At 46.3% G+C, this 99,627-nt stretch carries 97 protein-coding genes, 7 tRNA genes, 1 pseudogene and 1 riboswitch; of the genes and pseudogenes, 28 read left to right on the top strand and 77 right to left on the bottom strand.

Annotated features, from left to right (window positions below):
* Positions 1–111: 111 nt before the first annotated feature.
* On the top strand, positions 112–705 hold the full coding sequence (locus KGF70_RS04685) for a type IV toxin-antitoxin system AbiEi family antitoxin domain-containing protein (protein ID WP_050338964.1): 594 nt from the start codon (positions 112–114) through the stop codon (positions 703–705).
* A complete protein-coding gene (locus KGF70_RS04680; RefSeq protein ID WP_216767705.1) occupies positions 702–1,544 on the top strand; it encodes a nucleotidyl transferase AbiEii/AbiGii toxin family protein in 843 nt (280 codons plus the stop codon). Before KGF70_RS04685 ends, KGF70_RS04680 begins: the two co-directional genes overlap by 4 nt.
* 171 nt (positions 1,545–1,715) lie before the next feature.
* On the opposite strand, the gene rpsI is transcribed toward KGF70_RS04680, so the two are convergent.
* From rpsI to pplA, 8 genes are all read right to left on the bottom strand, one after another.
* Positions 1,716–2,108: a 30S ribosomal protein S9 gene (gene rpsI / locus KGF70_RS04675; RefSeq protein WP_003638099.1), complete on the bottom strand. Its 393-nt coding sequence runs from the start codon at positions 2,106–2,108 to the stop codon at positions 1,716–1,718.
* A 13-nt stretch (positions 2,109–2,121) separates the two neighbouring features.
* The gene (gene rplM, locus KGF70_RS04670; protein ID WP_003638098.1) at positions 2,122–2,565 is read right to left on the bottom strand and encodes a 50S ribosomal protein L13; all 444 of its coding nucleotides are present in this window, start codon (positions 2,563–2,565) and stop codon (positions 2,122–2,124) included.
* A gap of 108 nt (positions 2,566–2,673) precedes the next feature.
* Complete coding sequence (truA, locus tag KGF70_RS04665; protein ID WP_216767704.1) at positions 2,674–3,462, bottom strand: tRNA pseudouridine(38-40) synthase TruA; 789 nt, start codon at positions 3,460–3,462, stop codon at positions 2,674–2,676.
* Between the two features lie 66 nt (positions 3,463–3,528).
* Positions 3,529–4,329, bottom strand: coding sequence for an energy-coupling factor transporter transmembrane protein EcfT (locus KGF70_RS04660; RefSeq protein ID WP_216767703.1), 801 nt, complete (start codon positions 4,327–4,329; stop codon positions 3,529–3,531).
* Positions 4,319–5,209: an energy-coupling factor ABC transporter ATP-binding protein gene (locus tag KGF70_RS04655; protein WP_101873885.1), complete on the bottom strand. Its 891-nt coding sequence runs from the start codon at positions 5,207–5,209 to the stop codon at positions 4,319–4,321. The genes KGF70_RS04660 and KGF70_RS04655 overlap by 11 nt, the downstream gene beginning before the upstream one ends.
* A complete protein-coding gene (locus KGF70_RS04650; RefSeq protein ID WP_162985067.1) occupies positions 5,185–6,027 on the bottom strand; it encodes an energy-coupling factor ABC transporter ATP-binding protein in 843 nt (280 codons plus the stop codon). The genes KGF70_RS04655 and KGF70_RS04650 overlap by 25 nt, the downstream gene beginning before the upstream one ends.
* 83 nt (positions 6,028–6,110) lie before the next feature.
* Complete coding sequence (locus tag KGF70_RS04645) at positions 6,111–7,223, bottom strand: FAD:protein FMN transferase (RefSeq protein ID WP_050338970.1); 1,113 nt, start codon at positions 7,221–7,223, stop codon at positions 6,111–6,113.
* Positions 7,224–7,450: 227 nt separating this feature from the next.
* Positions 7,451–8,374 carry an extracellular electron transfer flavoprotein PplA gene (pplA, locus tag KGF70_RS04640; protein WP_050338971.1) on the bottom strand — a complete coding sequence of 308 codons (924 nt, stop codon included), beginning with the start codon at positions 8,372–8,374 and terminating at the stop codon, positions 7,451–7,453.
* A 284-nt stretch (positions 8,375–8,658) separates the two neighbouring features.
* Here pplA and KGF70_RS04635 point away from each other — a divergent pair, with 284 nt between their 5' ends.
* The 4 genes from KGF70_RS04635 to KGF70_RS04620 all read left to right on the top strand — a co-directional run bounded on the left by KGF70_RS04635 (position 8,659) and on the right by KGF70_RS04620 (position 12,729).
* The gene (locus KGF70_RS04635) at positions 8,659–10,569 is read left to right on the top strand and encodes an FAD-dependent oxidoreductase (RefSeq protein WP_216767702.1); all 1,911 of its coding nucleotides are present in this window, start codon (positions 8,659–8,661) and stop codon (positions 10,567–10,569) included.
* Between the two features lie 93 nt (positions 10,570–10,662).
* A complete protein-coding gene (locus KGF70_RS04630) occupies positions 10,663–11,157 on the top strand; it encodes a NusG domain II-containing protein (RefSeq protein ID WP_216767701.1) in 495 nt (164 codons plus the stop codon).
* A 3-nt stretch (positions 11,158–11,160) separates the two neighbouring features.
* Complete coding sequence (locus tag KGF70_RS04625) at positions 11,161–11,730, top strand: Gx transporter family protein (RefSeq protein ID WP_216767700.1); 570 nt, start codon at positions 11,161–11,163, stop codon at positions 11,728–11,730.
* A gap of 6 nt (positions 11,731–11,736) precedes the next feature.
* Entirely contained in the window at positions 11,737–12,729 is a 993-nt protein-coding gene (locus KGF70_RS04620) for a polyprenyl synthetase family protein (RefSeq protein WP_216767699.1), read from the top strand.
* 491 nt (positions 12,730–13,220) lie between these two features.
* On the opposite strand, the gene rplQ is transcribed toward KGF70_RS04620, so the two are convergent.
* From rplQ to rpsL, 32 genes are all read right to left on the bottom strand, one after another.
* Positions 13,221–13,604, bottom strand: coding sequence for a 50S ribosomal protein L17 (rplQ, locus tag KGF70_RS04615; RefSeq protein WP_003638087.1), 384 nt, complete (start codon positions 13,602–13,604; stop codon positions 13,221–13,223).
* A 21-nt stretch (positions 13,605–13,625) separates the two neighbouring features.
* The gene (locus KGF70_RS04610) at positions 13,626–14,570 is read right to left on the bottom strand and encodes a DNA-directed RNA polymerase subunit alpha (RefSeq protein WP_003638086.1); all 945 of its coding nucleotides are present in this window, start codon (positions 14,568–14,570) and stop codon (positions 13,626–13,628) included.
* Positions 14,571–14,656: 86 nt separating this feature from the next.
* Positions 14,657–15,046, bottom strand: a complete 390-nt coding sequence (gene rpsK, locus KGF70_RS04605) for a 30S ribosomal protein S11 (protein ID WP_003638085.1) — start codon at positions 15,044–15,046, stop codon at positions 14,657–14,659.
* Positions 15,047–15,070: 24 nt separating this feature from the next.
* Positions 15,071–15,436, bottom strand: coding sequence for a 30S ribosomal protein S13 (gene rpsM, locus KGF70_RS04600; protein WP_003638084.1), 366 nt, complete (start codon positions 15,434–15,436; stop codon positions 15,071–15,073).
* Positions 15,437–15,463: 27 nt separating this feature from the next.
* Positions 15,464–15,583, bottom strand: coding sequence for a 50S ribosomal protein L36 (gene rpmJ, locus KGF70_RS04595; protein ID WP_003638083.1), 120 nt, complete (start codon positions 15,581–15,583; stop codon positions 15,464–15,466).
* A gap of 35 nt (positions 15,584–15,618) precedes the next feature.
* Positions 15,619–15,837 (bottom strand): translation initiation factor IF-1, encoded by a 219-nt coding sequence (gene infA / locus KGF70_RS04590; RefSeq protein WP_003638082.1) that lies wholly within the window; start codon positions 15,835–15,837, stop codon positions 15,619–15,621.
* Positions 15,838–16,012: 175 nt separating this feature from the next.
* Positions 16,013–16,663 carry an adenylate kinase gene (locus KGF70_RS04585; protein ID WP_301554452.1) on the bottom strand — a complete coding sequence of 217 codons (651 nt, stop codon included), beginning with the start codon at positions 16,661–16,663 and terminating at the stop codon, positions 16,013–16,015.
* A gap of 63 nt (positions 16,664–16,726) precedes the next feature.
* Positions 16,727–18,022, bottom strand: a complete 1,296-nt coding sequence (secY, locus tag KGF70_RS04580) for a preprotein translocase subunit SecY (protein ID WP_021337916.1) — start codon at positions 18,020–18,022, stop codon at positions 16,727–16,729.
* Between the two features lies 1 nt (position 18,023).
* The gene (rplO, locus tag KGF70_RS04575; RefSeq protein ID WP_003638079.1) at positions 18,024–18,455 is read right to left on the bottom strand and encodes a 50S ribosomal protein L15; all 432 of its coding nucleotides are present in this window, start codon (positions 18,453–18,455) and stop codon (positions 18,024–18,026) included.
* A 31-nt stretch (positions 18,456–18,486) separates the two neighbouring features.
* Positions 18,487–18,669, bottom strand: coding sequence for a 50S ribosomal protein L30 (rpmD, locus tag KGF70_RS04570; protein WP_003638078.1), 183 nt, complete (start codon positions 18,667–18,669; stop codon positions 18,487–18,489).
* 14 nt (positions 18,670–18,683) lie between these two features.
* Positions 18,684–19,184: a 30S ribosomal protein S5 gene (rpsE, locus tag KGF70_RS04565; RefSeq protein ID WP_003638077.1), complete on the bottom strand. Its 501-nt coding sequence runs from the start codon at positions 19,182–19,184 to the stop codon at positions 18,684–18,686.
* Positions 19,185–19,204: 20 nt separating this feature from the next.
* Complete coding sequence (gene rplR, locus KGF70_RS04560; RefSeq protein WP_033618852.1) at positions 19,205–19,570, bottom strand: 50S ribosomal protein L18; 366 nt, start codon at positions 19,568–19,570, stop codon at positions 19,205–19,207.
* A 34-nt stretch (positions 19,571–19,604) separates the two neighbouring features.
* On the bottom strand, positions 19,605–20,141 hold the full coding sequence (rplF, locus tag KGF70_RS04555; protein WP_216767697.1) for a 50S ribosomal protein L6: 537 nt from the start codon (positions 20,139–20,141) through the stop codon (positions 19,605–19,607).
* A gap of 29 nt (positions 20,142–20,170) precedes the next feature.
* Positions 20,171–20,566: a 30S ribosomal protein S8 gene (rpsH, locus tag KGF70_RS04550; RefSeq protein WP_003638074.1), complete on the bottom strand. Its 396-nt coding sequence runs from the start codon at positions 20,564–20,566 to the stop codon at positions 20,171–20,173.
* Positions 20,567–20,599: 33 nt separating this feature from the next.
* The gene (locus tag KGF70_RS04545; RefSeq protein WP_003638073.1) at positions 20,600–20,785 is read right to left on the bottom strand and encodes a type Z 30S ribosomal protein S14; all 186 of its coding nucleotides are present in this window, start codon (positions 20,783–20,785) and stop codon (positions 20,600–20,602) included.
* A gap of 20 nt (positions 20,786–20,805) precedes the next feature.
* The gene (rplE, locus tag KGF70_RS04540; RefSeq protein WP_003638072.1) at positions 20,806–21,348 is read right to left on the bottom strand and encodes a 50S ribosomal protein L5; all 543 of its coding nucleotides are present in this window, start codon (positions 21,346–21,348) and stop codon (positions 20,806–20,808) included.
* 28 nt (positions 21,349–21,376) lie between these two features.
* On the bottom strand, positions 21,377–21,688 hold the full coding sequence (gene rplX, locus KGF70_RS04535) for a 50S ribosomal protein L24 (protein ID WP_003638071.1): 312 nt from the start codon (positions 21,686–21,688) through the stop codon (positions 21,377–21,379).
* 33 nt (positions 21,689–21,721) lie between these two features.
* Positions 21,722–22,090 (bottom strand): 50S ribosomal protein L14, encoded by a 369-nt coding sequence (rplN, locus tag KGF70_RS04530; protein ID WP_003638070.1) that lies wholly within the window; start codon positions 22,088–22,090, stop codon positions 21,722–21,724.
* A 42-nt stretch (positions 22,091–22,132) separates the two neighbouring features.
* Positions 22,133–22,402: a 30S ribosomal protein S17 gene (rpsQ, locus tag KGF70_RS04525; RefSeq protein WP_216767696.1), complete on the bottom strand. Its 270-nt coding sequence runs from the start codon at positions 22,400–22,402 to the stop codon at positions 22,133–22,135.
* A 22-nt stretch (positions 22,403–22,424) separates the two neighbouring features.
* Positions 22,425–22,619 (bottom strand): 50S ribosomal protein L29, encoded by a 195-nt coding sequence (rpmC, locus tag KGF70_RS04520; protein WP_003638068.1) that lies wholly within the window; start codon positions 22,617–22,619, stop codon positions 22,425–22,427.
* The gene (rplP, locus tag KGF70_RS04515; protein ID WP_003638067.1) at positions 22,609–23,043 is read right to left on the bottom strand and encodes a 50S ribosomal protein L16; all 435 of its coding nucleotides are present in this window, start codon (positions 23,041–23,043) and stop codon (positions 22,609–22,611) included. Before rplP ends, rpmC begins: the two co-directional genes overlap by 11 nt.
* 2 nt (positions 23,044–23,045) lie before the next feature.
* On the bottom strand, positions 23,046–23,699 hold the full coding sequence (gene rpsC, locus KGF70_RS04510) for a 30S ribosomal protein S3 (RefSeq protein WP_003638066.1): 654 nt from the start codon (positions 23,697–23,699) through the stop codon (positions 23,046–23,048).
* Between the two features lie 12 nt (positions 23,700–23,711).
* Positions 23,712–24,059, bottom strand: coding sequence for a 50S ribosomal protein L22 (rplV, locus tag KGF70_RS04505; protein ID WP_003638065.1), 348 nt, complete (start codon positions 24,057–24,059; stop codon positions 23,712–23,714).
* Positions 24,060–24,079: 20 nt separating this feature from the next.
* Entirely contained in the window at positions 24,080–24,355 is a 276-nt protein-coding gene (gene rpsS / locus KGF70_RS04500; protein ID WP_216786415.1) for a 30S ribosomal protein S19, read from the bottom strand.
* A 42-nt stretch (positions 24,356–24,397) separates the two neighbouring features.
* A complete protein-coding gene (gene rplB, locus KGF70_RS04495) occupies positions 24,398–25,237 on the bottom strand; it encodes a 50S ribosomal protein L2 (RefSeq protein WP_003638063.1) in 840 nt (279 codons plus the stop codon).
* A gap of 23 nt (positions 25,238–25,260) precedes the next feature.
* On the bottom strand, positions 25,261–25,554 hold the full coding sequence (gene rplW, locus KGF70_RS04490; RefSeq protein WP_003638062.1) for a 50S ribosomal protein L23: 294 nt from the start codon (positions 25,552–25,554) through the stop codon (positions 25,261–25,263).
* Positions 25,554–26,177 (bottom strand): 50S ribosomal protein L4, encoded by a 624-nt coding sequence (rplD, locus tag KGF70_RS04485; RefSeq protein ID WP_050338977.1) that lies wholly within the window; start codon positions 26,175–26,177, stop codon positions 25,554–25,556. The genes rplW and rplD overlap by 1 nt, the downstream gene beginning before the upstream one ends.
* Before the next feature lie 18 nt (positions 26,178–26,195).
* Positions 26,196–26,825: a 50S ribosomal protein L3 gene (gene rplC, locus KGF70_RS04480; protein WP_003638060.1), complete on the bottom strand. Its 630-nt coding sequence runs from the start codon at positions 26,823–26,825 to the stop codon at positions 26,196–26,198.
* 37 nt (positions 26,826–26,862) lie between these two features.
* Positions 26,863–27,171 (bottom strand): 30S ribosomal protein S10, encoded by a 309-nt coding sequence (gene rpsJ / locus KGF70_RS04475; RefSeq protein WP_003638059.1) that lies wholly within the window; start codon positions 27,169–27,171, stop codon positions 26,863–26,865.
* A 1,694-nt stretch (positions 27,172–28,865) separates the two neighbouring features.
* Positions 28,866–30,962 (bottom strand): elongation factor G, encoded by a 2,097-nt coding sequence (fusA, locus tag KGF70_RS04470; protein WP_003638058.1) that lies wholly within the window; start codon positions 30,960–30,962, stop codon positions 28,866–28,868.
* Positions 30,963–31,104: 142 nt separating this feature from the next.
* Entirely contained in the window at positions 31,105–31,575 is a 471-nt protein-coding gene (rpsG, locus tag KGF70_RS04465; protein ID WP_003638057.1) for a 30S ribosomal protein S7, read from the bottom strand.
* 16 nt (positions 31,576–31,591) lie between these two features.
* Positions 31,592–32,005 carry a 30S ribosomal protein S12 gene (gene rpsL / locus KGF70_RS04460; protein WP_003638056.1) on the bottom strand — a complete coding sequence of 138 codons (414 nt, stop codon included), beginning with the start codon at positions 32,003–32,005 and terminating at the stop codon, positions 31,592–31,594.
* Positions 32,006–32,270: 265 nt separating this feature from the next.
* Here rpsL and KGF70_RS04455 point away from each other — a divergent pair, with 265 nt between their 5' ends.
* The gene (locus KGF70_RS04455) at positions 32,271–32,951 is read left to right on the top strand and encodes an A24 family peptidase (protein WP_050338978.1); all 681 of its coding nucleotides are present in this window, start codon (positions 32,271–32,273) and stop codon (positions 32,949–32,951) included.
* A 326-nt stretch (positions 32,952–33,277) separates the two neighbouring features.
* Here the strand turns inward: KGF70_RS04455 and rpoC are convergent, their stop codons facing one another.
* The 19 genes from rpoC to KGF70_RS04360 all read right to left on the bottom strand — a co-directional run bounded on the left by rpoC (position 33,278) and on the right by KGF70_RS04360 (position 55,662).
* The gene (rpoC, locus tag KGF70_RS04450; RefSeq protein WP_056952222.1) at positions 33,278–36,919 is read right to left on the bottom strand and encodes a DNA-directed RNA polymerase subunit beta'; all 3,642 of its coding nucleotides are present in this window, start codon (positions 36,917–36,919) and stop codon (positions 33,278–33,280) included.
* 17 nt (positions 36,920–36,936) lie between these two features.
* Positions 36,937–40,551 carry a DNA-directed RNA polymerase subunit beta gene (locus tag KGF70_RS04445; RefSeq protein WP_216767695.1) on the bottom strand — a complete coding sequence of 1,205 codons (3,615 nt, stop codon included), beginning with the start codon at positions 40,549–40,551 and terminating at the stop codon, positions 36,937–36,939.
* 244 nt (positions 40,552–40,795) lie between these two features.
* Positions 40,796–41,401: a TetR/AcrR family transcriptional regulator gene (locus KGF70_RS04440; RefSeq protein ID WP_088771257.1), complete on the bottom strand. Its 606-nt coding sequence runs from the start codon at positions 41,399–41,401 to the stop codon at positions 40,796–40,798.
* Between the two features lie 308 nt (positions 41,402–41,709).
* Positions 41,710–44,214, bottom strand: coding sequence for an ATP-dependent Clp protease ATP-binding subunit (locus KGF70_RS04435; protein ID WP_050338981.1), 2,505 nt, complete (start codon positions 44,212–44,214; stop codon positions 41,710–41,712).
* A gap of 18 nt (positions 44,215–44,232) precedes the next feature.
* Complete coding sequence (locus KGF70_RS04430; RefSeq protein WP_003638050.1) at positions 44,233–44,700, bottom strand: CtsR family transcriptional regulator; 468 nt, start codon at positions 44,698–44,700, stop codon at positions 44,233–44,235.
* A gap of 1,515 nt (positions 44,701–46,215) precedes the next feature.
* Positions 46,216–46,289, bottom strand: a tRNA-Pro gene (locus KGF70_RS04425).
* A 49-nt stretch (positions 46,290–46,338) separates the two neighbouring features.
* Positions 46,339–46,412, bottom strand: a tRNA-Pro gene (locus KGF70_RS04420).
* Positions 46,413–46,419: 7 nt separating this feature from the next.
* Positions 46,420–46,493: transfer RNA gene (locus tag KGF70_RS04415), tRNA-Arg, on the bottom strand.
* Positions 46,494–46,503: 10 nt separating this feature from the next.
* A tRNA-Leu gene (locus KGF70_RS04410) sits at positions 46,504–46,589 on the bottom strand.
* 8 nt (positions 46,590–46,597) lie between these two features.
* Positions 46,598–46,669, bottom strand: a tRNA-Gly gene (locus KGF70_RS04405).
* A gap of 24 nt (positions 46,670–46,693) precedes the next feature.
* Positions 46,694–46,766: transfer RNA gene (locus KGF70_RS04400), tRNA-Thr, on the bottom strand.
* A gap of 3 nt (positions 46,767–46,769) precedes the next feature.
* Positions 46,770–46,851, bottom strand: a tRNA-Leu gene (locus KGF70_RS04395).
* A 422-nt stretch (positions 46,852–47,273) separates the two neighbouring features.
* Positions 47,274–48,551, bottom strand: coding sequence for a serine--tRNA ligase (serS, locus tag KGF70_RS04390; protein WP_050338982.1), 1,278 nt, complete (start codon positions 48,549–48,551; stop codon positions 47,274–47,276).
* Between the two features lie 284 nt (positions 48,552–48,835).
* Positions 48,836–49,471 carry a deoxynucleoside kinase gene (locus tag KGF70_RS04385; RefSeq protein ID WP_050338983.1) on the bottom strand — a complete coding sequence of 212 codons (636 nt, stop codon included), beginning with the start codon at positions 49,469–49,471 and terminating at the stop codon, positions 48,836–48,838.
* 385 nt (positions 49,472–49,856) lie between these two features.
* Entirely contained in the window at positions 49,857–50,663 is an 807-nt protein-coding gene (locus tag KGF70_RS04380) for a D-alanyl-D-alanine carboxypeptidase family protein (RefSeq protein WP_216767694.1), read from the bottom strand.
* 213 nt (positions 50,664–50,876) lie between these two features.
* A complete protein-coding gene (locus tag KGF70_RS04375) occupies positions 50,877–52,328 on the bottom strand; it encodes an amino acid permease (RefSeq protein WP_050338985.1) in 1,452 nt (483 codons plus the stop codon).
* 144 nt (positions 52,329–52,472) lie between these two features.
* Positions 52,473–52,654: riboswitch (Lysine riboswitch) on the bottom strand.
* Between the two features lie 58 nt (positions 52,655–52,712).
* Entirely contained in the window at positions 52,713–54,395 is a 1,683-nt protein-coding gene (gene alsS / locus KGF70_RS04370; protein ID WP_216767693.1) for an acetolactate synthase AlsS, read from the bottom strand.
* A 185-nt stretch (positions 54,396–54,580) separates the two neighbouring features.
* Positions 54,581–55,105, bottom strand: coding sequence for an Rrf2 family transcriptional regulator (locus tag KGF70_RS04365; protein ID WP_050338987.1), 525 nt, complete (start codon positions 55,103–55,105; stop codon positions 54,581–54,583).
* 11 nt (positions 55,106–55,116) lie between these two features.
* Positions 55,117–55,662, bottom strand: a complete 546-nt coding sequence (locus KGF70_RS04360) for a GNAT family N-acetyltransferase (RefSeq protein ID WP_050338988.1) — start codon at positions 55,660–55,662, stop codon at positions 55,117–55,119.
* Positions 55,663–55,724: 62 nt separating this feature from the next.
* Here KGF70_RS04360 and KGF70_RS04355 point away from each other — a divergent pair, with 62 nt between their 5' ends.
* Positions 55,725–56,522 (top strand): alpha/beta hydrolase, encoded by a 798-nt coding sequence (locus KGF70_RS04355; protein ID WP_216767692.1) that lies wholly within the window; start codon positions 55,725–55,727, stop codon positions 56,520–56,522.
* 172 nt (positions 56,523–56,694) lie between these two features.
* Here KGF70_RS04355 and KGF70_RS04350 read toward each other — a convergent pair whose 3' ends face one another.
* Positions 56,695–57,357, bottom strand: coding sequence for a phosphatase PAP2 family protein (locus KGF70_RS04350; RefSeq protein WP_216767707.1), 663 nt, complete (start codon positions 57,355–57,357; stop codon positions 56,695–56,697).
* Between the two features lie 262 nt (positions 57,358–57,619).
* On the opposite strand from KGF70_RS04350, the gene KGF70_RS04345 reads away from it, so the two are divergent.
* The gene (locus tag KGF70_RS04345; protein WP_216767691.1) at positions 57,620–58,657 is read left to right on the top strand and encodes an LCP family protein; all 1,038 of its coding nucleotides are present in this window, start codon (positions 57,620–57,622) and stop codon (positions 58,655–58,657) included.
* A gap of 1,112 nt (positions 58,658–59,769) precedes the next feature.
* Here the strand turns inward: KGF70_RS04345 and KGF70_RS04340 are convergent.
* From KGF70_RS04340 to KGF70_RS04325, 4 genes are all read right to left on the bottom strand, one after another.
* The gene (locus KGF70_RS04340; protein ID WP_080390170.1) at positions 59,770–60,231 is read right to left on the bottom strand and encodes a threonine/serine exporter family protein; all 462 of its coding nucleotides are present in this window, start codon (positions 60,229–60,231) and stop codon (positions 59,770–59,772) included.
* Positions 60,232–60,251: 20 nt separating this feature from the next.
* Positions 60,252–60,995: a threonine/serine exporter family protein gene (locus KGF70_RS04335; RefSeq protein WP_216767690.1), complete on the bottom strand. Its 744-nt coding sequence runs from the start codon at positions 60,993–60,995 to the stop codon at positions 60,252–60,254.
* Positions 60,996–61,206: 211 nt separating this feature from the next.
* Positions 61,207–61,407, bottom strand: coding sequence for a cold-shock protein (locus KGF70_RS04330; protein ID WP_003638037.1), 201 nt, complete (start codon positions 61,405–61,407; stop codon positions 61,207–61,209).
* 250 nt (positions 61,408–61,657) lie between these two features.
* Entirely contained in the window at positions 61,658–62,305 is a 648-nt protein-coding gene (locus tag KGF70_RS04325) for a metal-dependent transcriptional regulator (RefSeq protein WP_050338992.1), read from the bottom strand.
* Between the two features lie 233 nt (positions 62,306–62,538).
* Here KGF70_RS04325 and KGF70_RS04320 point away from each other — a divergent pair, with 233 nt between their 5' ends.
* Positions 62,539–62,883: a hypothetical protein gene (locus KGF70_RS04320; RefSeq protein ID WP_003638035.1), complete on the top strand. Its 345-nt coding sequence runs from the start codon at positions 62,539–62,541 to the stop codon at positions 62,881–62,883.
* 468 nt (positions 62,884–63,351) lie between these two features.
* On the opposite strand, the gene KGF70_RS04315 is transcribed toward KGF70_RS04320, so the two are convergent.
* Positions 63,352–63,816 (bottom strand): MerR family transcriptional regulator, encoded by a 465-nt coding sequence (locus KGF70_RS04315; RefSeq protein ID WP_050338993.1) that lies wholly within the window; start codon positions 63,814–63,816, stop codon positions 63,352–63,354.
* 129 nt (positions 63,817–63,945) lie between these two features.
* On the opposite strand from KGF70_RS04315, the gene KGF70_RS04310 reads away from it, so the two are divergent.
* Together KGF70_RS04310 and KGF70_RS04305 are read left to right on the top strand one after the other, a co-directional pair.
* Positions 63,946–65,427, top strand: coding sequence for an MDR family MFS transporter (locus KGF70_RS04310; protein WP_216767689.1), 1,482 nt, complete (start codon positions 63,946–63,948; stop codon positions 65,425–65,427).
* On the top strand, positions 65,427–66,149 hold the full coding sequence (locus KGF70_RS04305; protein WP_216767688.1) for a DUF4811 domain-containing protein: 723 nt from the start codon (positions 65,427–65,429) through the stop codon (positions 66,147–66,149). The genes KGF70_RS04310 and KGF70_RS04305 overlap by 1 nt, the downstream gene beginning before the upstream one ends.
* Positions 66,150–66,657: 508 nt before the next feature.
* Here the strand turns inward: KGF70_RS04305 and KGF70_RS04300 are convergent.
* Positions 66,658–67,812, bottom strand: a complete 1,155-nt coding sequence (locus KGF70_RS04300; protein ID WP_216767687.1) for a hypothetical protein — start codon at positions 67,810–67,812, stop codon at positions 66,658–66,660.
* 267 nt (positions 67,813–68,079) lie between these two features.
* A complete protein-coding gene (locus KGF70_RS04295; protein ID WP_021337934.1) occupies positions 68,080–68,298 on the bottom strand; it encodes a helix-turn-helix domain-containing protein in 219 nt (72 codons plus the stop codon).
* A gap of 458 nt (positions 68,299–68,756) precedes the next feature.
* Here KGF70_RS04295 and KGF70_RS04290 point away from each other — a divergent pair, with 458 nt between their 5' ends.
* From KGF70_RS04290 to KGF70_RS04255, 8 genes and pseudogenes are all read left to right on the top strand, one after another.
* The gene (locus KGF70_RS04290) at positions 68,757–69,461 is read left to right on the top strand and encodes an AzlC family ABC transporter permease (RefSeq protein WP_050338997.1); all 705 of its coding nucleotides are present in this window, start codon (positions 68,757–68,759) and stop codon (positions 69,459–69,461) included.
* Complete coding sequence (locus KGF70_RS04285) at positions 69,454–69,780, top strand: AzlD domain-containing protein (RefSeq protein ID WP_050338998.1); 327 nt, start codon at positions 69,454–69,456, stop codon at positions 69,778–69,780. The genes KGF70_RS04290 and KGF70_RS04285 overlap by 8 nt, the downstream gene beginning before the upstream one ends.
* A 326-nt stretch (positions 69,781–70,106) precedes the next feature.
* Positions 70,107–72,008 carry an asparagine synthase (glutamine-hydrolyzing) gene (gene asnB, locus KGF70_RS04280; RefSeq protein ID WP_216767686.1) on the top strand — a complete coding sequence of 634 codons (1,902 nt, stop codon included), beginning with the start codon at positions 70,107–70,109 and terminating at the stop codon, positions 72,006–72,008.
* 4 nt (positions 72,009–72,012) lie between these two features.
* On the top strand, positions 72,013–73,215 hold the full coding sequence (gene dapG / locus KGF70_RS04275) for an aspartate kinase (protein ID WP_021337937.1): 1,203 nt from the start codon (positions 72,013–72,015) through the stop codon (positions 73,213–73,215).
* A 399-nt stretch (positions 73,216–73,614) separates the two neighbouring features.
* Positions 73,615–75,096, top strand: a complete 1,482-nt coding sequence (locus KGF70_RS04270) for a UDP-N-acetylmuramoyl-L-alanyl-D-glutamate--2,6-diaminopimelate ligase (RefSeq protein WP_216767685.1) — start codon at positions 73,615–73,617, stop codon at positions 75,094–75,096.
* A 499-nt stretch (positions 75,097–75,595) separates the two neighbouring features.
* Positions 75,596–76,993 (top strand): annotated as a pseudogene (locus tag KGF70_RS04265) (MFS transporter).
* Positions 76,977–77,993 carry an alpha/beta hydrolase gene (locus tag KGF70_RS04260; RefSeq protein WP_216767684.1) on the top strand — a complete coding sequence of 339 codons (1,017 nt, stop codon included), beginning with the start codon at positions 76,977–76,979 and terminating at the stop codon, positions 77,991–77,993. The pseudogene KGF70_RS04265 and the gene KGF70_RS04260 overlap by 17 nt, the downstream one beginning before the upstream one ends.
* 185 nt (positions 77,994–78,178) lie before the next feature.
* Positions 78,179–78,478 carry a bacteriocin immunity protein gene (locus KGF70_RS04255; RefSeq protein ID WP_088769893.1) on the top strand — a complete coding sequence of 100 codons (300 nt, stop codon included), beginning with the start codon at positions 78,179–78,181 and terminating at the stop codon, positions 78,476–78,478.
* A gap of 231 nt (positions 78,479–78,709) precedes the next feature.
* On the opposite strand, the gene KGF70_RS04250 is transcribed toward KGF70_RS04255, so the two are convergent.
* From KGF70_RS04250 to KGF70_RS04225, 6 genes are all read right to left on the bottom strand, one after another.
* Positions 78,710–79,378, bottom strand: a complete 669-nt coding sequence (locus KGF70_RS04250) for a histidine phosphatase family protein (RefSeq protein WP_209040916.1) — start codon at positions 79,376–79,378, stop codon at positions 78,710–78,712.
* A gap of 133 nt (positions 79,379–79,511) precedes the next feature.
* Positions 79,512–80,075: a GNAT family N-acetyltransferase gene (locus KGF70_RS04245; protein WP_216767683.1), complete on the bottom strand. Its 564-nt coding sequence runs from the start codon at positions 80,073–80,075 to the stop codon at positions 79,512–79,514.
* Positions 80,076–80,128: 53 nt separating this feature from the next.
* Entirely contained in the window at positions 80,129–80,893 is a 765-nt protein-coding gene (locus KGF70_RS04240) for a YibE/F family protein (protein WP_050339013.1), read from the bottom strand.
* Entirely contained in the window at positions 80,890–81,999 is a 1,110-nt protein-coding gene (locus KGF70_RS04235; RefSeq protein WP_225367043.1) for a YibE/F family protein, read from the bottom strand. Before KGF70_RS04235 ends, KGF70_RS04240 begins: the two co-directional genes overlap by 4 nt.
* 172 nt (positions 82,000–82,171) lie before the next feature.
* Complete coding sequence (locus KGF70_RS04230) at positions 82,172–83,182, bottom strand: hypothetical protein (protein WP_216767682.1); 1,011 nt, start codon at positions 83,180–83,182, stop codon at positions 82,172–82,174.
* A gap of 372 nt (positions 83,183–83,554) precedes the next feature.
* Positions 83,555–84,319 carry a flavodoxin family protein gene (locus tag KGF70_RS04225; RefSeq protein WP_216767681.1) on the bottom strand — a complete coding sequence of 255 codons (765 nt, stop codon included), beginning with the start codon at positions 84,317–84,319 and terminating at the stop codon, positions 83,555–83,557.
* Positions 84,320–84,672: 353 nt separating this feature from the next.
* On the opposite strand from KGF70_RS04225, the gene KGF70_RS04220 reads away from it, so the two are divergent.
* On the top strand, positions 84,673–84,999 hold the full coding sequence (locus KGF70_RS04220; RefSeq protein ID WP_050339017.1) for a metalloregulator ArsR/SmtB family transcription factor: 327 nt from the start codon (positions 84,673–84,675) through the stop codon (positions 84,997–84,999).
* A 172-nt stretch (positions 85,000–85,171) separates the two neighbouring features.
* Here the strand turns inward: KGF70_RS04220 and KGF70_RS04215 are convergent, their stop codons facing one another.
* The 3 genes from KGF70_RS04215 to KGF70_RS04205 form a co-directional block, all read right to left on the bottom strand.
* A complete protein-coding gene (locus KGF70_RS04215; RefSeq protein WP_216767680.1) occupies positions 85,172–86,050 on the bottom strand; it encodes an RluA family pseudouridine synthase in 879 nt (292 codons plus the stop codon).
* A gap of 38 nt (positions 86,051–86,088) precedes the next feature.
* A complete protein-coding gene (gene recQ / locus KGF70_RS04210; protein WP_216767679.1) occupies positions 86,089–87,900 on the bottom strand; it encodes a DNA helicase RecQ in 1,812 nt (603 codons plus the stop codon).
* A 223-nt stretch (positions 87,901–88,123) separates the two neighbouring features.
* Positions 88,124–88,321, bottom strand: coding sequence for a helix-turn-helix domain-containing protein (locus tag KGF70_RS04205; RefSeq protein ID WP_050339020.1), 198 nt, complete (start codon positions 88,319–88,321; stop codon positions 88,124–88,126).
* A gap of 221 nt (positions 88,322–88,542) precedes the next feature.
* On the opposite strand from KGF70_RS04205, the gene KGF70_RS04200 reads away from it, so the two are divergent.
* The 6 genes from KGF70_RS04200 (at position 88,543) to KGF70_RS04175 (ending at position 94,797) form a co-directional block, all read left to right on the top strand.
* Positions 88,543–88,815: a hypothetical protein gene (locus tag KGF70_RS04200; protein WP_225351365.1), complete on the top strand. Its 273-nt coding sequence runs from the start codon at positions 88,543–88,545 to the stop codon at positions 88,813–88,815.
* A 49-nt stretch (positions 88,816–88,864) separates the two neighbouring features.
* On the top strand, positions 88,865–90,124 hold the full coding sequence (locus KGF70_RS04195) for a hypothetical protein (RefSeq protein ID WP_216767678.1): 1,260 nt from the start codon (positions 88,865–88,867) through the stop codon (positions 90,122–90,124).
* A gap of 36 nt (positions 90,125–90,160) precedes the next feature.
* Entirely contained in the window at positions 90,161–91,567 is a 1,407-nt protein-coding gene (locus KGF70_RS04190) for a C69 family dipeptidase (protein ID WP_216767677.1), read from the top strand.
* A 452-nt stretch (positions 91,568–92,019) separates the two neighbouring features.
* The gene (gene asnA, locus KGF70_RS04185; protein WP_216767676.1) at positions 92,020–93,027 is read left to right on the top strand and encodes an aspartate--ammonia ligase; all 1,008 of its coding nucleotides are present in this window, start codon (positions 92,020–92,022) and stop codon (positions 93,025–93,027) included.
* Positions 93,028–93,589: 562 nt separating this feature from the next.
* Complete coding sequence (locus tag KGF70_RS04180) at positions 93,590–94,219, top strand: NAD(P)H-dependent oxidoreductase (RefSeq protein WP_216767675.1); 630 nt, start codon at positions 93,590–93,592, stop codon at positions 94,217–94,219.
* Between the two features lie 104 nt (positions 94,220–94,323).
* Positions 94,324–94,797, top strand: coding sequence for a MarR family winged helix-turn-helix transcriptional regulator (locus KGF70_RS04175; RefSeq protein ID WP_216767674.1), 474 nt, complete (start codon positions 94,324–94,326; stop codon positions 94,795–94,797).
* Between the two features lie 273 nt (positions 94,798–95,070).
* Here the strand turns inward: KGF70_RS04175 and KGF70_RS04170 are convergent, their stop codons facing one another.
* Positions 95,071–95,829: a helix-turn-helix domain-containing protein gene (locus KGF70_RS04170; protein WP_216767673.1), complete on the bottom strand. Its 759-nt coding sequence runs from the start codon at positions 95,827–95,829 to the stop codon at positions 95,071–95,073.
* 835 nt (positions 95,830–96,664) lie between these two features.
* On the opposite strand from KGF70_RS04170, the gene KGF70_RS04165 reads away from it, so the two are divergent.
* Positions 96,665–99,627, top strand: a 2,963-nt coding sequence (locus tag KGF70_RS04165) for a MucBP domain-containing protein (protein WP_216767672.1), incomplete at its 3' end; no start/stop codon positions are given.

Genomic DNA, 99,627 nt, shown 5'->3' with positions numbered 1-99,627 from the left:
ATAAATAATTAGGTCCATCCTCAGAAAACACATTAAAAGTTGCATGTCTCCCTCCCACCCTATATACTATAAACATCATGAAACATAGTATATAGGGAGGCTTTCACAATCATGGATGATTTAAGGAGACTTGAACGTGATTTTCCAACATTTACTTTTAAAACTGCGCGAGAATACGGACTATCAAAAGATCAAATTCGGAAGTTATCAACCGATGGGGCTATCGAAAAGGTTGACCGTGGTATTTATGTTTTTCCCGGCTATCTACTTGATGAATTTAGCTTAATCAGTCAAAAATTCTCTCGTGGTATCTTGTCATTAGTTAGTGCCTTGATTATTTATGATTTAACTGATGAAATGCCGCTGCATTATGATGTGACTTTTCCACAAGGCTATCACCCAAGCTCGTCAGCTATCACCAAATACCATCTCAATGCGCGCTACCTTTCAAAGAATCGTTATTTACTTGACATCACAACCCGCCAAACCGAAAATGGCGGTACGGTTAATGTCTATTCTAAAGAGCGAACATTACTCGATGTTTGGGAATCAAAGCAACTCCAACCCTACATCAAAAATGATGCCCTACAAAGATATTTGGCCAGTTCACCTGCTGCAGCACAAATCAGAGCATTAACTGAGCTCAAAAACAACTTATATCCTAACAGTACGTTACTAAAAGTAATGGAGGTTTATCAACAATGACAGAAGTGGATAAAATTTTACCACAAATCAGCAAACGTGCTCGTGAACTAGGCTATAATATTCAACATTTTCAGAAACTATTTTTTCTAGAACATTTTTTAAAGCAGATTTCTGAATCTGATTATGGCCATTACTTTGTGCTTAAAGGTGGATTTGAAATTCAAAGTTTAGTTGGAATTGAAAACAGGATGACTCAGGATTTAGATGCAATCTATATTGGACCAACTTTACAACCAAATCGATTAAAAACCATCCTCAATGAAGTTTTTGAAAAATCCGATGATTATATCGGCTTTAGCATTAAGTCAATCGTGCAAAAACAACTTGATGATGATTATCCTGGAATTCGGGTTACTTTATTAGCCAAAATGGGTAAAAGCAAAATCAACGTCAAATTAGATATTTCCAAAGGTAACCACTACGAAACAATTCCAATCACGCTTAACCATAAAAGTATTTTAAATAGTGATGAATCATTTAAAATTTATGCCATTCCAGTCGAAAAAATATTAGCGGATAAATTATCTGCGTTTCTAAATCATGGTATGCTAAACACTCGAGCTAAAGATTTATTCGACGTTTACTCATTATCGATACTCTATCAACAGGATATCCAGCAAACACTTCTAACAAAAGAATTTTTCAAGAGTGCTGCATTTGACCACATTCCAACGAAAACCGTTGAGCATCGCGTTTCTGAAATTAATGCCCTATCTAATTCTGAAAGTCTATGCACTTCATGGCAACAATACCGCCGACAATACGACTATGCAAAGGAACTTGACTATACCACAGTACTTGAAACACTTCTCAATCTAACCAAGAAAATTAAAGATTAGTATCAAGATTCAAAAGACTTACCACATCACGTTCCTAGCCATCAAGCGCTTGCCTTGTTACACTATATCCTGCCATTATTTGATATTTTTGCCAAAAAAAGCACCCGTCCGCAGACAGGTGCTTTCTCATATAGCCAGAAAATGTTGTTATACCAACGTTTTTGGATAATATTAACGTTTTGAGAATTGTGAAGCTTTCCGGGCTTTCTTCAAACCTGGCTTCTTACGTTCCTTCATACGAGCATCACGAGTTAAGAGACCCGCGCGCTTCAAAGGAGTACGGAAATCTGGGTCAACTTCGAGCAAAGCACGAGCGATCCCATGACGAGTTGCGCCGGCTTGACCATGGAAGCCACCACCATTAACGTTAACTAAAACATCATATTGATCAGTTGTTTCAGTTACTTCGAATGGTTGTAACAATTCCTTGCGAATATCTGCAAATGGAATGTAATCTTCAACAGATTTGTCATTCATAACAATTTTACCAGTACCTGGTACTAAGCGTACGCGGGCTACTGAATCTTTACGACGGCCTGTGCCGCGATATTGTACTTGAGCCAATGTAGTTTCCTCCTTAGATTAAGTTAGTGATGTCCAAAACTTCAGGCTTTTGCGCTTGTTGCGTATGTTCTGCACCAGCATAAACATGCAACTTCAAGCCCATCTTGTGGCCTAAAGAGTTGTGAGGAAGCATACCCTTAACTGAAGTTTCAATCAATTTAGTAGGTTCCTTTGCTAAGAAGTCACCGGCAGTCCGTTCCTTTAAACCACCAGCATAAGCAGTATGATGATAATAAATCTTCCGTTCTGCTTTCTTCCCAGTTAAAGCGACCTTGCTTGCATTAATAACGATAACGTTATCACCAGTATCCACGTTAGGGGTAAAGGTAGGTTTGTTCTTACCACGCAAGATTGATGCGACGACAGTCGAAAGACGACCCAAAGGTACATCGGTTGCATCAACTACATACCATTTACGATCAATTTCACCTGGTTTAGCCATATATGTTGTACGCACGTTGTGTTCCTCCATTTTCTGTGTTTGTTTGACACTCAATAAGATTTCCGGGGCTTATCGTGGGGCAAACAATACCAACGATTAGTTTACCTAACTTAGCCATAGAAGTCAATACTTAATCAAATCTGCTTGTAATTCATTTTGTTCATAATACACTTTTTTCATATAAAGTCCAGCCGCTGGTGCCGTTCCGCGAGCTTGTTCACGATTCTTAGTCGCTAGCAAGGCTGGAATACAGTCGACTGCGCGGCGGCCTTGCCCGATTTCCATCAGGACGGCCACCATGATACGCACCTGGTTATATAAAAAGCCGCTGCCACAAAATTCGAATTGAATCTCATCTTCATCCGGTAGCGCCCACGCTTTGGCAGAATAAATCTCTCGTACGTGATCATGCGCTTGCGACCCGGATGCCACGAAGGTCGAAAAATCATGGCGTCCTTCTAGATCACCAATCGCCTGTTGAATCCGCTCAATGTCGGCATGAAATTTGAAGTGTCCCGTATAGTGGCGTTTAAACGGGTCGACAAATTCATTCTGGTAGGCCCGATAGCAGTAGCGCTTGCCAACGGTATCGTAGCGGGCATGAAAGTCCGGCGCCACGATTGACACAGCTTTGATAATCATGTCCGTGGGCAGCATACTGTTTAATCCCCGTCGGACCCCCTCCGGCTTGATTTCATATGGCAAGTCAAAATGTAGCGTTTGGCCAAAGGCGTGTACGCCGGCATCCGTCCGCCCAGCACCATAGATCACAATCGGTTCGGCCGGGTCCTTCGCCATTTTATTGACCGCCTTCGTCAGAACTTGTTCGACCGTCCGTTGGTGTGGTTGGCGTTGAAATCCTGCAAAATTAGTTCCGTCATACGCTAAAACAACTTTATAACGCGTCGTCACAGTATCCCTCCATCATTTAAAAACGTGGGCCGCCATCGTCTGACGCCCACGTTGAACTGACTTATTTTAGGCTCGTAAAAAGACCAATACGACCGTTAATACCGCAAAGCTCACGGTCGCCCAAGTGTCACGAGCATGCCACTTGAGAATTCGATACTTGCTGCGGCCTTCGCCACCCTGATAACCACGGGCTTCCATGGCCGTAGCTAAATCTTCAGCCCGGTTGAATGAGCTGACAAATAGTGGAATCAGTAGTGGCACGACAGCACGCATTTGTTGAAAAATATTGCCTTCACCGAAATCGACACCTCGCGCACGTTGGGCATTCATGATTTTCTCAGTTTCGTCCATCAATGTCGGCACGAAGCGTAACGCAATTGAGAGCATCAGTGCCACTTCATAGACTGGAAACCGCACTACCCGCAATGGCATCAGCAGATACTCGATGGCATCCGACAATTCCAGCGGTGGCGTCGTCAACGTCAAGAGCGTGGACATGAAGATGATCAGCACGAACCGGAAGAAGATGTAGACCCCATTGACGAGTCCAAACTGGCTAATGGTAATAATGCCCCATTTGAAATAAACGTGTCCCCCACTGGCACTGAATAGGATCTGCAAAATCACCGTGAACAAAATCAGCCAAATCAATGGTTTAACCCCATTGATGAAAAACGACCATTTGACACCTGACAAATAAATCGCAAACAGCGTAAAGGCAAACAACACCGCGTACGTCAGCCAATTATTGGCGATAAAAATGATCCCGATAAAGTAAAAACTCAGTAACAACTTGGCGCGCGGGTCCATGTGGTGGACCACTGACTCGCCGGGAATGTAGCGCCCAAAAATCAATTTATTCATCATGGGTCGCCACCCCCTTCGCTAAGGCGGCCGGTGGTAATTGTTGCATCAAATCGTGCGCCAATTCATCCTCCGTCAGTGGCAGCGTATCAAACTGCCAGCCTTGTGCTTGCAAAGTCCGGGCAAAGGCAGTCGTCTTCGGTAATCCTAATTGATGAGCCGTCAGCCATTCGGGGTCTTTAAAAATATCCCGTGGCGTGCCGGTCTTCACGATTTTTCCCTGGTCCATGACGATGACGTTATCCGCGTAATTAGCAACGTCGTCCATCTGATGGGTGACCAATACGACCGTCAAATCCCGCTCATGGCGCAGTTTGGCAAACATTTCCATCATATCCAAGCGTCCTTGGGGGTCCAAACCGGCAGTCGGTTCATCGAGCACCAGCACTTGGGGCTGCATTGCTAAAACACCAGCAATCGCGACCCGTCGCATTTGGCCACCTGACAGGTCAAAAGGTGACCGCGACAATAGTGATTCATCCAGGCCAACCAAATCAAGCATTTCAGCGGCGGTTTTCAAGGCATCTGCCTCACTGACGCCAAAGTTCTGGGGGCCAAAGGCAATGTCTTTTTCAACCGTCTCTTCAAACAGCTGACTTTCTGGAAATTGAAAAACGATGCCCACGTGTTGCCGAAGTCGCTTCAAATCCTTGTTGCTGGTAGTTGGTGTAATCACTCGTTCACCAATCGTCACGGTCCCACTAGTGGGTTTCAGTAAGGCATTCAAATGTTGCAGCAAGGTCGACTTGCCACTACCGGTATGCCCAATCAGCGCCGTATACGAACCGGTGGGAATCGTCACGTTGATGTCACTTAGCGCCTTAGTTTCGAACGGCGTACCCGGTTGGTAAGTAAAATCTACTTGTTTGAACGTAATTGCCATAACCAGTCCGCCATTCCTTTCTCTGTTAAATAATTGGTGGGCACTTGTAAGCCTTGACGTTTCAATGCCGCTTTTAGCCGTTCCGCGTACGGCATATCGAGTCCCATTTTGATCAATGCTTCACCGTGTTGGAAGATTTCAGCGGGCGTGCCTTCTTCCTTCAATTGGCCATCATTGATAACCAGCACGCGGTTGGCACTCGCCGCCTCGTCAATATCATGTGTGATCGATAGCACGGTCAATTCCGAATTGGCCTTCATCTCGCGAATCGTTGCCAGAACTTCTTGCCGTCCGCGGGGATCCAACATCGAAGTGGCTTCGTCCAGAATCAAAATCTGTGGTCGCGCCGCAATCATCCCAGCCAGTGCCACCCGTTGTTTTTGACCACCAGACAGCCGGGCCGGTTCCCGGGTCGCGAAGTCTTGCATGTTGACTTGAGTCAGCGCCGTTTTAACACGGGTCAGCATCTCTGGGCGTGGAATCCCTTGATTTTCCAAGCTAAAGGCAACATCGTCTTCCACCGTCGCCCCCACGAACTGGTTATCCGGGTTTTGGAAGACCATCCCGATTTCTTTACGAATATCCCAGACGGTGTCTTCAGATAACACTTGCCCGTCGATTTTAATCGTACCCGCTGCTGGTGCGAGTAAGCCGTTCAGGTTCTTAGCCAGTGTCGACTTACCTGAACCGTTATGGCCGACAATGGCGACCCACTCACCCGGCATGACTGTAAATGAAATATCATGTAACGTTAACTGGTCCGCTGCCTGTTGCGGGTAGCGATAATCTAGATGTTGAACGTCAATAATCGGATTCACCATTGTCCCTCATTTCCTTAAAATTCATGGTTATTATCATACCATATCTCACGCGCGTTGGTTTAAGCAAACCTCACACAGACCTACTTTAAATCACTCGTCGGGCCAAATTTATAGCCGTCATCGCCAAATAGCGTGAATTTCTTCTTCAGATTATCAGAAACGTACACCTTCTTGTCCTTGGTAATAAAAATAGCGCCGATTCCTTGGTCTGCTTTACTATTGATGTACTTCATGCCGCTGCGCAAGCCTTTATCAAACGTGGCCGTCGACAGCGCATCGCCATCAACTGACTTTTTCGAAATGATCGAGACACCCATCAAGTTATTCTGATAAGGCGCACCGGTTTGCGGATCCATCAAATGGCTGTAAACTTTACCATTCTTTTTCAGGTAACGCTCGTAAATACCGGAAGTCACGATCGACATATTCTTAGCCGGTAACGAGCCAATCGCCGTGCCCCGTGATGCTTTCGGGTCTTGAATGCCGACCGTCCAATTGCCAGACTTAGTGCCCTTTGGACTGTCACCTAAGACATAAATATTACCCCCAAGGTCAATAATAGCCGTAGAAACGCCGTGGTCCAGCAAGTAAGTCTTCACTTGATCAGTCATGTAGCCTTTCGCAATGCCGCCCAAGTCAAGCTGCATCCCCTTTTTCTTCAGGTAAACCGTCCGTTTTTTATCGTTCAATTTAACTTGGCGATAGTCGACCAGTTTGACGTTGGTCGCAATTTCTTGTTTCGTCGGCACCTTCGCATCCGAAAAACCGATGTGCCAGAGCGACGTGATTGGTCCAATGGCTAAATCAAAGGATTCATCCGAATTTTCACTGTAGTAATAGGCTGCTTTGATCATCGGATAGATGTCCTTGCTAACGGTGACCGGGTGCTTACCAGCAGCCGCGTTGATTTTGTCGATTTCGGACCCTTTTTGATTGACCGTAATCTTTTTAGCTTCAGATTTCAGCAACTTAAAAGCACCGTCCAAAACCTTGTCTTTCCCTTTATTATAAATCCGTAGCGTCACCACGGTCCCCATCATGAACTGGGTATCTTCGATCGGTGTCTTGATCACCTTGGTTGGCTTCGGCCGACTGCTAGCGTTTTTTTGTTTACTGGAAGTGATTCCACAAGCAGACAGCGGTAAAATCAGTACCGCAATTAACCCAATTTGAATCCATTTTTTTAGCTTCATGCCCAATACTTCCCCTAGTTTATAATTTCAATCGTCATTATACCAAAAATTGTCCTAACATTTATACCAAAATTGACGCCATCCGGTGATGCGGATTCAGTGCCGCGACCCTTTTTAAGGTCAAATCGAGTTCAGCCTTCACCAGCTATGTCGTCTGATTTCGGTTGAGTAAAACAAAAGGCCCTCAGCATGCGCCTCAGGCCTCAAAAATTTAATCGTTAACTTGCTTATTCAGAGAAAATCATGTTGTCAACCGTGATTGTGTTAGTGTCACCCTTTTGTGCGGCATTTTGTAATTGTTCCGCATAAAGAATGAAGGTGTTGGATGATTCAGTCGCACCCGTCACAACGTCAACCTTAGTTGGATCACTGCTCTTGACCAAGGACTTGTTCAAAGCTGGTTGATAAGTCTTAGGATTGGTCTTAGCAACCTTCTTCATCTGCTTGTTGTAAGCAGCATCGTCAACTTTGGACTTGCCGTTCTTATTAACTTGGTTATATTCAGACTTAGTAATCTTGTTGTCCTTGACCGTGATGGCAAAGGTAACTTTATAACCATGTGAGTAGTTCTTTTCGTTCAGCTTGTAAGTGCCATCCTTCATCTTAGCGCCATTGTCGATCTTGATGGTAGACTTGTTACCCGCTTGCGCAGCTTGAACTAATTGTTGCGTGTAGTTTTGGAACGTCTTGGAAGATTCCGTAGCACCCGTAACAACGTCGATGGAACCAACGTTACCAGTTGCAGCGGAGCCGGTCAACGTCTTGTTCAACTTAGGCATGTAAGTCTTAGGGTTGGTACCGGCGATCTTCTTCATTTGCTTGTTATATGAAGTATCGTCAACCTTGGACTTGCCGTTCTTGTTCACTTGGTCATAACTGGACTTTGTGATTTTCCCCTTATTGTTGACGGTGATGCTCATCTTAGTGCGGTAGCCATGTGAATAGTTTTGTTCTTCGAGCGCGTAAGTACCCGCTTTCATTTTGCTGCCGGCGGTTAATTTAGCAACCTTCGTTGTCTTAGCTGAAGAACTTGAAGAAGATTTCTTCGATGAACTTGAGCTTGAACTAGAAGAGCTGCTACCACAACCTGCTAAAGCTAATGCGGAGATTGCCACAACCGAGGCACCCGTAATAACTGATTTGATTTTCATGATATCCCACTCCTAACCTTTTTTGTATGAAAATTCACATTAATCTTAACGTTTTACCTGCAAATAGTCAATCCTATTTCATTAAATAAATGATATTTAGTCCCAGTATTGACGCATTTGGTAACGTTTTAGGTCATAACTATCATACCACTTTTTCTGGGTTCCATATAATGTGATTTATTATTCATTCTATCCCATAATCCATAGACAACCGCTTACATTATCGTTATAATTGTTAGTGGAATTATCTTTTTACACTATTTATTCAAGGGAGTTGTTACGCAATGGCAAAGAAAAATATTGTCGTTGTCGGTGCGGGGTTTGCTGGCGTTTACGCAACCAAAAAACTGTCCAAGCATTTTAAGAAAAATCCGGACGTTGAGATTACGTTAATTGACCGACATTCATACTTCACGTATATGACTGAATTACATGAAGTTGCCACGGAACGGGTGGAACCTGAGCATATTCAATATGATTTGCAACGGTTGTTCGCACGACGCAAAAATGTCCGTTTAGTTACGGATACGGTTACCGGCATTGATAAGGATGCCCAAACGGTCACAACTGAGCATGGGAGTTATCAATATGACCAACTGCTCATTAGTCTTGGTGGTGAATCCAATGATTTCGGCACGCCAGGGGTTAAGGAACACGGCTTTGAATTGTGGTCCTTCGAACAAGCGATGGCTTTGCGGTCACATTTATCAGCAATTATTCGGCGGGGCGCGGCAGAGCTCGACCCTGCAAAACGCAAAGCGATGTTGACGTTCACCGTCTGTGGTTCCGGATTCACGGGGTCTGAACTGATTGGTGAACTGATTGAATATCGGGACGTCTTAGCACGGGACAACAAGCTCGACCCGAGCGAGATCACCTTACAATTAGTGGAAGCCGCCCCAACCATCATCAACATGCTCAATCGGACGCAAGCTGGTAAGGCTGAAACCTACATGAAGAAGCATGGTGTGGATATCATGACCAATTCCATGATTACGGAAGTCTTCGAAGACCACGTCAACTTAAAGGGCAAAGATCCGATTCAGACTTATACGTTGATTTGGACAGCCGGTGTGCGGGCCAACAGTATTGTCAAGAAGTTCGGTATCGAAACCAATCCACGGGGTGGTCGGCTGGTCGCCAACGAATTCATGCAAGCTAAGGACAGCGATAACATCTTCTTAGCTGGTGATTCAACGAGTTACCAAGAACCTGACCAACCACGCCCAGTCCCACAAATCGTTCAAGGGGCTGAAGAAACTGCGGCTAAAGCGGTCGAAGGTATCATCAAGAACGTCGACAAGACCGATGTAACGATCAAGCCATTCAAAGGCGCTTATCAAGCATCCGTTGACTCGATTGGTTCTAAGTATGCCGTGGCTCAAGTCCTCGGCAAGTGGAACGTTTCAGGCTTTGTTGCCGTTCTATTGAAGCACGCGATCAACTGGTTGTATTATGTTCAGATTTTCTCTGGCTACTACCTATTCCAGTACTTCATGCACGAATTCTTCCGGACACGCAACAACCGGAACGTCTTCCGCGGCTGGGTCTCACGTGCCGGTAACGTCCTCTGGAGTGTGCCATTACGGTTCTTCTACGGCGCAATGTGGTTGTGGGATTGCTGGACAAAAGTTCAGGGTTCTGAATCGTGGTTCACGGACAAGTTACGTTTACCGTTTGCCTGGCTGCAAGCTGCCGCAACTAGTGGCGCTTCCGAAGCAACTAAGGCGGCTGCAACCAGTGGGGCCTCAGAAGCGGCTTCATCGACTGCCACAGCGGCTAAGGGTGTCTTCAGTCTTTCCTATATGTATGGTAAGGAACCACTGATGGTCTTTGATAAAATGCCACACTGGTTCGAATCAATCACCAAGTTCTTCGTACCAAACATGCAAATGGCGCTCTTCTTCCAGAAGTTTATGACCTGTGTTGAAATCGTCATCGCCCTTTGCATCTTCTTCGGACTATTTACTTGGTTTGCCAATGCAGTCACCATCGGCTTAGTCGTTGTCTTCTGCTTATCTGGCATGTTCTACTGGGTCAACATCTGGATGGTCTTCGTCGCACTCGCTTTGATGAACGGGTCTGGTCGGACATTTGGTTTGGACTACTGGGTCGTTCCGTGGATACAAAAGCACCTTGGGCACTGGTGGTACGGCAATGTTCGTTCCCATTACGACGGTGTTAAAACCCGCTAGATGCGTTATAATTAATTAAATCCTTTCCCGATGGTTCGAGGGTGATTATTTTCCCTTGAACCATTTTTTACGTGACTGATTGGAGGGTTGACGATGCGTAAATTACGGGCAATGATCCGAACGTTCAAACGCTACGGGGATATGATCAAACCGTTTGATATCATTATTATTGTTGCGTTGATTATCCTATCGTTCACCCCACTAGCGATTTTTTCATATCAGCAAAAACAGCAGGCCGACCGCGCAGCCTTAGTCGCCAAAAAGCAAAAAAAGACCAAGCAGCAAACGACATATACCGCCGTCGTTTCACACGATGGTACGGTCCTCAAGCGCGTCAATATTACGAAGCTGAAACGGACGACGACCTTCACGTATCGTGACAGTCATGGTCATTACAACACCATCACTTTTGTCCCCAAGCGGGTCGCCATCACGAAGGCCAACTGTTCTGATCAAGTTTGTGTGCGCCGGGGCTGGATTCATAAACCTGGCCAGACGATCGTTTGTTTGCCACACAAACTCTTGGTCGAGATCAAGTCCAGCAATGGTCACGTCAAATCAGGTGGCAACGGGCTAGTTACGGAGTAAAGCATGCATAATTCATTTGAACAATCGAATAAAACTCATCGCAATATTTATATTGCACTGCTCGTCGCCCAGGGGGTCATTATTGGGATTCTGGAACGGATGATTCCCTTCCCGTTTGCCTTCGCGCCGGGTGCCAAACTGGGACTGGCTAACCTCATTACGATCGTCGCCATCTACACGCTTTCGTTACGAGATGTCATCACCCTGACTTGGTTACGGCTGATTTTAACGGCCCTGATTGGCGGCACCCTGTCGACCTTCCTGTATAGCTTTGGCGGTGCGTTTCTCAGCTTGTTCGCGATGCTAGCTGTGAAACAACTGGGGCCACGACGCGTAAGCATCATCGGTATTTCAGCGACCGGGGGCGTCATGCATAACGTGGGCCAACTGCTCGTCGCAAGTCTCATCGCGCAGACTTGGACGGTGATGCTATACCTGCCGATACTATCGATTATCGGCTTGGCAGCTGGTATCGCACTGGGTATCGCAGCCAATTACTTGTTCACGCACGTGACGACGCTTCGTTATCTCAGATTCAATCGGGAACACTTCTCAGGTCAAAAAAAGGAGTAACATTTTATGCCATCGACAACGCAATTACATCCAATTTGGCGAGATTATCCGGCGCTGCAGCCTGAATTGCAAGACGTCATGCAACTGATGACGACGAACATCAACATCCCGGATAAAGCCATCAATGACGCCATTTTGGCAATGATTCATGGGGGTGGTAAGCTCCTCAGGCCAGCTTACTGTCTCCTATTCTCACAATTCAAGCCGACCGACCGCCAACGTATGGTTGCACTCGCCGCCTCACTAGAGACATTGCATACCGCCACACTGATCCATGATGACATTGTGGATGATGCAGCGCTGCGGCGACACCATGTCACGATTCAAAAACAGTTCGGTAAGGATACGGCCGTGTACGCGGGTGATTACCTGTTCGTGGTCGTCTTTAAAATCCTAGCGCACTACTCGAGTAGCTTTAAGAGTATTCAGCTTAACTCGGAAAACATGGAAAAGATTCTGATGGGCGAGGTCCAACAAAAGGATCGCCACTATCACGTTGACATTACTATGGCGGAATACCTGCAACAGATTCAAGGTAAGACGGCGGAACTGTTCGCATTGAGCTGTTTCTTAGGCGCCTATGAATCTGGTCAAAGTCAGCGGTTCGCACAGCGGGCCCGCCAAGCAGGACTTGCAATCGGGATGGCCTTTCAGATCTTAGATGACATTTTGGATTACCAAGAAAGTCCAGCTGAGACGGGTAAGCCAATTCTCGAAGACGTCGCTGAGGGCGTGTATACATCGCCTTTGATCTATGCCCTCCAGACAGACGCCAAGGCCGATTTATTGCCGTTAATGAGCTTACAAGGGGCAATCACGCCTGCTCAACGCCAACGGGTCCAGCAACTTGTCATTGATGCTGGTGGCGTAAAACGCGCACAGGAATTAGCGACTAAGTACACGCAGGAGGCCCTCACTTTACTAGAAAAGCTCCCAGACCAGCCAGCCAGAACTGACTTGATCAACTTAACGCGGCAACTGCTGAATCGCCATAATTAGCCTCCAATACGGCTGTCGTAAGCATTCAGCGCTGGCACTGATCTGAGGGACCAATTCAACTTCAGCACTTCGACTTGCAACGCTAGTAACATAGCGTTACGTCCCAGGGCTAACTAAGCGTGACACGTTGGTAGCAGCACCGTCAATGTATCCTCGATTTATAGGCGGTCTCATGTCACCACTGAATCACATTGACAAAGACTGGCTCTTCACATCTTCATCTGTGCAAATCTCAAAATCGCCTTCTCAGGGTCTCATTCGAGACTGGAGAAGGCGATTTTTTCGTCGGATCAAAAAAGGCCGTTGACCCGGAAAGCATCCAGATCAACGGCCTTGTAACTAGCACCAAAAAAAATCACTTAGAACTGCGATATGCCATCTATGTCTAACCATAAACAACTTCCGAACTAGACTTAGTTGCTATTCTGCAAGCAACCACCATCATAGCGTCCGTCAATCATCAGTCCCAGTGATCCGTAAAACAATTTTAACTAGTCAACGAGTTCCAAGACAACCATTTGTGCACCGTCGCCACGACGAGGCATAGTCTTGTAAATTCGAGTGTAACCACCATTGCGGTCAGCGTATTGAGGACCTAAGTCACTAAATAGCTTTTGCAATGCAGTTTGTACAGCCACGTTGTCGCCATCTTCTTTAACATCGGCAACGACGTCACGCATGAACGTAGCGGCCTTACGACGGGCGCTTAAATCACCCTTCTTAGCCAATGAAATCATCTTGTCAGCAGTTGAACGAACTTCCTTGGCACGGGCTTCGGTCGTTTCGATCTTGCCGTTAACGATCAATGACGTGGTCAAATCACGTAATAATGCACGACGTTGTGAACTTGTACGTTGTAATTTACGGTAACTCATGAACGGATATCCTCCCTTGTATTAGTCTTCTTTGCGTAATGATAACCCAAGGTCAGCTAATTTTGCTTTAACTTCCTCGAGTGACTTGCGTCCAAGGTTGCGAACCTTCATCATATCAGCTTCAGTTTTGTTAGTTAATTCTTGGACCGTATTGATACCAGCACGCTTCAAGCAATTGTATGAACGGACGGAGAGATCTAACTCTTCAATCGTCATTTCTAACATCTTTTCCTTATGCGTTTCTTCCTTCTCGACCATCACATCAGTGTTTTTAGCTTCATCAGTGAGATTTACGAAGATTGAAAGGTGATCAGTCAGGATTTTGGCTGATAGACTAATGGCTTCACTTGGAGTGATTGAACCATTTGTCCAAACGTCTAAGGTTAACTTATCGAAATCATCACGTTGACCAACCCGAGTCGTTTCAACTTGGTAGTTGACACGTTCGATTGGAGAATACAATGAATCAACAGCTAAAACGCCAATTGGCATGTCATCTTCACGATGTTTGTTATCCTCAGCGGAAACATAACCACGACCAGTATTTGCGGTCATACGCATATGGAAGTGTGCCCCGTCTGCTACAGTACAAATTGGCAAGTCAGGATTTAAGACTTCTACATCAGCATCGCCAATGATATCACCGGCAGTTACGTTTGCAGGTCCCTTAACGTCGATTTCCAACGTCTTGGTTTCGTCTGATTCTAACTTAAGTGCAATCTTCTTAACGTTCAAGATAATTGCCGTAACGTCTTCCGTTACGCCTTCTACCGTTGAAAATTCATGAAGAACACCATCAATTTGAATACTAGTAACAGCAGCGCCAGGTAAAGAAGAAAGAAGAATCCGACGAAGTGAATTCCCTAAAGTTGTACCATAACCGCGTTCGAGCGGTTCTACAACAAACTTACCATAGTTGTCGTTTTCATCAATTTTATGAATGTTAGGTTTTTCAAATTCAATCATTCTTATCTTTTACCCCTTTCAAAACGCGTGGTGTTTAGTAGTTGTGCGTACAAAATGAAGTTTGCCCTCAAAATGAACGTCACAGATTAAACACGACGACGCTTTGGAGGACGAGAACCATTGTGAGGCACTGGCGTAACATCGCGAATGGCACTAACTTCCAAACCAGTAGCTTGTAAAGCACGGATAGCGGCTTCACGACCTGAACCAGGGCCCTTAACAGCGACTTCAACAGTCTTCATGCCATGTTCCATTGATGCCTTAGCAGCAGCTTCTGCGGCCATTTGAGCAGCAAAAGGTGTTGACTTACGGCTACCCTTGAAACCTAATGAACCAGCTGATGACCATGCAACGGCGTTCCCTTGCATGTCAGTGATCATAACAAGTGTGTTGTTGAACGTTGAATGGATGTGAGCCACACCAGATTCAATGTTCTTCTTTACCCGACGACGACGGGTTGTCTTTCTAGTTGCCATAAAATTCGAAAACCTCCTTTATTATTATTTTTTACGTCCAGCGATGCTGACCTTTTTACCCTTACGAGTACGAGCATTGTTCTTCGTGTGTTGACCACGAACTGGTAAACCACGACGATGACGCATACCACGGTATGAACCGATTTCTTGCAATAACTTGATGTTCATACTTACTTCACGGCGTAAGTCACCTTCAGTTTTGTAACCATCGACAACGGCACGAATCTTATCTTCCTGGTCAGGAGTTAAGTCACGTACACGAACGTCTTCTGAAACACCGGCTTCAGCAAGGATCTTCTGTGCAGAAGTGTTACCGATACCGTAGATGTAAGTCAAACCAATGACAATACGCTTGTCACGTGGTAAGTCAATTCCTTCAATACGAGCCATTAATATTTCACCTCCAACTTAATTAAATTATTTACCTTGGCGTTGCTTATGCTTTGGGTTAGCAGAGCAGATAATCATCACGCGGCCTTTACGACGAATAACTTTGCAGTGTTCGCACATTGGCTTTACAGATGGTCTTACTTTCATGAATTTTTACCTCCTATAAGGTACGTAGACCGAGCCTACTTGAAACGGTAGGTAATCCGGCCCTTAGTTAAATCATAAGGTGACATTTCAACTGTAACCTTGTCACCAGGCAAGATCCGAATGTAATGCATCCGAATTTTACCTGAAACGTGTGCCAAGATTTCAGCGCCGTTTTCAAGTTCAACCTTAAACATCGCATTAGGCAATGTTTCTTTAATGGTGCCTTGAATTTCGATGACGTCTTCCTTTGCCAAATACTGTCCCTCCTTATTCTCAGATTCCGTGCTGCCACGTATTTGGTCCTTTTATGAACCAGTCATTGTCTAATCATAACATTAAGAAAATATTAAATCAGTCAACGGCTAAACCTGAATAAGTTTATCACAACGGCCTTTGAAAAGCAAACGCCGAAGCTTAGGAACCCTGGTTTTAGAGGTTATCAAGAATGTGCTTGATATCTTTGTAGACATCATCAATGTCGCGATCACCGTCGACATTGTAGAGTAACTTCTCTTGACCGTAATAATCGATCAATGGCGTGTTCAACTTAACGTTGACACCCAAACGATTCTTAACGGTTGCAGGCTTGTCATCATCCCGTTGATAGAAATCATGGCCACCACAGACGTCACAGGTTCCTTCTACCTTAGGCTTGTTGTACAACTTATGATAAGTTGCGCCACAAGTCCGGCAGATAAACCGTCCGGAAAGCCGTTCAACTAACACATCGGGTTCAACATGAATGTTGATGACCCCGTCTAAAAGTTTGTTGAGCTTCTCGCCGATTTCTTTTAAAGCATGAGCTTGATCGATGTTACGTGGGTAACCATCTAATAGGAAACCATTTTTCGTATCCGCTTCGGCCAACCGGTCTGAGACGATGCCGTTAGTGACTTCGTCTGGAACCAGGTTACCAGCATCAATATACTTTTTGGCTTCCAAGCCCATCTTTGTTTCGTTCTTAATGGCTGCCCGGAAAATATCTCCAGTTGAGATATGTGGAATATCAAAATCTTCAAGAATTTTCTGAGCTTGGGTCCCTTTACCAGCACCAGGTAGTCCCATTAAAATCAGGTTCATTGTTGACATGTTTTTCCCTCCAGAATGCACAAATGTGCTGAGTCTCCCCAACACATTCGCTGATTAACGAATGAAACCGACATAGTCTCGTTTCATCATTAATCCTTTAATTTGACGAATTGTTTCAAGGGCAACCCCGACAACGATCAGTAAACTCGTCCCACCTAAACCAATGGATTCATCCAGACCCCAAATATCAGAAGCTAATAATGGAATCAATGAAATCAACCCAAGGTAAAGGGAACCGACCGTACTTAACCGCATTAACAATTTTGAAACCCAGTTTTGAGTATCTTTACCTGGCCAAACACCAGGAATATAGCTGCCTTGCTTTTGTAAGTTCTTAGAGAGCTTTTCAGGATTGACCTGAACAAACGCATAGAAGAACGTGAAGAGCACGATTAGAACGGTATAAAGTATCGCACCAGTCGTTGACTGCATATTGAAGATATTACTCAAAACGGTATACCAAGTTTCATCACCATGACTGGATTGGAAACCAAGTAAAATCGTTTGGGGCGTTGCAATGAAGGAACTCGCGAAAATGACAGGAATAACCCCGGCAACGTTCACCTTTAATGGTAGGTAACTACTGTCAGGTGCACCAGCTGCACGTCGAGTATATTGAATTGGAATTCGGTCGTTCGCTTGTTCGACCCACGTTACAAACATAACGATAATCAACACAAGCAGCGCTAAACCGACAACAAACAACCCACTCTTCCACCAATCGCTCTGTGAAACGTTAACGAACTGTTCTTGATAAATTTGATAAATCGAAGTTGGCATGCGGGCGATGATCCCGGCGAAGATAATAATGGAAACCCCATTACCAATCCCACGATCCGTAATCATATCACCCATCCAAGTGGTCAACATCGCCCCACCAGTGAGGATAACCCCAATGGTCAGGTAAGTTGAAATGCTTGGATTATCAACCAGCTTAAGTTGACTCAATGAGTTAAACCCAGCTGTGATCCCAATCGATTGAACGAAGGCCAAGACGATCGTTAACCAACGCGTCGCTTGATTAAGCTTACGCCGACCAACTTCACCTTGTTTGCCCCATTCAACAAACTTCGGAACAATGTCCATTTGTAACAATTGAACGATGATTTGTGCAGTAATGTAAGGGGATACCCCCATAGCAAGGATGGAATAATTTGTTAAACCGCCACCACTGAATGTATTCAACATACTTATCAGCCCTGAAGATGCCACCGACTGAAGCGCCTGGGCATTGACTCCGGGAACTGTGATATAAGAGCCAAGACGAAATACAATCAAAACGCCCAATGTGAATAGAAGTTTATTCCGAATATCCTTTACTTTGAGAGCGTTCTTCATGGTAGTCAGCAAATTAGATCACCTCAGTTTTACCGCCAGCAGCTTCAATGGCTGCAACCGCCGTTGCAGAGAACTTGCTTGCCTTAACTGTTAACTTTTTGTTGAGTTTACCATTACCAAGAACTTTAACAGCAGAACTCTTCTTAACTAAGCCAGCTTCCTTTAATGATTCTGGTGTAACTTCAGCACCATCATCAAAACGGTTGAGGCCGTCAAGATTAACAACCGCATATTCTTTACGGTTAATGTTAGTAAATCCACGTTTAGGAATCCGACGGTACAATGGCATTTGGCCACCTTCGAAACCTACACGAACCTTACCACGCGCCTTTTGACCTTTTTGGCCACGACCAGAAGTCTTACCTTGGCCACTTGAGTCACCACGACCAATCCGACGACGTGAAAAACGTGAACCTTCACTAGGTGTTAATTCATGTAACTTCATTTAGTAGGCACCTCCTCTTTGAAAATTTGAATTACTTGATGATTTCGACATCGACTAAGTGTGCGATGTGGAAGATTTGACCGCGAGTAGCCGCGTCATCAGGTTTAATAACGGAACTGTTGATCCGGCCTAAACCTAATTCCTTAACGATTTTACGTTGCTTAGGAAGACGATGAGCAGCACTGCGTACTAAAGTGATCTTTAATTGAGCCATGTTGTTTGTCCTCCCTATTCAGCTAAATGTTCGGCTGAAACGCCACGTAAAGCAGCGACTTGTTCAGCAGTCTTTAAGCTCTTCAAGCCTTCGAACGTTGCACGAACAACGTTAACTGGCGTGTTTGAGCCTAATCGTTTACTAGTAACATCATCCACACCGGCTAATTCCATGACGGCACGAACGGCGCCACCAGCGGCAACACCAGAACCTTCAACGGCTGGCTTAAGCATGATGCGGCCACCACCGTAAACACCAAGTGCTTCATGAGGAATGGTGGTACCAACCATTGGTACAGTGATCAAGTTCTTTTTAGCAGCTTCGGAAGCTTTCCGAATTGCTTCTGGAACTTCTTGAGCCTTACCAGTACCGAAACCAACGTGTCCTTTGTGGTCCCCAACGATTACTAATGCAGCAAAACGTAAGCGACGACCACCCTTAACAACTTTGGTAATCCGGTTAATGGCAACAACATTATCGTCAAGATCTAATTTTGATGGATCAATGAAAGTCATATGGTATTATTCCTCCTTTGTTAGAATTTAAGTCCGTTTTCACGAGCGGCTTCAGCCAAAGCTTGAACCCGACCATGATATAAGTAACCGCCACGGTCGAAAACTACATCAGTAATTTTCTTTTCAGCAGCCCGTTTAGCAACAACTTCACCGACAGACGCAGCTTGTTCAGTTTTGTTGTTACCCTTAACTTCGCTATCTAAAGTTGAGGCACTTGCGAGCGTTACACCCTCTACATCATCAATAACTTGAGCGTAGATGTTTTTGTTTGAACGATAAACATTTAAGCGTGGGCGCTCAGCAGTACCAGAAATCTTACCGCGAACACGTGCGTGACGACGTTGACGTGTTTTGTTTTTATCTGGTTTGGAAATCACAATAGTCACCTCTATATATTAGTATGGACAGCTTTAAGCTGCATTATTTACCAGTCTTACCTTCCTTACGACGAACATATTCATCGACGTAACGAATCCCTTTACCTTTGTAAGGTTCAGGTGAACGAACGGCCCGAACTTCGGCAGCAAAGTCACCAACAGCTTGCTTACCAATACCAGAGATATTGATGTGCGTGTTGTCAGGAACTTCAATTGTCAAGTTTTCTGGCGTTTCGAATTCAACAGGATGTGAGTAACCAACGCTTAATACTAACTTCTTGCCTTGCAATTGGGCACGGTAACCAACACCGACCAATTGAAGGTTCTTAGTAAAGCCTTTAGTAACTCCTTCAACCATGTTGTTCACATTAGCACGGGTAGTACCGTGTAATGCCTTCATCTTGTAGTCATCTGATGGACGAGTGAATTTAACTTCGTTGCCTTCAAACGTCATCGTAATATCACTGGCAATGTTGCGCGTCAAAGTACCCTTAGGACCTTTAACCGTAACGACTTCACCAGCTTGTGATACTTCTACCCCAGCAGGTAGTTCAATTACTTTATAACCAATACGACTCACTTACTTGCACCTCCCGTCTTAATTAATGATTACCAAACGTAAGCTAATACTTCGCCACCAAGCTTCTTGGCGCGAGCTTCTTTATCAGTAATAACACCTTCTGAAGTTGAGATGATAGCAATCCCTAAACCGTTTAAAACCTTAGGAACAGCATCAGCCTTGACGTATGAACGTAAACCTGGCTTTGAAATACGCTTCAAGCCACTGATTACACGTTCGTTGTCCTTACCATACTTCAAGAAGACGCGGATGATGCCCTGTTTGTCATCATCGATATATTCAACGTCGCGAACAAAACCTTCATTCTTTAAAATTTCAGCAATGTTCCGTTTGATTTTTGATGCAGGAACTTCTAATGAATCGTGGCGTACCATGTTAGCGTTACGGATACGAGTCAAGAAATCTGCGATTGGATCAGTCATCATGAAAGTTTAACCTCCTTTAACTTGGGTTTATTTTTACCAGCTGGCCTTTTTCATACCAGGGATTTGACCTTTGTGGGCCAGGTCGCGTAAGCAGATACGGCACAAGTGGAATTTACGGTAAACTGAATGTGGACGACCACAACGTTCACAACGGGTGTAGTTTTGTACGTTAAACTTAGCACCGCGCTTTTGTTTAGCAATTTGTGATTTTTTAGCCAACTTCGATTAACCCCCTTCGGTTATTTAGCAAATGGCATGCCAAATTGAGTTAACAACTCACGTGATTCTTCATCACTATCAGCTGTCGTAACGATTACAATGTCTAAACCGCGAACACGGTTAACATTATCATAGTTGATTTCTGGGAAGATCAATTGTTCACGGACACCCAATGTGTAGTTACCGCGACCATCGAATGAACGAGTACTTACACCATGGAAGTCACGAACACGTGGTAATGAAACATTGATCAACTTGTCCAAGAAGTCATACATACGTTCACCACGTAAGTCAACCTTGGCACCGATTGCCATACCTTCACGAAGACGGAAACCAGCGATAGATTTCTTTGCCCGGGTAACCAATGGCTTTTGACCGGAGATCAAAGTTAATTCTTCAACTGCTTCGTCTAAGTTTTTAGCGTTGGTAACTGCATCACCAACACCCATGTTCAAAACGATTTTAGCCAGCTTTGGCACTTGCATTACTGAAGTGTAGTTGAACTTGTCAACTAATGCTGGGACGATTTCTTTTTCATATTGAGCTTTTAAACGGTTTTCCATGAAACTTGCTTCCTCCTTTCAGTCAGTCTTAGTTTTCTAAGTCTTTACCAGACTTTTTAGCGTAACGGACACGCTTGCCATCTTCACGACGAACACCTAAACGTGTAGGTTCGTTGGTTGATGGGTCAAGGAACATAACGTTTGAAGCATCGATTGGTGCTTCGATGTCCACGATACCGCCTTGTGGGTTAACGTTCGTTGGTTTTTGGTGTTTCTTGATCTTGTTAACACCTTCAACAACGATCCGGTTCTTGGCAGAGATAACCTTTTTAACAGTACCTTCTTGACCACGATCCTTACCGCTGATTACTCGAACTTTATCACCAGTTTTAATCAACATTAGGTTGCGCACCTCCTTATTTACGGTGTGTGACTAGAGTACTTCTGGCGCTAATGAAACGATACGCATGAAGTCTTTATCACGTAATTCACGAGCGACAGGGCCAAAGATACGAGTACCTTGTGGCGTCTTGTCATCACGAATAATAACTGCAGCATTTTCATCAAACTTGATGTATGAACCGTCAGCACGGTGAACACCAGACTTAGTCCGGACGATTACGGCTTTAACGACATCATGAGCTTTGACAACACCACCGGGTGTTGCTTGTTTGACCGTAGCAACAATGATATCACCGATGTTAGCAGTTTTCCGACCAGAGCCACCTAATACCTTAATAGTAAGGATTTCACGGGCACCGGAGTTGTCAGCAACTTTTAAACGACTTTCTTGTTGGATCACAGTAAGTGTCCTCCCTTCATGTAATTTTATTCAGCTAATAATCTAGATAATAACAGCTTTTTGAACAACTTTAATTAAGCGGAAACGCTTAGTAGCTGATAGAGGACGAGTTTCCATGATCTTGACGATATCGCCAATTTTGGCTTCATTCTTTTCATCATGAGCCTTGAATTTCTTTGAATAACGAACACGTTTGCCGTAAACTGGATGGTTCTTGTAAGTTTCGACAATAACAACAATGGTCTTGTCCATCTTGTCAGAAACAACGCGTCCTTGGATCACCTTACGGCTGTTACGAGTATCTTCACTCATTCGTGATTGCCTCCTTTATACTCTACTTGTTTAACTCTTGTTCACGCAACGCAGTTTTAATACGCGCAATGTTCTTACGAACTTGTTTTAAACGAGCGGTGTTTTCAAGCTGACCAGTGGCCAATTGAAAACGCAAGTTGAAAAGTTCGTCTTTGTAAGACTTTTCTTTTTCGAGCATTTCAGTAGTGGACAATGCCTTAATTTCCTTAGCCTTCATCTGATTCGCCACCTACTTCCTCGCGCTTAACAATCTTAGTTTTAACAGGTAACTTAGTTCCAGCCAAGCGTAAAGCTTCGCGTGCAACTTCTTCAGGGACACCGGCAACTTCAAACATAACCTTGTTACGTTTAACTGGTGCTACCCAACCTGCAGGAGTACCTTTCCCATTACCCATCCGGACACCAACACCTTTTTCAGTGTAGGACTTGTGAGGGAAAATCTTAATCCATACTTTACCGCCACGCTTCATGTAACGGTTCATAGCAACACGGGCAGCTTCAATCTGCCGGTTGCTGATCCAGTGTGATTCAAGGGTTTGTAAACCGTAATCACCAAAAGCAACTGTTTTACCGCCTTTAGCTTCACCGCGCATTTTACCACGGTGAACACGACGATACTTAACCCGTTTAGGTACCAGCATGTTTAGTTTCCTCCTTTAGCAGATTTCTTTTCTGGCAAGATTTCGCCACGGTAGATCCAGGTCTTAACACCTAACTTACCGTATGTGGTCCGTGCTTCGACCCATGAATAGTCGATATCGGCACGTAACGTATGCAATGGAACAGTACCATCTGAGTATGCTTCAACACGAGACATGTCGGCACCGTTTAAACGGCCAGCAACTTGTGTCTTAATACCCTTGGCACCGGAACGCATTGTACGTTGCATTGCGCCACGCATAGCACGACGGAAAGCAACCCGGCCTTCCAATTGACGCGCAATACTTTCACCAACTAATTTGGCATCCAAATCAGGCTTCTTGATTTCGATGATGTTGATGTGTACTCGCTTACCAGTTAAATTGTTTAATTCCTTACGAAGTGCTTCAACTTCAGAACCACCCTTACCAATAACCATCCCTGGTTTTGCGGTATGGATTGAAATGTTGACGCGGTTAGCCGCGCGTTCGATTTCAACGGTGGAGACGGAAGCGTCGGCAAGTCGTTGTTCGATATACTTACGGATGCGTAAATCTTCGTTCAAGTAGGCAGCAAAGTCTTTTTCAGCATACCATTTTGCTTCCCAGTCGCGAATGATTCCTACACGTAATCCGGTTGGATTTACTTTTTGACCCACGCGTTATCCCTCCTATTTTTCAGTAACTGTGATCGTAATGTGGCTAGTCCGCTTGTTGATTGGTGAAGCAGAACCCTTTGCCCGTGGACGGAACCGTTTTAAGGTTGGTCCTTCGTTAACAAAAGCTTCGCTTACAACCAAATCTTCACGATCTAAGTCAAAGTTATTTTCAGCGTTAGCAACAGCAGAAAGCAAAACCTTTTCTACTACTGGAGAAGCACCCCGTGGAGTGAACTTCAGGATTGCTAAAGCTTCGGCAACACTTTTACCTCTGATAAGATCGACAACTAGGCGGACCTTACGAGCGGCAATACGAACAGTTTTTGCAGTTGCACGTGCAGATGTTACTTGTTCAGCCATTCTTTATATCCTCCTAACTATTACTTCGTTTTCTTATCGTCAGTTCCATGACCATGGAACGTCCGTGTTGGTACAAATTCACCTAACTTATGACCAACCATGTCATCTTGGATGTAAACTGGGACATGCTTGCGACCATCATAAACAGCGATTGTGTACCCAATGAAACTTGGGAAAATTGTTGAACGACGTGACCACGTCTTGATGACAGATTTCTTGTCAGAATCAGATTGTGCATCGACTTTCTTTAATAAATGCGCATCTGCGAAAGGTCCCTTCTTTAAACTACGACCCATCGTGTGACCTCCTCTCGATAACTACAGTAAATTCAAATTTTATTAATGCTTGCCTGGACGACGACCACGAACGATAAGCTTGTTTGAACGAGCCTTCTTGTTCCGAGTCTTCTTACCAAGGGTCTTCTTACCCCATGGAGACATTGGTGATGGATGACCGATTGGCGCTTTACCTTCACCACCACCATGAGGGTGATCGTTAGGGTTCATTACAGAACCACGAACCGTTGGGCGTTTGCCTTGCCAACGTGAACGACCGGCTTTACCTGAGTTGATCAATTCATGTTGTTCATTACCAACAGTACCAACAGTGGCACGGCTAGTTAAAAGAACTAAACGAACTTCACCAGAAGACAAACGAACGATTGCGTACTTGCCTTCCTTACCAAGTAATTGAGCTGAAGTACCGGCTGAGCGAGCCAATTGGCCACCCTTACCAGGCTTCAATTCGATGTTGTGAATAACAGTACCAACAGGGATGTTAGTTAATGGCAATGCGTTACCAACCTTGATGTCGGCTTCGGCACCTGATTGTACTTGCATACCAACTTCCAAACCTTTTGGTGCTAAGATATATGATTTAACACCGTCAGCGTAAACTAATAATGCGATGTTTGCTGTCCGGTTAGGATCATATTCGATTGCCTTAACGGTTGCTGGAACTTCGTCCTTAATCCGCTTAAAGTCAACCAAACGGTATTGTTGCTTATGACCGCCGCCACGATGACGAACAGTAATGTGACCATAACTGTTACGACCGGCAGTGTGACTTTGTGAGTCTAATAATGACTTTTCTGGCTTCGTCTTAGTGATTTCTGAGAAATCAGAAGCAGTCATATTACGACGGCCGTTAGTGGTTGGTTTATACTTCTTAATACCCACTAGAGTTACCTCCTAAATTAGATTTATTGTTGATCGTCGTTGAACAACTTAATTTCGTTAGAATCAGAACTTAAGGTAACAATCGCCTTACGACGCTTCTTAGTGTAGCCGGCGTAACGACCTTGACGCTTAAGCTTCCCTTTAACGTTCATAACGTTAACTTTAACGACTTTGACATCGAAGATTTCTTCGATTGCTTTTTTAACTTGCGTTTTTGTCGCCTGTACGTTGACATCGAATGTATAGCGCTTGTCGTCCAAGTCAGCCATTGATGCTTCAGTAACGACAGGGCGTAAAATTACATCGCGTGCTTCCATTATGCGAGCGCCTCCTCTAATTGATCGAGGGCTTTTTGGGTAACGACTAATTTGTCACTATTAGCGACATCTAAGACGTTAACACCTTTGGCTTTTAGGATCTTAACATTTGGTAAGTTACGACCTGCCAAAGCAGCCTTTTCATTGTCCTCTTCAACCAAAACAAGAGTCTTGGTATCGACGTTGAGGTTGTTTAACACATTTACAAATTCCTTAGTCTTTGGTGCGTCGAAAGCTAAGCTATCAACTGCAACTAAGCTGTTGTCTAAGACCTTTTGTGAAAGGACAGACTTCAAAGCTAAGCGCATAACCTTCTTAGGTAATCTGTAACTGTATGAACGAGGGGTTGGTCCGAAGACAATCCCACCTTTACGCCATTGTGGTGAACGGATTGAACCTTGACGCGCACGACCAGTACCCTTTTGACGCCATGGTTTACGACCACCACCGCGACGAGCACTACGGTTCTTAACTGCGTGAGTTCCTTGACGCATTGATGCACGTTGCATCAAGATGGCATCAAAAACCACGTTTTCGTTTGGTTCAATACCAAACACAGCGTCGTTCAAAGTAACGTCACCATTTTGCGTACCGTCTTGTTTAAATAATGCTACGCTAGTCATGTATTATGTCCTCCTTCCTTATTTACTCTTAACTGATGTTTTAACTGTAACAAATGACTTGTTGGCGCCAGGGACATTCCCTTTAATTAATAAAACGTTGTTTTCAACGTCGGCACGAACAATTTGTAAGTTTTGCATCGTCCGTTGGCGATTACCCATCCGGCCTGGTAATTTCTTACCTTTGAAGACACGGTTGATAATAGCACCCATTGAACCAGGACGACGATGGTAACGAGAACCGTGAGCCATAGGTCCACGACTTTGGCCATCCTTATGGATATTACCTTGGTAACCATGACCTTTAGTGATACCCGTAACGTCTACGGCGTCGCCAGCTGCGAAAATATCCGCTTTGACTTCGTCACCTACTGTGTAATCTCCAAGCTCAACATTACGAATTTCACGAATGAAGCGCTTAGGAGTCGTTTTTGCTTTTGCTGCATGACCTTGAGCAGGTTTGTTCGTCAAGACTTCGCGTTTGTCGTCAACACCTAATTGGATTGCTTCGTAACCGTCGTTTTCAACAGTCTTAACTTGCAACACAACGTTAGGTTGAACTTCAACAACTGTAACGGGAACTAATTCGCCGCTTTCAGTGAAGACTTGCGTCATTCCTACCTTTTTCCCTAAGATTCCTTTAGTGGTCATGAGTACACCTCCAATTAATTGATTTTAGTTTTGTAAATTAAAGCTTGATTTCAATATCTACACCGCTAGGCAAGTCTAACTTCATTAATGAGTCGACCGTCTTAGGCGTTGGGTTAACGATATCGATTAACCGCTTGTGAGTCCGCATTTCGAATTGTTCACGTGAGTCCTTAAACTTATGTGGTGAACGTAGAACGGTATAAATAGTCCGTTCAGTAGGCAGTGGAATTGGACCTGAAATAGTAGCACCAGTTCTCTTTGCCGTTTCGACAATCTTGTCAGCTGACTGATCAAGAATGCGGTGTTCGTATGCCTTTAAGCGAATACGAATTTTTTGCTTTGCCATTGTTGTGACCTCCTTCGTCCATTTTGAAAATAAGACTAGCTCCGTGAAAATTACCGCCACGTCCCATGACAATGTGGCCGGGCGTGTCGCAACCTTTCACATCAAAGCTAACTACGACTACTTGATGATGGGGGTATAGTAATCCCCTTCTAAATACCAAGCACAATCTATAATAAATGAAAAGCTCTGTAATAGCAAGTGTTTTCGCACTTTTTTTATAACCATCGCTGTAAACCGTGTTACCTTTTTTGAACCAGCTCAATTAATGTAACATAAATTGCTGGCAATTAATAGCGTTTGTGCTTATTTTTTTGGTTACTAACGATGTTCACTAATTTTCTGAAGGCCCCGATCCAAATTAACGCCCTCCATATTAAATACTAAACACGCTCTCAGCTAAACGAGCTGACCATCTTAGTTCTTATCCACTCACTTTTGTGCTGAGCTGTCACAATCTCACGACACAGTATTATCTATAGAAGCAACTTGTCCAATGTGACATTACTCATGCCTTAATTGCCCCTACTAGCCGCAACTTACATGGTGCGGGTGGCAACGTTAAAGACTCGTCAGTAATACCCGAGTCTTTGGGACACACATTGTGCTAGTTAAAGCAGTCTGCGTCATGATCAAAGCATGCCACTTGTTTGGGTTCCTATTCGTCAGCCGGTGTGCGTCTTAGTCCGACTTCCAGGGCCGGCTGACAATTGCTGGAACGTAAGCCGACGTCGATTTGAACCCACGCAGAAAATCACTGCGCAATTTCAAATACGAGTCTTATTCTAAGCCGGAAGAAGTTCGCTTCCGACTAAGAATAATTTGGCTACTGAGCATTGTCAGCCGCCCCTTCCAGTCGGGAAGCCGCTCGAATAGCGGATGAACGACCACCTATCTTGGTACAATTTGACCACTGAATATTAGGAGACAGGTCCTTTGAACAAACTTTTGAGCGATATTGATGATGACTGATGGCATTTGAGTCTTTGAAAGATTACTTGAATATTATTCATTAGCTTTAATTGCAACCAGTCTGTACATTAGTTGATAAGATTTCCTTCGTTTAGACTCAGTACTTTGCTATCTCAGGGGACTGGAGAAAATTCTGAAAGGTCCAGTGAAGCGTGTGTCCGAAGCATTAAAGCATGTGTAAGGAAGTTTAGCAATTGTGAGAAAATAGTCTGACAGTCGAACGTCAAAGTGAACGTGTGCTTAGAACCAACGTCTCATGCAATAAAAGTTTGGGTCTGCACATGTCCGCCTTTCGAACACAGATCCGGCTGGAAGGTATTCTGGGCAATGGCCGGAATGCCTAGGACGACGCCACACCTGACAGCTTACGCGAACTTGCACTATTTCCAGCGGGTCTCAGCTGGCACTTTTGAACTTAAAAACGGCATGCTTTAATCATCTTTCATGCTAAATAATAACTAGCACAACGTGTTCTACTATAATATGACATCCACTGATGTTTAATACCGGCTCAGTGAGACCTCACAGCGCCCGTTTTGAGCTGTCAGTCGCATCTGGCGCTCTCTTTCCCTATATTCTCCTCAACCTGCCCTCAGCACGCTCACAAGTTCGATTAAGGCACACAAGTCACTCGTTTCAACCAAACGACACCCCACACATCAAAAAAGTCCAAAAAAAAAGAACGCCCAGCCGAAGCTGAACGTTCTTCATATGATTAATCAAGCTTAGTTGGCAGGAGTGCCGCCATTCTTCTTGATAATATCTTCTTGAACTGACTTTGGAACCTTTTCGTAATGATCAAAGGTCATCGTGAATGTCCCACGACCTTGAGTCGCTGAACGAAGTGTGGTTGCATAACCAAACATTTCAGCCAAAGGAACGTAAGCATGAACTTCTTGGGCATTCCCACGTTCTTCCATACCTTCGATGTTACCACGACGAGCAGTAACGTGACCCATAACATCACCTAAGTAATCTTCTGGGGCAACGATATCAACCTTCATGATAGGTTCAAGGATAACAGGGCCAGCTGACTTAACGGCATTCCGCAATGCTAATGAAGCGGCAATCTTGAAGGCAGCTTCACTAGAATCGACATCATGGTAAGAACCATCATAGAGCTTAGCCTTAACGTCAACTAAAGGATAACCAGCTAACACACCGTTAGCCATAGCTTCCTTCAAACCTTGTTCAACTGAAGGGATGTATTCACGAGGAACAACCCCACCGACGATGGCGTCTTCGAATTCGAAGCCTTTACCTTCTTCGTTAGGAGTGAATTCGATCCAAACATCACCATATTGACCTTTACCACCAGATTGGTGAACGAACTTACCTTGAACTTGAGTGCTCTTAGTGAAGGTTTCACGGTATGAAACTTGAGGCGCACCAACAGTGGCTTCAACGTTAAATTCACGCCGCATCCGGTCAACGATGATATCCAAATGCAATTCACCCATCCCGGCGATCAAAGTTTCACCAGTTTCAGGGTTAGTTTCAGCCTTGAAAGTAGGATCTTCTTCAGAAAGCTTTTGTAAGGCAACGTTCATCTTATCTTGGTCAGCCTTAGTCTTAGGTTCAACGGCAACCTGGATAACTGGGTCAGGGAATTCCATTGATTCCAAGTGGTATGGATGGTCAACAGAAGTCAATGAGTCACCAGTCGTGGTGTTCTTCAAACCAATCGCAGCGGCGATATCACCAGAGAAGACTTCTGGGATTTCTTTCCGTTGGTTAGAATGCATTTGAAGTAAACGACCAACACGTTCACGCTTGTCCTTAGTGGCATTCAAGACGTATGAACCAGATTCCAAAGTACCTTGGTATACCCGGATGAAAGTCAAACGACCAACGAATGGGTCAGTAGCAACCTTAAATGCTAAGGCAGCGAATGGCTTGTCATCACCGGCGATCAAGTCAACTTCTTCATCAGTTTCAGGATCAGTGGCCTTGTATGGCTTAACATCAAGTGGTGATGGTAAGTAGTCCACAACGGCATCCATTAACATTTGAACACCCTTGTTCTTGAAGGCTGAACCAGCTAATACTGGGAAGAATTCAAGTGCTAACGTACCCTTACGGATAGCAGCTTTGATTTCTTCTTTGCTGATTTCTTCACCGCCAAGGTACTTTTCCATGATGCCGTCATCGATGTCAGCTAAGGCTTCGATTAAGTCATCACGAGCAGCTTGTGCTTCTTCTTTGTATTCATCAGGAACGTCAACTGTATCCCATTCAGTACCAAGTTGATCTTCATCATAAAGGTCAGCCTTCATTTCGATTAAGTCAATGACCCCTTCGAAATTGTCTTCGGCACCGATTGGTAATTGGATGGCGTGGGCGTTAGCTTGTAAGCGGTCATGAATCGTGCTTACAGAGTACTTGAAGTCCGCACCAATCTTGTCCATCTTGTTAACGAAAACGATCCGGGGAACGTTATACGTTGATGCTTGACGCCAAACCGTTTCAGTTTGAGGTTCAACACCAGATTGGGCATCCAAAACAGCGATGGCACCATCTAAAACCCGAAGTGAACGTTCAACTTCAACAGTGAAGTCAACGTGTCCTGGGGTATCGATGATGTTGATCCGGTGGTTCTTCCACTGCGCAGTCGTGGCAGCTGAAGTAATGGTAATCCCACGTTCTTGTTCTTGGGCCATCCAGTCCATTTGTGAAGCACCATCATGGGTTTCACCAATTTTGTGAATCTTACCAGTGTAGTACAAGATACGTTCAGTAGTCGTGGTCTTACCAGCATCGATATGGGCCATAATACCAATATTACGGGTCTTATCGAGTGAGAATTCTCGTGTATTAGCCATTAGAAAATGTGTTACTCCTCTCAATTTAAATGGAATTAACAGTATAAAGCTTATTTCAAAAAATGACTACTATATGCGCACATATAATAGCCACCTTTTTTGTGATTAGTTAAAGGCGACCTTTAACCATTTCACGGATATATTACCAACGATAGTGAGCGAAGGCCCGGTTAGCTTCAGCCATCCGATGCGTATCTTCACGCTTCTTAACAGAAGCACCAGTATTGTTAGCAGCATCCATGATTTCACGAGCTAACCGGTCGGACATGGTATGTTCGCCACGTGAGCGAGCATATTGAACGATCCAACGAAGGCCAAGAGTCGTCTTACGATCTGGGCGAACTTCGATTGGAACTTGGTAGTTAGAACCACCAACACGGCGGGCCTTAACTTCAAGTACTGGCATAACGTTCTTCATCGCTTCTTCGAAGACTTCCAAAGGATCGTTACCAGTTTGTTCTTTGATTTGATCAAAAGCATCATACAAAATAGTTGATGCAGTACCGCGCTTACCATCTAACATTAAGTGGTTAATTAAACGCGTTACTAATTTAGAGTTATACATTGGATCTGCTAAAACTTCGCGTTTTGCAGGTGCACCTTTTCTTGGCATTTAACTTACCTCCTTATTATTTCTTTGGCTTCTTGGTACCGTACTTGGAACGGCTTTGGCGACGATCTTCGACACCGGCAGTATCCAAGGCACCACGGATAACATGGTAACGAACACCAGGTAAATCCTTAACACGACCACCACGAATTAAAACAACACTATGTTCTTGGAGGTTATGACCAATACCAGGAATGTAAGCTGTAACTTCGATTAAGTTTGATAAACGCACACGGGCATACTTCCGTAAAGCCGAGTTAGGCTTCTTAGGAGTCATGGTACCGACACGAGTAGCAACCCCACGCTTTTGTGGTGCTGGGTTCTTAGTTGCAACCTTCTTGTAACTGTTATACCCAAAGTTTAATGCTGGGGAATTTGATTTTGATACTTTAGACTTACGGCCTTTACGAATTAATTGGTTAATTGTTGGCATGTTCTAAAGTGTCCTCCTTCCAAAAATCTGTATTTTTAAGTCCACACATCCAGGTGGTTCTTTTTTGAGTAAAAAGAAAAACCCGAATCATGGTTATTGTGCGCTTAGCCGACCAGTCAGCATGTCTGTATTCCTGATACAGGAATCTGTCTGCAAAAAGCACCTTTACTAGACTATCATGACATCCCGAAGTTGTCAATAAATGTTGCAGAAAAATAGTTTGCGAGCGTTTTACGTAACTACTCATATGAAAGGTGGTTTTATCATGTTAACCCTGTTCCATTTCATACTCGGTCTGTGCTTAGGGTCTTTTATCGTCTGCACCGCCGAACGACTATCCAGTAATCAACCCGTCTGGGGGACGCAACGTTCGATTTGCCCTAATTGTCGACACCAGTTGCGTGCTTGGCAACTCATCCCACTACTAGGCGTTCTCTTGCAACGCGGACGTTGTCACGACTGCCAGCAGCCGATTCCACTACAATCTAGTCTAGTTGAAGGGTTGTGTGGCGTCTTGGTTGCGACGAGCCCCGGCCCACTCACGACTGCACTGCCCCTTATTATCGGTTACCTAGTCTTAATTTTCAATAGTCTGACTGATTACCTGAACTACGACGTCTATCCATTGACGCTCATTACACCTGCAGTGCTTGGTCTCTGGCAACAACGCCCCAACCTCGATATCGGCTTTTATATTTTGCTCGTGCTGATTGTCACACTCTACCTGCTCGCCCGCTTAACGCCGACATTTGGATTGGGAGACGTTGATGTCTTATTGATGTTAGGTTGCCTAGCCACGGCGAACGCGATTCTCACCAGTTTGGCCTTAGCCTCAACTGCTGCCCTTGTCTTTTTTATTCTCGGTTCATCTAAGCGACGCCTGCCATTCGTTCCGTTTATCAGCTGGGGCTTTATTCTGGTGACACAACTGGTCGGTCCAACTTAAATCTGAAACACATCTGGTGATTACTGCGGTATGCGTGTCAGCTGAAATGCACACCAATTGGTCAAAACGCCTCACACAATTAGTGACACCGAATCACTTATGGCTCGACACAGTCACTGCAGGTTCTAATCCAATTTCCGCGATTAATCGGCTGATAGCACTGAAACGCGCTCGACGGTGATCTGACCTTAAGTGGAAAATTGTAGCACCCGGAAACCAGCTACAGCCATCAACCGACACCAGCACCGCAACCCAGCACGCCCCATAATTTAGCCCAAACAAAAAGGACGACCAACATGGCCGCCCTTTTCGGGAACAGTTAACAATTACTTGCTAGCATCCTGTTCTTGCATTTGTTTTTCAAGATCACTGATTGAGTAAACCCCATCAGCAACGTTGCCAACTTCCTTAGGCTTGATATGACGGTAAACCGGCATACCAGTACCAGCAGGAATAATCTTACCGATGATAACATTTTCTTTCAGACCGATCAGTGGATCGTTCTTACCACGAATAGCAGCATCAGTTAAGACACGCGTCGTTTCCTGGAATGAAGCAGCTGACAAGAAACTGTTCGTTTCAAGAGCGGCCTTGGTAATCCCAAGAATAACTGGCCGTGACGTTGCAGGAATACCACCGGCAATCAAGGTCTTGTAGTTCTCATCCTTGAAGTCTGCAATATCCATCAACGTACCAGGCAAGACGTCGGTATCGCCCGGATCCATGACCCGAACTTTACGTAACATTTGCCGAATCATGATTTCAACGTGCTTATCACCGATTTCAACCCCTTGCATCCGGTAAACCTTTTGAACTTCACGGAGCAAGTAGTTTTCAGTTGATAAGACATCACGCACTTGAATTAATTGCTTAGGATCAATTGACCCAATGTTCAACGGTGCACCACGGTGAATAAAGTCGCCTTCACTAACCGCCATCCGTGCAGTTAACGGTAACGTGTAAGTCCGAGTATCAGTTTCACCCTTAACTGTGACTTCCTTGGTCCGTTCCGCTGGGTTTTCTTCAATCAATTCAACTGTCCCAGTAACTTCTGAGATTTCGGCACGCCCTTTAGGATTCCGTGATTCCACAATTTCTTGCACACGAGGCAACCCTTGGGTAATATCGTCCCCGGCAACACCACCGGTATGGAAGTTCCGCATGGTCAATTGAGTACCAGGTTCACCGATAGACTGTGCGGCAACTGTCCCAACAGCTTCACCGACTTCAACTTCATCACCAGTAGCCATGTTACGGCCGTAGCAATGTTCACAAACCCCGTGCTTCGTGTTGCAAGTAAATGCAGAACGGATCGTAACTTCCGTAACACCAGCATCAACGATTTTATGAGCTAAGTCTTCATCGATCAAGACGTTGTTACCAACAATTTCATCATGCGTTTCAGGATCGAAGACCGTCTTCATCGTGTAACGACCTAAAATCCGGTCATACAATGGTTCGATGACTTCATTACCTTCCATGATTGCGTGAATCCGCAAACCACGGTCAGTACCACAATCCTTTTCACGAACGATAACATCTTGGGCCACATCAACCAGACGCCGAGTCAGGTAACCTGAGTTGGCAGTCTTCAAGGCCGTATCGGTCATCCCTTTACGAGCACCGTGGGTTGAAATGAACATTTCCAAGACAGACAAACCTTCACGGAAGTTAGAAAGGATTGGCAATTCCATGATCTTACCGTTAGGGGCAGCCATCAAACCACGCATCCCAGCCAACTGAGTAAAGTTTGAAATGTTACCACGCGCACCAGAATCACTCATCATGAAGATTGGGTTATCCGCGTTGAAACTTTCAATCAGTTTTTGTTGGATTTGGTCCTTAGCGTCGTTCCAGACACCAATGACCCGTTCATAACGTTCGTCGTCAGTAATTAAACCACGACGGAACTGCTTGGAAATCGTATTAACTTGCTTATGGGCTTCAGCGACGATTTCTGGCTTTTCTGGTAAACCAGTAATGTCGGCAACCCCAACCGTCAAACCAGACTTAGTTGAAATGTTGTAACCTAAGTCCTTCATCCGGTCAAGCAAGAGTGACGTTGCAGTCACATGATATTGCTTGTAAACTTCGGCGATAATGTCAGCCAAGAAGCCCTTCTTGAATGGTGGAATAATTTCCTGCGCATCCAAGAATTGATGAATATCTTCACCAGGCTTCAAGAAGTACTTGTCAGGTGTACCAGCAATCAAGTTATCATTGGTTGGTTCGTTCAAGTAAGGGAACTTACCAGGCAAGATATCGTTGAAGATGGCTTTCCCAACTGTCGTCACTAAGACGGCTTGCTTCTGTTCGTCGGTAAATGGCTTGTCAGGCATTGATGAAACTTGAATTCCGACCCGGCTGTGTAAGTGCACATAACCAGATTGGTAAGCCTTTTGCGCTTCGTTCAAGTCTTTGAAAATCATGCCTTCGCCTTCACGACCGATTTCTTCAGTCGTCAAGTAGTAGTTACCGATAACCATATCTTGTGATGGCGTAACAACAGGCTTCCCGTCCTTAGGTGCCAAGATATGGTGAGCAGCTAACATTAAGAGCCGTGCTTCAGCTTGAGCTTCGTCTGAAAGCGGCACGTGAATGGCCATTTGGTCACCATCAAAATCGGCGTTGTAGGCTTCACAAGCTAATGGGTGTAACCGCATCGCTTTACCACTAACTAAGACGGGTTCAAACGCTTGAATCCCTAAACGGTGAAGCGTAGGGGCCCGGTTCAACAGTACCGGATGCTCCTTAATAACGTCTTCCAACACGCCCCAGACATCGTCGTCAGCATGTTCGATCTTACGCTTAGCGTTCTTAATGTTAGAAGCTAATTCACGTTTAACCAATTCTTTCATAATGAACGGCTTGAACAATTCCAACGCCATTTGACGTGGTAAGCCCATTTGGTTCATCTTCAAGAAAGGCCCAACATCGATAACCGAACGACCAGAGTAGTCGACACGCTTACCAAGTAAGTTTTGACGGAACCGCCCTTGCTTCCCTTTCAACATGTGTGAAAGAGACTTCAATGGCCGGTTACCAGGACCAGCAACTGGACGGCCACGACGACCGTTATCGATCAACGCATCAACGGCTTCTTGTAACATCCGCTTTTCGTTTTGCACGATAATCCCAGGTGCATTTAAGTCCAACAGGCGCTTCAACCGGTTGTTACGGTTGATGACCCGCCGGTACAAGTCGTTCAAGTCAGAAGTGGCGAAACGGCCACCTTCCAATTGAACCATTGGCCGCAAGTCCGGTGGAATGACCGGAATTGCATCCATTACCATCCAAGCAGGTTCGTTACCAGATGTCACGAACGCCTCGATGATATCAAGCCGACGAACGGCACGTGTCCGTTTTTGACCAGAAGCATCCTTCAAAGTTTCCTTCAAATCACGGGCTTCTTTTTCAAGATCCACGTCATTGAGTAACCGTTTGATGGCTTCGGCACCCATGGCAGCTTCAAATTCGTTGCCATATTGGGCCTTCTTCTCACGGTATTCACGTTCAGAAAGCAATTGCTTCTTTTCAAGTGGCGTGTTACCAGATTCGATAACGACGTATGAAGCGAAGTAAATGATTTCTTCAAGTGCACGGGGACTCATGTCCAAGACTAAGCCCATCCGGCTAGGAATTCCTTTAAAGTACCAGATGTGTGTCACTGGTGCGGCAAGTTCGATATGACCCATCCGTTCACGACGGACTTTACTACGTGTCACTTCGACACCACAACGGTCACAGACAATACCCTTATAACGGATCCGTTTGTATTTACCACAAGCACATTCCCAATCCTTAGTAGGACCGAAAATCCGTTCGTCAAACAGACCGTCTTTTTCAGGTTTCAATGTCCGGTAGTTAATGGTTTCTGGCTTTTTGACTTCGCCATATGACCAGCTGCGGATCTTGTCTGGTGATGCCAGACCGATCTGCATGCTTTCAAACTTGTTGACATCGATCAAAGGACCGACCTCCCTTTTTATTGATTATCTTGCTGAGCGTTGGTTGTTTCGGAAGGCTTTGCGGCTGCGTCAGCTTTCGCCTTTTCAGCGGCCTTCTCATCTTGTTGTTGTTTAAACTTGCTAAGGGCATCAACGTTAACGACATCATCGTCATCGTCGTCCATGTCACGTAGCTCGATTTCTTTATCGTTAGAATCTAAGACCTTCATGTCCAGACCAAGTGCTTGTAATTCCTTGACCAACACACGGAATGATTCCGGTACGCCTGGCTTAGGAATTGGTTCGCCCTTAACGATGGCTTCATAGGTCTTAACCCGACCAACCACGTCATCTGACTTGTAAGTCAAGATTTCTTGCAAGGTGTAAGCAGCACCATAAGCTTCCAAGGCCCAAACTTCCATTTCACCAAACCGTTGGCCCCCAAATTGCGCTTTCCCACCAAGTGGTTGTTGCGTAACCAGAGAGTAAGGTCCGATTGAACGAGCATGGATCTTATCGTCAACCATGTGACTAAGCTTCATATAGTGCATGACCCCAACAGCGACCCGCTTATCAAACGGTTCACCAGTCCGACCATCATAAACGATCGACTTGGCGTCTGAATCAACACCAGCTTCACGAACAGCGTCCCAGATATCTTTATCTTGAGCACCATCAAAAACAGGCGTTGCCATGTGGATCCCTAATTTACGAGCAGCCATCCCCAAATGCAATTCGAGCACTTGCCCGATGTTCATACGGGAAGGCACACCCATGGGACTCAACATGATATCGATTGGGGTACCATCTGGCATGTACGGCATATCTTCTTCAGGAACCACAATTGAAACGGTCCCTTTGTTCCCATGCCGTCCGGCCATCTTGTCACCAACTTGGATCTTCCGCTTTTGCGCGATGTAGACCCGAACCATCATGTTAACACCAGGTGATAATTCATCCCCGTTTTCACGAGTAAAGATCTTAACATCCTGGATGATACCGCCGCCACCATGAGGAACCCGCAATGACGTATCACGAACTTCACGCGCCTTTTCACCAAAGATGGCATGTAGGAGCCGTTCTTCAGCTGATAATTCAGTAACCCCTTTTGGCGTTACCTTACCAACTAAGATGTCGCCGTCTTTAACTTCGGCACCAATCCGGATAATCCCATCTTCGTCGAGGTTCTTCAAAGCGTCTTCCCCAACGTTAGGAATTTCACGGGTCATTTCTTCAGGTCCAAGCTTCGTGTCACGCGCTTCTGATTCATATTCTTCAATATGGATCGACGTGTAAACATCTTCACGGACCAACCGTTCGTTAATGATGATGGCATCTTCGAAGTTGTAACCGTTCCAAGTCATGAAAGCAACTAATGGGTTTTGTCCAAGGGCAAGTTCCCCGCCTTCCATTGCTGGACCATCGGCTAAGACTTCATCGTTATCCACGTGGTCGCCAACCTTAACGATTGGACGTTGGTTGTAGTTCTTACCACCGTTTGAACGACGGAACTTCATTAACTTGTAAGTGTCTAATGAACCATCGTCACGACGAACACGAACTTCACGTGCATCGACATATTCAACGGTCCCTTCATGACGACAAATCAACGCGATCCCGGAGTCATGGGCGGCCTTGTATTCAATCCCAGTCCCAATCAATGGGGCGTGTGGATCAAGCAATGGCACAGCTTGCCGTTGCATGTTGGCACCCATCAAGGCCCGGTTCGAGTCATCGTTTTCCAAGAATGGAATACATGCCGTTGCGACGGCAACCACTTGTTTAGGCGAAACGTCCATGTAATCGACATTTTCGATTGGCGTTTCCAAGTTTTCTTCCTTGTTACGAGCTAAAACAGTGTCTTCAACGAATGAACCATCATCGTTCAACGGTGAGTTGGCTTGTGCAATCACGAATTGGTCTTCTTCGTCGGCTGCTAGGTAGTCGATCTTGTCAGTAACCTTATGCGTCGTCCAATCAACCCGCCGGTATGGCGTTTCGATGAAGCCGTAACGGTTAACTTTGGCATATGAAGACAAACTGTTGATCAACCCAATGTTCGGGCCTTCAGGCGTTTCGATTGGGCACATCCGACCGTAGTGGGTATAGTGCACGTCACGAACTTCATAACCGGCACGATCACGAGTCAAACCACCAGGTCCTAAGGCTGATAAACGCCGCTTATGCGTTAATTCACCTAATGGGTTGGTTTGGTCCATGAATTGTGACAATTGTGATGACCCAAAGAATTCCTTGATTGAGGCCACAACTGGACGAATGTTGATCAATTGTTGTGGTGTTACCGTAGCAGCATCTTGAATTGACATCCGTTCACGAACAACCCGTTCCATCCGGGATAACCCGATCCGGAATTGGTTTTGTAATAATTCACCCACGGAACGAATCCGCCGGTTACCCAAGTGATCAATATCATCAGTTGAGCCAAGACCTTCTTGCAAGTTGTAGAAGTAGTTAATAGAAGCAATGATATCAGCAGGCAAAATATGCTTGAACTTCAAATCAATGTTGCCATTACCAATCACATTAACGACCTTTTCAGGATCGTTTTGTGAATAAACTTTAACCACTTGTAAGACCATTGGGTTAGTAACAACCGCTTCATCAGATGGTGTGTAAGTAACCGTCTTGAAGTCGTCACATTCCAAGTATGGTGCTAACTTTGCCATGACGTTCTTGTCAATGACCGTATCCTTTTGCGCGATAACTTCACCAGTATCTGGGTCAGCCAACGTTTCAGCTAAGGTTTGGTCCATCAAACGCGTCTTCATGCTTAACTTCTTGTTGACCTTGTAACGACCAACAGGTGCGAAGTCATAACGCTTTGGATCAAAGAACCGCGCCGTTAACAAACTCCGTGAACTGTCAGCGGTCTTAGGTTCACCAGGACGTAGCCGTTCGTAGATGTCCTTCAAAGATTCCTCGACCCGTGAGTCGTCAGTATTCTTATGAACATCCTTTTCCAACGTTAACATCAAACTGTCAGTCTCACCTAACATGTCAATGATGTCATCATCTGAGCCATAACCTAAAGCCCGTACTAATTCAGTCAATGGAATCTTCCGTGTCCGGTCGATTCGCACGTACGAAACATTCTTAGCGTCAGTTTCAAGTTCTAACCAAGCGCCTCGGTTAGGAATAACCGTGGTCCCATAGCTAGGACGCCCATTCTTATCTAATTCTTCATTAAAGTAAACGCCGGGTGAACGAACCAATTGTGAAACAATGACCCGTTCGGCACCGTTGATAATAAACGTCCCTTGTTCAGTCATTAATGGAAAATCACCGAAGAATACGTCTTGCGACTTGATTTCACCAGTTTCGTGGTTAGTCAAACGTAGGGTAACGTGCAATGGTGCCGAATAGTTGGCATCATGTTCACGAGCTTCTTCGACGGTGTACTTTGGTTCTAATAATTGATAGTCGACAAATTCAAGTGAAAGTTTTCCTGCGAAATCGTCGATCGGCATAATATCTTCAAACATTTCCCGGAGACCTTCATCCAAGAACCATTGGTAGGAATCGGTCTGGATTTCGATCAAGTTAGGCAAATCAAGAACTTCCTTGATACGTGCATAACTTCTACGGGTACGGTGTTTACCGTATTTTACTAAATGTCCGGCCAAGTTGTTCACCCCTTCTTATTATTCCGGAACCCGGCCCACCTTCAGTCAAATATTACATTTGTGTTACAAATGCGTTTTTGACCGAATTTTAGGCATAAAAAAACCAAAAATAGTCGCTTAAGTTGACTATTTTTGGATTTATATTAGCGAGCCGCGCAGACAATAGATTGCGCGATTGCTCGAGTTCACGGTTACAGACAAGTTATAATATACAGCCTTTTACCCAGGTTGTCAACCCAGAAACTCGTGACACTCATTGCGCATCTGGTTCAACTGCAACCCCATATAAGATCATCTTCAACAACGTTTGGACCCGGGTCCGCTCATCGGCATGCGGATCACCGATGCGATGGAACGTATTAAACAGTGGGCTCAAACTAGTGATATAAAAACTAGCGGCCATCTGCGGGGTCACACCAGCGTGCAGTTGCATAGCTGGCTGTTCAAAGACCGCTTGAATCGGTTTTACGTAGTCGGTCGCAAAGATCCCACCTAGTTCGCGTATATGGTCCCGTTTCAGAGCCTTGAAGCTGGAATGAATCAGCGTAAAGACATCGGCGGGATGCTTGTGCGTCAGTAGTAGTGACACTTCCGTCAATTGTTCGAGTGGTGACCAATCCGTGCGGGCCTGAATTTCCTCAATCCCAGCTTTAATTTCTGCGCCAACCGTTGTAATCACCGCTAGAAAAATAACTTCCTTATCTTTAAAATGGTGATACAGTGCCGGCTGAGTGATTCCAATCGCATTGGCGATGTCACGCGTACTCGTCGCAGCGTACCCGTTCTTCAAGAACAGTTCCCGTGCCGTATCTAAAATTGCTTGATGCGTCTTCGCCATTTGTTCGGCTCGCGTCGTCATGTCATCATCTTCTTTCATCTTTTATTTCCTATTATAATTTACACCAATCAGTAGCGAACCACCAGCCGCAAAACTCGCTGAATGCATTCGGATTGGCGTGAGTGTTAATCCCGACCCACGAAGAAATACGATAATCCAGCGGCCATAGATGGTCACGGCTCCTTTATCAGGAATTTCATCAGTTGGTGCTTTAAGTGGCCACACTCACGCGCTACGGAAATCCGGGCTGTGAAACAATTCAGGTTCCATCGCTCAAAAAAAGACGTCTGAAGCCAACCCCGGCTCCAAACGTCCACTGTATCATTCACCTATTTTGATGAGACCGTAGAACGACCGTCTGTTTTCGGTTGATTTTTAATATTAATGGTGATGGCACCTTTGCTGGCACCAATCGTGACTTGGTCATCGACCTTGATCGCACCCGTTAATAATTCTTCACTTAACCGGTCTTCAATCTCAGTTTGCAATGCACGGCGAATTGGCCGTGCACCGTATTCAGGGTCAAACCCAGCCTTGGCAACCACATCAATGGCGGCTGGCGTGATTTTGATCTTGATACCTTGTTGCGCAACCCGGTTCACGATTTCTTGTGACATCAACTTAACGATTTCGTGTAACTCTTCCTTATTCAATGAGTGGAAGACAATCGTCTCATCGATCCGGTTCAAGAATTCTGGCCGGAACGTCTGCTTCAAGGTAGCACGAATCGTCGCCGCAACTGCATTGTAATCATTAGCCTTATCGGTAGCGCCGAACCCAACGGATTTTTCATCCCGCAAGGTCGTGGCCCCTAAGTTTGACGTCATGATGAGAATCGTGTTCCGGAAGTCGACTTTGCGGCCTTTCGAATCAGTCAAGTAGCCATCATCCAAGACTTGCAACAGAATGTTGAATACGTCTGGATGCGCCTTTTCAACTTCATCAAACAGCACGACTGAGTATGGCTTCTGGCGTACCTTTTCAGTTAACTGACCACCTTCATCGTAGCCGACATAGCCGGGTGCTGACCCAATCAAACGACTGGTCGAGTACCGTTCCATGTATTCAGACATATCGATCCGAATCATGTTGTCCTCTGACCCAAACATGGCTGCAGCTAAGGCCTTCGCTAATTCGGTCTTACCAACCCCAGTGGGGCCAAGGAACATGAAGGAACCAATTGGCCGGCTTGGATCTTTCAATCCACTCCGCGCCCGGCGAATGGCCCGTGCTACTGCTGAAACGGCTTCTGGTTGACCAACGACCCGTTCGTGCAAAATCTTTTCCAAGTTAACTAAGCGTTCGCTTTCAGATTTTTGCAATTGAGTCAGTGGGACACCCGTCCATTCAGCAACCACTTGGGCAATATCTTCTCCGGTCACTTGTAAGTCATAGTGCGGTGTGTCGCCTTCAGTGATTTGTGCTTCTTCATCAGCTTCAATGCGATCCAAACGTTGCTTGAGTTGCATTTCCTGCTTGCGAATATCCGCGGCTTGTTCGAAGTCCTGAGCTTCAATCGCCGTTTCCTTTTCTTCACGTAACTGCGCGAGCTTGTCCTGGTTCTTGGACAACTTAGTCGGTTGATCCATCTGGTCGATGCGGACTTTCGCCGCCGCTTCATCCATCAAATCAATCGCCTTATCTGGTAAGAACCGATCACTGATGTAGCGACTAGACAACTTCACCGCTTGATTAACGGCTTCATCAGTAATTGTCACATGATGATGTTCTTCATACCGTGGCCGCAAGCCATCGAGAATCTCAACCGCTTCGTCTTCAGTCGGTTCATTGACCATGACTGTGGCAAAACGCCGTTCAAGTGCGGCATCGGATTCAATGTACTTTTGATATTCGTTTAAGGTCGTCGCCCCAATGGTTTGGAGTTCGCCTCGTGCTAATGCTGGCTTCAAAATGTTGGAGGCATCGATGGCCCCTTCAGCACCACCGGCACCAATCAAGGTATGCAATTCATCGATGAATAAGATGACATGCCCATCGTTGTAGATTTCGTCGATCACTTTCTTTAAGCGGTCTTCAAATTCACCACGATACTTGGTTCCGGCAACTAGTGAGCCCATATCAAGCATCATCAGCCGTTTGTCAGCCATGTCATTCGGTACGTCGCCAGCAACGATCTTTTGTGCCAGCCCTTCAGCGATCGCCGTCTTACCAACACCGGGTTCACCAATCAAGACTGGATTGTTTTTCGTCCGCCGTGACAAGATTTGAATGACCCGCTTAACTTCTTTGGAACGACCCACAACTGGATCCATTTCCTGTTCACTCGCCAGCTGCGTCAAATCACGCGCCAAGGAGTCCAAGGTCGGTGTGCCTTCCGTCTTCTTACCACCACGGTTAGCCGCACTGCCCTTACGCTTACTCATCGCATCACTGACACCAAGTTTACGCAAAACAACTTTGCGTGTTTGACTCAAATCTAAGTTCAAATTCATCAAAATACGCGAGGAGAGGATACTTTCATCAGAGAGCATCGCTAACAAGAGGTGTTCAGTCCCAATCTTGTTGGCGCCAAGCCGTTTGGCCTCATCACCAGCAACGGATAAAATCTCCTTAGCCTTTGGTGAATATGGCAAATACGTATCTTTGCCAATATTGCTCAACGTCCCGTAGCCAGTGAACCGTTCAATTTCTTCACGGATGTCATCTTCGCTCACAGCGTACTGTTGCAAGACTTTATTAGCAATACCGTTCTTTTCGATGGCTAGTGCTAATAACAAATGTTCCGTACCGACTGCCTGATGCTTAAAATATTTGGCCTGTTCCTGTGCTAGTACTAGCACACTTTTGGCACTAGGTGTAAATAAGTTATCCATTGCGATTCCTCGCTTTCTTTAGCTTTCGTAACGCAAGTGGTTCAAAATCCCGATAATTATTCGAGCCCGGAGACTATTTTCAAGGTCTCGGTCCGTCAGTCCTAACGTGTCGTGATCGATTGCCACTAATATCAACTGCGCTTCCCTACGATTTAAAACGTCGTCCTCATACAGACTCTGAACAACTGCGTAGGCATCCCGTTGTGTGATGGAATCGCCGATCACTTGAATGAGGGCATCCAACACATCAGCATCATCGACCAAATTAACCTTTTCAATGCGAATATAACCGCCACCGCCACGCTTACTTTCAACTAAGTAACCATTTTGGATCGTAAACCGCGTTTTAATCACATAATTAATCTGTGAGGGTACCACGTTGAAAAGGTCGGCAATTTCTGAACGCCGAATTTCAACATGCTCCGAGTCCGCCAAAATACTTTTTAAATACTTTTCAATAATATCCGAGATATTTTGACTTTGCATGTGCTTCACCCTTTTCATTATCTTTGACTAATATTGACTTTTATTATACGAGGATAATGGAAAAAAGCAAAGAATTTCACCCAACTGGCGACCCAGCATGTGCTTAACGGTTGTTACAGCATAGCACGCCAAGCACTTGCTTTCAATTGATTGGACCGGATTTTCGACCCTGATTCGTTAACTTTGTTAGGCCTTCATATTCATTCAACTACCTATTTAAAATATGTCAAGTGTTAGCGTCTGAATTTGGTCAACTTTGTCTGGGACTCGTCGTTTATCCAACAGCTTGAGTTTCTATACTACAGGTTGTCCGCCTGAATTTCGACTAATACGCCACTTGTTTATTTACGACCGGCCACGCTTAACGTCATTTTGACCAGTTACTTCATATATAGATTGTTCGTCATGAATTATGATTAAATCATGCTATTCTCTAAATTCAGGAGCTGCCAGCTGAGACCCGCTGGGAACAAGTACGAGTTGGCGTAAATTTGCAGAATCGTGTGCGTCCTACACCGGCTTACAGGCATTTCTGACAATGCTGGAACGTGGTGGACACAGATTTAAGCCGAAAAACCACGTCTTAAATACTGGTCTTCCACTAACCAAGCCAAGAACGCTTGCTAAGTGGAATTTCACCACTGAGCATTGTCAGAAACACCTTCCAGCCTGGATATGATTCGAAAGGCGGACGTGGGCGGGCCCAACTTTTTTGTTAGATTAGTTGTTGGTTCCTTAGTATACGGGAATGTTGAAATAAACTGTCAGACTGGTTCTAACAATAACCAAGCATCCTGACCCATGATTTAAGACTTCGAACACGCGGTTTCACTGAGATTGTCAAAACTTCCTCTAATCACCCGGGATAGCAAAGTCTTGAATTATAAGTGAAGACAATTTATTCGACTAAACGCAAGACTAGCTGACATTGAGATTCGTGAATCGCATTCAGGTAATCTTTTCAGTAACTAGATGCCATAATTCAGCATTGATCCCGTTTGAGAGCTTGCCTGAAGGACCAGAAACCTAATATTCAGTGGTCAATTGTACCTAGATAGGTGGCCGTTCATCTGCCATTCGAGCGGGTTCCCGACTGTAGGGGCTGGCTGACAATGCTCAAGGGCGAAATTCTTCTTGTCCGGGTGAATTTCCCGGGCTAGAAGAAGACTCGTATTTGAAATTGCGCAGTGGGTTTCTGCGTGAGTTCAAATCGATGTCCGCCCTGTTCCAGCGTTGTCAGCCGGCCCCGGAGGTCGGAATAGAACGCGTCTCGGCAGACGAACAGTAAACCGACCAACAGGCACGTTTAAATCATCTTTAATGCCAAATAATTAACGCAAGGCTCCGCCCAATGAATCTCATCAATTCATTGGGCGGAGCCAACTCGAAAAGGCATTTCAAAATGATGGGGCGATCACACCTCAGCACCAGTCACAACACAGCAGTACACCACACGTCAAAAAGTGGCCATAAAAAAATCCAGTCAAATGACTGGATTAGTTGGTTTAACCGTAATCGGGAAAACAGGATTTGAACCTGCGACCCCTACGTCCCGAACGTAGTGCTCTACCAAGCTGAGCTACTTCCCGAGAAAATTAAATAAAAAGCCTTAGTAATCACTAAGACTGTGTTAAACGATCGGGAAAACAGGATTCGAACCTGCGACCCCCTGGTCCCAAACCAGGTGCTCTACCAAGCTGAGCTATTTCCCGATACTAATGCACCCAGTAGGAGTCGAACCTACAACCTTCTGATTCGTAGTCAGACACTCTATCCAATTGCGCTATGGGTGCTTATTTAAAATGCCGAGGACCGGGATCGAACCGGTACGGTTATCACTAACCGCAGGATTTTAAGTCCTGTGCGTCTGCCAATTCCGCCACCCCGGCAAATTAAAAGCGGAAGACGGGATTCGAACCCGCGACCCCCACCATGGCAAGGTGATGTTCTACCACTGAACTACTTCCGCATAATAAAGCTATTCAATTGTAAATGCCGACTAGAGGATTCGAACCTCCGACCTCCTCATTACTAGTGAGATGCTCTGCCAACTGAGCTAAGTCGGCATGTGCGGGTGAAGGGATTTGAACCCCCACGTCGTAAGACACTAGAACCTAAATCTAGCGCGTCTGCCAGTTCCGCCACACCCGCATGATATTAACCATGCCCGTTGCCGGTCTAACAGTTCTTACTGGTATGCCTTGACAACTATTTAACTTTATCATCTTGTTGAATAGTTGTCAACAACTTTTTCAATTAATTGGATAAATATACTTTTTTAATGGATAAACAAGTTCTATTTTTCCGACAAGAAATATTATAGCACGGTAGCCTAAAATAGCAAACCCTATTTTCAAAAAAATTTTATTTAATTTCAAAAAAGCCACTGAAACCGCCTTTTGACGGCTGAAATTCGGCTGTAAATCTCCATTAAAAACTAACCTTTATCTTCCATAAAGCCTGCTTTCCACCAATTTTACTGCTGATACGCGTTAATTTTATACTCATAAATTATGCAAAAACGCGGACCCGCATCACTGCGAATCCGCGTTTGACTAAATCATCAGTTCGATTTAACCTTGTTTTTCGATTTTAGTCTTGCCGTGCATGTAAGGCACTAAGACATCTGGAATCGTGACCGTGCCATCTTCATTTTGATAGTTTTCCAAAATAGCTGCAACGGTCCGACCGACTGCTAAGCCACTCCCATTCAACGTGTGGACGAATTGGAGTTTACCATCATCGTCGCGATACTGGATGTGTGCGCGCCGTGCTTGGAAATCAGTACAGTTTGAACAACTTGAAATTTCACGGTACTTGTTTTGTTCTGGGAACCATACTTCTAGGTCATGCGTCATGGCCGCGGTGAAACTCATATCACCAGTCGTCAACGTAATCACGTGATATGGCAAGCCGAGCTTCTTCAATAATGATTCAGCATTATTGGTCAGCTTTTCAAGTTCATCCCATGAATCTTCAGGCTTCGTAAACTTGACCATTTCAACCTTATTGAATTGGTGTAAACGAATCAAGCCCTTGGTATCGCGACCGGCACTACCGGCTTCTTCCCGGAATGCTGGCGATAGCGCTGTGAAATAAACGGGTAATTTTTCTGCCGGAATAACTTCATCGCGGTAGTAGTTTACCAATGGGACTTCAGCAGTTGGGATCAATGTTAAATCTTGTGTCGTGATCCGGAAAGCGTCTTCCTTAAACTTAGGGAATTGGCCGGTCCCGTACATTGATTCATCCGTCACCATGTATGGTGGTAAGACTTCGGTATAGCCTTCTGCTTCATGTTGGTCCAAGAAGAAGTTGTAGACGGCCCGTTCGAGTTTGGCACCATCACCAATGTAGTATAAGAACCGACTTCCTGAGACTTTGGCGCCCCGTTCGAAGTCCAAGATACCTAAATCTTCACCGATGTCCCAGTGGGCTTTTGGTGTGAAGTCGAACTTCCGTGGCGTCCCGATCCGACGTAATTCAACCGCGTCTTCTTCCTTCAAGCTGACCGGCACGTCTGGATGAGGCATGTTTGGTAAATGAGCTGCCATGTCTTGGACTTGCGCGTCGATCGTCCGGCGTTGTTCATCCAAGTCTTTAACATCCGCACTAACCTTTTGCATTTCAGCAATTTCAGCACTGGCATCTTCTTTATTGCGCTTCTTTTGTGAAATTTCACCCGAGACCTTGTTCCGAGTAGACTTGAGTTGTTCACTCTTCGCAATCAATTCACGGCGTTGTTCGTCCGCAGCTAACAAGTCATCGATATCACTAGCAGCAACGCCCCGATGACCAAGTTGTTCTTTGACAAAATCGGCATTTTGCCGAATCATTTTAACATCTAACATAACGACGTCTCCTTTGTAGAAATTAGTTGTAAATAAAAACAGTCTCTCCTCCCATATTGGGACGAAGAGACTGCGATTCGCGGTACCACCCAAGTTCAGGATTATTTGTTAATCCCACCCTTAAACGGATAACGGCCGTGCCGTGCAGTATTACCTGCCCACATTGTCGCGCCGGAGTTTCGACTGCCGGTTCACACCACCCACCGGTTCTCTGAACGTCTACTTAAAACGCGCCGTGTTTACTATTCACTGTCTACTATAAATCATTGATGTCCAAAAGGCAACTAGCCGAGACTCTTAACCTTTTCATCAATCAAGCGAATGACTTCCTGACGGGCACTCGGGTCCGCAACGAAATCTAATTGGTCGCCATCGATTTGCATCTTAGGGCTGTGGTCATAGTTAGCGTACCAGTCCGTATACCGTTCGTTCAACGTTTGATAGTATTGGTATAGGTCTGGATCTTGGTCGATTTGTTCATATGAGCGGCCCCGCTTTTGAATTCGCTTGAGCATCGTATCGAACGAAATATTGATGTGAATCAACAAGTCTGGGCTCTTCTGATGCTCAGCTTCAGGCAATTCTTGCATCATGTTATTCAATAGCGAGTCGTAAATGTCAACTTCGGTGTTGGTCGCCCGTCCCAAATCCCCGTTTAAATGGAACAATAATGAATCTTCGAAGATTGAGCGGTCCAAGACGTCCAAGTCGTTGGCAAACGCTGATTTGATACTATCCAACCGTTTATTTAAAAAGTAGATTTGTAATAAGAACGCATACTTCTTAGGGTCCTTATAAAATAACGGCAAAATGGGATTATCATCAACTGATTCGTAAAACGCTTTAGAGCCGAAATGTTGGGCTACTAATTGCGTTAAACTCGTCTTGCCGGCACCGATTGTTCCTGACATTACAAGCATGGGGCGTCTCTCCTTTTAGTCACGTCAAAATTTTGATTATCTTTAAAAGCAACACTACATATTGTACGCACCCAAGTCCTAAAATGCAATATCTGGTGAGTCAATTCCATAAAAAACTTAGTTTGGCTTAATTTGTCTTGGGAACGTGATTAAAGCGTGCTGGTTTTCAAGGTCAAAAGCGGCCTTTCCACCACCATGCGATTGGCTTCCTGGCTGTAGCGACCGACAAGCACTAAGCCAACCAACTGTCACGTTTTAATTTCATGCTAGATGATGACTAGCATAATTTCTAATTTCATCCCACTAAAAAAGGCATCCCCCAGATTGGAGACACCTACTCAATTTGCTGTTCAAGAACATCCGCGACTCAGGGGCGTACCACCGTTTATATCGCGTCAGTCATGTTCCTAAGCAAGTATTGCTTAGCCGCCTTTTCACGTGCCTTTAACAGGCTCACGTATTGTTCCAAGGTCAGGTTGTGCTTGGTCATGAATTGGGCACTCTTTTTGCCGACGTAGCGGAAATGCCATGATTCATAATCAATCCCTGTTGACTTGGTCCCGCTCTTCGTAAAGCGCAGTACGAAACCGTAGTCTGGGGCGTGCTTGATTAACCATTGTTGCCCCTTGTTCTTGTCTGATGAAGAGAGCAACTGATTGCCATGCGTGTTATACCAATGCGTGTTCATGATATCAGCGGCTAAGCCGGTCTCATGCTCACTACCACGTGGTACCGCCACGTATTCTTTCGTCAGCTTCAAGGCTTCTTTGGCCGACTTGCCCTCATTCTCATAGGTTTGAATCGATTGACTCCAAACCTCTTTTTGATAGGCAACGGACCGGTAACCAGAAACGATGGTTGCCGGGTACCCGGCCTTCTTAGCGCCAGCCATGAAAGCTTCCAGCGGCTTGACGATGGATGTCCGGACATCGATCCCGTTGACACTCGACTTACTGAAACTCATTTCTGAGCGCTTGTTCCACTTGTTGACGACAACCAAATCAGCATCCGTCGACTTGACGCCCTTCGGCAATTCACTGATCAATCGTTGTCGTTTGGTCTGCGTCTTGGTCGTTTTCGCCGAACTGCTTGATGATTTTGACGCACTCGACTGGCTGTTAGCGCCACAACCACTCAGGACGCCGACTAACGTTACTAATGCTAAACCTCTTACTAAATTACGCTTCCACATTTCTCTCGCTGCCTTTCTCTGTCCTAGCTTAGCATAGAGGACGGATTTAAAACTTGTTTTCCAGTCGATATTTGATAATTTTTAATGATTTTTTCATTTAGATCGTTCATCAATCCTCGCATAATCATATCTAATTTGATTGCCAGCCGACTCCCCGTTTGACAAAAAATGCACCTAACTCCAACTGCGAGTTAAGCACATTCTAAACACGAGTTAATCTTTACCATGATGATGGCGGGTTAAGTCAACCTTATCCAGCGGAATCATTTTGGTATGATAACGAATCTTGTAATAGACGTATAACACAATAAATAATGGGATACTCATGTAAGTGACCCCGATGGCTTGCCAGTCCAGTGTCGCAAAGGAATGCAAGTCTTGTCCAATAATGACGACCAAGCAGAGGATAAAGGCGAACCATGGCCCAAATGGGAACCACTTGGCATGGTAACGCAACTCACTGAGCTGATGGCCCTGCTTGACAAACGCCCGCCGGAACCGCAAATGTGAGATGGCAATTCCTAACCAGGCGATGAAGCCGGTCAATCCACTTGCAGACACCAAGAAGATGTAGATTCGTTGACCAAACAGGCTCGATAGGAACGTCAAGAGGCCAATGACCGTGGTTCCTAATAATGCCATGATTGGAATTCCACGCCGGTTGACCCGACCGAACGTCTTTGGCGCGTAGCCTTGTAATGACAAGGAGTATAGCATCCGCGTCGACGCATACATCCCTGAATTGGCTGCAGACAGGACGGAGGTCAAAATCACCGCGTTCATGACACTGGCAGCCGCTGCCAACCCGGCTCGTTTGAAGACTAAGGTAAACGGACTGATCGCAATATCACTCGCTGATGAACCCAGCAAGTCCTTAGACGTATAAGGAATAATGGCCGCAATCACAAAGATGGCCAAAATGTAGAATAATAAGATCCGCCAAAAAACTTGTTTGATGGCCTTCGGAATACTCTTCTCCGGCGTTGCGGATTCGCCCGCGGTAATCCCAATCAATTCCGTCCCCTGGAATGAAAAACCAGCGACAACGAACACGCTGAGAATCGTTGGAATTCCGCCCACAAATGGCGCCTTTTTATACGAGAAGTTGCTGAGGCCCGTCGCGTGACCACCCATGATGCCGACGATCGTCAACACCCCGATGACCAAGAAGACCAGGACCGTCACAACTTTGATCAGTGAAAGCCAGTATTCCGTCTCGCCAAACGACCGCACCGACAAAGCGTTGATCGTAAAAATCAAGACTAAGGCAATCAGACTGAAGACCCAGCCGGGCACGGTCGGCAACCAGAATTGCATGACGATTGCTGCCGTACTGATATCGACTGCCAGCGTAATCGCCCAGTTGAACCAATAATTCCAGCCCATCGCAAATCCCAGCGCTGGGTCGACAAACTTGGTTGCATACGTTGAGAACGACCCGGATACTGGCAAGTACGTTGCCATCTCACCCAGACTCGTCATTAAAAAGTAGACCATGATACCGATGCCGACGTACGCCAGTAGCGCCCCGCCTGGCCCGGCCGTTGAAATTGCAGAACCGGATGCCACAAACAGACCAGTCCCGATACTACCACCTAGTGCAATCATGGATAAGTGCCGGGTCTTTAAGGACCGGTGCACATCCTGATGTTGTTCTTCTGCCATTGCAGAACCTCCAAAAATCGATTTATATCTAAAAGTGTTCACACCGATTCAGGTTTAGCACAACCAAAATAAAAAGCCTTCTTGCAACGCGAAAACGTGCGCAAAAAGACTTTAATCAGATTGATTGACATAATTGCTGATTTCATCGTCGATAGCGCCCCGCAACTATTCTAGCTGCGACAGTCCTTGATTTATTCAACCAAGGCCCAACGGATGAATCGGTCATAGATTCATCTATTTCGGCGGTTGCCCCGTTCACTGACCTTCACTAGTGATGACCCACTTCTAGTCAGTTACTATTGTTAACCGCGTCCTCTTCTTTCGATATACTCAACCATTATATCCGACCAGTCCTCATTTGACAACCGGTCTTAATCGTTAATTTTAATAAAATTGATCTGGCAACATCGTCTTACCTAAAGCCTTGTTGTCAGAGTAGTCGATTGGAATGTCCACAACGACTGGACCATCCGTGGCAAAAGCTTGATCGAGCACCTTTTCTAGGTCAGCAGGTTGGTTGACCCGTAAACCGGTGGCACCAAAGCTTTCAGCATACTTGACAAAGTCGACTGGGCCAAAGTGCACGGCCGCATCTTCACCGTACTTCATCTCTTCTTGGAACTTCACCATGTCGTAGGTACCATCGTTCCAAATCAAGTGCACGATATTCTGCTTCAAGCGCACGGCCGTTTCAAGTTCCTGAGCGGAGAACAAAAAGCCCCCATCACCCGAAACGGAAACAATCTGGGTGTTTGGCCGAACTAGTGCTGCGGCAATCGCCCATGGTAGGGCGACACCCAAAGTCTGCATCCCGTTACTGAACAGTAAGTGGCGTGGTTCATAGCTCCGGAAATGCCGCGCCATCCAAATGTAGTGGCTCCCGACATCAACAGTGACCGTCATCTCATCGCTGACCCGTTGTTGCAAAGCTGCGATGACCGATAGCGGATGATTTAGCTTAGACTGCTTATCAATATTAGGCACAAAGTCCCGCGTTTGTAGGCGTTCTTGTAATTCACTCAAATACGATTGGGCATCATTACTGATGTTATAACCCTTCATGTATGGTAACAAGAAGTCCAGAGTCTGCGCGATGTCCCCAATCAATTCCGTCTCTGGTTGGAAGTTATGATCAAGTTCCGCGCGCATGGCGTCAATCACCACGATGCGGGCCTTACCTTCTGCATTCCAGTTACGTGGTTCGTATTCGATTGGGTCATAACCCACCGCAATGACCAAGTCAGACTTCTTCAATAACATGTCCCCTGGTTGGTTCCGGAATAAACCAACCCGACCAAAGAAATGGTTGGCTTCCAAATCACGTGAAATCACACCGGCTGCTTGAAACGTCTCGACAACTGGTAAGTTCGCCGCCGTCACGAGGTTGCGAATCGCCTTTGTGACTTCTGGTGAGGAAGCACGCATTCCAACTAATAAGACGGGCAACTTGGCTGCTTTGATCTTTTGTGCCAGTAACGTGGCTTCAACTGGACTAGCTGGTCCTAATTTTGGTGCTTGAATCGGTGTGATGACTGGCGTCCGAACGATTGAGTCCGTCACGTCTTGTGGCACACTGACGAAGCTAGCACCCTGCTTAGCCGCCGTGGCTTCCTGATAGGCATTTGCTAACACTTCAGAAATGTTTTCAGGTTCTTGGACTTCAGCACTGTACTTAGTGATTGGCTTGAACAGCGCCGCGTTATTCATACTCTGGTGAGTCAAACGTAACAAGTCGGCCCGTTGAACTTGCCCAGAAATCGCGAGGACCGGGTCCCCTTCAGCGGTGGCAGTCACTAAGCCGGTTGCTAAATTACTAGCACCAGGACCAGAAGTGGTCATAACGACCCCGGGTTTACCCGTGATTCGGCCAATTCCAGCCGCAATAAAAGCAGCGTTTTGTTCGTGGCGTGTTACGATCAACCGCGGACTCTTAGGGTTAACGGGATGTTCTAAGCGTTCAAACACCCGGTCGATCTTGGCACCGGGAATCCCAAATACATACTTAACATCGTGGTTTACAAGGCTATCGACGATTGCGTCGGCCCCATAGTACTTTTTATCAGCCATGTTGATCTCCTCTATCTTGTGAAATTCATTGTTAGAATACCATAATTAATGCCTTAATAACAGTAATTTCCGCCTTGTGAAATAAAGTATATCTGATCGAAAATCAAATCCAAATACTAAAAGCGCGTCAACATTGATTTACCGAGGGAAACCGCTCTCAAAATTTCTTAAGTTTGTAGGATGGCTCACTTGTTCGTTCGCATCCGCGCTAACAATCCGTTTAATTGCGCCATTTTGTCATCAGAATAGTTGGTCCAATCTAGGACCGGTATCTGCTGGACGGCTAACAATTCCTTGATGAGCGTTGCCAATTTTTGTTGGGCCAAAAAGTTCAGCCATAACTGGTCAGCTTGCGAAAAGATTTGATTAACGACCTTAGTCCCTTCATGGGCGACTGGTTCCACGTCCTTGAAAACTTGGTCAAAATAGCCGTAGTTCGGAAAGGTCTGCAGCGTCCCCTCGATGGCCGCGACCACGTCAGTAATTGAAATCTCTTCAGCTGGTCGTGCCAGGTGGACACCCCCGTTGTTACCACTAGTTGAGGTAACTAGTCCAGCAACGACCAATTTGCGAATGATTTTGCGAATATACGACGCAGAACCGCCGATTCGTTCGTGAAGCACGTCCGCTGTTAACGGAATCTCCGGCTGCTGTGTCGCTAGTAGTACGAGCACACAAGCCGCCTGTTCAAATGATTTTGCGAGTTGCATCTACCCATCTCCTAAACGTTTAATGCGACACAGTCATAAAATAATTCAGTCTGTCCAGGGCCAAACGGGGCGTACTCCGGATGTCGAACCGAATCATACTGGCGAAAATTAGCATGCAACAGAATTTGTTTGGACGCCGGATTATTAGCTAAACAACTCGCCGTAATACGCCGCAACTGTAATGTTTCAAATCCGTATTTCAAGATGCGTGCTACTGCGGCGGTCATGATGCCCCGCTGCCAATACTGCGCGTTCAGCATGTACCCTAAATCCATTTCCTTAGCAGCTGGCTCACCAGTATTGGTCATCCGTTCATATAACCCAACACTCCCAATGACGTGCTGGGTCGCCTCTAGTTCAATCGCAAAGATCTGCGGGAGCTTTGCTTGTTGCTTTAACAAAAATTCGGCCTCCGTTAGACTGTGCGCCGGTGCAAAGCCCGCCGACGCCGCAATCCGCGGGTCACGAACCAATTCATAGTAATCCGCGGTATCTGCTAACGTAAATGGTCGTAGCGTGAGTGCTTCGCCTCGTGCCGTAACCGTAACCATGCCCATATCTGTTCCACCTGACTTGCGTTATAATAGTTATGTTAACCATATCAAATTGAGGTGATTGCATGCAAGTTATAACACAAAAATTAACCGCATCGAGCGCGCAATTGACCGGTTATTTGCATCAACCGGATGCTAACGCGCACCAAACGACCTTACCAGCAATCATTATTGTTCCGGGTGGGTCTTACACGCACATTCCAACAGCCCAGGCCGAAAGTCTCGCGATGGCGTTTGCGGGTCATGGCTATCAGGCCTTTTACTTAGAATATACCTTACTTGGTGACCAACAACCATTGGAATTGGCTCCCGTTCTCGACTTAGGACGCGCGGTGGCCTTACTACGCGCACACGCGGACGAATGGCACATCGACCCTGACCAGATCACACCGGCCGGCTTTAGTGTCGGCGGCCACATCGTCGCGCTCTACAACGATTATTGGCGGACCAAGGTGGCAACGGCCCTTGATGTTGAACCAGCAACGCTCAAGCCCAAGTCCGTTATTTTAGGCTATCCTGTGATCAGTCCGAAACTCGGTTTTCCTAAAGATGACGCCACGATTGCAACTTGGACGGCTACTCCAGATGACTTAGCAGCGGAACAACACGTCACGGCTGACAACCAGCCGACCTTCATTTGGGTGACGGCCGATGATCCAATCGTGCCCGCCGCAAATGCCTTGGCCTACACGACAGCCTTAGCCACTGCCGAAATTCCATACGAACTGCACGTCTTCAAGCATGGGCCCCACGGTTTGGCACTCGCAAATGCGCAAACTGCTTGGAAGCCAGATGCAGACCAGCCGCACGTCGCCCACTGGTTGACGTTAGCCCTTGAGTGGTTGGCGGATAATCGTCGCTAATCAGGCAGTCAGTCGTACCTTTATTTTAACGACAATCAAAGCTAAAAAAACGTTTGTCCAGATTCCAACTCGATTTCACAGTTGAAACGGACAAACGTTTTTTAGTTGATTAACGTAACGATTTCGATTGGCGACTACTAACAAATCAAAAAATTAAATTCGTTAACATACCTTATAAATAGGAGCGATAAAATAACGGCCACTTGAGTAAGCCCGGCGCCCAAAAGACGTAAAACCACTGCATTACCTGGCTCCAGCTCCATGCCAGCAAGACCGCACCGATCGTATCAGTCGGGTAATGGGCGTTGAGATAGATCCGCGAGAAAATGACCAGTAACAGCCACACCACGCTACCCCATTTGACAATCATCGCGGCCCGATAACTTGGTAATTCCGGCACAACGAGCATGATAATGACGCTTACGAGAACAAACGTCCCCAGCACGTGGCCACTCGGAAAACTATAACCGGTATCTTGTGCCAGATGGCTGATGGGCCGGTCACGACCAACGAGGTGCTTAACGATAAACCCCAGAATCATCGCCCCCGCCATGTACGCCAGCGCCCAGAACGCTTGAATCTTGTACTTAAACCCATACATCAGGAAGGCCAGAATCAGGATCCACAGCACATCCATTTCCGGCGAAGCCAGCCAAGCAATTAGCTTGTAAAACACGGTCCAAATCCCGCTATTACTAATTTGGACGAGCGACGTCAGGGCCACATCTAATAAATCAATTCCAATCGCGCCGTCACTAATAAAATAGCTCAGATAGGCAAATAGAATTACCCCAATGACAAACTTGACCGGCCGACTACGCGACTTATCGATCATCAAAACAAGAACCCCCATTTAATATATAAATTACCAAAATTATACCATAGTCTATTAATCGACTGAACGAATCCTTAATATCCACGGCTGAACCTTAAAAAAAAAGAAAGAAGTCGCAATTTCATCACGTTTTGTTAACAAAAAGGTTATGATTAATTTGATAATTCATCGGATTGCATCCTAATTCTTATGTGGATTCGGTATCCGACCGGTGAAAAAAATGCTAAACTATGAATAACTATTACCATTGGAGGAAGAGTTCATGGAAGACATGCCAAGTCGCTCAGAAATGCATCGTGACAAATCGCAGGGAAACAATTCACAGGGAAACGGCAAGGGACCGAAGAAAAAGCACCCTGTTCGTAATACGATTTTAATTATTATTGCCGTCCTATTAGTCGGAACCGGCGCGTTTGCTGCGCGGACCTACTTTAATGCTAAAAACGCGGCTAACACCGTATTCAAAAGCAGTGGGATCAAGAAATCTCGTAATACCAGTGCCGTTTTGAATGGTAAAAAACCCGTTTCGATTCTGTTACTCGGTACGGATACCGGGGCGCTTGGCCGGAACTATAAAGGTCGGACCGATACGATCATCCTAGCAACCATCAATCCGAAGACCAAGACGACGACCTTAATGAGTTTGCCGCGTGACTCCGAAGTTGCTGTTTCAGGATTTGAACAGGACTTCCCTACTAAGTTGAACGCTGCTTACGCATATGGTAGTGCTGGGACCACTATCAAGACGATTCAAAAATGGTTGAACGTGCCGATTGACTACTATGCCCTGATCAACATGGGTGGGATGAAGAAAGTCATCAATGAAATCGGTGGCGTGGACATCACCCCAATTCGGACATTCACTTACGAAGGCTACACCTTCACGAAGGGTCAAAAGGAACACATGAACGGGGCCAAAGCTTTAGCCTACTCACGGATGCGGTATGACGATCCGCTTGGTGACTACGGTCGTCAACAACGGCAACGGCAATTGATCACCGCTATTCTCGGTGAAAGTACCAGTGCTTCCAACTTGTTGAAACAAGACTTCCTCGATTCATTAGCTAAACAAACTCGGACTGACTTGACCTTCAGTAACCTGACCAGCATCGTTACCAACTACCGGAGCGCCACGAAGAACATCGTTTCCGACCACGCTCAAGGAACTGGTAAGATGATCGACGGCCAATCCTTCGAAGTTGTCTCACAATCTGAAAAGCAACGGGGCACCAACGTCCTGCGGAAATCACTTAACTTGAAAGCCGCTAAAACTGGTGAAAAGTTCGCTAACCAAAACTAATCACATCAACACTGATTATTGATTCAAAAAAGCGCTACTCACATTTCTTTAGAGATGTGGGTAGCGCTTTTCTATTGTCTGAAGTGGTGATGTTTAAAGCCACAAACCGCTGATACCCATTATGTTAGTCAATTCGGCTTTAATTATGATAAAAACGTGCTGGTTTCTAAGTTCAAAAGCGGCCAGCTGAGACCCGCTGGAAACAGTGCGAGTAAGCGTAAATTTGCAGTGGTGGCGTCTTCCTATGCCGGCTTCCAGGCATTCTGTGCAATGGCCGGAACGTGGTGGACACAGATTTAAGCCGACAAACCACGTCTTAAATACTGGTCTTTCACTAACCAAGCAAAAGACGCTTGCCAAGTGAAATTTCACCACTGGGCCTTGCCCAGAATACCTTCCAGCCGGGCTGGTATTCGAAAGGCAGACATGTGCGGACCTAACTTTAATTTAACTGGTCGTTGTTTCCTAGTAAACAATCATTTTTGTAATGAACTGTAAGACTAGTTTCTGGTAAAAGCTATCATATTCACGTTCTAATCATGGGAGTCAGCAGTATTACTGCATATTTCAGAACTTTCTCTACTCACCTAAAATAACAAGGTCTGGGATACCAATCGAGAGGGAAATTCTATCGATCAATTTCGAGGATAGTGCCTTTGAAATCAATCTTAAGAATTTCGTATCAGTATTTAAGTCAGACAAGTCTTTAAGTTCAATAAATCAATAAAATCATCATCAATGCTGTTTTTAAGTTTACATGAAGGACCAGTCTCCTAATATTCGATGGCCAATTGCACCAAATTAGGTGGTCGTTCATCCGCCATTCGAGCGGCTTCCCGACTGGAGGGGCTGGCTGACAATGCTCAGTAGCCAAATTATTCTTAGTCGGAAGTGGGCTGCTTCCGGCTTAGAATAAGACTCGTATTTGAAATTGCGCAGTGGGTTTCTGCGTGAGTTCAAATCGATGTCGGCTTACGTTCCAGCAATTGTCAGCCGGCCCCGGAAGTCGGAATGGGACGCGCATAGGCTGACGAGCAGTAAACCCACCAACCAGCACGTTTTTATCATCTTTAATGCAGAATCGGATAACGGCCACAAATACGCTGACAGCCTCATGATTCCAAATGCTGTAAGCGCCACTGGCGAATGCAAAATGCAATTAACCGGTTCAATAATTCCGCTAATAAGAAGCCTAGTGCGATGGCACCCGTAATCATGATGACTTGTAGCGTAAAGGCAACGGCTTCACGGTAATTGCCCAACGCAAAGTTACGGACCATCTGATAGGCTTGGCTTCCGGGCACGAACGAGACCAGACTCGGAATGTTGAAAATAATGGCTGGCATCTTTTTGTAGCGAGCCGCTAAACTACTCAAGACGCCGATACCAACGGAACCAATCAAGCTTCCAAGCACGACGCCACCATCAAATGCCTGCACGATCAGATAACTCCCCCATGTCAGGGTACCAATCCAACCAGCAACATTTAAGGCTTGATGCGGAATATTAATAATTAGGCCAAAGCCCAATACTGCAATGTATGCCAGCACTAATTGTCCAATTGTTCCCATCACTTACGACCTCCTACACGCAATCAAAATAATGTAATGACCACGGCAATGCCGAAGCCCAGGGCCGCCGCACTCAACATGGCTTCCACCCCACGGGCCGGGCCACTGACAAAGTTGCCGGCCAAGGTATCACGGACCGCGTTGGCCAACGGTACCCCGGGCACTAATGGCATCAGTGAGCCGATAATAATATCATTCACGTTGGTCCCCCACCCAAGCTGGCAGACCCATTCTGCGCCTAATCCAATCAGTAGTGCGGCCGTCAATTCGCTCAAAAATTTGATTTTCAGATAGCGATTTAATAAGTAAAAGACCAAGTAACCGACCGTTCCAATCAAAACGGTCGGCCACGTATTGATGGTTTCTTGTCGAAACATGATCATCAGTGGCCCACTGACTAGCGCAGCCCCAACGAGCTGGAGCCATAGTGGAAACGAACGAGAGGCGGCATCTAACTGATTCAATCGGCGATACAGCGTTGGCAAATCAATCGTCGTAGCCGCAAATTCCCGCGATAATTGATTAACTTGTGCCACTTTCTCCAGGTCGATCGTCCGCTGGTTGACGGCTGCAATCTGCGTCGCATTGCGGCCTTGAATCGACATCATGACGCCGGTAATCGTTACGTACGTATTCGCCGCGACGACACCCGCATTTTGTGCGATTCGCATCATCGTATCATCGACCCGCGAGATTTCCAAACCATTTTCGACCATGATTTTACCGGCTTTGAGGCAAGTCGCAATAATCATTTCATCCGTTGTCATTTGAACACCCCCACACACCACATTTCAGATTTAGTAACTTAACTGTAGCCAAAGTCGCGCCGTTAGTAAAGGCTTATTTCGCAACGAATCTGTTTGCCATCCTGGTCGCTGATTACACCCCCTGGCGATGACTGGCAACGCTCAAATGAGCGCAAAAAAGCCGGCGATGAGCATTTAATCTCATCACCGGCTTAAGCCATTTAAGCGTTAATTAGTCTTTAGTAACGTTAACTGCTTGTGGGCCACGATCGCTTTCTTCAACGTCGAAAGTTACGGCTTGGCCTTCTTCAAGGCTCTTGAAGCCGTCTTCTTGGATAGCTGAGAAATGTACGAATACATCGCTACCGTTTTCGCGAGTAATAAAACCAAAACCCTTATCGGCGTTGAACCATTTAACTGTTCCGTGTTCCATAATAAAAAATCCTCCTAGTGCATTTTGCACGTATAAATTAATGTAAATCATGATTCGGTACAAATGGGGATAGTTTATTGAAACGATCTGACCACAATTACCTAACCAAGCTACATGAGTAATTGTAGCATATTGTTTCTAAAAAAGGTAGTTAAACACTAGTTTTTCCACGAAATGTTTATGTGATGATAAATGAAACAGAATAACTAACTAATAATTAGTAATTTTGTTTGGAATATGACCACAAGTCTTATTTAACAAACACGTTGTGGGCCGCTTTAAAGCTAACCGGAATCTCTTCACCGGTGGCCTTAATGGAAACGGTCACAGGGCCTTCAAACGGATCATGCTTCAAAACCGTCACGTCCTGACCAATTTTCAGTGGCGTATCATGTAAGTAAACTAACAAATCATGGTTATCGATAAAGCGTTCGATGGTTACGGATTCACCATCCGCCGTATCCGCCAAACTCGTATGACTATCTTCTTGATAGTGGCCGTCCTTATCGGGAATTGCGCCACCGTGTGGGCAGTGCGTTGGGTGCCCTAAAAAGGCTTCCAAAGAATCGACTAGGCGCTCACTGGTAACATGTTCCAGTACTTCGGCTTCAGTATGCACATCAGGTAAGTCATAATCGAGCTTATCGACTAAGAAATCTTCCCAAATTCGATGTTTGCGCACCAAGGTCTCCGCATACCGGATACCCTTTTTCGTCAGCGAAATTCCCGCATACGGGGTATGTTTGGCGAGGCCTTCCTGCACTAATTTGCCGACCATTTCCGTTACGGAACCAGCCGCGATGTCCAAACTTAACGCAATCTGCTTGTTAGACACCTTTTTCTTCGTACCACCAAGCTCGAAAATAATTTTTAAGTAATCTTCCTTCATGGGGGTCATGAATATTCTTCACCTCAACTAAATAGTTACTGCTTTGATTAATCTATCGTATGACAAATCTCTTTTAAGATAATTCTACCATCTTACTACAACTAAGACACCAGTTCTAGCCCTAATCAACGACAAAGCTTTGAAATAATGGCCTAATCGTGACATAATTAATTGTAGCGCAAAATAACCCATTTGGTTACTAATTTAGAAACGTGCTTGTTCAACTAAGGAGGAACCGCATCGTGAATGATGATGCTCAATTATCAATTACGCAATTGGATGACGCTTTGCAACATAAAGCTGTCGAAGATTTTGCTAAATTCTACGTCCCGCTGTTTGACGCTAACAACCTTGAAGTGATGTCAAATTTTGACGTTGCTGCGTACATGACGGATATCAATGAACACCTTACTTATGGTCGCTATATGACCAAAGCACAGCGTTTGAGTGATACGGTCAGCTTTTCGTTTACCGCTTACCTTAACCTGATCGACCGTCTCGACCAGAAATACTACACTAGCGGCAACCCGGCCCAACCATGGGACGAATGGCTCGCCACCCAATTTGCTCAAATCGCAAATTCATAGGGCACCCGCAATTTTATCTCACACTAGAGGATTGAGTTGAACCCAATCCTCTTTTTTTGATGTCCATTTTTTGACCGCCCAACACTGTCACAGCAACTCACTGGCAAGATTGCCACCGCTGCGGCCCCTCGTCGAGGCTAAGTATCAAAAAAGCCCCAAGCTTTCCCGCAGCACTTGGGACCTCTGGCAAGTATCATCACCGGGCGATTGAAGACTACTACTAGTTTCAATTACACGTTGTTTTATGCACGATTACTACCTAGCCGAGCTAGGCATCTCTCAGCGCTTATTCGCGCTCCGTTGTAAATCCTTTTGCAAAGTTAAACTTCAAAACACGACCAACATGACAACGGTCAACCCAGCCATAAGATCGGTTGACGAACGGGAAACTTAAATGCCCAAATGACTTACCGATACTTACCAACTTAAATTTAACATTAATTAACCGGTTACACAAGCTGAAGGTCGCTAACCTTCCGATTTTGCCGGATACAGCCGATAATGTGGCTTACCATCTAAAATATAGCAGTACAATTGTTGGGTCTGGTCCTCATCAAAGTAACCGAGCTTGACCATGTGATGCCCATCGCGTTCCTCAATCCCTTGAAAGGCCGTCATCATGAAGACGCGCATCATCTCCATCTGATTGCCATAGCCATTGGCCCGTTCGACCGCGGCCGCCAGCGTGAACCCTTCATCTAACATCATCTTCACAAAATGCACGCGCATTAACGTGCCATACGAATAGCGGTGGGTCGTGTTCTTCTCACCTGTCTGCAAACTATGAATATAATTTTTCTGTTCCCAGTAGCGTAATTGGGTCTGGGAGACCCCCGTCATTTTCGCTAAATCAGTGATGCCAATCGTAAACTGGTGTTTATGCAACTGTTCTTTGAATTTTTTGAAAAATACGCCATCTTCTTGATTATCCACGGGTCAACCTCTTTTCTAACATTTTCAATACTCAGTATATGGTTTTTAATATTAATGTCAAGTTTGTTGACAAAAGTAATAAATCCGATTATATTAGACAACGTACTTTTTTAGAGAGAAGGGATTTACTTGTCAACTCCTGTTGATACGCATGGGAAGCCGTATAATCGTGGCTTGCTCATTGCAGTTTTGTTAGTCGGTACCTTTTGTACCGTCCTTAATCAAACGATTTTAACCACTGCCTTCCCAACGTTGATGAAAGATTTTGATATTACAACGTCGACCGTTCAATGGTTAACAACCGGGTTTATGTTAGTCAACGGGATTATGATTCCCGTTAGTGCTTGGTTGAGTTCACGTATTTCTACCAAGTGGCTCTACCTGTCAGCGATGGGGATTTTCGAAATCGGAACCATCATTTGCTGGACCGCACCTAACTTCGGGACTTTACTTGCCGGACGTCTCATTCAAGCCGTCGGTGTTGGGGTCACGATGCCGTTACTTCAAACCATCATGTTATCGATCTTCCTTGCTAGCAAGCGTGGGGCTGCCATGGGGACTGCCGGAATCGTTGTCGGCTTAGCCCCAGCGATTGGCCCAACGTTGTCTGGGTGGGTCATTGATAACTTATCATGGCGTGATTTATTCGGTTTGATCGTCCCAATCGTGGCAATCGTCTTGATTGCCGGCCTGTTCTTCATGGCGAACGTGCTTGAAACGTCCAAACCAAAATTAGACTTTGCCTCACTTGTTTTATCGACGATTGGGTTTGGGAGCCTGCTCTATGGTTTTTCATCCGTTGGTGACAATGGTTGGACTTCCACAGTCGTCCTCTCAACCTTGATCATCGGGGTTATCTTTATTATTGGATTCATCTGGCGTCAATTGACGATGGAAAATCCATTCTTACAATTACGCGTCTTCAAACACGCTGAATTTACGATTGCCGCTGTTTTAAGTTCCGTTGCCAACATGGCGATGGTCGGAGCCGAAATGGTTATTCCGCTCTACTTGCAAATCATTCACGGCTTCTCAGCATTTGAATCCGGACTGTCACTCTTGGCTGGTGCCCTAATGATGGGGATTATGAGCCCAATTACTGGCCGGGCCTTTGACCGTTTTGGTGCCAAACGTTTGGCCATCTTAGGGATGTTCCTATTAACCATCGGGACGTTGCCATTCGCCTTCATTACACGGAATACGGCCACCGTTTATATCGTGGTCTTGTACGCCGTGCGGATGTTCGGGATTGCCATGGTCATGATGCCATCAACGACTGCCGGGATGAACGCCCTACCTGTCGAATTGATGGGTCACGGGACTGCCGTTAACAACACGACCCGTCAAATTGCTAGTTCAATTGGGACCGCCATTTTGACTTCTGTGTTGTCTAACGTGACGGATGCCACCAAACCAGCGCACAGCTTGATCAAGAGTAACCCACTCGGCTACCAAGATAGCTATTACAACGCTACGTTGAATGGTTACCACGCCGCATTCTGGGTTGCCGTGGGCTTCTCAGTCGTTGGTTTGATTGTTGCCTTCTTCATGAAGAACAAGCAACACTCCGTTAAACCAGTCATGAACAACACTAAGGAGGTGAACGACTAATGATTCTCGTCTTACTCATTGCCAGCGCAGTTGCGCTCTTCCTATCATTTATCTACGTTCACCGAACCAGTTTGCGAATTAGTTTATCGGTCGTTTTCGGAATTTTGCTCGTAGGCTCGATCTTCTTCATTTCATTGAATGACGGTCAGCACTACGGGATGGTCAAAACGACCACGACGACCACTAAGTCCTTGAAATCAGCTGGTAGTAGTAAGCAATTAGACTTACTGCTCTACCAAAGCGTCGGGACTGCCGATAAGCACCGGGTCTACATTTACAAGAACACCACGAACCAGAAAAAAGTAAGTCATACGACTGCGAGCGTCAAAACTGCTAACCAGGTCAAAACGACGACCGCAACACCAAAACTGGTCACTAAGACCACGCGGTGGACGTATCAAAGTAACGCGATGAAGTTCTGGTTCGGCTTAGCCAACAATGATAAACAGTTGATCAAGCGCACCAATTACTTCTACATCAACAAGAGCTGGGTCGTCTTAAGTACCACTCAAGCCAAACAATTCAGCAAGTTGATGAAGCAACAACAAGCGACCCTAAAAGCACGTGCGAAAGTCTACGTCGCTAACCAAGTCAAAGCCGCAATGGCTAAGAACCCGTCAATGACTAAGGCCCAATTGGCCAAAGTTCAAAAGGCCGCTGCTGCCCAATACCAAGCCAATGCAATCCAAAGCATGGTTAAAACGGTCAAGGCTAGCAAATAAGGTTCATTAATAGTTGCATATCGACACAAAAGCCCCGGCAGGTCCGGGGCTTTTGTTGTCTCTCGAATGATTTTAGAGTGTAAGGTTCAGACGGGTTGGGACTGAGGATTAGCCTAGCTAGAGCGTTAAGCGACGAACTTCCGCTTGGCGTTCTGGCGTAGCTAACCGGAAGTCCCAGTCTGGCCCGAACACGTTTCGACAATATCACTGGCAAAAAAACAGTTCAAATAGAAGCTTCGTCAACCAACAATTTGTTCGATAATCAGACCATAATTCAGCGGGAGTAGTCGCTAAAGAATTAGCGCGTCGGTTAGCCATGACACGCATTGTGCTAGGTTTAGCATTAAAGATGATTCAAGCGTGCTATTTTTAGGTTCAAGTGCTACCAGCTGAGAACCGCTGGAAACAAAACGAGCGCCAACGTTGGTCACTTCAGGCCAGCGTAGGTGCTCGTTTTTAGATTGACTATGATTGTTTGGTCTCAAACTCACTACTATAATTAAACGATTTACGCAAACGATTGGTCCGTTATTGCTGGTTCAGCTGGTACTGGATTAATGAGGCCCTGGACTTCGTCGTCATCACCATCGTCATCGTCTTCATAATCAGTGTCATCATCAGACTCAGTGTCGGAATCGTCATCGTCATCGTCTGACGCAGCGCCCTCATTAGCGTAATCATCGTCAGTTTCAGATTCTTCATCACTATCATCCTCGTACTCGGAATCATTAGTGTCGTCTCCGTAATCATCATTTGAATCTTCATCGCTGTCTGACGCATCATCATCGGTATCACTGTAAGTATCCGAGTCACTGTCGTAATCCTCATTTGAATCAGTATCGTCATCGTCAGTGTCCGCAGTATCTTCATCAGAATCATCCGTGTCATCATCGGAATCGTTCATTTGCGTCTCACTATCTGAATCGGTATCACTGTCGTCATACTCGTCATCCAACCAGTCGACTGCATCATCGACATCACTATCGTCTGCAAAGAGCGCCAAAATGAACCAGTCTGGCACGTCGGCTAACGAATCCATGTCCCACTTATTTTTGGCAGCGGCAATCTTCTGGCGCAATGCCGCCGCTCGCTTCGCTTCAGCCGCACTAACTTTCAAGTTTGTCTTGGCCTTCTTGGCGGCAGCTAATAACTGCTTGACCTTAGGCTTCAATGCTTTCAAATAGGGCTTTTTATGCCAGTTGATGGCTGCACACCGTTTGAGCACATCCGCTGAATACTTGCCGTTTTTGACCTTTAACTGAGCCTGAATATCATCCGATAATTGTTGATATTCTTGATAATCGCTGGTGACGGTCGTTTTTAACCGTTTCAACTTAGTCTTCAAACTAGCGGCCCCGTTGGCGATGTTGACCCCCTTATCAACCGTCGTTAACGCTGCTTTGAGCTCCCCCGACTTCAACTTAGCTTTGGTCGTCAAATAGGCCTGGGTTTGATCGCGGTAGGCCTGCGCCTGAGCGTCTTTGGGCTTCTGCGTTAAAGCGTTATCAAAATACGTCAGCGCTTTTTGGTACTTATTCTCAGCGACCGCGTTTAGCCCATTCTCAATGGACCGTGAATAATCCTTATTACGGCAGCCAGCCAACCCGACCACCATCAAACATAACAGCATTAATAATGCGACTTTGTGCTTCCCCGTTTTCATCCCTGCTTCACTATCCTTTTGATTGATGATTATGCTCAAATAAGTATACCGTTAGTCACTGGATCCTGCTAGCTATTATTAATTTATTTGTATTCGATTTGAACCGCATTTTATCAACCAGTAACATTGCTGCGGATGAGACCTGCAGCTAAAACAACGGCGGACCCGTCAATTGCTGATGCGTCCGCCGTTTCTAGCTATTTCAATTTCCATAAAAAAACAATCACACCGATTCAAGCAAGCCTCGACGTGATTGTCATGAGTTCATTATTGTGCTGCACACTGTTCACAAAGTGGCATTAAATCTTTCAAATCCTCAACGGATGAGCCATTTTCTAAGAAGCAATTGACCATATCTAGCCAATATTCATCATCGGCACTAAAATGCGCGTTGACATCTTTGCAAGGTAATAACCCGGCCTTGGTGTAGGCGATGATTTTATCAGCAGCGACCCCACTATGGGCTGCTAATTGTTCCAGAGTCATTTCTCCCACCATTTGTCCTTTCAAAAAATCAATGTGATTATGTTACGCCCGCCACTATATAAATGCAAGCAAAAGTTTTATGGGCAATTAATTAAATTTTAGTGATAATTTTCTTCATTATTTTCACCAACTATAGTACACTGAAATTTAACCGTCCCTGCTCCTGATGACATGGCCTGGTGAGGACTCGTGACCACCAGCAACTGGGTAATTACCAGACCCCACTGGCTATTCGCTAAACATGCTACATCATAGTGCCCAACTTATCAGGCTGTTTAACAACCGACGCGCACGCTAATCTAATTAACGTTACTCGGACAGTCTAATTGAATGATCGACTAGCCGCTTTCCCGAAAATCAGCGTCGAATGCCACTAGCCACATGGTGATACATAGGATTGCAGCCGACCGCGCGCAAATCAATAGCAAATTAATCATTAAAATTGGAGGTCAACGTGTATGGATTCTAGTTTATCTTTTCGTTCCGGCGTCAAGGACGTCATCCCCACCGTCTTTGGTTATATCGGCGTCGGCCTTGCGATGGGAATCGTCGCCAATACCAGCCACCTATCCGTGTGGGCGGTTTTGTTGATGTCGCTGATTGTCTACGCCGGTTCAGCGCAATTTATTATTGTCAGCATGCTCCTTGCTGGCAGCCCTATCTCAGCCATTGTCCTGTCGACTTTTTTAATCAACTCGCGAATGATTCTGATGAGTATGTCGGTCGCCCAGTATTTCAAAAAAGATTCCTTATTGCAAAACGTCGGCCTTGGATCACTCCTGACTGACGAGACGTTTGCACTCAGTATGAACAAACTCAACCAGACGGATCAACAGCTTAAGCCGCACTGGTTGCACGCCGCCAATCTAGTCGCTTATTTGGTCTGGGCTGCCGCCACCGTGGTCGGTTGTTTGCTGGGCAACCTGATCAGCGACCCCGACCAATTTGGGCTGGACTTCGCCGTTGTCGGCATGTTCATTGGCTTACTTTACTTACAAATTATTACCGACCGCAGCAAATCACTGCCGACGCAACTGTGGGTCGTGTTATTCGTGGCACTTGCGATGTATTTTTTGATGCGCTGGATGCCTGGTAATTTGGCCCTGATTTTTGCGACCCTCCTCGGTTGCGGCTTTGGAATGGTGGTGAGTCAAGATGAGTAGCTACATTTTAATCACGATTTTACTTTGTGGCCTCGTCACCTGGCTCTCACGGATCGTCCCGTTTGCCATCATTAAAAATCTGACGGTGCCCCACTGGTTGATCAACTTTCTATCCTTTGTTCCGGTCGCCATTATGACCGCCATTTTTGTGGAAAGCCTACTCGTTTATCACGCTGGACACTGGCCAGGCTTCAACTTACCTAATATTTACGCATCGATTCCGGCCGTGCTCGCGGGCGTGCTGACAAAAAGCTTGCTGGCAGTCGTCATTACTGGAATCGTCGCTATGGCCGCCCTACGCTTCGTCGGTTGGGGTTAATCAACATAATTAATGCCATCACATCGATTGGGGTGTGGTGGCATTTTTAGGTCAAACGGCTCTCAATCTGGATAAACACTAAGATTTTAGTGAATGAAAGCGTTCACTGCATCGTCATCGCTTTAACTTATGAATTAAAGCAAGTATAATGGTGAAAGTGTACTTTGCGATTGTCAAGTTTTGCCGACCTTAGCATTGGTAAGAATCCGTTACAATTGGCCAGATTGCTTTACTTTCGCCATTAAAACGGGTAAATTAACAACGAATCATCTGTACACAAGTTGAAGAGAACTGTCTAAATTTTAAAGAATGAGAGATGAACAGACATGTGCGGTTTTGCTGGTTGCTTAACAGATCGGACCAAAGCGGATAACGCTGCATACGATCAAACCATCCACGAAATGACTAAAATGATTGTCCATCGGGGACCCGATGATGACGGTTATTTTGCTGACGACAACATTACCATGGGGTTTCGGCGCCTGAGTATCATTGACTTAGCCGGTGGTCACCAACCTTTATCTTATGATAATGAACGTTACTGGATGACATTTAACGGTGAAATTTATAACTACGTTGAATTACGTGAACAACTCAAACAAGAAGGCTACGAATTCAAGACGAGTTCTGACTCCGAAGTTATTCTTGCGATGTACGCCAAATATCATGCCGACGCTACCAAGTACTTACGGGGAATGTTTGCATTCGTTATCTGGGATAAGCAAGAAAAAACGTTATTTGCTGCCCGCGACCAGTTCGGTATCAAACCGTTCTACTACGCCATCAGTGGCGATGACTTCTACTATGCTTCTGAAAGTAAAGCCATCTACAAAATCTTGAAGGACAATACGTTTGACGAGAATGCCTTGCAAGATTACATGACGTTCCAGTTCGTTCCAGAACCTGAAACTTTAACCAAAGAAATTAAAATGTTGGCTCCTGGCTGCTCGTTAACGAAGCAACTCGGTTCAGCACCTCGAATCGAACGTTACTATCACCGGGAATTCCACCCAGTCCAACGTTCTGAAGAAGACTATGCTCAAAAAATCAAGGACGCCTTGATCGACTCAGTCAAGATTCACATGCGCTCCGATGTGCCCGTCGGCTCCTTCCTCTCTGGTGGGATCGACTCGTCAATCATCGTGGCGATTGCGAAGAACTTTAATCCGCACCTCGAAACGATTTCTGTCGGTTTCGAACGTGAAGGTTATAGCGAATTAGACGTCGCTCAAGAAACGGCTGAAAAATTAGATGTGAAGAACTACAGCATGACGATCACACCAGAAGCCTTTATGAAGGCCTTCCCTCACTTTGTTTGGAGCATGGATGATCCGTTGGCTGACCCGGCCGCTGTGCCGCAGTACTTCTTAGCCAAAGAAGCGGTCAAACACGTCAAAGTTTGCTTGACCGGTGAAGGCGCGGACGAACTCTTCGGTGGTTACACGATCTATCACGAACCTGAATCATTGAAGCCATTCCGTTATACGAAACCGATCAACGGGGCCCTCAAGCAGATCGCATTGATGATGCCTGAAGGGATGCGCGGTCGTTCGTTCTTAATGCGTGGGACCACACCACTTGAAAACCGTTACGTTGGTAATGCCTTTATCTTTGGCGAACAAGAAAAACAAAAGTTCTTCAAGAATTACAATCAGAACCATCCGTTCCAGTCCATCACCCAACCATTCTATGATGAATCGGTCGACTATGATCCAATCAGTCGGATGCAATTCATCGATATGCACACTTGGTTGAACGGTGACTTGTTACACAATGCGGACCGGACCACGATGGCGCACAGTTTGGAACTCCGGACCCCATTTGTTGACCGTGAAGTCTACAACCTGGCTGCGGAAATTCCTGCTGATTTGCGTATCAGTCACGGTACGACCAAGTATATCTTGCGTAAAGCCGTTGAAGACATCGTGCCAGCCCACGTTTTGCACCGTAAGAAGCTTGGGTTCCCAGTGCCAATTCGTTTCTGGCTCAAAGATGAAATGTATGATTGGGCCAAGCAAATCATCACCGACTCACAAACCGACCAATACTTCAACAAGGATTACTTCTTGAAGCTTTTGGATGACCATCGTGCCGGTGTTCGCGATAACTCACGGAAACTCTGGACCGTTTTGACCTTCATGATGTGGCACAAGTTATACGTGGAATCCGACCACTTGATGGATAGTCCTGAAGCCAATGCAGTGGCCGAAAAAGTCGAGGAGTTTTAGTCCAATGGAAATTATTGTTCAAAAATTTGGTGGCACTTCCGTCAAGGATGAGGCCGCTCGTCTGCAAGCCCTCAAGCACGTTCAATACGCGGTCGACCAAGGCGATAAAGTCATCGTCGTCGTCTCCGCGATTGGCCGTAAAGGCGCGCCATACGCAACCGATTCACTTTTAGGATTAGTTGGGGCTGAACATTCCCGCCTGACGAATCGGGAGTTGGATATGTTAGTCTCCGTTGGTGAAACGATCTCAACGGCCGTTTTCACGGAACTCGCCCGCAAACAAGGCTTGAACGTGACGGCGATGACGGGTCAAGATGCCGGCATTGTCACCAATGATGATTTTCAAAATGCCAAAATCTTGCGCGTTGATCCAAAACCAATCACCGATGCGTTTATTGACGCTGACGTGGTGGTCGTCACTGGTTTTCAAGGTGCGACTGAATCTGGTCACATTACGACAATTGGTCGCGGGGGTTCTGATACGTCCGCAGCCATCTTAGGGGCAGCCCTCAAGGCCAAACGCGTCGACATTTTTACCGACGTCAATGGGATGATGACCGCTGATCCACGGCTCGTGACACATGCGCGGTTCATCAAGGCGATCAGCTACGAAGAACTCGCCAACATGGCTCACGAAGGCGCCAAGGTCATTCATCCGCGGGCCGTTGAAATTGCCGAACAGGCTCACGTGCCAATGCGGATTCGCTCGACGTACCAGGAACCTGATGAATTAGGTACCCTGGTCACTGACCGGACGACGACGCAAATCGAGCACTATCGGACCGTCACTGGCATTGCGCATCAGACCAATCTGACTCAATTCACAGTGCCAACTGATACGTTGAGTTCTAGCGAAATCTTTCAACTGATGGCCCAACATGGCCTCAGTGTTGACTTCATCAACATCACGACCCACCAAGTCGTCTTTAACCTGGTGAACGGTGATGCGGATGTCGCGAAAAAGCTCTTAACTGATGCTCACGTGCACTGCCAGGCGATCGCCGATTGTGCGAAAGTCTCAGTTGTCGGTGCCGGAATCACTGGGACTCCCGGTGTAACGGCGCGCATCGTCACGGCACTGGCCGCTCAGCATATTGATATTTTGCAGTCAACGGATAGTTACACCACGATTTGGGTGCTGGTCAAGCAAGCTGATTTAAAAGCTGCGATGAACGCACTCCATGATGAATTCTTAGGGATTGAATAACTAAGTTTCGAATAGACGGGCGTCGCCACAAGGATTAACGGTTAATTCTTGTGGCGACGTTTTTGTTTACTGTCAATCCAAGCTGACCTTCTGAAGTCGGCAATCTATTTTGCGAGTTTCTGTTGTGCGTTCAGTGGGGCTGTTCAGCGTTTAAGTTCATTTTCATTTACACCCGTTTGGACTTCATTCTCTGAAACCCGCTGTATAAATCGACATTTCGCGAAACTGCTGTTTGAACCCTCATTTCTGGAAACCAGCCGTCAAACCCGATTAATGTTGCGTTCAGTTATCACCAGTTACGAGTCATTCGGATGGATTTCTGTCCTCATTTAGGGTGACAATTGCCGCATTTGCATGTATTCTAGAAACAGTAACTTTATTGAAAAGGACGCTAATACTATGCAAGCAAGTCAATTAATTAATAGTTTAAAATTTAAGCAGGTTCGCCCCGCCCTAACCACGGATTTTGACGTGACCATGCCGACACAGGATACGCGCGAAGTTCAGCCAGGTGCAATGTTCATCGCCGTTGTCGGCTACCACGTTGACGGCCATGACTTGGTCGGCCAAGCCATCGAAAAGGGGGCCAAAATCATTGTCGCCTCTAAGCCACTCGATGTCGACGTGCCCGTGATCTACGTCGAAAACACTGAACGGGCGATGGCGATTTTAGCTGACGTCTTCTACGGCGCACCTAGTCAAAAGATGCGGATGATTGGTGTGACCGGGACTAACGGGAAGACCACCGTCACCCATTTGATCGAACAGATTTACCGCGACCAACAACAAGCTACCGGCCTGATTGGAACGATGTATCGGAAGATCAAAGATGAAAAGCTCCCGACTGCCAACACGACTCCCGATTCGATTACGACGCAACGAACCCTGGCCGCCATGCGCGATGCCGGCGTTGAAACGGTCGCCATGGAAGTTTCCTCAATCGCGCTGGTCCTCGGTCGGGTCTGGGGCATCGATTACGACATCGCCGTCTTCACTAATTTGACCCAGGACCATTTGGATTTCCACAAGACGATGGCGAAATACACGGAAGCCAAAGCCATGTTATTCGCCCAACTTGGCAACAAGTACAACGCGGATGGCACCAATAAGGTCGCCGTCTTAAATACCGATGACCCTGTCGGCCGGGAGTTTGAACAGTATACCGCTGCTCACGTTTTGACGTTCGGCCTCAAACCTGACGCCATGATCAACGCCCAAAACGTCGAAATCAAGAGCCACGGCACTGAATTCGACCTTTCCGTGTTCGGTCATGTGACCCACGTCACCATGCAGTTGATTGGCCAGTTCAACGTTTACAACATGCTGGCTGCCTTTGCCGCAGCCTATGCGAGTGGTATTCCGGAAGACCAAATCATCAAGTCACTGGAAAAGGTTACTGGTGTGAAAGGCCGTTTCCAATCCGTTCCTTCACACACTGGCGTTAGCGTGATCGTGGATTACTCACACACGCCGGATGGTTTATTAAACGCTCTCGAAACGATTCAAGACTTTGCGACTAAGGATATCTACTGTGTTGTCGGTTGTGGTGGTGACCGTGATAAGACCAAACGACCGAAGATGGCGAAAATTGCCGTGGAACACAGCACGAAGCCAATCTTCACTTCAGATAATCCACGAACGGAAGACCCAACCATGATTCTCAACGACATGGTCGCGGGCGTTCCAGATGCAAACGTGCCCGTCTACGAAGACCGCCACGAAGCGATTGCCAAGGCGATTGACGCTGCACAACCTGGCGACGTCGTTTTAATCGCTGGTAAGGGCCACGAAGATTACCAAATCATCGGTCGGACCAAGCACCACTTTGATGACAGTGAAGAAGCGGCTAAAGCCCTCGCATTGAAGCCCACGATTGACTAAAACTATGATTATTTAAAAGAGACACCATCAGAATTGTTAGTTCTGATAGTGTCTCTTTTTGCGTGTCGTTCATCATCAACTGCGCGTGCTCATCCGACTTTAGGGACTGGCTGACAGCGCGGCCGGCTCCTAGTTAAGATGTGGATTGGCGTTCCCATCGCCTTCCAGCATTGTCATCAATGCCTGAAAACCAGCCCACCACTGCTGACTGACGCTAACTCATCTGCTTTAAGCGAACCTCTACTGGCTGCTTTTGTCCCAAACCCAAGCTCCCTCCCCCTAAAAAACGGTCCAGCATCCGCATTGCACTCGCTTCGGTTATTGACTGGTCAAACTATCACCTTTCTTTGACAATTAACCTAATTGGGAAATATAATTGTGATGATAAAAGGGGTTAATTATCATTACAAATGTGTGTTATCATTTCAACGCACAAGCTTCTTTGTCGGTTTAGGTTTAATTTGTTTGTTGGGGTTTAAAACAGTTTGGGGGGATTATTATGTTGATTTTTCAAACTTGGAAACGGCGAATTGCATACGGTTCCACAGATATGGCCGGAAATATTATCTGGCAAATGGTCAGCACTTACTTACTATTCTACTATACGACGGTTGCGGGCATTTCCGCGGCGTTTGCGGGGACGTTGTTCTTCGTGGTTCGTTTCATTGACGCCTTCGATGCCTTGATTTATGGCTACTTGATCGACCATACGCATACTAAATATGGGCAGTCACGGCCATACTTTGTTTGGTTCGGGATTCCATTAGGCTTACTGGCGATGTCGTTATTCATGATTCCATCGTTTGGTGGCAGTACCACGATGCGACTCGTTTACATTTCAATCACTTACACGTTCTTTAGCTTGATTTACTCAGGCGCCAACACGCCAATTACGTCGATTCTGCCTAGTTTGACGGATGACAGTGTTGAACGGACGAAACTTGCGAGTGCCCGGATGGTCATGACGACGATTGGGACCAGTGCGGTTGCGGCAATTACCTTACCAATGGTTAAAATGCTTGGTAATGGCAACCAGTCTAAAGGCTTCACCTTATGGGCCGTTATTTTAGGATTAGTGATCATGGGACTCTTCGTCTTCGCTTTCTTCAACCTTAAAGAAACTAACGGTGCCGAGAATCCGAATAACACGGGTGAAAAGCCGGAATCACTGTCCATCTGGCAAAGTCTGAAAGGTGCCGCGCGCAACAAACCATGGCTCCTACTGGCATGTTCATTTATTTTACTGCAAACTTTCTGGATGCTCCGGGGGAACTCCGCCATCTTCTTTATCAAGTATGTCTATGGCAAACCAGAACTGGCCCCCATCTTCCTCGGAATTGGGTTCGTCTCCGTTATCGGGAACCTCTCCGTGCCATTTCTTTCATAACACTTTAAGAACCGCAACGTCTTGCAGTTCTCACTGATTTTGGGCGTAGTCGGCCAGCTCTTCTTACCGGTTGCCGAAAAAATGCAAAGTGTCAGCTTGCTGATTGCCGGCTCCGTTATCTTCTTGATCGCGATGGGGATCACCTTTACGATCGTCTTCGCGATGCTGTCCGATACGGTTGACTATTCGACGAAGGTGCTAGGCTTAAATGAAACCGGATTCTTGTCTGCCGTACCAATGATTGGGGCCAAACTCGGGATGGGTATCGGTGGTTTCCTTGCCGGTCAATTCTTAGCATGGGGCCAATTCAACGCCAAAGCAGCCGTTCAATCTGGTCGCACGATCACATTTATCAACCTGGCCTTCATTTGGATGCCAATCATCTTACTAGCCGCCATGATCTTCATGATGCAATTTTACCGGCTGGATGAAAAGCAGCTACAAGCTAATGATGAATCCGCGACGGTGACGACTGAAAAGGAGGAAGTTGAATATGATGCCAACAATTAATTCAGTCAAAACCACGGTCAATGGCGTGACTAAAATCGTCAAACCATTCAATAATGAAGTTAGTGGCGAACAATTCGATCCACTAGTGCTCAAAACCCTGACCGCGTTTGAAAAACCAGCGATATTGGAAAACAACTTGGACGACTTGCGCACTGGGAGCTTAACACCCGCAATCGCTGATCCAGTTGGACAGGCGGTCACCGTTACGAATCGGAACATCACCGCATTGAATCGGACGGTTAGCGTGGAATGGCTGACCCCACAAAATGTGTTGAGCCATCACGTGCTCGCCTATTTCCACGGTGGTGCCTTCTACGGCGGCGTCCCAGGCAATAATACCGTGTTGCTCAAAATGGTCGCGGCGCAAAGTCACTGCGAGGTGTTAAACGTCGATTACAGTCTGGCACCCGAAGCGCCCGCACCTGCCGGAATTTTGGATGGCCTCGCCGTCTTCCAGTACTTGGAACAGCGCGATGCGGAAACGATGATCACCGTGGCTGGTGATTCGGCTGGCGCTAATGTCATCATGGCGGCGACCAATCTGAATCAGCAACTGGGCAGCAACCGAATCAATCAGCAACTGCTGTTGTATCCGGTCACTGCGCCCAATGCTGACCACGCTGGACCATTATGGGACCTTGCCGCGTTTCCGATTATCGACTCACAGCGGACGATTTTAGCCAACTATCACGACCTCTTCCGGCAACTTGATAGCATCATGACGGCTTATTACGTCCCAGACAACTTTGACTCGCATTCACCATTGATTTCACCACTACGTCAAGACAACTTTACGCTCACGCCACCAACCACGATTATGGTCGGCGAATTCGACCCCTTCCGGCCGCAAGCATGGGCGTACGCGCAACGGTTGGCGGCGGCAGACATCGCAACGACCTTCATTCAATATCAAGGTTTGAACCATGCCTTTGCGCCACTCGTTGACCAATACTGGCAGAGCTGCGATGTGGCGGATGTGATGGCTAAAGCGCTCGTTTAAATTTTTCAGAAACTTTGAGTGGATTTCAATCCACATGACCAATAAAAACTAGTGACTGGCAGGTACGATGCCGGCGCTAGTTTTTTTGTCACGCAATAATTTGAAACACTTATGATGTGGCCCAACTTGGCAGACGCCGAACCCGCAATACTGTGCTATACTGCTCGCAGAGGGAGGCGTCACACATGAACAACCATGAAAAAGCACAACGGCTGATGGCGCAAATTGACACGGCCTACAATGATCCTGAAGTAAAACAAGATGAACAGGTGCGCGCGGAACTGCTACGCTATGCCATCGAGCTGGATAAGAACGGCAACTATTTATTAATCGCCACCAAGGTCAACGGTATGGCTGCCCGTGTGATTCGTGAGCACATGCAACAGCCACTCGCTGCGATCAATACGCTCTACCAACAGACGGCTCGGACTTCCGAATATTATTGGGGTGTCGCCGCTGCTAGTATCTTGAGTGGGTTGTGGTAAGTTGCGTCATCCGTTACGGTATTAATTTATTGGTGAATAAAACGGACGTTGCACTTTGATTCGTGCAACGTCCGTTTTGTGTCGCCAGCTGAATGATGGGGCTGGGGTCTATTCAGTTGTTCGGTGGCTGATTGCATGCTCCGAACAATTGAGAAAAAGTCGCTTCATCCGATAATACTAAAATATTCAAGTACTTTAATACCTGATACTAGCTCCTTTATACTTGCCACCCTATTCTAAATACGTCGTCTCATTCCAACGGGTCAATTCAAACTGGCGGTTATCAGGGGTCGATAATACCGTCAGACTGTCATTATCGACGATACCATGGCCGACCGTTTTCATCTCCTGACCATTAATGATAAACGGTGCTCGTAATTTGGCCAACGGCACGCCCATCAGCGCCTTGACTGTCATCGTGGTGACCAGTCCGTGTGAAACGACCAATAGTGGCTTGGCGTTAGACACACCGACCTGATCGACTAGTCGGTGGATCGTGCCTGTGATTCGGGCTACAAATGTCGCATAGTCCTCACCACCACCTGCTAATTCGGGCTGATACTCGGCGGGACTCGTGAAAATCATTGGTGCGTAAGATTGTGGCTGAACCTCGTCTTCTTTCAAGCCATCCCAATCACCAAAATCGAATTCACGAAGACCGTCGTCGACCTGGATCTCAGGTTGCCAATGATTGGCCGCGACGATGTATTTGGCCGTATCCAACGCCCGTTGTTGCGGACTGCTATACACCGCTGAAAATTCAACGTTTTGTAGATAAGTCCCCGCTGCTTTAGCGCCGGCAATACCACTTTCGACCAGTGGCGAGTCCGCCCGGCCGCCTTGAAACCGGTGTTCCAAGTTATACTGCGTTCGGCCGTGACGAATAAAATAAATCTGCATGACACGTTCACCTTCCTAATTTGCTCATAATCTAAGTTTAACCGTCTGACCTCAAATATTCAAAGAATGCTGGGCCTAATCAGTTCAAAAAAATACCGTGGTCGATAACTAACAACCACGGTTTTAGTCATTTTTATAGTGATTTTACCAGGTGCTGATACGGATGAGTCCCAATCATGAGCTGCCCATCCGCCGTAAACCCGTAGCGGTGGTATAACTTTGCCGCCCGCGGATTACCGTCATCAACATTCAGACTCAGCTTGTGCGCCCCCAGCTCACCAACTAATTGTGGGAGTGCGTCCAACAATGCACTGCCGACGCCGTGTCCCTGAGCTTTAGGGTCAACCGCTAACATGCTCAGGTACCATTCGCCCGGTCGCGTCTCCCCGCCTAGTTCCAAGGGCGCCTCAAAACCAGCGTGCTGACCAGATGTCTGCCGCAACAAGTCATTAACGGCCACTTCATTTTGTGCGAGGTGCCCAAAAGCCACGCCCACGACTTGGTCATCGATCACAGCCACAAATGTCTGTGCTAACCCGTTCAAGTTGACGGGCTGCTGGTACAACGTCGTCAACATTGCATTCAAATCAGCATCACTGACCCGTTTCAGCACCGGCATCTCCATATCTCGATAAATCATCGCAATCAACGGTGCAATCTGCGCCGCGTCTTGCGGTGTTGCAATTCGAATTTCCATAAGAACAACGCTCCCACTTGTTTTCTTAACCCTAGCAAATCTACTGGCAAGCGTCAATCGTTATGTTTAGCCTGCTGCCGATGCTGAACCGTCATCACCCACGTCGTAACGGGCACGACCAGGATGACGCCAATCAGTGAAAATAAAACCATCAGGACTTCGGCGACAAATATTTTATTATTGATGACACTGCCAAATGAGTAGTGTAACCCCGAGAACCAAATAAACAGGGCTAAAAAGCCACCAAAGAAGCCAAAGAAAAGCGTATTAAACGTCGTCCCGATAATCTGCTTACCAATGCTGATACCATCAATGTAAAGTCGTTTAGTTGGTAGCTGCGGATGTTGTGCCAAGATTTCACTCAATCCCGCCGCAATCGCAATCGCCGCCTCAGCAATCGCACCCAACGTACTCAAAATTGCTTCGGTGACCGCGACGCCAATAAACGAGACCCCGATTGCCAACGACATGCCTTCCAGGTCCTCACTGTCCTCTAGGCTAAATCCTTGGGCCATGATCCAATTTTCGACCGGAAAAATAATCAGGACTAAAATCACCATGACAATCAACGCCGCCATATAGGCCGGTTTGGCAGCGACCTCATTCGCCTCACCGAAGAAAATCGTGAAGGCTAAAATAATCGTGCCAATCACGAGTGAGACGCCCATCGCTGGAAAGCCCCACGAGATCAATACGACGGCCAAAAATAGCAAGCCAAAGTTAAATAGCAAACTTAGAAAGGCGGTCGCACCCGTCTTGCCGCCAATCAACGTCATCAGTCCGAATAGAATCAACCCAAGTACGGTAATCGTGTTCATGCGACCACCTCCTTAGGCATCAAGCGGCTGGCTAACCAACTGGCGACCGGAATCGCGAGGACGATCCCAATCCCAGAAATCAAGCTCTGAACCATCCCGAGTGACATGTTCATCGTGAAGGTGTAACCCCAGCTATTGCCGTTGCGCAAGTACAATAAGGTCATCGCAAACGTATCGGCCATAAAAATCAGAAAGAGCACGTTAATCAGTGGTCCCATAATTGAGCGGCCAATCTGAATGCCCGACTTAAAGACTTGTCGTGGGGCAATATCTGGTCGTTCCGTCTTCAGCTGAAAGAGTGACGCCACAATATCCGTGGATTCGTCCATAACGGCTCCCAGCGAGCCCAGAACCGTTTCAACCAAAAAGAGTGGCCGCGGAACCTGCGTCACATATTGCATCGATTCGTAGGTCACCCCGCGTTCATGGGTCACCGCAAAGACAATCAGACTGATAATCACAGCTAACCCGGTCCCGGCCATGGTCGCCCCCAACGTCACGACCATCTGGCGGCTGAACCCCAAGACCAGCCACAGTGTCAGAACGGCAAACAGCACCGCTAACACCCCGAATAGCAAGTAAATGTGACCCCCGTTAGTTGCGAGGTCGATTTGAATCGCCGCATAAAATAAAACGGCGTTTAGTGCCACGCTTAAAAACGCCATCAGCCCACTGAAACGCATGATCAATAACAGTAACGCAAGCGCTAACCACGCCACGAATGCGAGCGCGGTATCACGTTTGAGCCCCTGAATCGTGACTGCATTGTGCTGACTACTAGGAATACGTAAGAAGACTTGGTCGCCGACACGGTAGGGTTGATCCATCGCGCCAGACCGCGTGTAAGTATTCTTGATGCGATAAGTCCGACCCCGGTGCGCTTTGTTGAGGACACGGACCGTTACCATTTGGACCAGCGTCTTATCCTTATTCTCAAACTCATCCGTCGTCGTACTGCGGTCGGTGGTCTGAACATGGGTGACCTGCGCGACCGTCTGATGATAAAGTCCGGCGTTGACGCGGGTCAGCCCCACTCCAATCAATCCGAGGACAATCACCACGAGCGTCAACCACCAACCCCATCGCTGTTTGATTCGCTGTTTCACATTTTCACCTTTTTTCACTTCAATGGTTCTCAGTGTAGCACGCCCCCAATTGACGCACCGCTTTGAATCACAATCTTTACCAGAACCTAAGCTTCTACCTGGCAAAGTCAATGGGCAACTGGGGCTACCCGGTTCTGGCTTTGGCAAGCGCCATCACCGCTAACATCGGCTTTCAGTCTGCTTGCGCCTCGACTTGGACTCGGAGCGCTTTGAGCAACGCCACTTCGTCTTCATCGTGCAGACGTTGCGCTAGTTTGAGGCCCTTTTCAATCAGTGTCAACGCCGCTGCTGGCTGTTGATGGACACGCCATTCGTATACGGCAGTTAATTTGTAGTGCGCTAACGGCTGATGACGACGCAAAATCTGTTGGACGCCATCGTCCTGATACCAGGCAATAATTTGTGGTTCACGATGATTCGTGAGTAAATTCCAATATAACGTCGCATCTAAGTACCGCGCTAAATCAGCCGGTGGCAACGTATTAAAACTCGGTTCCAGCCGCGCCAAGCCTGCTAATAATTCAGGGGTATCGAGACCATGTTGAACGCCCCACGCCAAAATCAGCCAGGCTTGGCGAACGACCAAATAGTTACGATTGCCACCGTCTCTGGGCATCACGATCATGCTGGCGTCCAAATCACGCACACTTCCCGTCTGCACTTTGATGGCCGCTGCGACCGCGGTCACATAGGCCGCCGTCATCGCAGCAGTTGACGCACGCGCCTGCCGAAACTCCTGACCTGCCGTCGGATAGCCGTGCAAGTTCATTGGCAGTAGTTGAGCGGCCTTCAGCGTATTGACCCAAATCCAGATGATAAAGGCAAACAACCATAAGTCGAAGCTAAACTTGAACTGGTTCAGTGTAATCAAACTCAACATGACCGTTAGTAAGTTCAATAAGCCACCGCTAAAACAGTAAATCGCGTGATTGAAGCGTTTGGCATCCGCTGGCGGCATCGCCACTAGGTGCGGATGGCGCGTTAAGGGGCGTTCCAGCTTCCAATGGCCTTGAAAATGACTGAGTTGCAATCGAAAGCCTGCGATACGTACGATCCGCGCCCCAATCAGGCGAAACCCAATCCACTGGCCGAGCCAATAAATCAAGGTTGCACCCAACTCACTGGCGATCAACGCCAGTCCGAGCCATCCGACCGTTTCAATAAATTGTCCCACTACTTGCATAGGTTACCTCCTCGTAAATATTTCTAAATTTATATGTGGCGTACTCGTTTGATTCAGCAATCATTGGCCGTCCATGATACCTGCTGCAACGTCCTCGCGTCGGCGGCTGACCATTGATTGCTGGCGAGTCTGCTCCTAATTTGACCATAATACCAATTTCAATTATACGCGTTGTTCCGCAATTGAGATACTAGCTTTCCAGGCGCCAAATCAGACGATAAGTGTTCTCATTATAGCAAAACAAGCGACTGCCAGACGATGATAACGCCCGGAGTCGCTTGTTCAGTGAAGCTATGATAATTTTATTTATGTCGATAAATAATGACAGTGAATCGTGAACTGCACCAGTCCAAGTAACAATCTGACTTTTGTCTAACGCCGCCGATGTTTAACGACCGTAAAGAAGTGCAGAATCATCGCTAATAAAACGTAGAAGACGACGACAAAGACGCCGTAGTACGCCCAGAAGTTATTCAACGGAATAAATTGCTGGATTCCGGCCTCAATCCCCATTGTCAGTAATGCCATGACGGCAATCATAAAGAATAATTGAATATAACGTTTCACTGTACTGTCATCCCTTTCCTTCTTATGCGCAGCGCGTGCGCCCACTCGTTCACATTCGGCTTGCTTAGCCGCGCTAATCGTCTGCATGCCCCAAGTATTCGTCACCACAATTTCGCGTAGTTTAATTAAGCCACCCATTGTTAAAAACTTATCGAGCGTCTTAAACGCTGCATCGGTGACACCAGTGAGATAGTTTTCAATGCCACCCGCATAACAGTCCGTAATCGTCACATAGTGCTTGTTCTTAAACCGGTCTGGCACGGCATCACCAACCGAGTTAAACCGCGCGATTCGTCCCCGAAAACAGTCGCAAAAATTCTTCATGACCCCGGACAAGCTGCCCAGATAAGTCGGTGCTGCCAGGACCCAGACGTCTGCGGTTAGCAGTTTAGCTTCCAATTTGTCCAAACTTGGATTTAATTGGTTGTCATAATCTGGACGTAATTGGTAGTCATTGAGGTCGACAAGCTCGGTCTCAGCACTGGCCGACGCCCCCTTTAACACCGCTTTCAATAATTGAGCAGTCACCCCATCTGATCGATGAGCGCCCAATATTCCAATAACTTTCACCACAACCACTCCTTTTTGAATATCAAATATACTTATATTTTAACGCATTTCAACATAAAAATATGGTTATCAAACGAACAATAATCATTAAACCCGCTAATCGTATTTACTTTTAACAAAAAGGTTTGACAATCGATTAATGACTTGCTTTAATTATACATAAGTACGAACGTGCAAATAATACCTAGTCTACCTGACAACTTGTAGGCTTTCAATGTCTTATATTTTCCAAGGCCGGGCAAATCGCCCACGATTAAAGTTGTCACACCAACACTTAACACCTATTTTAGCGTACTGCCGATGGGGGAAATTGGCTCTTAAGTGTAAATTGAATTTGAAAGGACGCAGTCACCATGGCTAATTTTCAACAATCCGAAACGGCACTCACTGAAAGTGCCACATTAATCAATATTTTTGCCGAAAAGATTCGGCGTCAAATTATCATTGCATTGGGGAACAGTGATAACGGACTCAACGTGACGGATATTACTGCCCTGGTCAACATTTCGCGGCCAGCCGTGTCACACCACTTGCGCTTGATGCGTGAAGCCGGCGTGATCGATATGCGGAGCAACGGGGTCGAACATATCTATTTTCTGACCTTAACTGCGCCATTGCAGCAGTTGCAGTCGACCATTGCCACGTTAACAGCGGACAATGCCACACTGGGAAATGCTTAAAGGCGCCATCTACTAAAAAAGACCTGCACACTAGGAATTTACCTTGGTGTGCAGGTCTTTTTTAGTCCGGGTCAGTTACGTCAGCTTGGCTTGACCGAACCCGATTTTTATATTCATTAAGTCGTTACCACACTTACTGCAGTCGCCATCGACCGTGATTAAACACCACTTATTACCGATTCAACGCTTGCAAGTCTGCCGGTAATGGTGCCTCGAATTGCCGGGTCTGTTCGGCAAACGGGTCATAAAATTGCAAACTGGCCGCATGCAGCGCCTGGCGCTTGATCCAGGTCTGATTACCGTCATACAGAGCGTCGCCGAGCAAGGGATGTCCGAGCGCCGACAAGTGTACGCGAATCTGATGCGTCCGCCCCGTCACCAACTGGAGTCGAACCCGGCTAACGGCGTGCGCTAACGTCGACGTCTCAACCTTGTAGGTCGTGATGGCACGCTGTCCGTTAGCCGTGACGCCACGTCTCGGACTGTCATCTAGTCGGCCAATCGGTTGGTCGATCGTCCCACTGGCTGGCGTTAAAGTGCCTTCAATCCAGGCCAAATAAGTTTTGACTAATCGGTCAGCCAACTTCGGGTCAGTTAACATCCCCTGTGCCACGTGATGCTTAGCCACCAAAACTAACCCACTCGTGTCACGGTCTAAGCGCGTGATCAGATGGGGGCGTTGATTGGGTGCCTGGGTCGCAACCAAATAACCCTTGATGCGATTGACCAAGGTATCCTCCCGATTGCTGGGGCCCGGTACACTCGTCAGTCCGGCAGGTTTCTCGACCACCAGCCAATTGGCGTCCTCATATTGGACTTGGAGCGGTTGATGACTGACAGCGACCGTTTCATCCGCGGCCTCATCCGGTAACCGGATACCAGCAACATCGCCGGCATTAATGGTGATGACACCCGTTTTGACCTGGTCGTTGACCAAAAAATCGCCGGCGCCGTGTTTGATGGCTTTAATGGTCCGCATACTGATGCCATGCTGCGTCAAAAAACGCTTCATCGCTAGTGGTTCCCCGTGATGAGTCCAAGTAAATTGCATCGTTATGTCACCCTTCTCTTCAAATTACACGCCAACCGTTAGTCCGTCGCAGGTGTTTCAGCTTCGGTTGCCGCTTCAGCGTGCGCTGCTGCACGAATCGTCGCCATAAAGGTCTCACCATATTTTTCAAGCTTGCTAGCACCGACCCCTTTGACGGTGAGAAAGGCCTGATCATCTTCTGGCATGACTTCACACATCGAATGCAGCGTTTTGTCAGAGAAAATCACGAACGGTGGAACGCCCTGTTCTTCTGCCAATTGTCGCCGCAATGTCCGCAACTGTTCGAACAACGCACTGTTTTCAGGAACCGTCTGTTGAACGGTTTGCGCCGTTTTCCGGTGGACCGTCGTGTTACCTTTTAGCACGTCGACGCCACTCGCCGTTACCGTTAATGTCGGATATTGCCCGCCAACCGCTTGTAAATACCCACTGGCAGTCAAAAAGTCGATCAGTTCAACGACGGCTTTTTGGCGCTGACCGGACATTAAGCCGTACGTTGACAGGCCTTCGAGATGGGACTCGCGGATACGCTGATTATTGGCACCCGTCAAGACTTGCGCCACGACCCCTTTACCGAATCGCGAGTGTAGCCGCACAACACACGACAGGACTTGTTGGGCCGCCGTCGTGATGTCTTTAGCTTCCCGTTTATCCGTACAATTGCTACAACGCCCGCACGGCTCCGAGTCTTCACCAAAATATTTCAAAATAAACTGCTGCAGACACCCCTGCGTATTCGCATAACGCGTCATCAATTGCAGCTTGCGATAGGCCAAATGGCGGTGTTCCGTGTCCATTTCGGATTCGTCAATGAAGTAATGTTGCAGCTGAATGTCGTTAGGCCGAAACAGTAAAAGCGCTTCACTCGGCAGGCCATCCCGTCCAGCACGCCCAGCCTCTTGATAGTAAGCCTCCAGCGTTCCAGGCACCTGCGCGTGAATCACGAACCGGACGTTGCTTTTATCGATGCCCATCCCAAACGCGTTGGTCGCAACCATCACGTCGACACGGTCATATAAGAAATCTTCCTGATTATGCCGCCGTACTTCAGGGTCCAACCCAGCATGATAAGGGGTCGCATTGATGTGGTGTTTTTGAAGCAGGCTAGTGAGTCGCATGACTTCCTTACGGGTGCTGGCGTAGATGATGCCGGCTTCCCCATGGTTCACCTTTAAATAATCCAGGATATAGCGGTCCGTATCCTGATCCTTGACCACGGTCAAATCGAGATTATCACGCGCAAACCCGGTATTGACTTCATGTTGCGGATCAATGGCTAACCGACCGCAGATGTCAGCCGCCACTTGTTCGGTCGCGGTTGCGGTCAGTGCGAGCACTTGCGGATGAGTCGGCAACTGCTCGATCGCCGTACTCAACGCTAAGTAACTCGGCCGAAAATCGTGTCCCCATTGGGAAATACAGTGGGCTTCGTCGATTGCCAATAGTTGAATCGGTAGCCGCCCGAGCGCCTGAATGAAGTATTCTGAGTCCAACCGTTCTGGTGCGACGTAAAGCAAAGTATAGTCACCAGCGCGCAGTTCTTGTAACCGCTCATTGATGGCTTGAAAATCAAGTGAGCTATTGATAAACGTCGCGGCAATGCCGTTGTCATTTAGCGCGTCAACTTGGTCCTTCATCAAGGAAATCAAAGGTGACACGACGACCGTGATGCCTTGAAATAGTAAGGCGGGAATCTGATAACAGAGTGATTTACCCCCACCAGTTGGCATGATGGCCAGCGTGTTTTCACCAGCTAACACTTGTTCAATGACCGCTTTTTGCCCGGGACGAAATTCATCATACCCAAACGTTGTCTTCAATACTTGCTGTGCCGCCGCTAAGTCAATCATCGCAGGTACTCCTCCTTTTTGGAATTAATACTTTCATTCTACCGAGAATGGGACGCCATGACAAGAAGTGGCCCCGTTACCAACTAAATACGTCAAAACCATCCAGATCCACGAAAAGAAATAAAAAAACCTCTCCCACCACTGGAAAAGGTTCGGATAGGCTTAACGTTCCGCATGGCGTTAAGCCTCGTGACAGCCGTCGCTTCTATGTACAACGCTGTGTTTAGTCTCGTTTTGGTCGGCCGCGGTGATCAACCAATCCTTCCATCCCCCGTTGCCGGTATTTCCGTACCCAGGTATACACTTGGGGGTATGAAACGTTGAAATGCTTGGCGGCTTCCTGATAGTCGTTGGCATGGTCCAACGTATACTTGACGATTGCAATTCGCTCTTCTAACGTGACGCGTCGTCCTCGATCCATGGCGCACGGCCTCCTCTCATTCACTAACTTTTATCATACCAAGACTTGCGAATTTTTTGTAGCATTTTTCCAACGAGTTTATCGATTCATTATTTTTTCAAGCAAACTTCACGACTGCTCAGGGGTCGATAGTGATCGTCTTAAAATAATTTTGCAATCGGATCGATTTTACTTGCATTTTAGAACGTATGTTCGTATACTCGATAAGTAAGGTGATGATAATGACGATTCAATCAGAAAACTTAACGGTTAAATATTTGAATAAGAGCAAAATTCTCAAACTAGATCCATTTATGCTGTATTTACAAGTGATACCCGTGGGCGATACAACCGCAAAGCCGATTAATTGTATCGTCGTTCACCATGCGTTAACACTATTCTATCAACTAAAACCCGATGCGAAACTCGCCTTATACGGCCACTATAATTCCCGTCATCAATTTGTTATTACTAAATTTATGGTCCAATCTGCAGTGCAAACACTGGCAAGCTAGTACGTCAAACAGCTAGAATGAAGATACTTAGATCAGAGGAGCTGTGTATATGATGCCAACTAATCTAACTCTACTTGAACGTAAAATTTCCAACAATCTGAACTGTCTCTATTTCGTTGACCATCCAGTCTATCGTATCCAGAAGAACCATCAGCTGGTCCTGGCACCTGAATATGCGAGCGCTGGTCGCGTGACTGCAATCAGTTGCGACGACCAACAACGCTACCATATTGATTTTGAAGCCACCAAGGAGCTTGTCCTGACCGAAAAAAAAGTGGTCAAAGTGACCAATAACATGCTTGAACAAAGCACGAGCCAGTTTTTGGCGACGCTTGGCTACCAGTTCGTGCCTAACGAACCAGTCGGTAGTACTGAGGCTGCAGCCTCGATTCCCCAAATGTTGCCCGCTGCTTCACCATTGTCTGAAGCACCCACCAGCTATATCGTCATTGATTGCGAGTTCGGCACGCTCTTTCGCAAAAGCGGTTCGTCTAAAGCCATCAGCTGGCGGGTTCAGGATACTGCTGGGACTCATGCCAGTATTTTCCAACTTAGTGCCATCGGCTTTAGTCAGCACCACCAGACCGCGCCCTTTTTCAACCGCTATTTCGACAACCCCAATTTTTTACCTGACAAAAAATTAGCGGGTTTAGCCGAGACTGGGCTAACGATGGCCGCCTACGAAGCCCAAGGCGCCCCACTCACAGTACTCAAAGCGTTTATTCAACAAGTCATTCAACCCCAACTGCCATTAGTCTTCTGGGATCAGACCCAGGACATCAAGCATATTCGCCTGTTATTAAGCGAGTATTATGCACAACTGACTACGTCTGAGCAAGAACTGGTCCAACAACCCGTCGTCATTTTCGATGCGCAAGCTTATACGAACACGCTCATCAATCGCGGCAATCACAAGAGTGGCAACCACGACTTACCATTGAACGGCTTGGCGGCCCTATTCAGCATCACCAATCCCCACCAGCACAATGCGATTTGGAATGTTCAGACAACTGAACTAATGCTAGTTAAGCTCGCCGAGCTCAGTCATCAACCCGTTCAAATTACCGCGACACCGAAACCACTCTCGACCATTGTGCCACTGCAAGCTTCGCATCCTGAATCAACAACTGAAACAGCCTCGCAGGATGACACCAATGAGCACCGCGCCAGTTACGCGCAGGTCCATCAATTACGTGCTCGAGGCAAGACCTATCGTGAAATTGCAGCCGTCACCGGTTTTAGTATCAGTGGCATCAATTACATTCTCAAAAAAGCCCGTCCTATCCGGACTAGTTCAGAAAGCGTATAATGATATTAATAGCTTAAAAGGAGTGTTTTTAATATCATGGAAAAACGTATTAAAGGTTCATGTACCACGATTTTAGTCGGTAAAGATGCCTCAATCGATGGCTCCACCATTATTTCACGGAATGATGATGGTCACGAAGCGCTTGACCCAGAACGATTAGTTGTGGTTAACCCAGAAGACCAACCACGTCACTATCAATCAGTCATCAGTAAGGTCGAAGTTGACCTGCCAGACAATCCGATGCGCTACACGTCGATTCCAAACTCAATTTTGACTAATGGGACTTGGCCCGCTGCCGGAATCAACAGCGAGAACATCGCAATGTCTGCGACTGAAACCATCACCACCAATTCACGTGTGCTCGGTATCGATCCGTTCGTTGCTGGTGGAATCGGGGAAGAAGACCTATGCACCCTCGTCTTGCCTTACATTCACAGCGCTAAGGAAGGGGTTACCCGCCTCGGCAGCCTGCTTGAACAATACGGGACATACGAACCAAACGGTATCGCCTTTTCTGATAAGGACGAAATCTGGTGGCTTGAAACCATTGGTGGTCATCACTGGGCTGCTAAGCGGATTCCTGATGACGCCTATGTGGTTGCGCCTAACCGCATGAACATTGATGACTTTGACTTCAATGCGGATGATACGATGTCTTCAGCTGACCTTGAACAACTGATTGCCGACTATCACTTGAACCCAGATTTTGACCGCGTCAACTTACGGCACATTTTCGGTAGCGCCTCAATCAAAGACACGGTTTATAACAACCCGCGGGCTTGGTTTGGTCAAAAATACTTCACGCCAGATGTTGAACAAGATCCAATGGAACAAGACTTACCATTCATCTGTCATGCGAACCGGAAGATTTCTATCGAAGACGTTAAATTCGTGCTCAGCTCTCACTTTGAAAACACGAAATACGACGTTTATGGCAGTGGCTCTGAAGCCGACAAGACCCTCTTCCGGCCAATCGGGATCAACCGGAACCACGATGTTCACATTTTGCAAATTCGTAACAACGTCCCAGCAGCGGTTGCAGGAATTCACTGGCTCGCATTCGGTGCCAACACCTTCAATACGGTGGTCCCATTCTACGCCAACGTCAATGACACCCCAGCCAGTTATAAAGACGCAGATGGCACTTTCAACCTTAACCACATGTACTGGTTAAGTTGTACGACTGCCCTCCTCGGCGATACTGATTACGACTTCTACGTGGATATGCGTAACAGTTATGAATTGGAAGCCATGAGTGCCTACCGTAAGATTGAAAATGACACCGACGCCGACTTGACGAATCATCAAGACGTCACGGCCTACTTGGAAGCTGCTAACCAACAGCTTGCTGACACGGCCATGAAGCTGCAAACCAAATTATTGGGTGACATGGTCATCGCCGGTTCTGAAAAAATGAAATTACGGTATAATTTGAACGATTAATTAAGCCCGGTGTTATCCCGTTTTGACTGAGATTCGCATGGTGTTTTTATGAGACCTAACTAATTTATTTTTAATTTAGTGGTTTACAAATGAAAAAATCGTGCTAATATAAATGTCACAAGATAAAAAACGGAGGAAAGAGGAGTACGATTAGTCAACCTGCCAGTGAATCGGGAGTGAGTGGAAACCCGACCAGAACTTGACTAGTCCGAAAAACACTTTCTTAGTTGCTAACTGAAATAACCTCGTTAAAGTAGGATTAGCCGTTAACCGGTACGTTACCATCGGTGGTGTATGTTTGTACACTATTTTAGAGCTGGTTTACAATTAGGTAAACAACTTGGGTGGTACCGCGAAAAAGTCTTTCGTCCCTTGATAATTCAAGGGATGGAAGGCTTTTTTCTTTTATCCTGTAACCAAAATTAGAACTTATTTTAAAGGAGACCACGCACATGCATTTAATTATTCCAAAGGATTACGATCCTAAATTATCCGTTAAAGAAACGCAACAGGTCATTCGTTACATCCGTGAAACTTTCCAAGATGAATTTGGGAAGCAACTCAACTTATCCCGGCTTTCAGCGCCAATGTTCGTTGAAAAGAAAACTGGTCTGAACGATAACTTGAACGGGGTCGAAAAACCGGTCTCCTTCACCATGCAGGACATGGGCGACGAACAAATCGAAATCGTGCACTCCCTTGCCAAATGGAAGCGGGTCGCCCTCAAGCGGTACGGCTTTGACATGCATGAAGGCTTATACACGAACATGAACGCTATTCGTAAAGACGAAGATTTAGACAACTACCATTCAGCTTACGTTGACCAATGGGACTGGGAAAAGGTCATCGGCAAAGAAGAACGAACCGTTGAAACCCTTAAGGCCACTGTTCGCCAAATCTTCAAAGTCATCAAGCATATGGAACATGAAGTTTGGTACAAGTTCCCACAAGCAGTGCACCACTTACCAGATGAAATCCACTTCATGACGACTCAAGAACTCGAAGACATGTACCCAGACATGACGCCACGCGAACGCGAAAACGCCATCTGCAAGAAGCTCGGTTGCGTCTTCTTGATGCAAATCGGTTGGAAGCTTGACTCTGGCGAACGTCATGACGGCCGCGCCCCTGACTACGATGACTGGAAATTAAACGGCGATATTCTCTTCTGGTACGAACCATTAGACCAAGCCATTGAAATCTCAAGCATGGGTATTCGGGTCGACGCTGAATCCATGAAGAAACAATTGAAAGACGCTGACGCTGAAGACCGTTTGAGCTTACCTTATCACCAAATGATCTTGAACGAAGAAGTCCCTTACACGATCGGTGGCGGGATCGGTCAATCCCGGCTCTGCATGTTATTACTCGGCAAAGCCCATGTCGGCGAAGTTCAAGCTGCCCTTTGGCCACAAGAAATGATCGACCAATGTGCTGCACATAACATTCACTTGCTTTAAGATTGGCTTGCTGACACCTAACTTGGCGGTTGAAGTGCTTTAGGCGTGACGATTGCTTAGACGTTACTGACCTTGGACTCGAAGTGCGCTAGATGTATCACGTGCTTTGCTGACTGAACTTGTGATTCGGACTGTTTTAGATAAGTGGATTGCTTCGTTTACTGAAGGTGTGACTCGAACGGTTTTAGACCTAGCAGCTGCCACACTTACCAGTCAGCATTTCAACTCAAGTGCCTTACTGAGTAGTCTTGCGTTGACAGTAGAAATTCACGATGCCGTAGAACGTCGCTTTCGATTGCCGCTTCAAGATGGTTGCTTGGATTGTTGCGTAGATTCGCCATAACGCAACAGAACACACCGACTTAATCCGGCACTAACAGATACCGCAATTCGTTCGCTTCCTACAGTCAAACAGCTAACCAACGGTGTTTTCATTTTCAAAATTTAAAGTTCCCTATCCGACGTTATGCGGGTGGGGAACTTTTTTATCTATTTTTGTTGACAAGCAACAATTGTCAGAATATAATGTTGCTTGTCAACAAAATCAAGGAGCTGTTTAAAAATGACAAAATTATTAATGATCAATGCTCATCCTCATACCACGGTACCGAGTGCCTCGCTTACCGTCGCGGCTAGTTTCAAAACCGCCTACCAACAGGCCCATCCTACCGATGAAATCATCACACGTGACCTTTACCAAGACGGTGTTCCGGCCTTGAATGATACGACCTTCGAGGCTTGGCGGAAACAAAAATATGGCGAAGACTTAACTGCCGCTGAAGCAGACTTACTGAGCCGCCACGCCGCATGGCTAGATGAGTTCTTAGCCGCAGACAAATTGGTCTTCGTTAACCCAATGTATAACCACTTTCTGCCGGCCGAACTCAAACAATACCTTGATTTGACGGCAGTTGCCCGCAAAACCTTTAAATACACCGCAACCGGCCCAGTTGGTCTGCTCACTGACAAGCGTGCGCTCCACATTCAAGCTGCCGGTGGCTATTACCACCAAGCGGATGGCCACAATCAAGCCGAAGCTGGCGACCCGTACCTGCGCGACATGCTGGCTTTATATGGCATTCAGGATTACCGCACGATTTTTATTGAAGGCTTAGACCAATTTCCAGAACAACGCGACCAAACGATTGCGAATGCCAAAGCAACCGCGGAAAAACTCGCCGCTGACTTCTAAAACCAGTATAATAATAGTAATATTAATTCTCGTGTTAACACGATGACAATCCGTCAGCCATTGATATCGTCAACCTGACGCAAGACCATAAGGGGGAACCAACGATGGCAACATCCGCAGAACAAGCGATTTTAGCACAACTCAAAATCATTCGAACCAAGCGTGCTTCAACGACTGGTGAGCAAAAATGGCTCAAACAACACATCAATGAAGCCAATTTGCGTCGCTTGTTGCCGGATATTTCAATCGTTGGTCTCCACTTATTATCAGCGTTAGAGGCTGGGCCGCAAACCGGGATTGATTTAGCCACCACGCTGGGCGTCACTCGTGGTGGCATCACCCGCGCAGCCAAGCGTCTGACGAGTCAAGGCCTGATTGGGTCGTTCCAACAACCTGGCGACCACAAGAAGATCTTTTATCGGCTCACCCCCAGTGGTCGCAAGCTAGCGCACTATCACGACCAGATGCACGCGGCTCGTAATCACGAGGCAGTCTCGATGTTACGCGAGCATTACTCTGCGGAAGAGCTGGCTGTGATTCAACGGTTCTTGCTAGACTTGACAGGCTATGAAGATTAAGGTGACGAAACCCACGTTGTCCGACCAAATTCGGTTAGGACGACGTGGGTTTCGTTTTCGTGTTGTTGCTGACGATTCCTGTGAATGTTAATTATCAGCGATATTTAGGCCGCGCCAACTTTGATGGCTGCAGCTTATTTTTCTGCGATACTGTTCTGCTGTTACAATGGACACCCCTCGTTAACCGGGCCCTATTTGAATCAATAGGCGTAACTGATTGTTTACTCCACTGGTAGATTGCTCACAACCGCCACAACGCTTTTTAGCAGCGAGCTAAGATTGCGTCTCAGTATGAAAATGTTGATACAGCGATTGCCCTTCGACTAGCAGTGCCACAATTTGTTGCGGGTCATCTACTGTCACACCTTGTCGCTGCAAGAAGCTGACGAATTGCGGTAAATAGTCGCTGGCCTTGAGTGCGCATTCCAATGGGTAAGTCTGTGTGGCGGTCTTAATAATCAGTTGAAAATAATCCGGATTGAAGTCAAACGGTGACACTCGTTTGCGACACCGATAACTAATCGTCACGCGTTGTAACTCCGTATAAGGTATACGTATGCACTTACGACGGTTGAACACAATCTGGCGAAATTTTGCCCAAGTCGCTGTCGAATACAGATTCAACTCAATGGTGGCTGATTGAATCACCCAATAATTATCAATTGCCACGGGAACCACGACGATCATCCCTGCAATATACAGGAGCGCGAAGGCCCACCAAGGTTGATAACCGAAGCCCGTAAATAGTAGTGAAACGAATAACCAAAATAATGCGAGACCTACTAAACGGCCAAAGCTCAATCGTCGGCCAACCGCATATGGTTTTGGAAAGAACGCACTTCCGCGGACCAGTTCATCTAGAGATAGATTATACAAATCAGACAGTGCCATCAGGTTATCAATCGATGGAATCGCCTTGCCTCGTTCCCACTTAGAAACTGCCTGAGTGGTGACAAATAACTTGGCCGCCAATTGTCCCTGTGTCAATCCATGCTGACAACGACGCGTTTTCAATAATGCTGCGAGTAACATTGGATCGCCCCCTCTTTAACTTTAGCTTAATCCCCGGGCCAGATTGAGCCAATCAACTCGTGGTTGTTTCGTCGGAAACACTGTTTATTGTCATCTTTGTGCAGACTGGTGGTTCAATCTGCTGATTTGTCAACTGAGATTTGCTAGATTGGCTTCAATTATTCAAATGAAACTGATGCCATTATTTCCCGGGTAATCATGGCATGTGACGTAACGTGATGAACGATACTTTGTGGCATGTGCAGCATGCGATAATTGGGATGCTGTTGCCATCACACAAGCAGCGATCAACGCTAGCATGCCTAATCATCCATCACAACTAGAGCTGTTCTCCTATCACTAGTTTCCGTCCGGTTCACCTATCTTAATCATACCGCATAGGTCACCAAAAATGTTAAGTACATCGGCCAAAACTCGTTTACACGATATTAATACAGCCGCAATACATCGATATTGAATCAGGTATCCAAAACTTTCTTACATGGTTTTGAATTCATCTCTTTAAATATCGCAATACACGTGCGCGTTTTTCAAAATGCGTTTCTCAAAAATTCTGACTCACTCCCAGTAGATGCGTCTAATTCAGAAGCACCCGAAATATAAATTATAAAATTGACACAAAAGTCATTTTATTAATAACAGAAAATTGTATGTTTAATTTCAAGACCTTCCACCCCATTGCTTGACCAGTCTGGTATTGCCGACACAGTAAGCTTAAATTCAAAAATACCGAATAAATAATTAGCTATCATTTGATAGACTAACTTCATGAACAATGTTACCCTTAAATTGTTAAACAGATTATATAAAGCTTTCACAAAGGAGTGGGGATCTTTTGAAAACACCTATTTTAAATACACGCCCTCAGCCACATCAATCACGCTGGCTCATCACTAGTGCCACAACAATGTTACTGACCGCGCTAACTCTCGGTAGTCACTCGGCTTATGCCGATGAAACAGCAACTACCGCCGATAAGACTCATGAACAGACAAGTAGTCAAGTCGTACAAACCACGAAATCGTCTGATTCGCGGGTACCGTTAAAAGTATCTACTGCGCAACAGAATACACCTACCAAAAATGCAAGCGCTACCGATACCACTGTAGATACCAATGACGCAACTGATTCAACTACAAAACCGACGACATCTGACACGACTGATACTTCGATGGCAACCGGAGATCACGAAAAATCCATCAATAAAGCGGATGATTCCACAGACAAGCCAGGCGACAACACCGTGGCATCGACTGACAATCATTCCAAGTCAGAATCCGAACAATCAGCACCTTCAACAGCTACTTCAACCACAACAACTAATGGCGCAACGCCTTCAACAAACAGCAATAATCGTCAGACCACAGCCAACTCAACAGCTAAGTCAGTCACCACTAGTCAAACTGACACGGCTCAAAAAGCAACGACGGCACGGACCACTCGTTTGATGTCCCCAAAAGCACAAAGTATAACCCAGGAAAATATTAATGACTGGATGCCGAACACCCGCCTGCAACAAGAAGTTTTGCGCCAGTTACGCGCCCAGAATCCGGATCGTACTTGGAACGCTGCATCAGACATCACCAAAGATGACATGCTGTTGCTGACCACTTACTATGGTAAAGACACTTATATTGACGGTAAAACCTCCTACTCATTAGAAGGTTTACAGTATGCGACCAATCTAACCACCGTTTGGCTCAATAATAACTTGAACGCCCCTTCTGGTAGCTATTACAGTGATGTCACCGACATTTCACAATTAGCCGACTTGCAAAAACTACAAGTCGTTAATATCCAGCAAAACCGAATCACTGATATCTCTCCGTTAGCCAACTTAAAGAATTTGACAGAAGTTGATGCAGCTTATAATCATATCTCTGATTTTTCACCGCTAAAAGGCTTCAAAAATCTGAAAGGCACATTTAGCAATCAATTCATTACCTTACCTCCCGCTTATATTAGTGAGCAGAATAACACCGCCACGCTTGATATTGATTGTTATCTACCAGATGGTACCAAGGCTCAATTGAAACCAAATGGTGGCGTGGGCGAAACTGTTTTCTACAAAAATGGTCAACTATATGTACGCTGGTATTTCAATGGTGCGGGCGGAGGTAATTATGACAGCGACGGTCATATTTATTACACGAATATGAAGCCTCAGCAACCCGGTCTATCTGATCCGACCTTTCAAGGAACTACCGTCATTCCAATGGATGATTATTACTTCATGACGGCTGCAAGTGACGGTAATAACTTTGTCGTTGTCCGCCCATATGTCTTGGCTGCCACGGCAGCTCCCGTTACGGTCAAATATCTCGACGCCCTCACTGGTGAATCTTTGGTGGCAAACGACCTAACACTAACCGGTATCGTTGGTCAGCCTTACTCGACACAACGCATTGATGATGAACTACCAAATTATCGTTTTACCAGCATCGTCGGCAGTGCCACCGGTACCTTCACGGCAGACTCACAAACCATCACCTATTACTACACGCGTAAAGATGCTGGAGACATCACAATTCACATGGTTGATACTGAGGGGAACCTCCTCCACGATGCACAAGTACTGCCTGGAAAACATAATCTCGGGAATGCTTATAACCTAGAAGCCCCCGCATTTGCTCATTTCAACTTACAATCAACTAACGGTAATGTGAGCGGAGTATTCACGACTGACCCGCAAGCCGTCACGTTTATCTATGTCCGTTTGGATGCCGGTGATATCACGGTGAAGTATCAAGATAAGAATGGCCAACAATTACAAGCTGACCAAACCCTCTCTGGTGTACAATCACTCGGGAAGTCCTATACCACCCAACCGGTCGACATTGACAATTACACGGTCGTGACTCCTCCAGCAAACGCAACTGGCACCTTCACAGCTCAGGCGCAGACAGTCATCTACGTCTACGCCCGTCGTGATGCTGGCCAAATTGTGGTTAAATATCAAGATCTCAACGGTAACCAACTGGCTGCTGATAGAATTCTGGACGGTAAAGAACAGCTGGGTGCAGCATACAAAACTGAAGCAACTTCAATTCCTAATTTCCGCCTAGTTTCCACACCAGCTAACGCAGAAGGAATTTTTTCAGCTGACACGCAGACCGTTATTTACCAATATGCTCGCTTAAACGCAGGGCATGTTACTGTGAAGTATCAAGATGCCAATGGCAACACTTTAGCCCCCAACGAGGTCTTATCCGGTGACAACCAACTAGGGCTTCCCTACCAGACTAGTGCCAAGATCATTGAAAATTATCGTTTAGTTCAAGCACCGGCGAACGCTTCTGGCCAATTTAGCGACCAGGCAAAAACGGTCATTTACGTCTATACCCGTGCGGATGCGGGCGATATCACGATTCAGTATTTGGATGAAGCTGGCAAGCAATTAGCCGCAAACAGTATTCTAACTGGCCAAGGCCAATTAGGTAAGCCTTATGAAACTTCACCACTAAATATTAACGGCTACACTGTAAAATCAACACAGGGCAACACGGCTGGCACCTTTACCGCTCAACCTCAACGGATCGTTTATATTTACGAACGGACTGCTGGCAAAAATGTGACAGCTAAGTATCAAGATGCAAACGGTCAGACCATTCATCCTGATGTCGTCCACTCTGGTTATTTAGGCGATAACTACACGACTGAGCAACTGGATATTGATGGTTACACCTTCAAGAGCGTTCAAGGTGAAGTCACTGGGACGTTTGGTACTGCCGCTAAAACTGTGACTTACGTTTATGAACGGACCACTGGCAAAAATGTGACGGCTAAGTATCAGGATGC

Origin of the sequence: Lactiplantibacillus sp. 7.2.4 (assembly GCF_018991185.1) — a bacterium.
GTDB classification, from domain to species: domain Bacteria; phylum Bacillota; class Bacilli; order Lactobacillales; family Lactobacillaceae; genus Lactiplantibacillus; species Lactiplantibacillus pentosus.
The sequence above is the reverse complement of the archived record's forward strand: the minus strand, read 5'-3'. Positions and strand labels throughout refer to the sequence as shown.

What these genes read in the sequence shown, in the direction of transcription:
- KGF70_RS04630 (WP_216767701.1), top strand. Translation starts at nt 10,663, where the DNA reads ATGCGTAAATTACGGGCAATGATCCGAACGTTCAAACGCTACGGGGAT.
- KGF70_RS04430 (WP_003638050.1), bottom strand. Translation starts at nt 44,700, where the DNA reads ATGCAAAGTCAAAATATCTCGGATATTATTGAAAAGTATTTAAAAAGT.
- rpsQ (WP_216767696.1), bottom strand. Translation starts at nt 22,402, where the DNA reads ATGAGTGAAGATACTCGTAACAGCCGTAAGGTGATCCAAGGACGCGTT.
- KGF70_RS04200 (WP_225351365.1), top strand. Translation starts at nt 88,543, where the DNA reads ATGACGATTCAATCAGAAAACTTAACGGTTAAATATTTGAATAAGAGC.
- rplW (WP_003638062.1), bottom strand. Translation starts at nt 25,554, where the DNA reads ATGGAAGCACGCGATGTAATTTTACGCCCTGTCGTTACTGAAGCATCA.
- recQ (WP_216767679.1), bottom strand. Translation starts at nt 87,900, where the DNA reads ATGATTGACTTAGCGGCGGCACAGCAAGTATTGAAGACAACGTTTGGG.
- KGF70_RS04365 (WP_050338987.1), bottom strand. Translation starts at nt 55,105, where the DNA reads ATGCAACTCGCAAAATCATTTGAACAGGCGGCTTGTGTGCTCGTACTA.
- rplC (WP_003638060.1), bottom strand. Translation starts at nt 26,825, where the DNA reads ATGACCACTAAAGGAATCTTAGGGAAAAAGGTAGGAATGACGCAAGTC.
- KGF70_RS04625 (WP_216767700.1), top strand. Translation starts at nt 11,161, where the DNA reads ATGCATAATTCATTTGAACAATCGAATAAAACTCATCGCAATATTTAT.
- pplA (WP_050338971.1), bottom strand. Translation starts at nt 8,374, where the DNA reads ATGAAAATCAAATCAGTTATTACGGGTGCCTCGGTTGTGGCAATCTCC.
- KGF70_RS04240 (WP_050339013.1), bottom strand. Translation starts at nt 80,893, where the DNA reads ATGAACACGATTACCGTACTTGGGTTGATTCTATTCGGACTGATGACG.
- rpmC (WP_003638068.1), bottom strand. Translation starts at nt 22,619, where the DNA reads ATGAAGGCTAAGGAAATTAAGGCATTGTCCACTACTGAAATGCTCGAA.
- KGF70_RS04645 (WP_050338970.1), bottom strand. Translation starts at nt 7,223, where the DNA reads ATGAAGCTAAAAAAATGGATTCAAATTGGGTTAATTGCGGTACTGATT.
- rpsH (WP_003638074.1), bottom strand. Translation starts at nt 20,566, where the DNA reads ATGATGACTGATCCAATCGCAGATTTCTTGACTCGTATCCGTAACGCT.
- KGF70_RS04230 (WP_216767682.1), bottom strand. Translation starts at nt 83,182, where the DNA reads ATGCAAGTAGTGGGACAATTTATTGAAACGGTCGGATGGCTCGGACTG.
- rplP (WP_003638067.1), bottom strand. Translation starts at nt 23,043, where the DNA reads ATGCTGGTACCTAAACGGGTTAAGTATCGTCGTGTTCACCGTGGTAAA.
- KGF70_RS04685 (WP_050338964.1), top strand. Translation starts at nt 112, where the DNA reads ATGGATGATTTAAGGAGACTTGAACGTGATTTTCCAACATTTACTTTT.
- KGF70_RS04300 (WP_216767687.1), bottom strand. Translation starts at nt 67,812, where the DNA reads ATGAAAACGGGGAAGCACAAAGTCGCATTATTAATGCTGTTATGTTTG.
- KGF70_RS04345 (WP_216767691.1), top strand. Translation starts at nt 57,620, where the DNA reads ATGGAAGACATGCCAAGTCGCTCAGAAATGCATCGTGACAAATCGCAG.
- KGF70_RS04335 (WP_216767690.1), bottom strand. Translation starts at nt 60,995, where the DNA reads ATGACAACGGATGAAATGATTATTGCGACTTGCCTCAAAGCCGGTAAA.
- rpsG (WP_003638057.1), bottom strand. Translation starts at nt 31,575, where the DNA reads ATGCCAAGAAAAGGTGCACCTGCAAAACGCGAAGTTTTAGCAGATCCA.
- KGF70_RS04455 (WP_050338978.1), top strand. Translation starts at nt 32,271, where the DNA reads ATGTTAACCCTGTTCCATTTCATACTCGGTCTGTGCTTAGGGTCTTTT.
- KGF70_RS04245 (WP_216767683.1), bottom strand. Translation starts at nt 80,075, where the DNA reads ATGGAAATTCGAATTGCAACACCGCAAGACGCGGCGCAGATTGCACCG.
- KGF70_RS04635 (WP_216767702.1), top strand. Translation starts at nt 8,659, where the DNA reads ATGGCAAAGAAAAATATTGTCGTTGTCGGTGCGGGGTTTGCTGGCGTT.
- KGF70_RS04655 (WP_101873885.1), bottom strand. Translation starts at nt 5,209, where the DNA reads ATGGCAATTACGTTCAAACAAGTAGATTTTACTTACCAACCGGGTACG.
- KGF70_RS04190 (WP_216767677.1), top strand. Translation starts at nt 90,161, where the DNA reads ATGGAAAAACGTATTAAAGGTTCATGTACCACGATTTTAGTCGGTAAA.
- KGF70_RS04215 (WP_216767680.1), bottom strand. Translation starts at nt 86,050, where the DNA reads ATGCAATTTACTTGGACTCATCACGGGGAACCACTAGCGATGAAGCGT.
- rpmD (WP_003638078.1), bottom strand. Translation starts at nt 18,669, where the DNA reads ATGGCTCAATTAAAGATCACTTTAGTACGCAGTGCTGCTCATCGTCTT.
- rplO (WP_003638079.1), bottom strand. Translation starts at nt 18,455, where the DNA reads ATGAAGTTACATGAATTAACACCTAGTGAAGGTTCACGTTTTTCACGT.
- asnA (WP_216767676.1), top strand. Translation starts at nt 92,020, where the DNA reads ATGCATTTAATTATTCCAAAGGATTACGATCCTAAATTATCCGTTAAA.
- asnB (WP_216767686.1), top strand. Translation starts at nt 70,107, where the DNA reads ATGTGCGGTTTTGCTGGTTGCTTAACAGATCGGACCAAAGCGGATAAC.
- rpsL (WP_003638056.1), bottom strand. Translation starts at nt 32,005, where the DNA reads ATGCCAACAATTAACCAATTAATTCGTAAAGGCCGTAAGTCTAAAGTA.
- KGF70_RS04440 (WP_088771257.1), bottom strand. Translation starts at nt 41,401, where the DNA reads ATGACGACGCGAGCCGAACAAATGGCGAAGACGCATCAAGCAATTTTA.
- KGF70_RS04660 (WP_216767703.1), bottom strand. Translation starts at nt 4,329, where the DNA reads ATGATGAATAAATTGATTTTTGGGCGCTACATTCCCGGCGAGTCAGTG.
- serS (WP_050338982.1), bottom strand. Translation starts at nt 48,551, where the DNA reads ATGTTAGATGTTAAAATGATTCGGCAAAATGCCGATTTTGTCAAAGAA.
- KGF70_RS04220 (WP_050339017.1), top strand. Translation starts at nt 84,673, where the DNA reads ATGGCTAATTTTCAACAATCCGAAACGGCACTCACTGAAAGTGCCACA.
- KGF70_RS04680 (WP_216767705.1), top strand. Translation starts at nt 702, where the DNA reads ATGACAGAAGTGGATAAAATTTTACCACAAATCAGCAAACGTGCTCGT.
- KGF70_RS04375 (WP_050338985.1), bottom strand. Translation starts at nt 52,328, where the DNA reads ATGGCAGAAGAACAACATCAGGATGTGCACCGGTCCTTAAAGACCCGG.
- rplQ (WP_003638087.1), bottom strand. Translation starts at nt 13,604, where the DNA reads ATGAGTTACCGTAAATTACAACGTACAAGTTCACAACGTCGTGCATTA.
- rpsS (WP_216786415.1), bottom strand. Translation starts at nt 24,355, where the DNA reads ATGGGTCGTAGTTTAAAGAAGGGACCTTTCGCAGATGCGCATTTATTA.
- KGF70_RS04610 (WP_003638086.1), bottom strand. Translation starts at nt 14,570, where the DNA reads ATGATTGAATTTGAAAAACCTAACATTCATAAAATTGATGAAAACGAC.
- rplX (WP_003638071.1), bottom strand. Translation starts at nt 21,688, where the DNA reads ATGTTGATTAAAACTGGTGATAAAGTTCGAGTAATCAGCGGTAAGGAT.
- KGF70_RS04325 (WP_050338992.1), bottom strand. Translation starts at nt 62,305, where the DNA reads ATGACCCCCATGAAGGAAGATTACTTAAAAATTATTTTCGAGCTTGGT.
- KGF70_RS04255 (WP_088769893.1), top strand. Translation starts at nt 78,179, where the DNA reads ATGAACAACCATGAAAAAGCACAACGGCTGATGGCGCAAATTGACACG.
- KGF70_RS04180 (WP_216767675.1), top strand. Translation starts at nt 93,590, where the DNA reads ATGACAAAATTATTAATGATCAATGCTCATCCTCATACCACGGTACCG.
- rpsJ (WP_003638059.1), bottom strand. Translation starts at nt 27,171, where the DNA reads ATGGCAAAGCAAAAAATTCGTATTCGCTTAAAGGCATACGAACACCGC.
- rplD (WP_050338977.1), bottom strand. Translation starts at nt 26,177, where the DNA reads ATGACTAGCGTAGCATTATTTAAACAAGACGGTACGCAAAATGGTGAC.
- KGF70_RS04380 (WP_216767694.1), bottom strand. Translation starts at nt 50,663, where the DNA reads ATGTGGAAGCGTAATTTAGTAAGAGGTTTAGCATTAGTAACGTTAGTC.
- KGF70_RS04305 (WP_216767688.1), top strand. Translation starts at nt 65,427, where the DNA reads ATGATTCTCGTCTTACTCATTGCCAGCGCAGTTGCGCTCTTCCTATCA.
- KGF70_RS04435 (WP_050338981.1), bottom strand. Translation starts at nt 44,214, where the DNA reads ATGGATAACTTATTTACACCTAGTGCCAAAAGTGTGCTAGTACTAGCA.
- dapG (WP_021337937.1), top strand. Translation starts at nt 72,013, where the DNA reads ATGGAAATTATTGTTCAAAAATTTGGTGGCACTTCCGTCAAGGATGAG.
- rpsK (WP_003638085.1), bottom strand. Translation starts at nt 15,046, where the DNA reads ATGGCAACTAGAAAGACAACCCGTCGTCGTCGGGTAAAGAAGAACATT.
- rplE (WP_003638072.1), bottom strand. Translation starts at nt 21,348, where the DNA reads ATGGAAAACCGTTTAAAAGCTCAATATGAAAAAGAAATCGTCCCAGCA.
- KGF70_RS04270 (WP_216767685.1), top strand. Translation starts at nt 73,615, where the DNA reads ATGCAAGCAAGTCAATTAATTAATAGTTTAAAATTTAAGCAGGTTCGC.
- KGF70_RS04295 (WP_021337934.1), bottom strand. Translation starts at nt 68,298, where the DNA reads ATGACTCTGGAACAATTAGCAGCCCATAGTGGGGTCGCTGCTGATAAA.
- KGF70_RS04205 (WP_050339020.1), bottom strand. Translation starts at nt 88,321, where the DNA reads ATGGATCGAGGACGACGCGTCACGTTAGAAGAGCGAATTGCAATCGTC.
- KGF70_RS04385 (WP_050338983.1), bottom strand. Translation starts at nt 49,471, where the DNA reads ATGCTTGTAATGTCAGGAACAATCGGTGCCGGCAAGACGAGTTTAACG.
- KGF70_RS04355 (WP_216767692.1), top strand. Translation starts at nt 55,725, where the DNA reads ATGCAAGTTATAACACAAAAATTAACCGCATCGAGCGCGCAATTGACC.
- rpsM (WP_003638084.1), bottom strand. Translation starts at nt 15,436, where the DNA reads ATGGCTCGTATTGAAGGAATTGACTTACCACGTGACAAGCGTATTGTC.
- fusA (WP_003638058.1), bottom strand. Translation starts at nt 30,962, where the DNA reads ATGGCTAATACACGAGAATTCTCACTCGATAAGACCCGTAATATTGGT.
- KGF70_RS04195 (WP_216767678.1), top strand. Translation starts at nt 88,865, where the DNA reads ATGATGCCAACTAATCTAACTCTACTTGAACGTAAAATTTCCAACAAT.
- KGF70_RS04585 (WP_301554452.1), bottom strand. Translation starts at nt 16,663, where the DNA reads ATGAACCTGATTTTAATGGGACTACCTGGTGCTGGTAAAGGGACCCAA.
- KGF70_RS04170 (WP_216767673.1), bottom strand. Translation starts at nt 95,829, where the DNA reads ATGTTACTCGCAGCATTATTGAAAACGCGTCGTTGTCAGCATGGATTG.
- KGF70_RS04260 (WP_216767684.1), top strand. Translation starts at nt 76,977, where the DNA reads ATGATGCCAACAATTAATTCAGTCAAAACCACGGTCAATGGCGTGACT.
- KGF70_RS04285 (WP_050338998.1), top strand. Translation starts at nt 69,454, where the DNA reads ATGAGTAGCTACATTTTAATCACGATTTTACTTTGTGGCCTCGTCACC.
- KGF70_RS04175 (WP_216767674.1), top strand. Translation starts at nt 94,324, where the DNA reads ATGGCAACATCCGCAGAACAAGCGATTTTAGCACAACTCAAAATCATT.
- rpsE (WP_003638077.1), bottom strand. Translation starts at nt 19,184, where the DNA reads ATGACTTTCATTGATCCATCAAAATTAGATCTTGACGATAATGTTGTT.
- KGF70_RS04250 (WP_209040916.1), bottom strand. Translation starts at nt 79,378, where the DNA reads ATGCAGATTTATTTTATTCGTCACGGCCGAACGCAGTATAACTTGGAA.
- KGF70_RS04360 (WP_050338988.1), bottom strand. Translation starts at nt 55,662, where the DNA reads ATGGGCATGGTTACGGTTACGGCACGAGGCGAAGCACTCACGCTACGA.
- KGF70_RS04350 (WP_216767707.1), bottom strand. Translation starts at nt 57,357, where the DNA reads ATGATCGATAAGTCGCGTAGTCGGCCGGTCAAGTTTGTCATTGGGGTA.
- KGF70_RS04290 (WP_050338997.1), top strand. Translation starts at nt 68,757, where the DNA reads ATGGATTCTAGTTTATCTTTTCGTTCCGGCGTCAAGGACGTCATCCCC.
- rpmJ (WP_003638083.1), bottom strand. Translation starts at nt 15,583, where the DNA reads ATGAAAGTAAGACCATCTGTAAAGCCAATGTGCGAACACTGCAAAGTT.
- alsS (WP_216767693.1), bottom strand. Translation starts at nt 54,395, where the DNA reads ATGGCTGATAAAAAGTACTATGGGGCCGACGCAATCGTCGATAGCCTT.
- rplV (WP_003638065.1), bottom strand. Translation starts at nt 24,059, where the DNA reads ATGGCTGAACAAGTAACATCTGCACGTGCAACTGCAAAAACTGTTCGT.
- KGF70_RS04620 (WP_216767699.1), top strand. Translation starts at nt 11,737, where the DNA reads ATGCCATCGACAACGCAATTACATCCAATTTGGCGAGATTATCCGGCG.
- KGF70_RS04330 (WP_003638037.1), bottom strand. Translation starts at nt 61,407, where the DNA reads ATGGAACACGGAACAGTTAAATGGTTCAACGCCGATAAGGGTTTTGGT.